Below are 114,938 nucleotides of genomic sequence, written 5' to 3'. Positions count from 1 at the left end.
CCCGGGCTCGCCGTTGCGATGCCGGGATCATCGAGATCGAAGTCGACGGCATCACGATCCGGGCCGGTCGTGGTGCGGATGCGACGATGATTGCGTCGATTGTCCAGGCACTGAAGGTGACCCGGTGATCGGCCCGTCGGGTGCGGTCCGGGTGATGGTGGCGACCAAACCGGTGGACTTCCGCAAGGGGATGGAAGGGCTCGCGACCCTGGTGCGCGAGAGCATGCGGGCAGACCCATTCTCGGGAGCTGTCTATGTGTTCCGGGCCAAGCGCGCGGATCGGATCAAGCTGGTGTTCTGGGACGGAACGGGTCTGTGCCTGTTCGCCAAGAGGCTCGAGGATGGGATCTTCCGCTGGCCGAAGATCGAGGACGGCGTGATGCGCCTATCGGCGGCGCAATTGTCGGCACTGCTGGAGGGGCTCGACTGGCGGCTTGTGCATGAGGCGCGAGAGACGCCGGCGCCAACGCAAGCCGGATAGCTGTTGGCAGCGCTGCGGCGAAGTGAATCAGGAGCGTCGGACGCGTCGCCAGATGGCGGCGAATATGCTCTGAATTGGGTGTGAGCGACGCCCTGCCTGACGATCCCGAGACGCTGAAAGCGATGCTGCTTGCCGAGCGGTGCGAGAGCGAGCGGCTGCGTCAAATCATCAAGGAATTGCAGCGGCATCGGTTTGGCCGGCGGGCAGAGACGCTGCCTGAAGATCAGATGCTGCTGGGCCTGGAAGACGTCGAGCAGGTTGCCGCATACAACGAGACGGCACAGGACGTGAGCGCACCTGAAGGCCGTGAGGCGCGGGCTCGCACGCGCCGCGGCAACCGTGGCGCCTTGCCGATGCACCTGCCGCGGATCGAGGTCGTCGTCGACATCGAGGGCAAGACCTGTCCCTGTTGCCAGGGCGAGTTACACCGGATCGGCGAGGATAGAAGCGAGCGGCTGGACCTGGTCCCGGCGCAGTTCCGGATCCTCGTGACCCGGCGTCCCAAATACGCCTGCCGGGCTTGCGAGGACGGGGTCATGCAGGCGCCGGCCCCGATTAGGCTGATCGAGGGCGGATTGCCGACCGAGGCCACCGTCGCCCACGTCCTGGTCTCCAAATATGCCGATCACCTGCCGCTCTACCGGCAGGCGCAGATTTATGCCCGCCAGGGCATTGAGCTCGATCGTTCGACGCTGGCGGACTGGGTAGGACAAGCTGCCTTCCACCTGCGTCCGCTGCATGACCGTCTGCTCGGCAAGCTCAGGCAACGGCCAAAGCTGTTCGCCGACGAGACGACGATGCCGGTGCTCGATCCCGGCCGCGGGCGCACCAAGACCGGTCAGCTCTGGGCCTATGCAGCGGACGATCGGCCGTGGGGCGGTGCCGATCCGCCGGGCGTTGCCTATGTCTATGCCCCCGATCGCAAAGCCGATCGGCCGATCGCCCATCTCGCAGGCTTCGAAGGGATCTTGCAGGTCGATGGCTATGCCGGCTATGGCAAGCTCGCCGAGCGTGGCGATGTCCAACTTGCATTCTGCTGGTCGCACATGCGACGTAACTTCTACGAACTTGCCACACCCGGTCCCGCGCCCATTGCCAGCGAGGCGCTCAAGCATATCGCCGAGTTCTACGCCATCGAAAGGGACATCCGTGGTCGCGGCGCCGAGGAGCGCCGTCTCGTTCGGCAGCAGAAAATCCGGCCGCTGGCGGAAGCCTTCGAGCGATGGCTCCGCGCAAAGCTCGCGTTGATCAGCCAAAAGGGCAAGTTGGCCGACGCCATTCGCTATGCGCTCTCACGCTGGGAGGGCCTGACGCGCTTCATCAATGACGGCCGCATCGAGCTCGACAACAACGTCGTCGAGCGCTCGATCCGTCCGATCACGCTGAACCGGAAAAATGCGCTGTTCGCAGGCTCCGACGGCGGCGCTGAGCACTGGGCCACCATCGCCTCCCTGGTCGAAACCTGTAAGCTGAACGACGTCGATCCGCTCGCTTACCTGACCGACGCCCTCACCAGGATCGTCAACGGCCATCCAAACAGCGACATCGATCAACTGCTTCCGTGGGCCTATTGTCGTCAAGACCTCAAAGCTGTGGCCTGAGAACGACGCTTACGGTCCGTCGTTCACCGTTCGGTATGCTCTGCCTCGCTAGATGCTGGATTATCTTGTCATCCGGCCACGGTCTGATGAATGACGTGCTGGGGAGTGCCCGGATGCGGCGCGAGGCGGGAACGGCTCCGGCTCTCACGGCATTACGCCGCAACCGTTCAACCACGTGGCTTTCGGGCGATGTGCTGCCTGGTCGGCGGGCCGTTTGCCGACGGGCCGCGGTTCTTCGGAAACTGCGAAGGGTCGATGCCGATTCCGACGAACCAGCGAAATAGCAGGTCATATTCCAGCTGCTCCATCAGAAGCCGCTCCGAACGGATCGAATACAACGCCTGTAACAGCATCGTCCGCAACAGCTTCTCAAGCGGGATCAACGGCTGTCCGATGGGTGACAACTATAGCGCAGCAAACTCGCGCCCCAGTCTGACTGTGCTCCGTTCACAATCGTCCGGACCGCATGCAGGGGATAATCACGGCGAACCCGCGCCTCTGGTCGACATAGTTGAAACTGCTGGTCCAGTTCGCTTCTGCCTCGCCGAGGCGAGCTACTGCTCTGGACTATGAAATCCTTGCGCTCCGCGGCAAACTTGCCGTCGTCGGGATTTTCCGTCACCTATACCCGCGCTACAACCAACGTCGCTCGCATGAATCGTAAGAGTGAGCGGCGCTGTGTTTGGTCATGGCCCCAGGATCGCGTCGGTCGCGCGCGTTGAGAGGCGCTACCAACCGCGACGATGGCTTCAGCGACAAAGAGATTGGTCAGGCACGACTGTGTAGCGCTCTCGCAACATCACAATTGTTCCGTTAGGTGCAACCCGCAATTTCGACTCCACAACAGCGCCGCGCTGGTGCTTGATAGGGGCGGATCCGGGACGGGATTTCGCCTCCTAGAAATTTCAATCCGGGCCGGAAGAGGCCGCTGTCCAGCGCCAGCGGTCTCTTCGTGTTGCATCATTTTTTGCGAGCCGAACCTTCGATGTCGACGCGGGTATGGGCTATCGCCACGCAGTCGGTTGGATCGTCATTTTATGGGGATCCTAGTTTCGGCCCTGTCTACCTTGACGCAGGCTAATCCCTTTATCCGGCCAACCGCCCAGTCGCATGGGTCGATGGTACACACGGAACGTGACGACCGAGTTTGAGTTGCCTCAAGCAGCAGTCCTGCGATTGCTCGCGTGATCCCATTCGAATGAGGCCGACGTCCCCGAAATGGACTGAGCGCCGCGAGTGTCGGTGAAGACTGAGCTGGGGCGTCTGCTCTAATCCCGGAAACAGACTGTGTTGTTACGCGACCGACGCCGTTTCATCCAGCAGATTGCGCCCGTTCGTTGCCCGAGTACGAGTACGGTTCGCGCACGTTACGGTTGCTACTACCGTCGAGGGGGTTGCGGTTCAACCCGAGAGCTGGCCGAAGTTCCATGCCAACCCGTCGCATTCAACGCCGCACCTCCGTGAACCTTTCTGCCGGCACAGGGACTTACGTCCAGGTGGAAATTCCCGTTCGGTAGAGCGATCGGCGAAGAGTCGAACTGTTTCCTGTCGGCCTTGCGAGCGACGATCGATTTGCTGACGTCGTCGGGAGCAGTGGAACTATCATCTACCGAAATTGACACAACCGTACCTTTTGGAGGAGACGCCATGACGGAGATCCGGCTGGCCTCGCTGCAGGGCGGGGCAACTGTCGTTGGAAGTGAGACGTTAGCCGTTTTCCGCGAAACGCTGCGAGGCAAGGTTTGCCTCCCTGGTGAAGCAGGCTACGATGAGGCCCGCACGATCTGGAATGCGATGATCGACCGCCAGCCCCGCGCAGTGGTCCGCTGCAGAGGCGCCGCCGACATCATGCGCGCCGTATCTTTTGCACGTGAGCACGGTGCTCTGCTTGCGGTGCGGGCAGGGGGACACAACATTGCCGGGAATGCCGTATGCGAGGGAGGTCTCTTGCTCGACCTCTCGCTGATGCGCGGCGTGCGGATCGATCCCGTTCGCCGCACCGCGCGCGTCGAACCCGGTGCTACCCTCGGCGATTTCGACAGAGAGGCACAGGCCTTCGGGCGTGGCGACCCCGCTCGGCATCAATTCGACAACTGGCGTGGCGGGGCTGACACTTGGCGGTGGCTTCGGATGGCTCAGCCGCAAGTTCGGGCTGGCAGTCGACAATCTCATCTCAGCGGACGTAGTGACTGCCGACGGCAAGCTGATGCAGGCGAGCGCCACCGAGAACCCCGACTTGTTCTGGGCCCTGCGCGGAGGCGGCGGCAATTTCGGCGTCGTGAGTTCGTTCGAATTCCGCCTGCACCCCGTCGGCCCCAACGTGCTGTCCGGTCTGATTGTCCATCCCTTTGCTCGGGCAAGAGAGCTTCTCGCCGGCTATCGCGAGGCCGCAGCCAATGCGCCCGACGAACTCACGCAATGGGTGGTCCTCAGGAAGGCCCCACCGCTTCCCTTCCTGCCAGCTGACGTTCACGGCAAGGAAATCCTCGTCTTTGCGGTTTGCTACCTTGGCGATGAGCGCGGCGGCAACCAGGCATTGGAGCCGCTGCGCGGGCTCGGAACACCCATTGCCGACGTGGTCGGCATGCAGCCCTTCACCGCATGGCAGAGTGCGTTCGACCCGTTGCTGACGCCGGGTGCCTGCAACTATTGGAAGTCGCATAACTTCGTCGAACTCAGCGACGGCCTCCTGGATGTCCTCGTCAGCCAGGTTGCGCAACTTCCGACCGAAGAGTGCGAAATCTTCATCGGGCAGCTTGGCGGGGAGGCTGGCCGTGTAGCGCCTGACGCAACGGCTTATCCGCATCGCAACGCGAATTTTGCGATGAATGTGCATACCCGATGGCGCGAGCCGGCGGACACGCAGCGCTCGATCGAATGGGCGCGGAAGCTCTTCACAGAAGCGGCACCTCATGCAACCGGCGGCGTCTACGTCAACTTCATGCCCGAGGACGAGGCCGATCGCGTGTCCAGTGCATACGGTACGAACTACGCGCATCTCATGGCGCTGAAGTCGAAATACGATCCTGGCAATTTATTCCGGTTGAACCAGAACGTCCGGCCGTCCGCACAGCGATCGGTGGCCTGAAGGAAAGAGGGACCGCCGCTGAGCCATCCACGGCGACAAAATTAGACATCGAAGAATGGCTGCGCGGTCCAGGCCTGCAATCCTATGAGGAGGCGCTTCGGTATCGACGGTGAGGTCGTCTGACAATTGGTGGTCTCAAGATTGATAAGAGCCCAGGGCGTCGGCCATCTGCGGAAGGTTCTTGACGGCATCGGCGACGTTGCGACCGATGCGGGAGCGGCTTGGTGCCAGCATCGGCTCAGTGGAACGTTCTCTATTCACAATGCGCGTGGGGGAAATCAAACCGGGACATAACGGCTAAGAGAGTTGCAGAAATGGGCAAGACATATCAAGCAATCGTCGTCGGAGCGCGCTGCGCCGGATCTCCAATGGCAATGCTTTTGGCGCGTAGGGGCTACCGTGTTCTGATGGTCGACCGCGCGAACTTCCCCAGCGACACGCTTTCTACACATGTAGTGCAGCCCCTCGCCGTAGCCGCTCTCTCGAGATGGGGGCTGCTCGATCGGCTCCTCAAAACCGGGGTCCCGCCGATCGACACGTATGCCTTCAACTTCGGTCCATTCACGATCGCCGGCGCGCCCGGCACGCAGGATGCTCCGGTTGCGTACTGTCCCCGGCGCACTGTTCTCGACAAGCTGCTCGTGGATGCTGCGGCTGAAGCCGGCGTTGAAACCCGAGAGGATTTTACGGTCGAGGAGATCCTGATGGAAGACGGAGGCGCCATCGGGATCAAGGGCCGGTCGAAACGGGGCGACGTCATTACCGAACATGCCGACCTCGTCGTTGGGGCGGATGGGCGGAACTCAATCGTTGCAGAGACGGTCCGGCCGGAGAAGTACAACCAGAGGCCGCCACTACTCGCTCCTTATTATGCCTACTGGAGCGGTCTTCCGATGAACGGCAGATTCGAAACCTATATCCGTCCTAACCGGGGTTTTGCGGCGGCGCAAACCCATGACGGCCTGACGATGGTTGTCGGAGGGTGGCCCTACGCTGAATATGCGACCAACAAGACGAACATTGAAGCCAACTATCTCAAGCAGTTTGAGCTTGCGCCTGAGTTTGCCGATCGTCTGGGCAGTGCAAAGCGTGAGGGGCGGTTGGTCGGCGCCCCAACGCCTAATTTTCTCCGGAAGCCTTACGGTCGAGGTTGGATGCTCATAGGTGACGCCAGTTACCTTAAGGATCCGATCACGGCACAAGGCATCAACGACGCCTTCCGCGATGCCGAACGATGTGCCGCTGCGTTGGACGAATGCCTCACCGGGACTCGGTCGTTCGAGGCGGTGATGGGTGGTTACCACCGGGCCCGCGACGCCGGGGTCTTGCCGATGTACGATTTCACCTGCCAACTCGCGACGCTGGAGCCGCCTCCGGTCGAGATGCAGCAGCTATTCGGAGCGATCTGCGGCAATCAGAGAGCCATGGACGGCTTTGCGCAGATGAATGCTGGGACCGTCTCACCTTCTGAGTTCTTCTCGAGGGAAAACGTCCGCGAAATCATGGCGGCTGCCGAGGAGCCCGGGCTTCATGGACGGCCGGCGTAAGGTCCAGCAAATGCTCGACCGCGACGCGGCTTGGGATTCCAACGGCACCGAGGAAAGCTGACTGTCATCCATTGACGTCTCTCTTCCTACGCGGAAGCTTCGGGAGGCTCCGATGCGACGCCGCATCGGTGATGCGGCCGTTTCCCAGCTAGCCAAGGTCATCGCGCAGTGCGGGGGAACCGTGCATCCCGAATGTCGTTTTCGTTTCGAGAGAAACGACAGGAGTGCTCTCATGCCTCGTGGTGACAAATCCAGCTATACGGACAAGCAGAAGCGACAAGCCGAACACATTGAGGAGGGCTACGAACGTCGCGGCGTGCCCGAAGATGAAGCTGAAAGGCGAGCCTGGGCAACCGTCAACAAGGAAACCCATGGCGGCAAGAAGAGCGGGTCAGGAAGCGGAAAGACAGAAGATCACTCCCCCTCCCGCAAGGGCGGAAAACTCGGCGGGCAGGCATCGGCGAGCCGGCCGGCGACCGAACGATCGCGCTCCGCCAAAAAAGCTGCCCGTACCCGCAAGCGGCATGCTGCATAGCAAGCGACGCGGATACCTGCTGTCGCGCTGCAAGGTCAGGCCGTGAGCCGTACCAAGAGGAGACGGATAGGAAAAGGTCAACGGGAAGGTCGACCCAGTGGCCCATCCCGCCCGGCCAACCCTTGGCTGTCGGCGGCGCGCGTCGCACGCGTCTTGCAGACTAATCGATTCTCGATGGTGCTGGACACGCCGAAGGCACCCGAAAGGAATTGATTGCTACTTTGGCCCGAAAGCGCTCAGAAACCCGATTGCTATGGGGATAAGAGCGACGCAGATCCAGAAAGCGGGCGCGCTGGAGCTTAGGCCGGCAATAAGGATCCATGCGCCGACGCCGACGATTAAGGCTGAGATCGCATAGGCGGCCGCTTTGTCCATGCTCGATCCAAACGCAAACGAGGATCGATATAGCTTTCAGGACTCGCCGCGGGCCAAAGTGTTCCTCGCGCGCGGGTGTCGAGATGGATCGCGACACCTCGGACATTGATCGATGCCGGCAAATGTCTCCGGTGGCACGGAGAATATGGACCTATGCGGCAGGCCTGCAAGTGAAGGCGATTCGTGCTGCGATTGTCTGTCTCAGGCGTCCGTCTCAATAGGAGTTTCTGAAAGCGAAAGGGCCGCTTTGGGCGACCACAATCCGGAACGCTCGCCGCATACATGCGCGAGATATTTCCGGTAAGTCAGCCAACCGAGCCGAAGCCTCCAACCGCCCAGTACAAGCACCCCGCCCAAGCACCCCGCACAGCAGGCGAAGCAGGCACAAAAGTCTCATCATCAACGGACCGGTGCACGCGCTTGTCCCGCTTGGCACCATCGCTCGCTTTCTAGGCTTGGGGCAATCCCGCGATTTCAAGTCCATCGCCGAGGCGGGACATAAAACTTGGGGTAAATGGCCACGCACGTCGGGCCTCGGAAACCGTCAAACCGGGGTCCTTTCGAATGAGCTGCCGCCCCATCCGGCGAGCTTCTGCCCGCGCTCCCGTCAAGGCAACCGCCGCTACTGCAATTCTCTGGGCCCAATGAGATTCCGGGTACGCCTCCACACCGCCTTTGATCCATTTTGCCGCGCGATCATACCGCTCGGCAGCAAAGTGAGCGCCGCCCATTCCGATGCACGTGATGTGGCGCAGCGGCTCGAACGGCATCAGATGAAGCGCGATTCTCAGTTCGCGAATAGCGCCGTCGCCATCGCCGAAATAGGCCGACATCCAGCCGCGGCGGATCCACGCATATGCCAGCCACGGATCAAGTGCGAGCGCCTGCTCAAGCCGCCGGTCGGCCTCTTCCAGTCGATGCAGCAGCACGAGCGTGCCACTGCTCAGTGTCAGGGTCAGGGCATCGTTCCGTGCAAGATCGTGCGCCTGTTGCGCCAGTCGGCAGGCTTGTTCGCGATCCGCATTCGGGGTCGAACTGAAATTGTGGGCCGCACGCTGCGCCCAACACCAACCGGCAACCGCCTTGGGCAATCCATAGTCGGGGGCCAGCTCTTGGGGACGGCACAACTCTTCGAGCGCGGCATTGCATTGCCGGCGTTCGACAGCAAAGGCGTACGGCAGCGCGGCCAACGTCAGCCGGATCGCCTCGTCGAAATCCTGGTCAAAGCGCTGCGGCGATGGATTTCTCGCGCGCTGCACAGTCGCCGACGGGAGCTCACCGAACGCCTTGCGATACTCAGCCGCGAAACGTCCAAGCTGTGTGAAACCGGCGCTGAGAGCTACAGTGGTGACTGTCGCGTCCGCTCCCCACCGAACGAATTCCTGCCGCGCCCGGGCGAGCCGCATTCGGCGCACCCATCCAAGTGGCGTAGTACCCAGGAACGCCTTGAAATGTGTCTCCAGTGTTCGTGGGCGAACACCGGCAATCTGCGCAAGGATATCGAGTCGGACGGGTTCGCACAGATGGTCGCGAAGCCAACCGGTAGCGCGCGCAAGGTCAGCCGGCAATGGCCCGGAGAATTCCACGGCACCTGTGGAGTCGTTAGCAGGATCGTCACCGGTGATCGGACCAGATTTCGACATCGCAGATGCACCGAAGAGCCCAACCTTGAGTATAGGATAGTCCGTTTTTGGCGAAATTTGAAGGTCGCAGCGGAAATTGAATAGCCGAGCAGCCGGCAGCGCGACTAATTGTTGCGCTCGCGCAGCCCGGCGCAACGCGTACAAAAGCAAGAGGCGTGCAGATGTACTTCCGCGCACCCGGTTCCAGACGCACATTTCGTCTATGGCTTGCCGCAATATCGTTGGCGGCGCCGGCATGGTCACCCGCCTCGGCGCAGCAGTTTGACGTCAAGCCGATCGCCGAGAGGAAAATCCCGCAATTGCCGCCCGGACCGTTGTTCTGGCGCATCGACACCTTCCCCACACTGGCCCAGGCGCAAGCCGCGGCGGGACCGACTGCGCTCACCGCGAAAGCCTCAGGCAAGGACTGGCTATTCACGCTCGGTCCAAAGGGCTCATCATCGTCGGGCGGCACCGAGGTTGCCGAAATTGGACCCGTGCCGCCCGTCTCTGCGACCGAGTACTTGCTGCGCGTCAATATCACCGGCGGACCACCGGGGGTAAAGACACCGGTCCACACCCATCCAGGGTCCGAGAGCTTCTACGTGCTGACAGGCGAGCTGAGCCAGCAGACGCCACACGGCATGAGCCATATCCCCGCTGGTCAATTCATGCCCGGGCAGGGACCCGGCATGCCGATGCAAGTCTCCAGCGGCGGGACCAGTGATCTGACCGCTCTCGTTCTGTTTGTCACGGATGCCACCAAAACCTTTTCCTCACCGGCCACAATGCCGTGACGCGAGCGAGAACGTCGCCTTTTAGTCATCAGAACATCTTGTTGGAGCCATCAAGCGAGGCATGCCATGAAGCGTTTGAGCGAGATTACCCTGACTCTCCTGTTGTGCCTGGGGACCATTGCTTCCGGCTCGGCTGCCCCGACAGCCAAAGACCTTGTGGGCACGTGGACTCTCGTGTCAGATGTCAACACTTCTGCAGACGGTCGCAAGGTAGCGCCGTTTGGTCCATCTCCCAAGGGGATCGCGATATTCGACAGCGACGGTCATTTCGCCATTGTCGTCTCGCGTCCTGATCTTCCGAAATTCTCGTCCAACAACCGGATGCACGGCACGCCTGAGGAAAACATGGCAATCGTGCAGGGAAGCATCGGCTTCTTCGGCACCTACACAGTGGCGGACGGCGCGGTCATTCAACACGTCGAAGGCGCAACTTGGCCGAGTTGGATCGGTACCGACCAGAAACGGACGATCACCTCCTTTGCGAGCGACGAACAAACGTGGACGACCATCGCATCCTTCGGCGGCACAAGCGAACTTCGATGGCGGCGTGCGAAATAAGCACCCGCTTGCTTCTTTTGAAGAGAGACCCGGGCGGTCGGCTGTAGTAATCGCGGTCTCATCGTATGCTGGTGAGCCCGCAATTGGCCGCCTGAAACGAGCGCGGACCATTGGTTTGGTGGGGGAACCTGAAAACTCGGCTTGAGCACGCCGGAGGAATTGCCATGGCGACTGCTATGCTTCGCATGCGAACTTGCGTTATCGTATTGGTCTGGCTCCTAACTACGATCCCGGTCGCTCGCGCCGCGGGCCAGACGATCACCCTAAGGCTCGGCGCTCCGACGGCACTTGCGCTTGAAAGACCTTTCAAGACGGTGCTGATCGGCGATCCGAATATCGTCGATGTTCATACGCTCAACGATCGCAGGGTCACACTGGAGCCCTTGAACCTCGGAGCAACAAATCTCATTTTTGTTGACGACAGAAGCATTGCGATCACCAACTTGAGAATTGTTGTCTTAGGCCCAGGCGATATTTAAATGGTGTTCATGGTTGAACGACCCTGTGGGTTGTACACGAAGGAGAGGTCCCAGCGGGCGCATTCGATTGCAATCTCCTGCGAGACGGTCGGGTAATGATCCAGTTCTTTCAGCGAGTGGCCGCCTTCGATGTAGGCGATCAGGGGCGTGCACGGACGCGCGCGTTCCTCAAAACGGACATGGTGATTTCCTTCACCGGCATTGCCTCGTCAGAGACGCGAGCAGTCTCAGAAAATGGCGCACCCGACACGATTCGAACGTGTGACCTTTGCCTTCGGAGAGAAGCGGTCACTCTGCGCCAGTCGCGGAATAAGCCTTTGACCAGTCGTCAGCACGAGGTGGATAGGCGACCCTTCTCATTGGCACGCAGGACCCGTTGACCGTTCTTCCGGGAAGCATCGAAGGCTAATCACGTTCAATCACTGCTTGGGAATGACGAACCATGATTGTGCGTGCAGATGGGCGGCGAGTGGGATGTTTGTGGACCAGGATCAGCGCGGTCGCGGACAATTCCAGCGCGCGCTTGATCACCTCGCGCGGATAGACCGGGGTGTGATCGACGGTGCCGGTCTGCTGCACCTCGTCGGCGATCAACTGGTTGCGCTTATCGAGGAACAGCAGGCGGAACTGCTCCTTGTCGGCGAACGCCATGCTGGAGCGGCAATAGTCGATGACGTCGTTCCACGACGACAGCGCGATGCTGCGCTTGATCTCGCCCTTGGCGATCCGCCCCGCGGCCGCGGCGAGCAGCTTGATCTGGTTGATCGAGGCATCCTTGACGCCGTCGACCTCGCGCAGCCGCGCGACAGGGGCGTGCACCACCTCGGCGAACGAGCCGAACTTCTTCAACAGCGCCTTGGCCAATGGCTTGGTGTCGCGGCGCGGGATGGCGGCGAACAGCGCCATCTCCAGCAGCTCATAGTCGGTCAGCGCCTCGGGCCCTGCCGCATAGAAGCGCTCGCGCAGCCGTTCGCGGTGGCCGTGATAGTGCGGCGTCTCGTCGGGCTCGTCGTTGCTGGCATCGGGCTTGGCGGGCATCGGCCACAACCTTGCCGTGCCTGCGGCGATTTGCAAGAGCCGATGCAACCGCCCGTGCGGCGCGGCAATCAGGATGGAAGTGGAGCGTCAATCAGGATGAGAGAGCTTCGCCGGGCTCGTGACGCAGGGAGGGCGTAGCCCGACCTGAGTTACGAGCCCGGCGACGGCGCGATCCACAGGGGACCGCGCCGTCTGGTGATCGCGGCCGGCTGGTTATGCAAGTGGTTCTTCCGCCAAGAGGAATCACTCGCGTGCCCGGCCGACACATCAATGATCACCAGATGAGGCTCTACATGAAGTACCGTCAGACCGATAGCCCGCCAGGGGCCGCTGCCAAGGCGTCGTTCAGTCCGTCAACCGCGTATCGGATCGAGAAGGATCCCCGCCTGCCATCGCAGAAGAAGGGTGAGCGCGGCCGTCGCCGGCCGGACCCGTTGGCCGATGTGTTTGAGACAGAGGTGGTGCCAATGCTCAAGGCCGCCCCCGGCGTGCGGCCGGTTGCGATCTTCGAGGAGATGTTGCGGGCGCCATCCTGAGCTCGGAGCTGGAATCCGCCGCACGCTGGAGCGCCGGATCCGCGCCTGGCGGGCGATCCACGGCGAGGAGCAGGAGGTCATCTTCCGCCAGACCCACGAACCGGGCCAGGTCGGCCTGTCCGACTTCACCGACATGGGCGAGCTTGGGGTCACCATCGCTGGCGTGCCGCTCGATCATCGCCTCTATCACTTCCGGTTGGCCTATTGCGGGTTTGAGCACGCCCATGTCGTGCTTGGTGGCGAGAGCTTCGTCGCTTTGGCCGAAGGGCTGCAGAATGCCCTGTGGTCGCTCGGTGGGGCACCGCGGGAGCATCGGACCGACAGCCTGTCGGCCGCCTTCTGCAATCTCGATCGCAATGCGAGGGACGATCTGACCCGGCGGTACGAGGACCTCTGCGCCCATTACGGCATGCGGCCTTCCCGCAACAATCGCGGCATCGCCCACGAGAACGGGGCGATCGAGAGCTCGCATGGCCATCTCAAGCGGACGATCGCCGATGCGCTGCTGTTGCGCGGCACTGCCGACTTCGATGATCTCGCCGCCTACCGCGGCTTCATCGACGAGATCGTCAGCCGCCGCAATGCCCGCAACGCCAAGCGGATCGACCACGAGCGCGCCACCCTGCAGGCGTTGCCAGATCGCCGCACCTCGGACTACGAGGAGGTGATTGTCCGCGTGACGTCAAGCGGCGGCTTCACCTTGCGCAAGGTGTTCTACACCGTGCCGTCACGCCTGATCGGCCACCAGCTGCGGGTGCGCCTTTACGATGATCGTCTCGACGTGTTCGTCGGCGGCACTCATCTCGTCACCCTGCCGCGTGGGCGGCCGCATCCCAACGGCAAGCACGACCAGGTCGTCGATTATCGGCACGTGATCCATTCCTTGCGGCGCAAGCCGATGGCGCTGCTCAATCTGGTCTACCGTGATCGGCTGTTCCCGCGCGAGGCCTATCGTCGAACCTTCGACTCCTTGCGCGAACGGCTGCCGGACAAGAAAGCCTGCCGGCTCATGGTCGATCTGCTCGCGCTGGCGCATGAGCGCGGTTGCGAGGCCGACCTCGCCGGTCAGCTCGCGGCTGACCTTAACGCTGGCCAACTGCCCGACCTCGGACGGCTGCGCGCCCACTTCGCGCCCGATCCTGCCTGCGTGCCGCAGGTCATGGTGCAGCTTGCCCCGCTCGCCAGCTATGAGTGCCTCATCGGCGCCGGCCAGATCGGAGACGCCGCATGAACACGGCCAACACAGTCGACACTGGGCGCCTCAATCTGTTGCTCAACGAGCTGCGGCTACCCGCCATCAAGGTGCTATGGCCACAGTTCGCCGAACAGTCCGACAAGGAAGGTTGGCCGGCGGCCCGCTTCCTCGCCACCATCGCCGAGCATGAGATCGCCGAACGCGGCCGCCGTCGCGTCGAGCGCCATCTCGTCGAGGCGCGGCTGCCCGCCGGAAAGACCTTCGACAACTTCGACTTCGAGGCCGTGCCGATGATCTCCAAGGCGCAGGTGACTGCGCTCGCCGCCGGCGACAGCTGGTTGGGCAAAGGTGCCAATCTGCTCCTGTTCGGCCCGCCCGGCGGCGGAAAGAGCCACTTGGCGGCAGCCATCGGTCTCGCCCTGATCGAGAACGGATGGCGCGTCCTCTTCACCCGCACCACCGATCTCGTCCAGAAGCTCCAGGTGGCGCGGCGCGAGCTCAACCTCGAGGCCGCCATCAATCGTCTCGATCGCTTCGATCTCATGATCCTTGACGACCTCGCATACGTCACCAAGGATCAGGCCGAGACCAGCGTGCTGTTCGAGCTCATCAGCGCACGCTACGAGCGGCGTTCAATGCTGATCACTGCCAATCAGCCATTTGGCGAATGGAACAGGGTCTTCCCGGACCCCGCCATGACCCTCGCCGCCATCGATCGCCTCGTCCACCATGCCACCATCGTCGAGATGAACGTCGAGAGCTATCGCAGGCGCACCGCGCTCGAACGAAAGCGCGGTCCAGGACGGCCGCCTTCGCACGCGACACCCAAAACTGTCGCTGATTGACGCTCCGCGACAATCAGAGTTCAACAAAACTCTTGCGCGCGACAATCATCGCGGCAATCATCACCACGCCGCGACACCGACTCGCCATCCTGATCGTCGCGCGCTTCCCACCCAGATTGTCGCGCTATACGCCCGGTTTGCCACGATGCTTCGGGCGAACTACCGTCGGCCGCAACGGTTCGAGAGCAAGAGGGGGAGGGCGTCGTGACGTCATTCAAGGTGATCCGCGCGCGCGCCGAGAAGCGCAAGGGCGGGCCGAAGGCGCTGGAGAAACTGCTGAAGCCGCCGGCGGGCGCCAAGGCGCTGGCCAAGCTCGGCGATGACCGCGTGCTGGCCGAGATGACCAGGCGCGTGTTCTGCGCCGGCTTTGCCTGGAGCGTGATCGACGCCAAATGGCCGGGCTTCGAGGAAGCCTTCCTCGGCTTTCAGCCCGCCAAGCTCGCCTTCAAGCCCGATGAGTTCTGGGAGAAGCTGACCAGCGACGCCAGGATCGTGCGCAACGGCGCCAAGATCATGTCGGTGCGCGACAATGGCCGCTTCGTGCAGGAGATCGCGCGCGAGCACGGCAGCTTCGGCAAGTTCCTCGCGGCGTGGCCGTCATCGAACGAGATCGGACTGTTGGAGCTATTGACGAAGCGCGGCAGCCGGCTCGGCGGCAACACCGGGCAGATGCTGCTGCGGTTCCTTGGCTGGGACGGCTTCGTCACCTCGCGCGACGTCACAGCTTGCCTGCGTGATGCCGGCCTCGACATTGCCGAGGAGGTCAAGTCGAAGCGCGACCTCGCCAAGGTGCAGGCGCAGTTCAACGCCTGGGCGGAGGAGACCGGGCTGTCCTATCTGCATCTGTCGCGGATCTGCGCAATGTCGATCGGAGACAACCACACGCCCGAGGAGATCGAGGCGCGCACGCGGAGCGATTACTGATTACACCTGCACCCAAGGCTTCTCGCCGTGGCGCTCGGACAGCGTGAAGATCTCGACGCCGTCGGCGGTGACGCCGACCGAGTGCTCGAACTGCGCCGATAGCGAGCGGTCGCGGGTCACCGCGGTCCAGCCGTCGGACAGGATCTTCACATGCGGCTTGCCGAGGTTGATCATCGGCTCGATGGTGAAGAACATGCCGGGCTTCAGCGGCGCGCCTTCGCCGGGGCGGCCGATATGGATGATGTTCGGCTCGTCGTGGAACAGGCGGCCGAGACCATGGCCGCAGAAGTCGCGCACCACGCTCATGCCCTGGGGTTCGACGAAGCTCTGGATGGCGTGGCCGATGTCGCCGGTGGTGGCGCCGGGCTTGACCGCGGCAATGCCGCGCATCATCGCCTCATAGGTCACCTCGATCAGCCGCTCCGCCTTCCGCGCGATGGCGCCGATCGCATACATGCGGCTGGAATCGCCGTACCAGCCGTCGACGATGAAGGTGACGTCGACATTGACGATGTCGCCCTCCTTCAGCGGGCGGTCACCGGGCATGCCGTGGCAGACCACGTGATTGATCGACGTGCAGGTCGAGTAGCGATAGCCGCGATACATCAGCGTCGCCGGATAGGCGCCGTGGTCGAACGCGAACTTGCGGACAAAGTCGTCGATGACAGAGGTCGGGACGCCCGGCTTGACGATGTCGGTGAGCGCATCGAGGCATTTCGACACCAGCGCGCCCGCCTTGCGCATGCCGGCAAAGCCGCTCGGTCCGTGCAGCTTGATCTGGCCGGTCTTGCGAAGCGAGGTGTCGGTGGCGTCGATATAGCTCATGGCGGGATGTTTCTGCGGGCAAAGGGCTGATTTCTGGCCCTAATTTAATGATCGGCGCGCCCGGCGCAAGCCAAGCTTGGGCATGGGGACAATGTTCAAACGGCTTGATTTCGCGGCACAATCCGGAACAGCGGCCGCCATTGTCCGGAAAATCGTGCTCAAACGCCAGAGCCCCGTTCCGGTAGAATCGGAATGGGGCTCTAGATTCTTGTTTTGACGCGTTTTCTTGACGCGAACCGGTGCCACTTCGCTCGAAAACGCTTTAGCTGGAGACCTCGACCACGCTCTCGACCGGCAGCGCGCCGCCGCGGATGCGGAGTTCCCGTACCGGGTAGGGCACCTTGATACCCTCCTCCCTGAAGGCGTCCCACAACGACAGCATGACGTCGCTCTTCACATTGTCCATGCCATCGGGGTCGGCGATCCAGAAGGTCAGCGAGAACTTCATCCCGGCCTCGGCGAACTCGGTCAGGATGCAGTTCGGGTTGCGGCCCTTGGTGGCGCGCGGATGGGCCGATGCGGTCGTGATCGCGAGCTTGCAGACCTGCCGCGGATTGGCGTCGTAGTTGGTCGAGAAGGCAATCTTCACCAGCGTGTTCTTGTCGGTGTAGGTCCAGTTGGTGACCTTCTGCGTCACCAGGTCCTCGTTCGGGATCAGGAACTCGCGGCCGTCGCCGGCGGCGACCGAGATGTAGCGGGTCTTCATCGCGCTGATCCGGCCCGAATTGTCGCCGATCGTGACGAGGTCGCCGGGCTTCACCGACTTGTCGACCAGCAGGATCAGGCCGCTGATGAAATTGGCGACGATCTTCTGCAGGCCGAGACCGATGCCGACGCCGGCCGCACCGGTGAACACCGCGAGCGCCTGGAGGTTGATGCCGACCGCGCCGAGCGCGATCGCGATCGCCAGCACCATCAGGCCGATGCGGATGATCTTGACCAGCAGCACCTGGATCGACGGCGTCAGGTCGGTGGCGCGGTTGATGCGGCTCTCGGCGAAATTGCTGGCGATGTTGGTCAGCCACAGCGCCACGATCAGGAGCGCGCCGGCCTTGAGCAGCAGCAGCGGCGTCAGGCGCAGCCCGCCGACTACGATCGCATACGAATCCAGCGTCTCGGCTGCCCAGTCGAGCTGGCCGATGATGCTCAGCGCTGCGACCAGCCAGGCTGCGATCGACACCGTCTTGACGATGAAAGCGTTGTCGATCACCGAGGTGACGAGCCGGATCATCAGCCAGGCCAGCGCCAGCTTGGCGGAGACCACGATCAGATAGCTGCGGCTCGGCCAGGTCGCGTGCCACATCACGATGCGCGAGACGATCATCAGGACCGCGAACACGGCGGTCGAGGCGCTCTTCACCATCACGCGGGCGAAGTGCCGGAGCGGCAGCGGCCAGCGCATCGCCAGCGACGACATGTCGACCCGCGCATGAATGGCGGTATCGGCGGCGTAAGCGAGCCCCGCGGCGGCAAGGATGATGCCGAACTGCAGATAGAACCAGGGCGAGGCGACCTCGGCGCCGACCGAGCGCAGCGCCAATTGGATCGGTTCGAGGACGTCCTTCCAGCTCATGTCCATCTGCAAAGTCTCAACTTGAAGCGCGGGTCAGGCAAATGTGATTCGAAAGCCAGGCGAGAATCCCACAAAGGCGCGCACGCGACCATCGATAGAACACAGTGTCGGGGCGCATTGGAGAAGACTCCTGGGGCTGACGGGACCGGGCACATTGCCGCTCATCTCAGAAATCGGTTGGCGTCCCAGTGTGGCGACGATAAGGATGCAATTGCAAGTATTTGAGACCTCCGAAGGCGCATGGCATCCCTCGACTCCGTCAGTATAGCGATCCTGCTCGGCGCGGTGCTGGTGATGGCCGGCATCCTGTCGAGCCTGCTGGCGTTGCGGTTCGGCGCCCCCTTGCTGCTGGTGTTCTTGCTGGTCGGCATGCTGGCGGGCGATTCCGGCCCCGGCCGGCTGCAGTTCGACGACGTCCGCACCACCTATCTGGTCGGCTCGGTGGCGCTGGCGCTGATCCTGTTCGACGGCGGATTGAAAACGCGGTTCGCCAGCATCCGCACCGTGCTGGCGCCCTCGATGATGCTGGCCACCGCCGGCGTGCTCTTGACCGCGCTGATCACGGCGCCGGTCGCCCGCTATGTGCTCGACCTCAACTGGACCGAGTCGCTCCTGGTCGGCGCCGTGGTGGCCTCGACCGACGCAGCCGCGGTGTTTCTGCTGGTGCACACCCAGGGCCTGCGCCTGCGGCCGCGCGTCGGCGCCACGCTGGAGGCGGAGTCCGGCACCAACGATCCGTTCGCGATCTTCCTCACCCTGATGCTGGTCGAGTTCATCTCGATCGGCCAGAGCTCGGCCTCGCACATCGCGCTGGAGTTCATCCAGGAGGCCGTGCTCGGCGCCATCATCGGCGTGATCGGCGGCCGGCTGGTGGTGATCGCGCTGAACTATGTGGCATTGCCGCAGGGCCTGCATGCGCCGTTCGTCACCACCGCGGCGCTGGTGATCTTCGGTGGCTCGCAGATCGTGCATGCCTCGGGATTCCTCGCGGTCTATCTCGCCGGTATCATCATCGGCAACCGGCCGACCCGTGCGCATAATTCGGTGGTGACGTTCCTCGACGCCGCGACCTGGCTGGCGCAGATCGTGATGTTCGTGCTGCTCGGCCTCTTGGTCTCGCCGCATCGCCTGCTCTCCAGCGCCGGTGGCGCGGTGCTGGTGGCATTCGCGCTGATGCTGGTGGCGCGGCCGCTGGCGGTCCTGATCTGCCTTGCGCCATTCAAGTTCAACTGGCGGGAGAAGATCTTCATCGCCTGGACCGGCCTGCGCGGCGCGGTCGCGATCTTCCTTGCCTCGATCCCGATGCTGGTCGGCCTGTCGAAGGCCTATCTCTATTTCGACGTCGCCTTCGTCGTCGTCATCATCTCGCTGCTGTTGCAGGGCTGGACGCTGGCGCCGGCGGCGCGGCGGCTGCATGTCGCGCTGCCGCGCGCCGAACGCGGCCCGCGCCGCGTCGAATTGGATCTGCCCGGCCAGCTCGAGCAGCAGCTGGTCGGCTATCCGGTACGGCCGAAGAGCCTGTATTTCCGCCGCGGGCTGATCCCGTCCTGGTCGAAGCCGACGCTGGTGATCCGCGACGAGCGGATCCTGACGCCTGTCGAGGCCGATCCGGTCGCGCCCGGCGACTACATCTATCTGCTGGCGCCGCCGGAGCGCGCCGAGGCGCTCGACCGCTTCTTCGTCGACATGGCGCCGTCGAGCGCGCCCGATCCGCATCTGCTCGGGGACTTCATGGTGTCGGCCGAGCATACGCTGGGCGAGCTCGCCGAGATCTACGGCGTCAAGGTCGACGAGCACCAGGCCAAGCTGACGCTCGCCGATTATTTCGACATCAATCTCGACCGCGCGCCGAAGGAAGGCGCGGAACTCTGGCTGGATTCGATCGTGCTGGTGGCGCGCAGCATCAGCGGCGGCCGCGTCAATGTCGTCGGCCTGCGCCTACCCGAGGAAGAGGAGGAGGTCGCGCCTCAGACGCGGATGCAGATCGTCCGCCGCAAGCTCGCCGATATCTGGGCGTCGGTGGCGGGCGTCTGAGCTGTCCGAGCGTCAGTCCGGCCCGTCACGTCTTGCGCAGGAAGCTCGAATCCGGGGCGAACTTCTTGATCATGTCGGACAGGCCGTCGTCGGCCGGCTTCGCAGCATCAGGCTTGGGCTCGTCCTTGAACTTCTGGCCGGAGATCTCGGCCAGCGCCGCGAGCAGGGTCTCGTCGAGATTGTCGGCCGGTGTCTTCGCGGGCGGTATTTTGGCGAGCGGAGGGCGCGCGGCCGGAGCGGACTTCGGCGGGCTGGGCGCGACGGCGGCGATCTCGGGCTCGCGCTTCGCCGCCGGCGGCCCTGGCTCCGGCGCCGGCTTGGAGGCGTCCGCCCGTCTGGCGGCAGCCTCGCCGACGGCCGCGATCAACGATGCTTCGAGGTCGGCCGGCGTCTCCACCGGCTTGGCAGGTGGTGCAGCTGGCATCGGCGGCGGCTCGGCGGGCTTCGCGTCCCGGGGTGCACGACCGAACAGCGGTTCCCGCTGGTTCGCCGTCGACGGACGGCTGTCGGTGGCCTTGCCGGCCTCCTTGGCAAGCTTGAAGAGACCCGCGCGTTCAGCGGCGATCCTGGCGGAAGCCTCCTCGACCGTAGCAAGCAGCGACGCTTCCAGCGCATCGGCGGGATTGCTCGGCGCAGTCGCTGGTTTGGCGGCAGGGCTGGCCACCTGCTTTGGCTCCGGCCGGGGCGGCAGCGGCGGCGGCCGCGATGCTTCAGCCGGTGCAGGCGGCGGGGCCGGCTGGCCGTCGCTCGCCCGCGCGATGATGCCGTCGACGATCGCTCCCAGGCGGCTTTTGTCGGGCACGGCCAGATAGCTGGTCGCGAGCTCATCGACATATTGCGGACCGTAGTCGGTGAGCACATTGGCGAGCCGTGCGAGGTCGGGGTCGCTTTCGACCAGCTGGCGCCACGCCTCCCGGTCATAGGGGGTATCGGTCTTCTTGTCGGGCCGATTGTCGGGCCAGGCCACCCGGCGGGGCGGACGCTGAGGCCCTGTATCATCGCCAGTCGTCGGGGTGAGGGTCGGCGCCTGCAGTCCGGCACTGAGCCGCGGAGGGGTAAATCCCGCGGTGCCCGCCGGCGCGGCGTCACCCGTCCGGTGCCGGCGCCGTTCGCCGACCTGCAGCGAGATCAGGCCGATGCCCATCAGCAGGAAGCCGAGTGCGGCCCACGAAATCGTGGCGCACAGCAGTCCGCCGATCACCAGCAATATCCAGCCAGTCAGTCGCACGATTCACCTTTCCCCATGCCCGGTCGGACGTCCCGACGCAGGCCTAGCAGGCAAGATGGGCTATCTTATGCCGACTTTCGGAAAAACAGCTAGCTATACGCCCGCCGTCAACACCTTAACACCGCCGAACGCGGTCACCTGACCGCGGCGCAGCATGACGATCTGGGTGGCGAGCTGGCGCAGCTCGGCCGCGTCGTGGCTGACATAGACCATCGGGACGCCGGCCTCGTCGCGCAGCCGGACCAGGTAGGGCAGGATCTCGAGCTTGCGGCTCTCGTCGAGCGCGCCCAGCGGCTCGTCGAGCAGCAATAGCCGCGGCTTCGACAGCAGCGCCCGGCCGAGCGCGACGCGCTGGCGCTCGCCCCCGGAGAGCTTGCCGGGGCGGCGGTCGAGCAGGGCGCCGATGTCGAGCAGGTCGACGACGCGCTTGCGCTGCGCGTGATCCTCGGCAAGGCCGTTCATGCGGCGGCCGTAGTCGAGGTTCTGCCGGATATCGAGATGCGGAAACAGCCGCGAATCCTGGAAGACATAACCGATGCGGCGGCGCCAGGTCGGGACGTGAATCCCGGCCGAGGCGTCGTCGACCGTCTCGCCGTCGATCACGATGGACCCGCGATCGGGACGCAGCAGTCCCGCGATCGTATTGATCAGCGACGTCTTGCCGGAGCCGGATGCCCCGAACAGGCCGGTGACGCGGCCCTCGCTGGTGAACGACGCCGTGAGCGAGAACTCGCCGAGCTGCTTGGTGATGTCGACGCGCAGCATCGCTAAAGCACGATGAGATTGAGTTGAATCGTCATTGCGCTTTAGCTCCTTGTTTGAGCATGATCTCCGCGCAAACGCGTTCCGCGTTTGTCGCGAGGGAAAACCGCTTCGCACTTTTCCGGATCATGCTCTATTGCCCGTGCAGGCGCGCGGTGGCGCGGCGCGCAAACACTTCGGCGGCAACCAGTGCGCCGACAGCGAGCACGATCGAGATGATTACGAGCCGCGCGGCGGCGGTGTCGCCGTCAGGCGTCTGGATCAGCGAATAGATCGCCGACGAGATGGTCTGGGTCTCGCCGGGGATATTGGAGACGAAGGTGATGGTGGCACCGAACTCGCCGATCGCCTTGGCAAAACCGAGCACCATGCCGGCCAGCACGCCGGGCAGCGCCAGCGGCAGCGTTACCGTTGCAAACACACGCCAGGGCGCGGCGCCGAGCGTCTCGGCTGCCTGCTCGAGGCGGCGGTCGACGGCTTCGATCGACAGGCGGATCGGCCGCACCAGCAGCGGAAACGACATCACGCCGCAGGCGAGCGCCGCACCGGTCCAGCGGAACGCGAATACGATGCCGAGATGATCGGCCAGCCAGCCGCCGACCAGGCCACGTCTGCCGAAGGTCAGCAGCAGCAGATAGCCGGTGACGACCGGCGGCAGCACCAGCGGCAGATGCACGGCGGCATCGATCAGCGACTTGCCCCAGAAATCGCGCCGCGCCAGCAGCCAGGCGAGCGCGATTCCGAACGGGGTCGCCACCAGCGTTGCGATGACGGCGACCCGCAGCGACAGCAGGATCGCCGTCCATTCGGTCGGCGAGATCTCGAACACGCGATTAGGTCGTCGGGCTGATCAGGAACTTGAAACCATACTTCTCGAGGATCGTCTTCGCCGCGGACGAGCGCAGGAAGGCGAGATATTCGGCGGTCTCGGGCTTCGCGGTGGTCGTCGCCGCGACCGGATAGATGATGGCCGGATGGGTGTCGGCCGGGAAGGTGCCGACGATCTTGACGCCCGGCTCGACCTTGGCGTCGGTCGAATAGACGATGCCGAGCACGGCCTCGCCGCGCGCCACCAGCGTCAAGGCCGCGCGCACGCTCTCGGCCATCGCGAATTTCGGCTCCGCCGCCTGCCAGGCGCCGAGCTTCTCGAGCGCGGCCTTGGCGTATTTGCCGACCGGCACCGCCTTGACGTCGCCGGTGGCGATCTTGCCGTCACCGGCGAGCTTGGCGAGATCGAAGCCGGGACCGATGCTGACACTGCCGATCATGGAATCTTTCGGCGCGATCAGCACGATCGAGTTGCCGAGCAGGTTCACCCGCGTCGGCTCATTGATGTTCTTCTGCTTGATCGCGTAGTCCATCCAGTCGGTGTCGGCGGAGACGAACACGTCGGCCGGCGCGCCCTGCTCGATCTGCTTGGCGAGTGCCGAGCTCGCGGCGTAGCTGGCGCTGATCTTGACGCCGGTCTTGGCGGCATAGGCCGCATCGATCTCGTCGAGCGCGTTCTTCATCGAGGCCGCGGCGAAGACGGTGAGCGTCTTGTCCTCGGCTCGCGCGGGCGAATGGATCGCGCCGAGCAGGATGACGAAGGCGGTGAAAAGGCCGGCAAGCCTTGAAATTGAAAGTCGTGACATGGAGAGCGCTCCGTGCAAGTTCGCGCGCGAACATACACGCGCAAATCAGGCGTTGAGTGGGGTCTGGCCTGCGACGGACGGAAGCGCTGTTCCGCTGGTCCCCGAAGGACTTACGGTCCTCGGGGATATCGCACTGCAAACATAGCAGGCTGGGGCTTACGGTAAAGGCGACCCTTTGTCTAACGGATCGTCCTATTCGTCCGACGGCTGGATCGCGATCGACAGCGAGCTCTCTTTTGAGCCGCTGACCTGCAGCACGAAGGGGCTGGCGGCGAGGTCGTATTTCATGGTCTTGCGGATACCGTCGCAATCGGTCGCGCCGCTGAACGCCTTCGGCTTCAGGAAATGCCCGTCCTGCACCAGGTCGACCCAGGCGCCCGCCGAGAGGCTCACGGTATAGAGCCCGGCCTTCGGTGCAGCCTTGAAGCTGGTGAAGCCGGCGAAGGTGCCCTCCTTCGGCGCACGTTCCGGCGGCGACGGCAGTTGGGCGTCGCCGGGGGCGACCAGCGCCAGCGTGATGGCGGTCGGCGGCAGCGCGGCCTGTTCGCTCCCCGAGGCGAGCCTGGCGCGATCGGGCGCGGTGAGCGCCGCGCGTGCGCGGTCGATCGACCATTTGAACTTGTCGCAGCCGCTCGGCTCCTCCGCCGCGAAGGCGGGAGCCGAGACGAGCAGGAGCGATGCGGCGAAGAGCGATTTGCGCATGTCCGGTCCAATGCAATTGTGGCGGATGAAACAGATCAGCGGCCCCGATCCATCGCTCGAACGCGCTTGCGGCGCGACGACGCGGGATCATAACGCACTTCAAGCCGGCCGGCATAGCCGCCTGACAAAGATGTTATTGCGTCGGATGTGATTGCCTGGCGTCGGGCGCGTTCAGCACCGTTTTGCAGCCTGCCGGCATCTGCGCCAGCGTCATCGGCGGACGCGGTTTCGGCGGCTTCGGCGGCGGCTTCGGATGCAGCACCGAATCCTTGAACCAGAAGGCGAGATCGGAAGGCTCGCAGCCTTCGCCTTCCGCTTGCGGCTTCTGCCCCTCGCATTCAGGGCTGCCGGACGGGCACCGCATGCGGATGTGGAAGTGATAGTCGTGGCCCCACCACGGCCGGATCTTCGACAACCAGGCGCGGTCGCCCTTGGCCTCGCGGCACAGCGCCTTCTTGATCGCGGGATTGACGAAGATGCGCTGCACCGCCGGCTCTTGCGCGGCATCGCGGAGCACGAGCACATGACCCGGCGTGAAGACACGCGGATCGACGTCGAGCCGGTCGTCGCGCACCATCATCACCGCCGACATCTCCTCGCGATCCTCGCGCGACAATTTGCGATCCGGCATCGGCGTCAGCCAGATGTCGGCGTCGAGCCCGATCTGGTGGCTGGCGTGACCGGAGAGCGCGGGGCCGCCGCGCGGCTGGCCGATGTCGCCGACCAGGATGCCCGGCCAGCCGGCGTCCTTGTGTGCGTTGGCCGCAAGCCGCTTCAACAGCGCGATCATGCTGGGGTGACCCCAGTAACGGTTGCGCGACAGGCGCATCACCTGCCAGGTGTCGCCGTTGAGCGGCATCTGCGCCGCGCCGGCAAGGCATCCCTTGGTGTAGCCGCCGATCGAGCGGGTCGGCATCGCCGTGGGCAGCAGCTTGCGTGCGAACAGTTGCTTCGCTCCGAGCTTTGGATCGTTGGGGTTGGCGAGCGGCGTCAGCGGCTGCGGATTGAGCGAGCCCTTGTCCTGCGCCCGCGCGGAAATGGTGCAGGCGATGAGGGCGGCGACCAGGAGCGGGATCAGACGCAGGCGGGATATCATTCGGATCACTCTGTCTGCGCAATAGCTAGCATGGATTCGTGGCGGACGGACCGCGCTTTCATCCCATTTGCTTGATCGCCCACAGCGCGGATTAAGATTACCCGCGGCTTCTCGCTTTGCGTGTGACCCACACCACTTTACAAGCGCATTGCAGGCGACATGATGCGCCCAATAATTTTCAGGCTAGGCATTTTCATGACAGGCGTATCTTGCGCAAGGCTGGCATTTGCCGCCGCGATCGCCGCAACGACAATGGCACTATCGCCGGCGCGAGCCGACGTCGTCGTTCACATCGACAAATCATCGCAGCGCATGGCGGTCAGCGTCGACGGCGCGCCGCGCTACAACTGGCCGGTGTCGACCGGACGCCGCGGCTACGGCACGCCGAGCGGCGTGTTCCATCCGCAGATGCTGGCGCGCCGCTGGTACTCGCGGAAGTATTACAACTCGCCGATGCCGCACTCGATCTTCTTCTACGGCGGCTTCGCCATCCACGGCACCTACGAGCTCACACGTCTCGGCGGCCCGGCCTCGCACGGTTGCGTGCGCCTGCATCCCTCGCACGCAGCACAGCTCTATGGGCTGGTCGAGCGCAACGGCCGCGGCGGAACGCGGATCGAGATCACGAATTAGTCCCGCAAGACGGGGCGCCTTTACCTCGCGATAACCCTGCCCACGCTGGCAAACATTGATGCGCGCGATGCGCTCGCAGCGCATTCATTGTGCAGTCGCGCTTGGGTTTACCGTTCCTTCACCACGCTCCGGCGCTGCCACGCCGCAAATCTGGGCTGCGGTCCGCTTGCGATACCGGTAGCTGCGCTCGCGCGGCGTGAGCTCGCCTGCAAAGCAGGCATGCCCGGTTTCTCATCCAGCGCAGGTATTCGCCTAGAGATACCAATTTTTCAGAGACTTATCGCAGAAATGTCACCGAACTGGAATGCGCGTGGGGCGTGCGAGTGCGATGATGCGGCCGAAGAAAAACAAGAAACCGAACCAGGCCGGAGCGAGCCGTCCTCGGGGCCGCCGGCCCAAGGCCGTGCCGAAAATGTCGGGCAGCTCGCGCCGTCCCGCCGTCGAGATCGGCGAACTGGTGCGCCAGCGCGCGCAGGCCGAGGCCGCGATCGCCGAGGCCCGCAAGTCGAACGCGCGGCTGCGCGAGGCGATCGACATCCTGCCGCAAGGCATCGTATTCTTGGACCCCGAAGGCCGCTACACGCTCTGGAACAAGAAATACTCGGAAATCTACAAGCGCAGCTCCGACCTGTTCGAGCACGGTGCGCGGCTCGAAGACACCATCCGCATCGGCGTCGCGCGCGGCGACTATCCCGAAGCCGCCGGCCGCGAGGACGAGTGGATCGCCGAGCGGCTCCGGAAGATGTACCAGCCGGGCGAGCGGCACGAGCAGGTGCTGGCCGACGGCCGCGTGGTGCTGATCGAGGAACGGCTGACCTCGGATGGCGGCATCGTCGGCCTGCGCGTCGACATCACCGAGCTGAAGCAGCGCGAGGCCTCGTTCCGCCTGCTGTTCGACGGCAATCCGGTGCCGATGATTTTATGCGCGCTGGATGGTGAGCGGATCCTCGCCGTCAACGATGCCGCGATCGCGCATTATGGTTATGTGCGTGCCGAATTCGAGAAGATGACCATCAGGAGCCTGCAGGCGTTCGATGCCGAGCTGCCCTGGGCCGCCGGCCGCAGCAGCGACGAGCAGGCGGCGCGAACGTGGAAGCATGTGCGCGCCGACGGCACGCTGATCGACCTTGCGATCTATTCGCGCCAGCTGATGCATGGCGACCAGCCGGCGATGCTGCTCGCGCTGATGGACATCACCGAGCGCAAGCGCGCCGAGGCGCGGCTCGCCTTCATGGCCCAGCACGACAGCCTGACCGGCCTGCCGAACCGCAATCTGCTGCGCCAGCAGATGGACGAGATGCTGCAGCACACCCGCCGCTCGACCGACAAGGTCGCGGTGCTGATGCTCGGCGTCGACAATTTCAAGGCGGTCAACGATACGCTCGGCCACGGCATCGGCGACAAGCTGTTGCGCGCCGTCGCCAAGCGGCTGCGCTCGACGCTGCGCGAGCAAGACGCGCTGGCTCGCCTCAACTCCGATGAATTCACCATCGTGCAGGGCGGTGTGATGCGGCCCGAGGACGCGGTGCTGCTGGCACGGCGGATTCTGGATGCGATCGGCGAGCCCTATCTGCTCGAGGGGCATTCGGTGGTGATCGGCGCCAGCATCGGGATCGCGATGTCGCCCGGCGACGGCGAGGAGTCCGAAAAGCTCCTGAAGAGCGCCGATATGGCGTTGTCGCGGGCCAAGAGCGAATTCCGCGGCACCTTCTCGTTCTTCGAGGCCGAGATGGATGCGCGCGCGCAGAGCCGCCGCAAGATCGAGATCGATCTGCGCGATGCGATCCAGAACGAGGGCCTGCAGCCCCATTACCAGCCGCTGGTCGATCTCACCAGCGGTCGCATCACCGGCTTCGAGGCCTTGGTGCGCTGGCCGCATCCGGAGCGCGGCATGATCTCGCCGGGCGAGTTCATTCCGGTGGCCGAGGAGACCGGCCTGATCAATCCGCTGGGTTCACTGATGCTGCGTCGCGCCTGCATGGACGCGGCGCAGTGGCCCGACGACGTGCGCGTCGCGGTCAATCTGTCGCCGCTGCAATTCCGCACCGGCAATCTGCTGGCGCTGGTCACCGACGCGCTCCGGCAATCCGGTCTGCCGGCGCGGCGGCTCGAGCTCGAGATCACCGAGACGCTGCTGCTCGAGAAGAGCAGCCAGGTGCTGGCGACGCTGCATGCGCTGCGCGCGCTCGGGGTGCGGATGTCGATGGACGATTTCGGCACCGGCTATTCGAGCCTCAGCTATCTGCGCAGCTTCCCGTTCGACAAGATCAAGATCGACCAGTCCTTCGTGCGCGATCTCGGCGCCAACCCGGACGCGCAGGCGATCGTGCGCTCGATCGTCAGCCTCGGCGTCGGGCTCGGCGTCACCATCACCGCCGAGGGCGTCGAGACCGAGGCGGAGTTGAGCTGCCTGCGCGCCGAGGGTTGCCACGAGGGCCAGGGTTTCCTGTTCAGCCGTGCCCGGCCGAATGCCGAGGTCGTCAGCCTGCTCAAGGCCCAGCGCGTCGCGACGGCGCTGGTGGCGTAGCAAAACTGTCTCCACCTCGTCATTGCGAGGAGCGAAGCGACGAAGCAATCCATGGTTCCGAGTGCGAGGATAGATGGATTGCTTCGCTGCGCTCGCAATGACGGTGTGAACTAGCTTGCCACGCCGGCCTTACGTCTCAAATGATACGTCAGCGCTAGCGCCACGCAATGGCGCAGCGCTGGCTCCGGAAGCTTGCCTCCGACATCGAGCAGGATGGCGCGGTTGCCGCTGTAGCTGAGCTCGGGATAGAGCCCGCGGAACGTCTCGACCAGATTGGTCTGGCAGTGGAAGTAGATCGCGACCTGGCCGGCGGCCGGCTTCACCTGGTCGATCCGGACCGTGCTGCCGCTGCCGGTCTCCGGCGTGAGGTAGCTCGGCTGGCCCCATTTCAGCGTCTCTTCCAGCGCGCCGACGCCCTTGGTTGCCCTGGCGGTCTCGAAGATCAGCCGCCGCAGCGCCAATAGCTTCGTCCTGACCGGGGCAGGGTAGGCGTCGAACAGCGCATCTGCCGCTCTTGCTTGCGGGCGTCGTGCCGCCTTGCTGGTCGATGCTGCCGGCTTGCGCATGGTGGGCTCCGCGGGGAGGACGTATCGCGTCTATCTACCACAGCGCCTTGAAGGTCATATAGAGCGCCATCAGCGACACGAAGAAGATCATCGCGCTGCGCAGCGTCGCGCGGTCGATGCGGTTGGCGGCGCGGGCGCCGAGATCGGTGCCGGCGAGCAGGCCGGCGATCACGCCCGCCAGCACCGGCCATGACGCGAGCGAGCCCTCGCTCCAATAAATCCAGGCCGACGGGATCGTGGTCGGGATCAGCGACATCACGAGGCTCGCCATCTGCGCCTGATGCTGCGGCACGCCGAGCACCGCGCTTAAGCCCACCACGGTTGCCAGCCCGCCGCCGATGCCGAGAAAACCCGACGACAGGCCGGCCAGCAGGCCAACAATGAGCAGCGCCGGCCGGGATATGTCGCGCGCGGCGCCCTTGTCGTCATGCTCCGCCTTGTCGCCTCCGCCGCGCAGGATCAGCATCGCGTCGAGTGCGACGAGATAGGCCACATAGGTCCAGCGCAGCGCGGGCTCGGCGACATGGTTTGCGGCGAGCGCGCCGATGGCGCCGCCGGCGACGAAGCCAATGGTCAGGAGCACGATCCAGCGTAGCGGCGTGCGGTTGCCGCTCTGCCAATAGCGCCTGATCCCGGTGAGGCTGGTCGGCGGCACCTGCGCGACCAGCGAGATGCCCTGCGCGACGTGCTGGCCGGCGCCGAGCAGCAGCACCGAGAACACCACCAGTCCGCCGCCGGGGCTGACGCCGAGCAGGCCTGCGGTCAGTCCGCCCGCGAGGCCCGTGGCAATCCCGGCAAGGAGATCGTGGATCATCGCCGCATCCCCGTCAGCGTTTGGCGGCGAGGCCGGCGAGGAAGATGTCGAAGGCGTGCATCGCCTCCGATGTCGAGACGGTCTCGCCCCATAGCCGTTGCAGCACGATGCCCTGGAACATCGCGACCATCGCCCGCGCCGCGCCGCGTGGCTGCACGCCGCGGTCGATCGCGCCGCTCTTCTGGCCGCGACGCAGCAGGTCCACGATCAGGGCGATCGGCTGGCGGATGCCGCTCGTCACCTGGTCGCGGACCACGTCGTCGCGCAGCGCCTCCGCCCAGAGCTGCAACGCGACGCGGCGGGCGCGCAGTCCGTCGTCCTTTTGCAGGTCGCCGAGAAAGGCGCGGGCGATCGACTTCAGGCTCTGCAGCGGATCGTCGCTGTCGCCCTTGAGCGCGAGCAGCGCACTGTCGCGGCCATGGCGGCTTTCTCCGATCGCCTGGATCAGCTCTTCCTTGCCGGTGAAGTGCCCGTAGATGCAGCCGGCGCTGAGCCCGGACTGCTTGATCACGTCCTGGATCGTGGTCTGATGAAATCCCTGCCGCGCAAAGCAGATCTCCGCGGCCTGCAGGATCTCCTCGCGGCGGATCGCGAGCGTTTCGGGTTTCACCTTCGGCATTGTGGGTCCTTGTCGTGAATCCGGTTCACGGCCGCCGGCGGGCAGGCCGGCTTGACGATCGTCTGCCGTCATTATAAAGAACGAATATTCGTTTTGTAAAGAGAGGGAGCCGTCGGCATGATCAGTTTTGTAAAGCTGTTGTGGCATCCGGGTGCAGGCGAAACCGCCAATGTCGAGCTGCCGTCGATCGGCGCGCGCATCGCGTTCCTGCTCGCGAGTTTCGCGATCGTGCTGCTGTTTGAGGCGGCGTTTCCGCTCTTCAGCTACGGCCGCGGCGACCGGATGCGCAATATCGGCCGCAACGTCGTCATCACGGTGATCTTCGTCGCCGTGAATCTTCTGCTCAGCCCGCTTTCGCCATGGGCGACGCAATGGACGTGGGACGCGAAATTCGGCCTGTCGCACTGGCTCGGCCTGTCGCCGCTGAACCGGCTGCTGCTCGGCTTGATCGGGCTCGACCTGTTCACCTACTTCGCCCACGTCTCGATGCACAAGCTCGGCTGGATGTGGCGCTTCCATCGCATGCACCATGCCGACCGCTTCGTCGACGTCACCACCGCGTTCCGCGAGCATCCCGGCGAGACGCTGTGGCGGATCGGCTGGCACATCGCCGGCGCGGTCGTGTTCGGCGTGCCGGCCTGGGTGCTGGTGACCTATCTGACGCTGTCGGCGCTGAAAGCGCAGTTCGAGCACGCCAACATCCGCCTGCCGGAGCGACTCGATCGCTGGCTGCGGCTGCTGTTCGTGACGCCGAACATGCACAAGATGCATCATTCGCGTCACCAGCCGGAGACCGACAGCAATTACTCGAACCTGCTGTCGATCTGGGACCGGCTCGGCGGCACCTACAATCGCGGTCCGCGCTTCGCGGAGTTGCGCTACGGTCTCGACGGTTTTGACGATGCCGAGAAGCAGTCGCTGCGCGGATTGCTGAAGATGCCGTTCATGAGCGAATGGGGACGGCCCGAATCAGGGCCGGACGACAAGGCGGAGCGATCGGCGCCGCCGCCCGTGTTGCCCTGGCCGTGATCACGCTTCTTGACCCGTCATCCTGAGCTCGCGTAGCGAGCCTCGAAGGATGAATCGGCCACCAGCCGGGCCGTCGACCCTTCGAGGGCCGCTGAAGAAGCGGCCACCTCAGGGTGACGGATGGGTTATGGTGCCTGTGACGCAGTAGGGCTAGGCGGCCTAGAACTAAGCGGCGTTGCGCAGGCCGGCGAGGAACGTGTCGACGCTGCGCGACAGCGCGGAGGCGTGGTCACCGAGCTGGCCGGAGGTCTCCAGCACATTGCCGGTGAGGGCGCGGGATTGGCCGGCGGCGTCGCTCGCGCCCGCGATATTGGCGGAGACTTCGCCGGTCCCGGCGGACGCCTGCTGCACGCTGCGGGCGATCTCCCGCGTCGCCGAATCCTGCTGCTCGACCGCAGCGGCAATCGCGGTGGCGATGCCCGAGATCTCGCGGATGGTGCCGCTGATGTCGCCGATCGCGCTGACGCAATTGCCGGTGGCGGATTGAATAGCTCCGACCTGGCCGGCGATCTCGTCGGTCGCCTTCGCGGTCTGGCTCGCCAATTCCTTCACCTCGGCTGCGACCACGGCAAAGCCGCGGCCGGCCTCGCCGGCGCGCGCGGCCTCGATGGTGGCGTTGAGCGCCAGCAGATTGGTCTGACTCGCGATCGCGCTGATCAGGCGCAGCACGTCGCCGATCTTCTCCGCGGATGCGGCGAGGCTTGTCACCATCTCGGTGGTCTCCGCGGCCTTCGCCACCGCATTGTCGGCGACGCGGCTGGAATGGGTGACCTGGCGGCCGATCTCGGTGATCGAGGACGCCAGCTCCTCGGTCGCCGCGGCGACCGCATTGACGCTGGCGGCCGCCTCGTCGGAGGCGGCGGCCGCCGCCGAGGTCCGCTCGGAGGTACCGTTGACGCTGGTCGTGATCTCGTTGGCGACGCGCTGCATGTCGCCCGACGACCGCGCCACGGCGGCGACCATATCCTTGACGTCGGCTTCGAAGCGGTCGGCCATCTGCCGTTGCAGCGCCTGCTTGTCGGCCGCCGCCTTCACCTTGTCGGCTTCCTGCGCCTCGCGGAGCGAGGAGGTTTCGATCATGCTGCGGCGGAACACGTCGACCGCCTTGGCCATGGTGCCGAGCTCGTCGCGGCGCTCGCTGCCGGGGATCGTGACGCTGGTGTCGCCGCTGGACAGCCGGTTCATGACCGCGGTGATCGCGGTGAGCGGCCGCGACAGGCCGCGGCCGAGCAGGAACGCGAGCAAGATGGCCGCGGCCAGGATCGCGACCACGCCGAGGATCAGGTTGCGCTGCGCGCTCGCGGCAGCGGCTTCATAGTCGCTGGTGTCCTTGATGATCTCGAGCACGGCGACCGGTTCGCCGGCATAATTCTTGATCTGGCCGAGATAGAGCTCCACGGCATGGCCGCCGAGAACAGCGTCGCGCAGCACGGCGGCGCCATTCATCACGCTCTTGAGCTCGTCCTGGGTCGCGACCACGGTGTCGCCGAAGGTCGAGGACAGCCGCTTGAAGCTCTGACCGTCGAAGGAATGCACGGCGAGGTCGATGCCGAAGCGCTTCTTGGCGCGGTCGACGAACTCCTTGCCGAAGGCGACGCCGATGTCGACATTGCCCAGCGTCTTGCCGTCGCGCATCACCGGGGTCATGCCGAAGATCGACAGCGCCTCGCGGCCGGGCTCGACGCCGACGATCGGCTTGCCGGCCTTGATCGATTCCACCACCGTCGTGCGCCGCGTCGAGGCGTCGTCGCCGAAGGTTTTCGGCGCGTGGACCCGGTAGAAGCTCGTCGCCGGCGCCTGCCAGAACGAGATCAGCGGGATGCCCCGTGCCTTCATCGCCGCCCAGGAGCCGCCGAGCAGCTTGCCGAGGCCGTCGCGGTCGCCCTTGGCGATCGCGTCTTCGACCGGCGGCAGGGCGGCGATCACGGCAGAGACCGCGAGCGCCGCGCGGCCTTCATAGTCGATGGCTGCAATCACGCTGTCATATTGCAGCTTGAGCTGCTGATCGAGCGCGAGCCGGGTCAGCGCCCGCTGCTGGCTGATGGAGAAGCCGCCGAGGATCGCGCAGGCGACCGCGACGGTCAGTGAAATCGCCAGGATCAGGCGGGCGGCAATCGATCGAAGCGTGAACATGGTACCAGCGGAACTCCAGGCATTAGCGCCGTCCGCAAGGTCTCAGAAAAAGCTTAACAACCGGGTGTTGCGCCGCCGAAATTCGCGCCGGGCCCATGGCCGCAGGTGCCTACTTTTGTACCATGCGCGGAAGCGCGATGAGATCGGGTAATATCAGTCGGACGGCAAACTCGTTTCGCCTCCCCCGCCTGCGGGGTCGAGACGAGCGAAGCTCGCTCTTGGGCCGACGCGCGCCGAGCGACGCGGAGCGTCGTCCGGACACGGCGGGTGGGGCTCTGTTGCAGCGCTACCCGTTCTAGTAGAGTATCGGCATGCCCGCCATCAAAGCTATCCTCACCAAGGTTATCCTCGTCAGCCTGTTCCTCCTTACATTCCTCACGCCAGGAATTCCGCAGGACCAATCAGAAGTGGGCGGCTCGGAAGATCCTCGTCGAGAGTGGTCTAGCCTCGCTCGGGGGCGAACCGAGTTCGAAGTTTCGGACCCTGAACTGGTGCCGAGTTTTCTGAAACTTGCAGCCGATCAATCCAGTTGCAAGTACAAGGAAGGTCTCAAGATCGCGCCGGTTCATTTCCTCCGTATTGCGAACAGGCGTCTCGCTCTCGTCACTTGTTATGGACCGTTGAAGTCGACCCAACGCGCGTTCGACCTGTCGAACCCGAGGAAACCATTCCTTGTCAAATTCCCGCTCCTCGCATATCCAGACGGCATCGGTACATCCGACGACGCTCCAGGCTTCATGAACTGGGATCGACAGACCAGCCTCTTTAGAGCTGAGACTACGTCGGACGTGTCGAACGTCACGCGTGAGCGCTATACGTACCGGTTCGGCGGATACGACTTCGTACTTCTCCGCGTGGAAGTTCAGCGAGATGGCGTTGGTGAATGGGCTCCGCTATGGGATGCACCGCGATTGGACGACCTGCTCGCAAAGCCCAAATGACCGTGGCCCAAAGCCGACATGCCGTAATCACCCGGCGATCTCAGATTTTAAGAGGCGCAGCCGATATGGCGGCTATGGGCCCGCGCCCGGATTCAATCTGACTTCATCGCGCCTTGGCTTCTTCTTTAAGCATGATCTTTCCGGAAAACCGCTTCGCGCTTTTCCGGATCATGCTTTAGCGCGCGGTCGGCGGCGCTGCGAGATTGCCCGCCAGGATCGCCTTGCCGGCGTCCTCATACTGCGTGTCGCGGGCCTGGATCTGCTGCGCGATCGCGTGCATGTCGCGAAACCGTCGCTCGAACGGGTTCTTCGCGAACACCGCCGTTGCCCCCGCCATGTGATAGGCGATGTCGACCACGGCGGCCGACTGGTGGATGGTCCAGGTCGAGGCGATGCGGATCGCGACCCGATGCGCTTCGGTGATCGGGTCACCGCGGACGAGATCGCTCCAGACGTCGTGGGCGGTCGCGTAGAGGTAGGCGCGGGCGGCGCGCAGGCTCGCCTCGGTGCGGCCGATCTGGCCCTGCACGGCGTTGTTGTCGCGCATCGCCTTCAGGCCTTGCGGGGTCTTGCCGCGCGCAAGCTCGGTCGCCGCATCCAGCATGGCGCGCGCGACGCCGAGCGCGGTCGCGGCAAAGCCCATGCTGAACACCATGTTGGTGGAGAGCTTGTAGAGCGGTCCTCCCTCGCGGCACGCGGCGGGATCGTCGCGCAGCGCGGCGAACTTTTCCGGAATGAAGAGGTTGTCGACCGAATAGGAATCGGTGCCGGTGCCCTTCAGGCCGATCACGTCCCAGACGTCGTACATCACAGCCTGGGACATCGGGAAGAGGATGGTGCGGATCTCCGGCGAGCCGTCGGCCTTCTTGCGCGGCGAGCCGTCCGCCTCGACGACGCGAACGTGGGCGCCGAGCCAACTCGCCTGCCGCGAGCCCGATGCGAAATCCCAGCGCGCGCTGGCGCGATAGCCGCCCGGTTCGGCGCGGACCTCATGGGCGATCGCGCCCCAGGCCAGGATACCGGGCGCGGTGTTGAAGATCTCGTTGGCCACGTCGGGCTCGAGATAGGCTGCGGTCATCGCGCAGACGCTGCACTGGCCGAGGCACCAGGCGGTCGACGCGTCGGCCTTGGCGATCTCCTCCTGCATCTGCATGAAGGCGTCCAGCGTCGCCTCCGCGCCGCCGAAGCGCTTCGGCAGTAGCGCGCGATACAGCCCGTTCTCGACCAGGGCTGATGTGACGGAAGGCGTCAGCCGCCGCGCCCGTTCGATCTCGTCGGCTTCAGCAATGATCAGCGGCGCCAGCGCGCGCGCCCGCTCGACAAGGTCTACTCCCTGCGGCTTGTTCATGCTTTTCCTCGGCCCGCTCTGACATTCTTGTTGGGGCGCGCGCGATGGTGACCCATCCGGCAGGCGAGGGCAAGGCGGGACGGCGCCGGTCAGCTATCCATCACTGACGCGCGAGTGCGGCGAATGCATCCGCGTTCAGGCGGCGGCGCGGCCGAGATCGAGCGATGGCTGCCGCTTGGTCGAGAAGCTCAGCGCTACGGCGACCGCGGCGAGGCCGATCGCGAAGGAACCGGCGTGCAGCCACGTATAGCCATGGAACGTGTCGAACACATAACCGCCGGCCCACGGCCCGAGCGCCATGCCGAGGCTCGCAAAGGCCGACACCGCGCCGAACACGGTGCCCATGATACGCGCGCCGAAGAACTCGCGGACCAGCACGGCATAGAGCGGCATCACGCCGCCATAGGCGAGGCCGAACACCACAGACAGCGCGTAGAACTCGCCGAGCTGCGCCACCGCCAGATATGTCGCGATCGACAGCGCCTGCACCAGCAGGCCGCCGACCAAAACCGGCTTGGCGCCGAGCCGGTCTGCCAGCACGCCGAGCAGCAGGCGGCCGCCGAGCCCGGAGAAGCCGGCGAGGCTGTAGACCGTGACCGCGGTGAGCGGCGCGATGCCGCAGACCATGGCGTAGGACACCATGTGGAAGATCGGCCCGGAATGCGCCGCGCAGCAGGCGAAATGGGCCAGCGCCAGCGTGATGAATTGCGGCGTGCGCAGCGCCTGCGCCACGGTCCATTCGGCTTGCGGCGCGTTCGCAGCCGTTGCTATCGCGACGTTCGATCCCTGCGGCGCCGGGCGCACCAGGAACGATGCGGGGATCAAGAGCGCCCATGCGGCGATGCCGATCACGAGCATCGCGAAGCGCCAGTCATAGGCCGTGATCAGCCAGCTCGCCGATGGCGCGACCGTCAGCGGCGACACGCCCATGCCGGCCGACACCAGCGCGACGGCGAGGCTGCGATGCTTGTCGATCCAGGCGCTCGCCAGCGCCATCATCGGCGCATAGAAGCTGCCGGCGGCGATCCCGATCAGCACGCCGAAGCAGAGCTGGAATTGCCACAGGCTTTGCGCCTGGCTTGCCGTCACGAGGCCAAGCCCGAGCAAAAGGCTGCCGGCCAGCACCACGATGCGGGTGCCGAAGCGGTCGGACAGCGCGCCCCAGGCGAACGCCGCAAAACCCATGCAGAGGAAATCCAGCGTCGCCGCCGCCGAGATGCCGGCGCGTGACCAGCCCATCGCATCCGAGATCGGCTGCAGGAACACCGCGAGCGACAACATGGTGCCGAAGCCGACGCAGGTCATCAGCGCGCCCGCGCCGACGACGACCCAGCCATAATCGAACCGCGCGGCCTTGCTCATGCGTTTCCCTGCCTGCGCGGTTTTGATTTTGCTGGCCCGCGCTTGAGGGGATGGTGGCGCATCCGTTCGCTATCGGCAAGCGCGCCTGCTCGCTGCGTGGATATCGCAGCGCGCATGGCTCGGCGCGATGTGAGCTCACATCACGCAGAGCTTCGGACCGCGCGGAAACGCCGCGGTCGGATTCAGGCTAGCCGCACTGCCAGGCCCGGCCGATCGGCGTCCAGGTCCAGCACGGACCGAAACTGCCGCCATTGTAGCGGCCGCGGTAGAAGCCGGGGCGGCCGAAATAATACCAATCGCCGCCGTACCAGTATTGCGGAGCGTAGTCCGGCCGGCCGCGCGCGGCGCCGCGCGGGCCGAACACCGGAATGGTTTCGTTGCGCGGCTGGCGGTAGCCGGGCAGGAAGCCATAGCCGTGCCAGCGGGCGGTCTGCCGCTTCTTCGAGGACGCGGCCGAGCTCGGGTCCGGCTGCAGCAATGCGAGGATGACGACGAGGAGGGACAAGATGCGCAACATGACCCGAGTCTAGTCGGGCCGCCGTGCGATGGCGATTCAAATCATGGTGCGTTTTGTTGCTGGGACAACAACCGGCAACTCGCCCGAAGGCCGTCGCCTCAGCTATCCGCCTTGGGCGCGGCGATGAAGGCTTCCTGCGGCATATCGACCTTGCCGAACTGCCGCACCTTCTTGTTGACGGCTCCTGTGCATGGGGTTGTTTTCGACTTTTTGTCGCCGGGCCCCGAACCGCGCGGATCAGACCAGCCGCGTCACGCTCGACGCGGCTGATCGACGCCTCAGCTGTCCACCTTCAGCGCGGCAATAAAGGCTTCCTGCGGGATGTCGACCTTGCCGAACTGCCGCATCTTCTTCTTGCCTTCCTTCTGCTTCTCCAGAAGCTTCCGCTTGCGCGTGATGTCGCCGCCGTAGCACTTCGCGGTGACGTCCTTGCGCAGCGCGCGGACGGTTTCGCGCGCGATCACCTTGCCGCCGATCGCCGCCTGGATCGGGATCTGGAACATGTGCGGCGGGATCAGCTCCTTCATCTTCTCGACCATGGCGCGGCCGCGGCCCTCGGCGCGGGTGCGATGCACCAGCATCGACAGCGCGTCGACCGGCTCGGCGTTGACGAGGATCTGCATCTTCACGAGATCGGCCGGCTTGTAGTCGGTCAGATGATAGTCGAACGAGGCGTAGCCCTTGGACACCGACTTCAGGCGATCATAGAAATCGAACACCACCTCGTTGAGCGGCAAATCGTATTTCACCATCGCGCGGGAGCCGACGTAAGTCAGCTCTTTCTGCGAGCCGCGGCGGTCCTGGCACAGCTTCAAGACGCTGCCGAGATATTCGTCAGGGGTGAGGATCGTGGCCTCGATCCACGGCTCCTCGATCTCGGCGATCTTGACCACGTCGGGCATGTCGACCGGGTTGTGGATCTCGATCTCGGTGCCGTCGGTCAGCTTCATCTTGTAGATGACGCTCGGCGCGGTCGCGATCAGGTTGAGATCGAACTCGCGCGACAGCCGCTCCTGGATGATCTCCAGATGCAGCAGTCCGAGGAAGCCGCAGCGGAAGCCGAAGCCGAGCGCGGCCGAGGTTTCCATCTCGTAGGAGAAGCTGGCGTCGTTCAGCCTGAGCTTGCCCATCGCGGCACGCAACGTCTCGAAATCGTTGGCGTCGACCGGGAACAGGCCGCAGAACACCACCGGAATCGCCGGCTTGAAGCCCGGCAGCATCTCGCTGATCGGCTTCTTGTCGTCGGTGATGGTATCGCCGACGCGCGTGTCGGCGACTTCCTTGATCGCCGCGGTGATGAAGCCGATCTCGCCGGGGCCGAGCTCCTCGACCTGCTCCATCTTCGGGGTGAAGAAGCCGACGCGCTCGATGTCGTAGGCGGCGCCCGTGCCCATCATGCGGATGCGGCTACCCTTCTTCATCACGCCGTCGACCACGCGGATCAGCACGACCACGCCGAGATAGACGTCGTACCAGCTGTCGACCAGCAGCGCCTTCAAGGTCGCGTCGCGGTCGCCCTTCGGCGGCGGCAGCCGGGTGACGATCGCCTCCAGCACGTCGGGCACGCCGACGCCGGTCTTGGCCGAGATCATCACCGCATCCGACGCGTCGATGCCGATCACGTCCTCGATCTGCTGCTTGACCTTCTCGGGCTCGGCCGCCGGCAGGTCGACCTTGTTCAGGACCGGCACGATCTCGTGATTGTTGTCGAGCGCCTGGTAGACGTTGGCGAGCGTCTGCGCCTCGACGCCCTGGCTGGCGTCGACCACCAGCAGGGAACCCTCACAGGCCGCCAGCGACCGCGAGACCTCGTAGGCGAAGTCGACATGGCCGGGCGTGTCCATCAAATTGAAGATGTAATCCTTGCCGTCCTTGGCCCGGTAGTTGAGGCGCACGGTCTGCGCCTTGATGGTGATGCCGCGCTCGCGCTCGATATCCATCGAGTCGAGCACCTGCTCCTTGCCCGCCATTTCGCGATCCGACAGGCCGCCCGTCATCTGGATCAGGCGGTCGGCGAGGGTCGACTTGCCATGGTCGATATGGGCGACGATGGAGAAGTTGCGGATGTTCGAAATCGGGGCGGTTGTCATGGGGCGCGGGATAGCATCCGCACCCCCGCGCGGGCAACCATATTGCGGTATTTTGCAGGGGTGTGACGGCGAATCACCAGGGATTTCCGACGGGGTCGCGGTGATCGATTTTCGGGCATGTTTCTGCCAGGTCTGGCGGCCGTCGCGCTGTTGTACTACGCCGGCCATGGCATCCAGCTGCGCGGCACGAATGATCTGGTGCCGGTGTCGGCGAATCCTGTGCGCGAGGCCGACGTCGATTTCCCGATGGTCGATGTCGGCCTCCTGCTGCGGCAGATGCCGGCACAGGTCGCGACCGCCGATCCGCCGGCGACGGTGATCCCGCAGCAGCCAAGCCTGCCGCCGCCTAGCGCTTCGCCACCGACACCGAATGTCGCGCTGATCGATCAGGCCGGAAAGCGCTGAATGGCGGTGCGAGCAGCGGCCTGCATCGTAGCCTTGCTGGCGCTGCTGCCGCCGCTTGCGCATGCTGAGAGCAAGGGCGAACTGCTCGACCGCCTGGTGCGCGCCTATCCCGATGCGCTGTCCGGGCGCGACGACACCACGATCACCTGGCGCGACGGCACGGTGATGCCGGTCGATGACGGCGTCTCCGATAAGCCGTTCGATCAGATGCACCAGCCTTATCTGTCCGGGCCATCGGCGCCGCCGGCTCCGAATGTCGATCCCGGCCGCTTCCGCAACGAGGCCTTCTTCAGGAAGATGTACGGCGACTGCCACACGGGGTCGCCGAGCGGCTCAAGCAGGTCTCCGCCGCGATCGACTTCAACCTGAAGGTCTCGGATTACTGGCTGCGGGCGGGCAAAAGGGAAGGCAAGGGCAAAACCATCCCCTACAGGAACCGGATGCCGCGAGAGATCGTCGACATCTTCGAGCGCCACGGATTCATCTGGGGCGGCAAGTGGTACCACCACGATCCCATGCATTTCGAGTACCGGCCGGAGCTTCTCGACAAGTGAATCGGCCGGCTTGAGGCGTTCTCACGCCAAGCTGATTTCACTGGCCACAAAAACGCGCTAAAGCGCGCTGAAGTGCTGGTGAGCAACCACTCATCGCGCTTCCGCTTCCACTCGGTATGATCCCTCCGGAAAGCCATTCTCCACTTTTCCGGGGTCATGCCTCAGGCCAGGCCATGTCGACCGCTTCCATTCTCCCCGCCACCCGGCGCACCACCCGCAGGCTGACGATCCGCCGGATCGCGGCCTGGATCGCCTCGCGCGCCATCGATCCCCGGACCAGCCTGTGGTTCGTGATCAGCTTCGCGCTGGTCCACGCGGTGCTGTGGACGCTGATCCTGGTCAAGCTCAAGGCCGCGCAGGACGTCCACATGGACGTCGCGGAGGCCTATGCCTGGGGCCAGCGCTTCCTGCTCGGCTATGGCAAGCATCCGCCGCTGTCGGGCTGGATCGCAGGCGTCTGGTTCAGGATTTTCCCGGTCACCAACTGGTCGACCTATGCGCTCGCGATGGCGACCGTCAGCTTCGCGCTGGTGGTGTGCTGGCTGATCGCGCTGCGCGTCGTCGATCGTCGCCGCGCGTTCTTCATGGTGGTGATGCTCGCGCTCTACCCGATCTTCAATTTCAAGGGCTTCAAGTACAACGCCGACCTCGCGCAGCTGGTGCCGCTGCCGCTCCTGGTGCTGGCCTATCTGAACGCATTCGAGAAGCGCAGCTTCAAGTCGGGGCTCTGGCTCGGCTTTGCCGGCATGCTGGCGCTGATGACCAAATACTGGGTGGTGACGATGATCGGCGCCATCGGGCTTGCCGCGCTGATCCATCCGCAGCGGACCCAGTTCCTGCGCTCGCCGGCGCCGTGGGTTGCGATCGGCACGATGCTGGTGGCGATGATTCCGCATCTGGTGTGGCTGGAGGAGGTGAACTTCGTGCCGTTCACCTATGCCGGCGACGTCTACGCGCTGTCGAGCCGCGAGCTCAACGTCCAGCTCGTGATCGGCTACATCATGCACAATCTCGGGCTGCTCGCGGTTCCCGTCGTGCTCGGCCTGGTCGCGCTGCTGCTGGGGTCGGTGCCGTGGCGGCCGTCCGACGTGCTGGCACGGATCTGGTCGCGCGGACCCAATCCAGCCGTCAACCTGCCGCAGGCGCTCAATGTCTGGATCATCCAGCTGATCGTCGCGATCGGGCCGCCGCTCGGCGCGCTGGCGTTCACCGTCTACATCAAGACCGATTGGGGCATCCCGCTGTTCTTCCTGGTGCCGCTGGCGCTGGTTGCGATCCCCTCGCTGCGCTTCCCGCGCATGGCGCTGTTCGCGATCACGGCGATCTGGTTCGTCGCTACGATCGTCACGCTGATCGTCGCGCCCAGCATCGCCACGCAGGAGATCGCGTCCAACCATACCGGCGGCTCGACCTATGCCGCGCGCTCCGAGCTCGCGCGCGAGCTGACCCAGACCTGGCAGGCCAAATTCCATTCGCGCTGGGCCGTGGTCGTCGCGCGGTCCGACATCGGCGAGCCGATGACGTTCTACAGTCCGGATCATCCGGCATCGCTGGTGCCGGGCGAAGCATGGTCGTCGGGGCTGACGTCGCTCGACGAAGCCAAGCGGCTCGGCTTCATCGGCATCTGCGACACCACCGATCCGGTGTTCCTGAAGCCGTGCGAGGCATGGATGGCGGAGCATGCCAAGGATGCCGAGCCGCTGGTGATGACCACCATGCGCTTCTTCAACGGCCATCCCGGACCGTCGACGGCGTGGAAGGTCTATCTGGTACCGCCGGCGAAGTAGCCTCCGCTCAGGGGGCTGTAAATCCTCTCAACCTCGTCATTGCGAGGAGCCATAGCGACGAAGCAATCCATCTCCGGACCCGCCGCGCGATGGATTGCTTCGCTTCGCTCGCAATGACGGGACGGATAAATCACGGCCTCTCAGGATGAGGCTGCACTTAGGTGCCTTCCTCGTTGAACTTGCTGGCAACGAGCTCGGCGATGGCGTCGAGCGCCTGCTGCGCCTCGTCGCCCTTGGCGGAGACCACCACCGTGGTGCCGGGCCCCGCGGCGAGCATCATCAGGCCCATGATCGAGGTGCCGCCGACGGTTTCGCCGCCGCGCGTCACCCAGACCTCGGCGTTGAAGCGCTCGACCAGCTGGACGAATTTCGCCGACGCCCGCGCATGCAGGCCACGCTTGTTGATGATCAGGAGTTCACGGGAAATGGCGCCCGCTGGCACGCCCGGGCCTGCCTGGTTCTCGCCCGGGGCCTCGCCGCTCATTTGCCTGCGAGAACGCGGCTGGCGATGGTGACGTATTTGCGGCCGGCTTCCTGGGCCATCGCAATCGCGTCGGGTAGCGAACGCTCCTCGCGAACCTTGGCAAGCTTGACCAGCATGGGAAGATTGATGCCCGCGAGCACTTCCACCTTGGGGCGGCTCATGCAGGAGATCGCGAGGTTCGACGGCGTGCCGCCGAACATGTCGGTGAGGATCGCAACGCCGTCGCCGCTATCGACGCGGTTCACCGCCTCGATGATGTCGCTTCGACAGAGATCGGAATCGTCTTCCGCACCGATCGTAATCGCTTCAATTTGTTTCTGCGGACCCATGACGTGTTCGAGCGCCGCTCTGAACTCGTCGGCAAGGCGCCCATGGGTCACCAGCACTAGACCAATCATCGGAAACTCCTCGCGGGCGCCCTTTGGTGCACCGCACGAACGCGCCACTTTGACCATCCAGAGGCCCTGCGCAAGAGGGCATCTTGGCTAGTCTCCCGGTTCCTGGCGGTAGAGAGGGGAGGCTGCGCCGGCAAAATCCGACGCGATAGTGGAGGTGATATGGTTACCAATTCCCTTCCCACAATTGGCCGCAAGATTACGGGAACATGAACTTTCAGGTTGTCGTCAGCGCAGCGACAACCAGCGGCAGGGGTTGGAAGCCGGCAGGGACGGGAATTCGCGGTACTGAAACACCATTAAGGCGGACAGTGAGTGCTTCCGGCGGCGGCAGCCGTGCGGCGTCGTCAGCGGCGAGGTCGACAATCAGACCTACCAGCGCCTCGTCCGCGAACGGACAATGGCGGATTCCGAGGCCTCGGATCTCGATCAGGCCGGCCAATTGCCGGGCCGGGCGAACCCACAATTGTTCGCCGGCTGTGTCGAGATGGACACGGTCATCCCCAACCAAAATGGCTGGCGGGAGCGCTCCGGTGCGCCCTGCGAGAATCAGATCGAAGGCGAGACGCGACTTGCCGGCGCCCGACGGGCCGCGGATCAGCACCGCACGCTCGCCGACCAGAACGGCGGATGCGTGCACGCTGGAATTGTCACTCATAGGGTTGGCAGCCTGACCACGAAGCGTGCGCCGACGATGGTTGGCTTGCCGTCTTCATCCGCAGGGCCCGGACGGTTCTCGGCCCAGATGCGCCCGCCATGCGCTTCGATGATCTGCTTGGAGATCGACAGCCCGAGGCCGGAGTTCTGGCCAAAGCCCTGGTGTGGCCGGTCGGTGTAGAAGCGCTCGAAGATCCGCTCCAGCGCGTCCTCGCCGATGCCGGGCCCGTCATCGTCGACCACGATCTCGACCTCGCCGCGGCTGCGGCGGCAGACGATGCGCACCTTGTCGCCCGGCTTGGAGAACGATTGCGCGTTCGACAGCAGGTTCGAGATCACCTGGCCGAGCCGCGAATCATGGCCGGGCACCGAGAGCGTGTCGGTCGGTCCGCGGCCCTCGAAGCGGGCTTCGACCGCGACGTCGTGGCCGAGCCGGGTTTCGTTGGCGACGCCGGTCAGCGTCGTCAGCAGTCGGCGCAGATCGACCGGCGCCATGTCCTGGCGCTGCAATTCGGCATCGAGCCGGCTCGCGTCGGATATGTCGGAGATCAGGCGGTCGAGCCGCCTGACGTCATGCTCGATCACGGCGAGCAGCCGCGCGCGGCTGTTGTCGTTGCGCGCCAGTGGTAGCGTCTCGACCGCCGAGCGCAGCGAGGTCAGCGGATTCTTCAGCTCGTGGGCGACATCGGCGGCGAACATCTCGATCGCCTCGATGCGGCTGTAGAGCGCGTTGGTCATGTCGCGCAGCGCGCCGGAGAGATGGCCGATCTCGTCGCGGCGTCCGGTGAAGTCGGGAATCTCGACGCGGGTCTGGATGCGATGCCGGACGCGTTCGGCGCCGTCGGCGAGCCGCCGCACGGGGCCTGCGATCGTGCTCGCGAGCAGCAGCGACAGCATGATCATGACGGCGGAGGCGACCCCGCCGATCTTGAGGATGGCGAGGCGCTCGGACATCACCAGCTGGTCGATGTCGTCGCCCTGGGTGGTCAGCATCAATGCGCCGCGCACGGCGCGGAAATGCTGCACCGGAACGGCAACCGACACGATGATCGCGCCGCGTTCGGTGACGCGCACGGCGCTGCCTTTCATGCCCTCGAGCGATTGCGCGACTTCGGAATAGCCCCTGCCGCCTTCGGGCCCGAGCTCGCGGTAGATCGGCAGGTCGCCGCGGTTCATCCAGGTCTTGATCGTGGCCTTGGTCTTCTCATACAGCGACGGCTTCTCCGACGGCGGCGGCAGCTCCATGCGCAGCACGTCGCCGCGCGCGAACAGGTTGCGGCTGTCGAGGATCAGCCCGCCATCGCGGTCGAAGATGCGGGCCCGCGTCTTGGTCGGCGCGATCAGGCGGCGCAGGACCGGCGCGACCCGCTCGGGATTGATCGGGAAATCCGCCGATTCATCCGGCTGGCCATAACTTTCGCCGGGCTTGAGGTCGAGCAGGCGATCGGGATCGATGGTGACGGTATTGCCTTCGACGGTGGCCGAGGCCGCGATCGCCTCCGAGATGATCTCGGCATAGACCAGGAGGCTCTGGGTGCGGGCCTCGATCAGGCCGGCACGGAATTGCGAGAGATAGAGGATGCTGGCGACCAGCGCGACGAGGCCGGCAAGGTTGAGCGAGACGATGCGCCGCGTCAGGCTCGAGAACGACAGCGCGAAGAAGAACTGCCCGGCGCGGCGCAGCCAGCCGAGCGGGCGGCGCCAGCCCTTGTTCTGCGCCAGGTCGTCGGACAGGGCCTCATGATCGAGGAGCTGTGACGCGTCCTCGGTGTTCTGGCCTTGCTCGAGCTGCGTTCGATCAAGCACTGGCAAAGCTGCCGGTTGGTATGGATGTCGTCCCGCGAAGCAGACTGTCGCCCGACCTTACCCCAGCCGTGCGCTGCCTGTCAGTTAACAAGCCGCCCGGGAAGTGCAGATCAGGCTTCCTTGAAGCGATAGCCGACGCCGTACAGAGTCTCGATCATCTCGAAATCGTCGTCGACCACCTTGAACTTCTTGCGCAGCCGCTTGATGTGGCTGTCGATGGTGCGGTCGTCGACATAGACCTGGTCGTCATAGGCCGCGTCCATCAGCGCGTTGCGGCTCTTCACGACGCCGGGGCGGGTGGCGAGCGCCTGCAGGATCAGGAATTCGGTCACGGTGAGGGTCACCGGCTCGTTCTTCCAGGTGCAGGTATGGCGCTCCGGGTCCATCCGCAGCAGGCCGCGGTCGAGCGCGCGGGCGTCCGGCTCCTTCGGCGCGGCGGTCGGGTCCTTCGGCTGGCCGCGGCGGAGCACGGCCTTGACGCGTTCGACCAGCAGGCGCTGCGAGAACGGCTTGCGGATGAAATCGTCGGCGCCCATTTTCAGGCCGAACAGTTCGTCGATCTCTTCATCCTTCGAGGTGAGGAAGATCACCGGCAGGTCGGACTTCTGGCGCAGCCGGCGCAGCGTTTCCATGCCGTCCATGCGCGGCATCTTGATATCGAGGATCGCGAGATCGGGCGGCGACGTGCGAAACCCATCCAGCGCCGACGCACCGTCCGTGTAGGTCATGATGCGATAGCCTTCGGCTTCCAGCGCGATCGAGACCGAAGTGAGAATGTTGCGGTCGTCGTCGACCAAGGCGATTGTGGGCATGAGCTGCTTTCACAATGAGAGTGGCTTAAACGGCGGGCACTCTGGCGACGCGCCGTAGAATTGGGCTTCGAACGCGGTCAACGAGCAATGCAAGCTGGGCTGAAGTGTGACCGAGTTCCGCAAAAACGCTCTGCGACCCACGCGTTGGACCCCCATATAGCACCCTGAGACCATGAGAAAAGGCCCTTTTTTTCACCGGGAACCGGCCCATTTCGCCCTCAAATGACCCGAGAGGCCCATGCAACCGACCGCCGACTTTGACCCTGCCCATCTCGCCCACTCGCTGCTTCGCCGCAGCCGCCAGGGCGCGCTCGCCACGCTGATGGCCGTCAGCGGCGATCCCTATTGCTCCCTGGTCAATCTGGCCAGCCACCCCGACGGCTCGCCGATCCTCCTGATTTCCCGGCTGGCGCTGCACACCAGGAACATCCTGGCCGACAGAAGGGTGTCGCTGATGCTGGACGAGCGGGCCGAGGGCGATCCGCTGGAGGGGGCCCGGATCATGCTGGCCGGCCAGGCGGATGAGGTCGCAGACGCCGGGCGGGAGCTCGTCCAACGGCGCTATCTCGCCGCCCATCCGTCGGCGGAAGCCTTTGTGGAATTTAAGGATTTTTCGTTCTTTCTGATTCGGCCGAGCGGCGCCCATCTGGTTGCGGGGTTCGGCCGCATCGTCGACCTCAAGCCCGCGCAATTCCTGACCGATCTCGGCGGCGCCGAAGCCCTGCTGGAGGCCGAGCCGGGCGCGGTGGCGCACATGAACGAGGATCACCGCGAGGCGATGAATCTCTACGCCACCCGGCTGCTCGGCGCCGAGAGCGCCGACTGGCTCTGCACCGGCTGCGATCCCGGCGGCATGGACATGCAGGCCGGCCGCAGCACGCTGCGGCTCGATTTCCCCGAGCGCGTCAGCAACGGCACCGAGTTGCGCAAGATGCTGGTGCGCCTCGCCGGCGAGGCCCGCGCCAGGGCATAGGCAAGGCATAGGCAAGGCATAGGCAAGGCATAGGCAAGGCATAGGCAGGAAATCGAGCAGACCAGTCCTCGAACGGCGGTGCTGCGCCGACGAGGCATGGTGTCGCATGGGCCGCGCGGCTAGGCGCGTATTGCTCGAAGTGGAGTGTGATGTCTTCCAATCGAACGCCGCGTCTCTGACAGCGCGATCATTTGGGGCGGGCGTATCGCGCCATCACCCGGCATCATCTTGGCGCGCGCGATGCGTGTGCGAGTATTTCCGGCAATGCTGCACAGGACAACGGCTTTGATCGCGATGCCCAAATCGCGATGCCTAAGTCGCGTTGTTGCTCGGGCGAGATTTGCGCTGATTGCGTTATCATCAATCACGTATCGTCGGCGCACGCGAACGGGCATTGCGGAACATTCGCTGTCGTCGCGCATTGAAGTTACCAGCTTCGACGATCGGCTGTTGAGTGCGATCGAAGCTGCTTGTGTGCAGCACAATGGGTGCTTGTCCGCGTGCAACACCGTAGCGCACGACATGCTTGGCACAGCGGCGCTGCGTCAACTCGCGGCAGCTTGTCTCAACGACACATCCTCAGCGGGAAATGCATACCCGGCATTCTGGGTGTTGTCTGGCGCCAGTACGAGCCGATCGCTGGCACTCTTTGTGCATCGCAACGCCTCGTTCTCAGCTGGAAAGACCACGAAACACCGTCTGGCCAGCGTGAAAACAACGAGAAAACGAAAGCAAAGCGAAACGGTTTCGCGCTGCGGTATTTGCGCCGGATGATGTGCCTGCCTTGGAATAAACCAAAAGCCGTTGGACTGGCTTGGCAAGCCCGGCGATCCCCACTATTAGGTCGCCGGACCGGGGCCGAGAGGCTATATTCTGATGACGGTCATCACCGCGACGGGGCGCGATTAGCGACATTCGCGCGAACAAGGATACGCGGGTTCGAGGAGGTTCTTCGTGCAAGAGACGGGCGTGCATAACGGTGCCTTCGGTGCCGACAAATTCGGCTTAAAAAATCTCAAGGGCGTGCATTGGAACTATGGTGCGCCTCAGCTCTACGAGCATTCGCTGCGCAACGGCGAAGCGGTGCTCTCGGCCGATGGCGCGCTTTGCGCGGATACCGGTGAGTTCACCGGTCGCAGCCCGAAGGACAAGTTCACGGTCCGCGACGGCCTGACCGACAAAAGCATGTGGTGGGCGGGCAACCAGTCGATCACATCGGAGCAGTTCGCAGCGCTGCATGCCGACTTCCTCAAGCATGCCGAAGGCATGACGCTGTTCGCGCAGGATCTCTATGGCGGCGCCGATCCGAAGCATCGGATCAAGACGCGCGTGTTCACCGAGCTCGCTTGGCACTCGCTGTTCATCCGCACGCTTCTCATCCGCCCCGAGACCTCGGAGCTCGCGAGCTTCGTGCCGGAACTCACCATCATCGACCTGCCGAGCTTCCGCGCCGATCCGAAACGGCACGGCTGCAAGTCCGAGAACGTCGTCGCGATCGATTTCGCCCGCAAGATCGTCCTGATCGGCGGGTCTTATTATGCCGGCGAAATGAAGAAGAGCGTGTTCACGACGCTGAACTTCTATCTGCCCGAGAAGGGCGTGATGCCGATGCATTGCTCGGCCAATGTCGGTCCCGACGGCGACACCGCGATCTTCTTCGGCCTGTCTGGCACCGGCAAGACTACGCTGTCGGCTGATCCCAAGCGCACGCTGATCGGCGACGACGAGCATGGCTGGAGCGAGGACGGCGTCTTCAATTTCGAAGGCGGCTGCTACGCCAAGTGCATCAAGCTCTCGGGCGAAGCCGAGCCGGAAATCTATGCCGCCAGCAAGCGCTTCGGTGCGGTGCTGGAGAACGTCGTGCTCGGCGCGAATGACCGCGTACCCGATTTCGACGACGGCTCGAAGACCGAGAACACCCGCTCGGCCTATCCGCTCGATTTCATTCCGAACGCCTCGCGCACCGGCCGCGCGCCGCAACCGAAGAACGTCGTGATGCTCGCCGCCGACGCGTTCGGCGTGATGCCGCCGATCGCCAAGCTGACCCCGGCGCAGGCGATGTATCACTTCCTGTCCGGCTACACCGCGAAGGTCGCCGGCACCGAGCGTGGTCTCGGCAACGAGCCGCAGCCGGAATTCTCGACGTGCTTCGGTTCGCCGTTCCTGCCGCGCGATCCGTCAGTCTACGGCAACATGCTGCGCGAGCTGATCGCCAAGCACAATGTCGATTGCTGGCTGGTCAACACCGGCTGGACCGGCGGCAAGTACGGCACCGGCCGCCGCATGCCGATCAAGGTGACGCGTGCGCTGCTGACCGCGGCGCTGAACGGCTCGCTTCGCAACGCCGACTTCCGCACCGACAGGTATTTCGGCTTCGCGGTGCCGACCTCGCTGCCGGGCGTCGAGCCGCACATCCTCGATCCGATCAAGACCTGGGCCGACAAGGCCGAGTTCGACAAGACTGCGCGTGCGCTGGTCGGCATGTTCCAGAAGAACTTTGCCAAGTTCGAAGCGCAGGTCGACGCCGAAGTCCGCGCCGCCGCGCCGGAAGTGAAGCTCGCGGCGGAGTAAGGCGCGCAAGCGATACGCGATTTGAAAAGGCGGCCTTCGTGGCCGCCTTTTTTGTTTTGATGTATCCGAAGATCACAGCTCTCGATCCGTCACCCTGAGGAGCCGCGCAAGCGGCGTCTCGAAGGGTCGACGGGCACCAGTCGGGCCCGTGCATCCTTCGAGACGCGCGTGCCGCGCTCCTCAGGATGACGGGACAGGGAGCGATGCGCGCGCCCTTACTCGCCCATCTCGGGCAGCACGGCGTTGCTCGGCGTCTGCCTATCGGTGATCTGCAAACCGAACAGGCTGCCGATCAATTCGACCGCGACGCGCGCGGTGCGGCCGCGCTCGTCGAGGAACGGATTGAGCTCGACGATATCGAGCGAGCGCACCAGTCCGGAATCGTGCAGCAGCTCCATGATCAGATGGGCTTCCCGATAGGTCGCGCCGCCCGGCACCGTGGTGCCGACGCCGGGTGCGACTTCCGGATCGAGGAAGTCGACGTCGAACGAGACGTGCAGCACGCCGTTCCTGGCCCTGACGCGCTCGATCACGCGGCGGGTCAGCACGGCGACGCCGAACTCGTCGATCTGGCGCATGTCGGCGATGGAGACGTTGCGCTGCCGCAGCAGCTTGCGCTCCAGCGGATCGACCGAGCGCGTGCCAATCAGGTCGAGCTGATCCGGCGGGATCGGGGCGCGCGGCAGCCCGCCGAGCAGGTCGTCGAGGCCGGGTTCGCCGCACAGGAACGCCGCCGACATGCCGTGCATGTTGCCGGTGATGGTGGTGGCCGGCGTGTTGTAGTCGGCATGCGCGTCGACCCACAGCGCAAACAGCGGCCGGCCCTTTTCCTGCCAGTAGCGGGCGACGCCGTTGATCGATCCCATCGACAGCGAGTGATCGCCGCCCATGAAGATCGGGATCGCGCCGGAATGCGCCAGCCAGTAGGCGCGCTCGGACAGCGCGCGGGTCCAGGTCTTCACCTCGTCGTAGAATTTGGTGTTGGCCGGCGCCGGGCCGTCGGCGACGACCTGCGGGATCGCAAGGTTGCCGTGGTCGTCAACCTGGAAGTCGAGCTGCTCGAGCAGGCGCGCGATGCCTGCGGTGCGCAGCGCGTCCGGGCCCATCAGCGGACCCGGCTGAGACGCGCCGATCTCGATGGGAACGCCAAGCAGCGCGATGCGGGACGATCTGGAATTGTCGACTTCGGACATGCGGCAATGCTCCCAAAGGCCAGTGCTCCCAAAGGCGTGGAAACAGAAGCGACGCGCCAATGTTCCCTCAACCCTTGAAATAGGCAATCCGTTCAATTCCGACCATGTGGATAGCTCGGGTGGGATTACGCCTTGAAGTAAGCGATCTGCGTCGTGGTCGCGAGCAGGCGGCCGGAGGGCGACCACAATTCGCCGTGCTGGTCGCCGTAGCTCTTGTGGAAGATTTTTGCGTCGGCTGTGGCCAACACGCGGGTGGTATCTTCGGCGTCGAGATCGGCTGCGTCGGTGTGGAAATAGGTCGTCAGCGACACCGTGCCGAACGGCACCAGCTCACTCCTCGCATGGAAGACGCGGCCGAAAAAGGCATCCGACATCGACATCAGCGACAGCGCATCGAGCTTGCGCGGCACGCGGTCGGCGATCCAGAGCTTTGAATAGGGGCTCGACGGCTCCTTCGCGGCGCCGCCGCCGAGTTTCGGCTCGCCCTCCGCGAAGCGGAAATCGTACTGGTTGGCCCAGGTCATCGCGAGCCTCGGATAGGACCGCAGCTCTTCGAACGGCACGGCGCCGGGAAACTCGGCCGGCTGGTGCGACCAGGACGGGCGGCGCTCGGCGAACACCGCGGTCGCCAGCGTCGCGACCTCGCCGCCGCCTTGCGTCATCTCGACCGACCAGTGCTGGCTCGAGCGGTTGGCCTTCACCAGGCGGACATCGAGATCGAATACGCCCTCGGCGACCGGTGCGCAGTAATTGACCGTCAGCGCCAGCGGATCGCCGGCGCGCTGCGGGTGCTGCATCAGCGCGCGCAGGATGGTCGCGGCGGTGCAGCCGCCGAACGGGCCGACGAACGCCCAGTAATCCGGGCTGGTCCGCCCCTGCCAGCGGCTGTCGCCGGCGGTCACGGCGGTTGCTTCGTCGAAAAGGTGCGGGGTCCTGGTCAGCATGCAATTCCTTAAGTACCGATCTGTTCGTCGTCATTGCGAGGAGCTCGCGACAAAATTGCAAAGCAATTTTGCGCTGAAGCGACGAAGCAATCCATCCATCCGCATGTAGGGAGAGATGGATTGCTTCGCTAACGCTCGCAATGACGGCGTGAGTTCACAACGAATATCGCGGGCTCTCGCGCCGAATTCAATGAGGTCGGACGTAATCGATTTCCGCGCCCCGGGATTATCCCTTCGCCTCGCGCTGTGCTCCGAGCAGCGGCGGTGCGGTCGGATGCACCGGCACGTGCCAGATGTCCTCGGCATATTCGCGGATGGTGCGGTCGGAGGAGAACCACGCCATGCGCGCCACGTTGAGGATCGAGGCGCGGGTCCAGGCCGGGATCACCTGCCAGCGGGCGTCGATGCCGCGCTGCGCGTCGTAGTAGGAATCGAAATCGGCCGAGACCATGTAGTGGTCGAGATAGCGCAGCGCGTGCCCGATCGAGGCGAAGCGCGCGGCATCGCCCGGCGAGAACTCGCCGCTCTCCACCGCACGGATCGCGCGCTCGAGCCGGGGCGATTTGCGGATGATGTCGCCGGCGTCGAGCCCCTGCTTGCGGCGGACCATGACGTCGCCGGCCTCCAGGCCGAAGATCGCGATGTTCTCCGGCCCGACCGCATCGCGGATCTCGATATTGGCGCCGTCGAGCGTGCCGATCGTCAGCGCGCCGTTCAGCGCGAGCTTCATGTTGCCGGTGCCGGAGGCCTCCATGCCGGCGGTCGAGATCTGCTCGGACAGATCGGCGGCCGGGATGATCACCTCGGCGAGGCTGACATTGTAGTCGGCGAGGAAGGCGACCTTCAGCTTGCCGCCGAGCGAGGCGTCGTTGTTGACGACCTCGGCGACGTCGTTGATCAGCTTGATGATCAGCTTGGCGTAGCGGTAGCTCGCCGCCGCCTTGCCCGCGAAGATTTTTACCCGCGGCACCCAGTCGCGCTGCGGTTCGTCCTTCATCGCGTGGTACAGCGCGATCGTCTCGAGGATATTGAGCAGCTGCCGCTTGTATTCGTGGATGCGCTTGATCTGCACGTCGAACAGCGCCGACGGATCGACCTTGACGTTGTTGCGCTCGCCGATCAGCCGCGCCAGCGCCAGCTTGTTGTGATGCTTGACGTCGCGGAAACGCTTCTGGAATTCGAGGTCGCTCGAATGGGTCTCGAGCCGCTCGAGCAGCGAGAAGTCGTCGAGCACGGCCTCGCCGCAGGCCTCGCGCAGCAGCGCGGTCAGCCGCGGATTGGCCAGCATCAGCCAGCGGCGGAAGGTGATGCCGTTGGTCTTGTTGGTGATGCGCGACGGATAGAGATGATGGAGGTCGTGGAACACGGTCTCCTTCATCAGGTCGGAATGCATCGCGGACACACCGTTGATGCGGTGCGAGCCGACGAAGGCAAGCTGGCCCATCCGCACGCGGCGGCCGCTGCGCTCGTCGATCAGCGAGACCGAGGCGCGATATTCGATGTCACCGGGGAAACGCTCCTCGGCGAGCGCGAGATGGGCCACGTTGATGCGGTAGATGATCTCGAGATGGCGCGGCAGCAGCCGCTCGAACAGTTCGACCGGCCAGGTCTCGAGCGCCTCCGGCAGCAGCGTGTGGTTGGTGTAGGACAGCGTCGCGACCGTGATCTTCCAGGCCTCGTCCCAGCGGAAACTGTGCAGGTCGACCAGGATGCGCATCAGCTCGGTGACCGCAAGGCTCGGATGGGTGTCGTTGAGCTGCACGGCCGCCTTCTGCGCGAGGTTGCGCAGGCCGCCGTCGGAGGCGAGGTGCCGTTTCACGAGATCCTGCAACGAGGCCGAGACGAAGAAATATTCCTGGCGCAGCCGGAGCTCGCGGCCCGCCGCGCTCTCGTCGTTCGGGTAGAGGAATTTGCAGATCGCTTCCGCGCGCGCCTGCTCGGCGCTGGCCGAGACGTAGTCGCCGGTGTTGAAGACGTCGAGCTGGAGCGGGTCGGGCGCATGCGCCGACCACAGCCGAAGCGCGTTGACGTGCTGGCCGCGCCAGCCGACGATCGGTGTGTCGTAGGCCATCGCCTCGACGGTTTCCGCCGGGTGCCAGGTGGCGAGGTCGCGGCCGCGGTCGTCGACATGCTCGACATGGCCGCCGAAATGGACGTTGTAGACCACCTCCGGCCGCTGGAATTCCCAGGGGTTGCCGAAGGCGAGCCATTCGTCGGGATATTCCTGCTGCCAGCCGTGGTTCATGATCTGGCGGAACAGGCCGAAATCGTAGCGGATGCCGTAGCCGGTCGCGGGGATTGCCAGCGTCGCCATGCTCTCCATGAAGCAGGCCGCGAGCCGCCCGAGGCCGCCATTGCCGAGCGCCGCATCCGGCTCGCATTTGCGCAGGTCGGAAAGATCGACGCCGAGGTCGCCGAGCGCGGCCTCGAACAGCGGCAGCAGCCCCATATTGTTCAGCGCGTCGGTGAACAGGCGGCCGATCAGGAATTCCAGCGACAGGTAATAGACGCGCTTGGCGCCGGCGTCGTAGCTCTGCTTCTCGGCCGTCAGCCAGTGGTGCACGATGCGGTCGCGTAGCGCCAGCGCCGCCGCCTTGTACCAGTCGCGCCTGGTGGCAACGGTGGCGTCCTTGCCGATCGCGAGCCGCAGCTTGGCCAGGATCGCGCTCTTGATCTCGGTCAGCGCCAGCTCGTCGATCGGCTGGTTCAATGCCGGGTAGTCTGTTTGTTCCTGCAACGCGCCCAATCCCTGCCGTTCAGATCGGAACATGATGCGATGACGCGCATCATGATTCCCATCTCCTAGTCCGAGCATGGTCCCCCGGAAATCCCGGTTCCCGCGGTTTTCCGATCATACTCCAGCGCAATGATACGCGCCTTGCATGGCAACCGAAACCGGGACGATACCCATACACAGCGTTGCCACGATTTTATGCAAAGACCGGGCCGCTTCGGGAACCTTCCGGAGCCACCCTCACGGGTGCTACGATCGGCTGCGAAAGCCGGCATTTTGCGACAATTTGGCGGAGGATGCGTGATGAGACTGCTGATCGAGATCGCGGCCGCAGCCTTGCTCGTGGTGTGCATCACGGCGACCAGCGCGGCCTACGCGGCGGGCAAACCGGGCCGCAGCGCCGACGGCCTGACCTGCAGCTTCAGCGTCGCGCAGAACGCCTCACCGGCCGCGCGCTGCGCCGCCATCAAGCGGCAATGCGGCGGCAAGTTCTACGCAAATGCCTGCGGCGACAGACTGCTGTCGGCAGCGAATTGAGCGGCCGCGCAACGCGCCTTCACGCGCAACGGGAACACCGTGGTGACACGGATACCCAGAAATTAAGAAGTTCTCTACAACCACACCTGTCGCCCGTGGGGCGGGCACGATTTTTAGCTCCGACGCATTTCATTCCGAAGCAATTATTTTCAACGGGCCGCTGACCTGGTCAGCGGCCCGAATTGCTTTTGGGGGAGGGCGCAATAGGCGCGATGCGCACCACATCGTCGTCCTGGCGAAAGCCAGGACCCATTACCCCAATTGCCAGATGAGGTCCGACAAGTCGTTCCAATCCGGATTTTCCGCTTCGATCAGCTTGATCTTCCAATCGCGCTTCCAGAACTTCAGCTGCTTCTCGCGTGCGATGGCTTCCTGCGGTGTCGCGAATTCCTCAAGGTGAACGAGGCGGAAGACTTCGTATTTATGGACGAACTTGGAACCGCGGCCCGAACGATGCAGTTCGAGCCGGGTCCGAATATCGTTGGTGACGCCGATGTAGAGCGTTCCGTGATGACGGCTCGCGAGGATGTAGACGTAGTAGGTGCCGGTGCTCATTCGTGGCCCGAACTCGCTTCATAATGCCCAGTCGGGGTAATGGGTCCTGGCTTTCGCCAGGACGACGCTCGGGGGCAGTCTATAAACCAACCATAAATCAAATAGAACGAATTAAGAACACTTTAGCAAGTCTTTGATATATCATTGTGATTCGGTGCTTGCGCCGACACAATATCTATGGTCTCCAAGTCTCCGCGAGGACTACATGTCCACCATCGCCTTTGATCAATTCGCTCTGACCCGGATTGCCGATTTCGCGCGGTCGCTGTCGCGGCTGCATCAGGCCTCGCGGCGCCAGCCGATCGACGACGACCAGCTCGATCGCGAGTTCAACGCGGTCTGCATGTCGATCTGGGGCTACACCACGGATGATTTCAGCGACGAACTGTTCTCGGACGCGGATCACGCCTGGCTCGATTCGCTCGACGAGGCGCATGCGCGGATCTTCGCCGGCGAGCAGGGCTACGATCTCGTCGACGAGCACGGCATGCTGACGGACTGGTGGGGCTATTGCTGGATGATCCTCGCCGAGAAGCGCGGCATCCTCAACCCGGAGAACCGCGCCGCCGCGCGGGCCGCGATCGAGGAGAAATACATGGCCGCGCCGAACGTGATCGGCGTGATCGTGGCGCGCTAGCAATTTCTGATGTCGTCATTCCGGGTTCGATGCTTTGCATCGCCCCGGAATGACGCCCTAGTCTATCAGTTCACCTCGGCCCGCTTGGCGGGCTTTGCAGCGTTGCCCTTCGGCGCAGCAGACGACGGCGCCGGCGGCGCGGCATCGCGGCTGGTTTCCGGCAGGGGTGCTTCGCCGGCGATTTCCGCGCTGACCGGCGCGACCTTCATTTCGCCGAGCCGGGCGCGAACCGCCGCGGTCAAGCCGGGATAGGAGGCGACCGGCGTGAAGTCGAACGACTGCTCGTTGCCGACGCGGATGCCGGTATAGGCGACCAGGCCGTCGGTGGTCGCGATCACGTCGCCGGCGCGCAGCGAGGCATCGAGCGCGAGGTCGACCGGTGCGAGCCCCGCCGGGTCGCGGCCGTTGCAGGTGCAGTCGGCGCGCAACGCCTTGCGATAGGCGAAGGCATTCTCGCTGTCGGCGTAGCGCTCGCCGGTGGTCGATGCGGAACTGTCGATATGGCTGCCGTAGTAGACCTTGGTCGCGCTTGCGGGGCAGAAGGCCTGGCAGAGCTGCGCCGGGGTGGCGTTGCCGCGCATCGTCAGCGGAAAATACTTGCCGTCGCATGTGCGCACGCAATAGGCCGGCCCGGAACCGGCGACGCGCGGCGCAGAGACCGGTGCCGACGTCTGGCGTTCCGGCTGCTGGTTGAGGCCGAACGGGTCGGCGAAGAAATTGGCTTGCGGCGGGGCCTGCCGGCCCTGCTGCTTCTGGGCACCGCCGAAGAAGAAGTCGAACAGCCCTTCGGCTGAGACGGGAGCGGGCACGACTAGCACAGAACCCGCAAACGCTGCGGCGGCAAGCATCACGCGGCGCCGCATGCGCCGATCACTCAACTCTGTACGCAACGCCAACTCCACCCGACGCGTCACGCCGCGGCGACAAGGTGCCCCGGCGGACTCACCATAGGATGGGATGGTAAACGAGCGATTGATTGTGCGTGACGGCGTCACAAGAAACGACGAGCGGCGCCATGCTCTCGTGGCCTGGATGCTGCGCAGCACGAAGTGGTGCGCTGCCAAGCCGGGGCCCAGCGATCGGCGGAAGCATGGGTCCCGGCTCTGCGGCGCATCGCTATGCGCTGCACCGCGTCCGGGACACGCGAGTCTCAGTCCTTCAGGAACTCACCGGCCTTGTAGAGCGCGCGGAACGGCAAGCCGGCTTCGGCAAAGGTCTCGGTCGCGCCTTCCTCGCGGTCGACCATGGTGAAGACCAGCGCGATCTCGCCGCCGGCCTCGCGCACCGCTTCGACCGCCTTCAGCGCCGAGCCGCCTGTCGTGGTGACGTCCTCGACGATCACGATGCGCTTGCCGGCGAGCGACTCGCCCTTGGCGAGGCCTTCCACTGCGAGCCGCGCGCCGTGCTCCTTCGGCTTCTTGCGCACGAAGAAGGCTGCGATCGGGTGGCCCTTCAGCCAGGACAGCTGCGCGATGGCGCCGGCGAGCGGCACCGCGCCCATCTCGAGCCCGCCGACGAAATCGAGCCGGTCGTCCTTCAGCGCCTCATAGGTGAGCTCGGCGAGCAGCGCCGCGCCCTCGGGATCGAGCATCGTCGGCTTCAGGTTGAAATAGAAGTCGCTCTTGCGGCCCGACGCCAGCGTGATCTCGCCGCGGCCGAACGAGCGCTTGCGGATGATCTCGGCGAGGCGGGCGCGGGAGGCTGATTTGGACAAGGCTTTTCCCTGAGGGTTTTGGGGCTTGGGGCGGCCGGCAATCTATCGGCGGTCACCGGCACATTCCAGCGGGTAAATCCCGTCGTCAACAGCGCCCACGTCGCGATTTCCGCGGGCGAGCTTTCCGGAAAGCGCGGTTGTGCGGCCGCTCCATTCCCCGTAAGCAGACGCCAAACACTCTGCCAAATATTTGCACGGGAAGCGGAAATGACCATCGAGCTGCACACCTGGAACACGCCCAACGGCCGCAAGATCTCGGTGGCGCTGGAGGAAATGGGGCTGCCCTACAAGGTGATCCCGGTGAATATCGGCAAGGGCGAGCAGATGGCGCCGGCCTTCCTCGCGATCAGCCCGAACAACAAGATCCCGGCGATCGTCGATCCCGATGGTCCCGGCGGCAAGCCGGTCAGCATCTTCGAGTCCGGCGCGATCCTGCTCTATCTCGGCGAGAAGACCGGCAAGTTCCTGCCGAAGCCGCTGGCGGAGCGGATCCCGGTCTATGAGTGGCTGATGTGGCAGATGGGCGGTTTCGGCCCGATGCCGGGCCAGGTGCATCATTTCATCGCGCTGGAGAACGAGCAGGACCGCGCCTACGGCCTGAAGCGCTACATGGCCGAGACGCGGCGGCTGTACGGCGTGCTGGACCGCCGGCTCGATGGCCGCGACTTCGTCGCCGGCGAGCTCTCGGTGGCCGATTTCGCCATCCTCGGCTGGGCCTGGCGCCATCCGCGCCACAAGGTCGATCTGGCCGACTTCCCCAACGTCAAACGCTGGTACGAGGCGCTGATGGCCCGCCCCGCGACCAAGCGGGGCATGGAGGCGAAGCTGGATTGAGGAGAGCTGGAGCGTCCTTGCCTTCTCCCCTTGTGGGAGAAGGTGGCGCGCATCGATAGATGCGCGCCGGATGAGGGATCTCTCTCCGCGGATGCAAACCCCTCACCCGGCTTCGATGCATTGCGAGGAAGCAGCCCCCGGCAGGGCGATTACGCCTTTGTTTCTTCCGGCCTCGGTAGAGGGGAGACGCGCTTGGCAAACTCGCGTCCCGGATAGTGTTGGCCGCAATAGGCGACGAGTTCGTCGATAAAGGATTTGGCATACGGCGCCAGAAAGCGCTCCGGATCCCAAGCCACGGCTGTCCATCGCCCGATCGACGCTCCCCTGTGAATCAGCGGAAATGCGCGGATGCCGGCGGAGGGGATCTGGACATTCGACGGCACGATGGCAACATCGCTGCCGCCTTTTGCCAGCGCGAGCAGCGTGTGAGGCGCTGTGCTTTCGAGGATCACGCGTGGCCTGATGTGCGCGATGTTGCAGGCGGCATCGAACCAGCCGCGAGATGCGAAGTCCCGCCGCAGCAGCAGCAATGATTCCTCGGCGAGTTCGGCAATCTCCAGCTTCCGCCTGCTTGCGAAGCCATGCCGCGGCGAAACCGCCGCAAGCATATGGACGGGAGCCAGCAACCGGCGGTGATAGCCGTCGTCGGCGGCTGGAATGATCGCAAGATGAACGTCGCCGCGCTGCAGACGATCGGGAACGCGGGCACCACCATCCTCGACCAATTCGATGACCACGGAAGGGTGCTTGCGCCGGAACGTCGGGAGGAAATTTGCCAGCACCGTTTCCATATGTTGGGTGCTGCAGCCGACCCGCAGCGCGCCAGCGTGGCCGGTCCTCAGCGCACGCGCACGTTCGCGGAACGATTCGGCATCCTGCAGGAGCCGGCGACCGCGCCGCAGCAGATCCTCACCTTCCGACGTCAGCTTGATCCCGCGGCCCACGCGATCGAACAACGGGATCCCGAGTTCGTCTTCGAGCGCCTGGATCTGGCGAGAAGCAGCTGGCTGACTCAGACGCAGCTGCCGTTGCGCGGCGGCAAAGCCGCCTGCCTCGGCAACGACGACGAAAGTGCGTAACTGTCGAAGATCCATTTCAATACATAAATTGCATGAATTGACCGATGTTAAATGCATTGGACACATTGAGCAAGCCGCGACATTCTTCCGTCAAGCCGGAAACTTGTCCAAAGGGGAAGCGCTATGTTTGACACCGAGCGTTTCGTTGCCGACTGCCGCGCGGCGTTCGCGGCAGACCCGTCTCACCGGGCCGTTCATGAGGTCGTTGCCCGCGCGATGTCCGAACCGGCCGCGGTATTCAGGGCGCTCGGCGAGCCGGAGCGTCCTGAAAGCCGTGCGCTCTTCCATTCCCCGACGCTGACCATCCTCCACGTGGTATGGCCCCCCGGCTTTATCGTGCCGCCTCACGATCATCATATGTGGGCCGTGATCGGCGTTTATGCGGGCCGTGAGGACAACGTCTTCTGGCGCCGCATTCCGGGCGAGCCGAACCGGATAGAGGCAGCGGGTGCCAGGGCCTTGCGCGCGCGCGATACCGTGCCGCTCGGCACCGAGATCATCCATTCGGTGATCAATCCAATCGATCGGCTGAGCAGTGCGATCCACGTCTACGGCGGCGATTTCTTTGCCACGGAACGGAGCAAATGGGATTCGTTGACGCTTGAAGAGGGCCGGTCCGACCGCGAAGAAGCGCGCCGCAACTTCGAACGGGCGAGCGCGCGTTACGAAGCAAGTCTGCGCGAGGCCGCCGGTTGACCGCTGCAAAGGCGCCTCACAAAACGCCTCGCAGAGCCTGTGCATCGTTCGCGAGAGAACGAGCGCGCACTCGTTCGACAAAGGGAGAGGGTGCTCGCTAGGCCCGCCGCGCCTCGAGCGCCATCTTCATCGCCAGCCCCGCGAGCACCGTGCCCATCAGCCAGCGCTGCACCAAGAGCCAGGTCGGGCGGGTACCGAGGAACACCGCGATCGAGCCGGCGGCGAGCGCGATCATCGCATTGACGCTGACGCTGATCACGATCTGGATCGAGCCGAGCGCGAGCGACTGCGTCAGCACGCTGCCGCCCGCGGGATCGATGAACTGCGGCAGCAGCGCCAGATAGAGCATCGCGATCTTCGGGTTCAGCAGATTGGTGAGGAAGCCCATTGCGAACAATTTGCGCGGGCCGTCGACCTTGAGCGGCTTGACCTCGAACGGCGAGCGGCCGCCGGGCCTCACGGCCTGCCACGCCAGCCAGAGCAGATAGCCGGCGCCGGCAAAGCGCAGCGCGTCATAGGCGTAGGGAATCGCGAACAGCAGCGCGGTGATGCCGAACGCCGCGCACAGCATATAGAACACGAAGCCGAGCGCGACGCCGCCGAGCGAGACGATGCCGGCCGCCGGCCCTTGCGTGATCGAGCGCGAGATCAGGTACATCATGTTCGGCCCGGGCGTCAGCACCATGCCGAGGCAGACGAGCGCAAAGCCGAGCAACGCGGATGTATGGGGCATGATTGACCTCGCGGGGGATGCACACGCTTCTAGCGTGTCATCCGCCGCGCGGCCATGCTGGAATTGCTCTCGGAGCAATGTAGGACGCGGCGGTGGTGGTGCGAGAGTTTGGGCCGGGATGGCTGATCGCACACGGCAAGTAAGGTGAGCACATCGGTCAAGCTCCCTCTCCCCTTGCGGGAGAGGGAGGGGAGCGGGGTAGCCCCGGGCGAGATGATTAATGGACAGGCGGCTCGTGCAACATCAAACCGCGCGTCATTGAACTCACGTTGAGAGAGCGCGTCGTGCGATACCCCTCTCCCCACCCTCCCCCGCAAGGGGGGAGGGAGCCTGTCTGCCGGTGCTCACCTGACTTGGAGCGGAGCCGCATGCGACGATAGCGTTACTTCACCAACGAGCAGCTACCGTCCGCGAGCGCCGCTCTTGAGACTCTAATGCGCCTCGTCCCAGTTGTTCGCAGCGCGAGCGTCGACCTGCAGCGGCAGCGACAGGATCACCGCCGGGAACGGCGCGTCCTGCATCACCTTCTGCACCACCGGCAGCGTCGCGGCGACCTCGTTGTCGGGCACCTCGAAGATCAATTCGTCATGCACCTGCAGGAGCATCTGCGCCGATAGCTTCTTCTCGGTGAGCGCGTCCTCGACCCGGATCATGGCGCGGCGGATGATGTCGGCGGCAGTGCCCTGCAGCCGCGCGTTGATCGCGGCGCGTTCGTTGAAGGCGCGCACCGAGGCGTTGGAGGCCTTGATGTCGGGATAGTACATTTTGCGGCCGAACAGCGTCGTGACATAGCCGTTGCGGCGGCAGGAGTCCTTGGTCTCGTCCATGTAGGCGCGGATGCCGGGGAAGCGTTCGAAGTACTTCTTGATGTAGGCCGAGGCCTCCTCGCGCGCGATGCCGAGCTGGTTGGCGAGGCCGAACGCCGAGATGCCATAGATGATGCCGAAATTGATCGCCTTGGCGCGGCGGCGCACCTCGCTCGGCATGTCCTTGATCGGCACGCCGAACATTTCGGAGGCGGTCATCGCGTGAATGTCGAGCCCATCGCGGAACGCCTGGCGCAGCACCGGCACGTCGGCGATCTCCGCGAGCAGCCGCAACTCGATCTGGGAATAGTCCGCCGACACCAGCTTGTGGCCGGGCGTCGCGATGAAGGCGCGGCGGATCTTGCGGCCGTCCTCGGTACGAACCGGGATGTTCTGCAAGTTCGGCTCGTTCGACGACAGCCGGCCCGTCGTGGTCGCGGCCAGCGCGTAGGTGGTGTGGACACGATGGGTCTGCGGATTGACGTAGGTCGGCAGCGCGTCGGTGTAGGTCGATTTCAGCTTCGAGACCTGGCGCCACTCCAGAATCTTCTTCGGGAATTCGTGGCCCTGCTCGGCGAGATCGTCCAGCACCTGCGCGGTGGTCGACCACGCGCCGGTCTTGGTCTTGCTGCCGCCGGGCAATCCCATCTTGCCGAAGATGATGTCGCCGATCTGCTTCGGGCTGCCGACATTGACCGGCTCGCCGGCGATCTCCTGGATCTCGGCCTCGACGCGGGCCGCGGTCTGGGCGAAATCGCCCGAGAGGCGTGACAGCACCTGGCGGTCGATCGAGATGCCGCGCCGCTCCATCCGCGCCAGCACAGAGACCAGCGGCCGCTCCAGCGTCTCGTAGACCGTCGTCATCCGCTCGGCGACCAGGCGCGGCTTCAGCACCCGCCACAGCCGCAGGATCACGTCGGCGCTTTCGGCCGCGTATTCGGTGGCCTTGTCGATCGTGACCTGATCGAAGGTCAGCTTGCCCTTGCCGCTGCCGACGAGGCCGCCGTAATTCACGACAGCGTGGCCGAACCAGCGCTCGGCGAGCGCTGCCAGCGCATGCGAGCCGCGGCCCGCATCGAGCGCGTAGCTCATGAGCTGCGCATCGTCGATGTTGCGCAGGGTAATTCCGTGCTGCGCCAGCATCACCGAGGTGAACTTGACGTTGAAGCCGACCTTCTGGATGCCGATCGACTCCAACAGCGGCTTCAATGCCGCGAGCGCCTCGGCGGTCTTGATCTGGCCGGGAGCAAGGCCGGCATCGAACAGGCCCGCGCCACCGCCGGCCTCCCGGTGGTTGAGCGGCACGTAGCAGGCGTCGTTCGGCGCCAGCGCCAGCGCAAGCCCCGAGAGCTCGCCCTGCATCGGGTCGATCGATTCCGACATCGCTTCGATCGCGAGATAGCCGCTGTCGGGCACACGGGCGACGAAGCCCTCGAGCTGATCGAGGCTGCCGATCGCCTGGTAGGCCTTGCGGTCGAATGTGGTCTTGCGGATCGCTTCGCCGCGGGCCTCGGCCAGCGCGCTCGGCGTGCCCTTCCGGTTGGAGTTCTTGTCGTCGCGCGTGCCGGTCGGCTTGGCCTTCGCCGGCGGAGCTGCGGCCGATGCCGATCCATCTCCCGGCGCCGGCGTCACATCCGACGGCGGCAGCGGCGAGAACACGCTGGCGCCGCTCTTGTTGCCGGGATCGGCCTCGACATTGGCGGGGTCGATCTGCGCATAGTCGGCGACGCGGCGGGTGAGGGTGGTGAACTCCATCGCCTTGAGGAAGGCGATCAGCCGGCGCGAGTCGGGCTCGTGCACGGCGAGGTCGTCGAGCGGCACGTCGAGCTCGACCTTGTCGTCGAGCAGCACGAGCTGGCGCGAGATGCGCGCCTTCTCGGCGTTCTCGAGCAGCGCCTCGCGCCGCTTCGGCTGCTTGATCTCGGTGGCGCGGAACAGGAGCTGATCGAGGTCGCCATATTCGATGATCAGTTGGGCTGCGGTCTTGATGCCGATGCCGGGCACGCCGGGCACGTTATCCGTGGAGTCGCCCGCCAGCGCCTGCACCTCGACCACCTTCTCCGGCGGCACGCCGAATTTCTCGATCACCTCCGGGATGCCGATGCGGCGGTCCTTCATCGTGTCGTACATCACGACCTTGTCGGTGACGAGCTGCATCAGGTCCTTGTCCGATGACACGATGGTCGTGCTGGCGCCGCGCTCGTTGGCCTGCCGCGCATAGGTCGCGATCAGATCGTCGGCCTCGAAGCCGATCTGCTCCAGGCAGGGCAAATCGAAGGCGCGCACCGCCTCGCGGATCAGCGCGAATTGCGGGATCAAATCGTCGGGCGCCGGCGGCCGGTGCGCCTTGTAGTCCGGGTACAGCTTGTTGCGGAAGGTGATCTCCGACTTGTCGAACACGATCGCCAGATGGGTCGGGCGGTTGTCCTCGGGCATGTCGCGCAACAGCTTCCACAGCATGTTGCAGAAGCCGAGCACGGCGTTGACCTGCAGCCCGTCGGACTTGCGGTTCAGCGGCGGCAGCGCGTGGTAGGCGCGGAAGATGTAGGACGAACCGTCGACCAGGAAGACGTGGTCGCCCTTGGCCGTGGCCTTGCTCGCAACCGGTTTGGCGGCAACGGGCTTGGGGGCGGTCTTCGATGCGGGCTTGGCAGGGTCTTTGGAGGCTGTTTTCGGCATGGCCGAAACTTAGGGATTTTTGCGGAGAATGACAGCCTTACGTGTGTGGATTCCGGGTGTGCCGCACAGCGAATTCGATGAATTTGAGACCCGTCATCCTGAGGAGCCTGCGCAGCAGGCGTCTCGAAGGATCGACGGCCACCGGCCGGGCCGTGCATCCTTCGAGACGCGCTACGCGCTCCTCAGGATGACGGGGGTAGAACGGAAACGGACTACGCCTTGTCGCCGGTCGGCGAGAACAGATAGCCGCCGCCCCGGATGGTCCGGATCACCGACGGCTTGGTCGGGTCGAATTCGATCTTGCGGCGGATCCGCATGATGCGCAGGTCGACGGCGCGGTCGAAGGCTTCCGCGTCGCGCGCATTGGCGAGTTCCAGCAGCCGTTCGCGCGACAGCACGCGCTTCGGGTTGGCTGCGAACACCTTCAGCAGGCCGAATTCGGAGGCCGTCAGCGGATGCTCGTTGCCCTCGTCGTCGCGCAGCGCCTGGGCCTCGAGATCGAGCCATTTGGTGCCGAACCGCACCAGCTGCTCCTTTTCGGCCTTGGCGGTCGCCGGTTCCGGCGCGGCGGTCTTGGCGGGCCCGCTCCGCCGCAGCACCGAGCGGATCCGCGCCATCAGCTCGCGCAGCTCGCAGGGCTTTGCCACGTAGTCATCGGCGCCGATTTCGAGCCCGACGACGCGGTCGATCGGGCTGGCAGTAGCTGTCAGCATGATGACGGGGACGTTGATCTTGCTCTTGAGGTCGCGAATGATCGACAGCCCGTCTTCTTCGGGCATGTTGAGGTCCAGCACCACGAGGTCGGGCGTACTGCTCTCGATCTCCTTGCGCAGGCTCTTGCCGCCATCGCACAGCGTCACGCCGAAGCCGTGCATCTTGAGGTAATCGCCGACCATCTCGCGGGCCGGTGCCTCGTCGTCGACAATGAAGATATGCGGTGTCTGGCTCATGATGTCTCTGTCGCCGGCAGTGTAACCGTAAAGGTCGACCCTTGTCCGGGGCCCGGGCTCTGTGCGGTCACATGGCCGCCATGCATGTCGATGATGCGCTTGACGATGGAAAGGCCGAGGCCGGTCGAGCTCTCGCCCGCGGTCGGCTTGGCCGACAGCCGCTGGAACCGGCCGAACAGCCGGCTGAGGTCCTCGGGGCTGAGGCCGGGGCCCTGGTCGACGATCCGGATCACCGTGTCGTCGCCCTCGTGGCTGACCGCGACCGTGATCTTGCCGCCGATCGGCGAATACTTGATGGCGTTGCTGACGAGGTTGTCGATCGCCTCGCGGATCCGGTCGGCGTCGCACATCGTGACGAAATGCTGCGGACCCGAGACAGTGATGCTCTGCTGCTTGTTGATGGCCGAAGGCAGATTGGCCTCGGTCACCTCGTTGACGAGGGCCGCGACATCGACCGGCTCGCGGCGGATGGTGATGTCGAAGGCATCGGCCATCGCATCCGAGATCAGATGATCGACCATCGAGGTCAGCCGCTTGGTCGCGTCCCTGATGTGCTCGACCTGCGACGTGACATTTTCCTTCGGCGAGTTGGCGCCGATCAATTCCGTCAGCATCTCGGTGCGGCCGAGGATCACGCCGAGCGGATTCTTCAGGTCGTGGGCGACGGTGCCGAGGATCTCGTTCTTGAAGCCGTTGGCGCGCTGCAGCCGCAGCCACTGCGCCGACAGCCGCCGGTTGGCCTGCATCAGCGCGCGGGTGCGCTGCGCGACGCGGTCCTCGAGCTGGGTGTTGGCCTCGTGCAGCTGCTGGTAGAGGATCACGTTGTCGAACGCGATCGACAGCCGGCTCGAGAAGATCTCGACCAGCGCACGGTCGGTGTCGGACAACTGGCGCTCGGCCTGCAGCAGCACCACGACCTCGCGGCCGCTGCCGGTGCGCGAATAGAGCACGCTGCGATGATCGGCGAATTCGTTCTTGCGGCGCTGGAATGCGGCCTCCACCATCGACCTCAGGTCGGGATCGAGCGCCTTCGACGAGGTGGTGCCGATGAAGCGGCTGTAGCAGCCCGAGCAGGCCAGCACCGAAAAATCCGACACGGCCGCATTGCCGTCGTCGCGCAGCACCAGGATGCCGGCGCAGTCGACATTGAGCAGCGAGGCGAGCTGGGTCAGCACGCCCTCGGCCAGCCGCTGCATCGACTTGAAGTCGTACAGCGTCGAGGCCGCATCGATGATGATCTCGAGCCCGCGCCGTGTCTGCACCATGCGCTCGAGCTGCTGGTAGCTGCGCAGCGCCGCGGTCAGCGAGGTGAACAGCTTGTCGGCGGTGAGCTCGGTCTTCGCCTTGTAGTCGTTGATGTCGTACTGCACGATGACGCGCCGTTCCGGCGCCTGGCCGGGCTGGCCGGTGCGCAGGATGATGCGGACGGTCTCGTTCTTGATTTCGTTGCGGATGTACTCGACGAGCTCGAGCCCGGCGACGTCGGTCTCCATGATGACGTCGAGCAGCACGGCGGCGATGTCGGGATTGTCCTGCATCAGCGTGCGGCCTTCCGCCGCGGAGTAGGCCGAGAGGATCTCCAGCGTCGCGCCGTTCAGGTTGTAGTCGCTGAGCGCGAAACGGGTGCCTTCATGGACGGCATGGTCGTCGTCGATGACGGCGATCTTCCATTTGCGGGCCGACGAGTCCTCCGGGGGGCTCTCGGTATCGTCGATCAGTTGGAGGACATCGTCCTGTTCGGCCATTGACTGGTTCCGTCGGCTGCTGCGTCAGTGATCGTGGGCTGGCCCTTGGCGATCCTGGGCATGATAATGCGAAAAGTGGTGCCTTGTCCTACCCTTGACTCCAGCATCATGCGTCCGCCGAGCTGCTGGGTGACCAGGTTATAGACGATGTGGAGGCCGAGGCCCGTACCACCTTCGTTGCGGCGTGTCGTAAAGAACGGGTCGAACGCCTGCCGCTGCACGTCCGGCGTCATGCCAGCCCCGTCATCCGCGAAGATGATCTCGACATCGTCGGCGCCACGTCCGCGCGCCGAGATCGTGATGCTGCCGGAGCGGCCTTCGGCGAAGGCATGATTGACGGCGTTGAGGAAAAGATTGGTTAAGATCTGCCCATAGGCGCCGGGATAGCCGTCGATCAGGAGCCCCTCGGGCACATCGACGGACAGCGCGATCGCCGCCTTCTTCAGCACCGGACGCAGGCTCGCCACGATCTGGTCGGTCGCTTCGCTCAAGGCAAACTGGCGGCGCTCGGCATGCGAGCGATCGACCGCGACCTGCTTGAAGGACTGGATCAGTTCGCCGGCGCGCTGCAGGTTCGAGACCAGTTGCTGCGATGCGTCACGCGAGGCGCGCACGAATTCGTCGAGCTTGGAGCGGCGCAGCGGCTCGGTCTTCAGGTCGTTCTCGAACATCTCGCTGCGGCGCGCAAAGCTCGAGGCCACCGTCAGGCTGATGCCGATCGGGTTGTTGACCTCATGGGCGACGCCGGCAACGAGGCCGCCGAGCGCGGCGAGGCGCTCGGCATCGATCAGGTTCTGCTGCGCGGTGTTAAGCTCGAGCAGCGCGCTCTCGGCCTTCTCCTTGGAGGTGCGCAGCTCGTCCTCGGTCTTGCGCTTGGCGATGGCGTTTTCACGGAACACTTCGACGGCGCGCGCCATGGCGCCGACCTCGTCCTTGGCCGACGTGCCCTGCACCGGCCGGTCGAGGTCGCCCGAGGTGATGGTGCGCATCGCGGCCATGATCTGCGCCAGCGGCAGCCGGATCGACAGCGCGATCATCACGCCGGCGGACATGATGACGCCGAGGAAGATCACGGCGATCGACAGCACCCGGCGCGAGATCGAGGTCAGCGTCCTGTCGAACGTCTCCTGCGCCTTCTGCTCGCGCTGGCGCATCTTCACCGAGAGGTCGTCGATCGCGCCGATCGCGTCGGCCTGGCTGGCGTCGATCGAGTTGCGCAGCAGATCGGTGCGGTTGGTGAGCTGTTCGCTGAGCTTGCCGAGCCCGTCGCGCAGCTCGGCGGTCTTGATCTTGAGCCGCGCCAGCGCCATGCGCTGCAAATCGTTCTCGGCCAGATCGGTCATGACGGGAATCGTCTTCTCGATCGTATCGATGTTGCGGCGGGCTTCCTCGGCCGACGACGAGGCGAGCGAGAGGTAGTAGGCGTTGGCGGCGACCAGCAGCGAGGTGAACGCTTCGCGCGACTTGCCGAGCGCGGGCCAGATCAGTGCGTCGCGATGGCCGGTGGCGCCCTCGATGATCGAGTAGAGCCCGGCCATGTCCTTGGTCGGGCTCAGCACCTGCTCGTCATAGGTCTTGGAGATCTTGGTCTGCACGGTGCGCAATTCACCGAAGCCGTCGAGGAAACGGCTGGTGGCGCGTTCGAGCTGCTCGACCGAGCCCGACAGCATCGGGTCGGTCGAGGCCCGGTTGGTCAGCGTGCCGAGCACGGCCTCGCGCAGCAGCAGGATTTCGGCGAACAGGTCCGGGCTCGGCTGGTTGATGTAGCGATGGATCAGGTTTTGCAGGCGGCTGGTCTCGCTCTCGAGCTTGGCCAGGATCTTGTCGGATTCCCGCACCTGACGGACATCCTCCCAGGCCGAGCCGAGCACCTTCGCGCCGTTCCAGATCAGCACCGCCAGCACGATCACGACCGCGGAGTTGAGCAGCGCGATCGAAAGGATGCGCCAGCGGATCGGCACCGCACGCAGCAACTGGACGATGCGGAAACGGCCCTGCGGCCCAAACGCCGCCGGCCGTCGCATCGTCCCGTGCTGTTTGGGTGCGTCCAAGGTCCGGCTACTCCACGTTGCGGATGCGTTCGATCAGCGCTGATATCGCTGGATCGCGCTCGGCCTTGGCATAGACGCCGGCCATGGCGGTTTCGAACGGCTTGCGGTCGATGTCGGTCACGATCTTGACGCCCGCCAGCTCCGCCTGCTTGCGTGAATGCTCCTCGAGCTCCCGCCATTTCTCGCGCATGTAGGCGCTGGAGCGCTGTGCGGCCTCGCGAAAGATGGCCTGGTCCTGCAGCGAGAGGCTGGCCCAGGCCTTCTGCGACATCACCAGCACGTCGGGACTGACGGTGTGCCGGGTCAGCGCGTAGTAGCCGGCATATTTGTAATGACCGGTGGTAACGAACGACGACCAGTTGTTCTCCGCACCGTCGATCAGCCGGTTGGCGAGGCCGGTCAGGACCTGGCCGTACGGCATCTCGACCGGATCGGCGCCGAGCGCGCGGATCGTGTCCGACATCCGTTCTGACTGCTGCACACGCAATCGCAACCCCTTGAGGTCCTCGAGCGAACGCACCGGGCGGACGCTGTTATAGATCGAGCGGGCGCCGGAATCGTAGAAGGTCAGTCCGACAAAGCCGTGGGCCTGGAAATCGTCCAGGATCTCGCTGCCGATCGGTCCGTCCAGCACGTGCTGCAGGTGCTCAATCGATCGAAACAGGAACGGCATCGCCAGCACATTCACGGAAGGCACCATGGTTCCGATCAGCGCGACATTGGTCCGGTTCAGATCGATCGCACCGACCCGGGTCTGCTCCAGCGTCTCTTTTTCCTCGCCGAGCTGGCGGGAATGGAAGACCAGGATGCGGTGCCGGCCGCCGGTGCGTTCCGCGATCAGGCGGTCCATGTAGTTGAGCGCCTGGACGGTCGGATAGTCCTCGTTCTGGGTATCGGCGGTGCGGAATTCGCGCGCAAAGGCGCTCACCGAGACCGCTGCCGATAACAGCGCGACGGCAAGCATCATTATCCGCGAAAGGCCGGCGCGGCGGTACACAGGCTACAATTCCCCTTGTGATTTGTGTCCAGGGCGGGAGGAAAAGGTTCAACGGCTTTTAGCAGAACGGCGGAGGTTCGCCCATCGGCCAAACGTTAAATCCCCTCTGCAACCTGCGGTGTCGGTTGAATCTGCGGTTGTAGCGCTCTATGACGGCGTGCTGGCATCCGGAACGGTTCGTCGTGAAGTTCGCTCTGAAGCACGCCTTGAAGGTCTTGCACCTCGCCGTTGCGGTCTTGCTGGTTGTGTCGCCGGCGCGGGCGGCGACTGAGATCATGTGGTGGCACGCGATGTCGGGTGAGCTCGGCAAGCAGCTCGAGAAGCTTGCCGCCGACTTCAACGCCGCGCAATCCGACTACCGGATCGTGCCCGCCTACAAGGGCAACTACACCGAGACCGTCACCGCGGCGATCTTCGCCTTCCGCTCGCGCAGCCAGCCTGCGATCGTCCAGGTCAACGAGATTGCCACCGCAACCATGATGGCGGCGCGCGGCGCGATCTATCCGGTGTTTGAGCTGATGCGCGACCAGTCGGAGGCGTTTTCACCACAGGCCTATCTGCCCGCGGTGGCCGGCTATTATGCCGACGTCGACGGCAACATGCTGTCATTCCCGTTCAACGCCTCGACCCCGATCCTGTACTACAACAAGGATATGTTCCGCTCCGCCGGGCTCGATCCGAGCCAGCCGCCGAAGACCTGGTCCGAGCTCGGTACGATGGCGAAACGGCTGCGCGCGGCCGGCGCGATGTGCGGCGTCACCACGTCATGGCCGTCCTGGATCAATGTCGAGAACTTCTCCGCCTTCCACAATCTCCCAATCGCGACCAGGGCCAACGGCTTTGCCGGGCTCGACGCGCAGCTGGTCTTCAACAATCCGATCGTGGTGCGTCATATCGCGCAGCTCGCGCAGTGGCAGGCCGACAAGTCGTTCGACTACAGCGGCCGCGGCCAGGCGGCCGAGCCGCGCTTCCAGAAGGGCGAGTGCGGGATCTTCATCGGCTCGTCAGGCACCCGCGCCGACATCAAGGCCAATTCGAAATTCGAGGTCGGCTACGGCATGATGCCGTACGAGGCCGACGTGCAGGGCGCGCCGCAGAATTCGATCATCGGTGGCGCGACGCTGTGGGTGCTGCGCGACCGGCCGCGCGCCGAATATGCCGGCGTGGCGAAATTCTTCGCCTATCTGTCGCGGCCCGAGGTGCAGGCCGCCTGGCACCAGAACACCGGCTATCTGCCGATCACCCGCGCCGCGTTCGATCTCAGCCGCGCGCAGGGCTTCTACGATCGCAATCCCGGCGCCTCGATCTCGATCGAGGAGGTCACGCTGAAGCCGCCGACCGACAAGTCCAGGGGGGTCCGTCTCGGCTCGTTCGTGCTGATCCGCGACGTCATCGAGGAGGAGCTCGAGCAGGTGTTCGCCGGCAAGCGCTCCGCACAGGCCGCGATGGACAACGCCGTCGAGCGCGGCAACCGCCTGCTGCGCCAGTTCGAGCGCGCCAATCCGGACCGGTGATGATGCAACTGCGTAGCCCGGATGCAGCGAAGCGAAATCCGGGGCCGGTCTGCAGGCGGGCAAAGAATCCCGGATTACGCTGCGCTACATCCGGGCTACGATGACGTCGCGCATGTTGCTTCCTCCCCTCACCACCTACGACACCTACCGCGGCTGGCGCAGCGACACCGCGCGCTGGCTGCCGGTCGCACGCGACATCGCCGACGGCCACGGCCTGTCATGCGCTGTGCCGCATGTGTTCTCGACCGGCACCAATCTCGTGATCGGGCTCGACGACGACCTGATCCTGAAACTGTTCCCGCCGTTCCTGCGCCCGCAATTCGTCTCCGAGCGCGGCGCGCTGGCGGAGTTGCGCGGCCGGCTCGGCGTTCCGATTCCCGATCTCGTCGCGGAGGGCGAGCGCGACGGCTGGCCCTATCTCGTTATCACGCGCCTCGTCGGCACCGTCGGTTCGGAGGTCTGGCCGTCGCTGCCGGAAGCGGAGCGGGAGCGGGTGCTCGCCGAGATCGGCGCTGTCATCGCCGACGTGCAGCGCACGCCGCCCGGCCGCCTGCTTGCGATCGAGCCTGGCTGGGAGGCCTTCATGCGCGCGCAAGTGGCGCAGTGCCGGGTGCGGCATGAACGGCTCGGCCTGCCGGCGAAATTCCTCACCTCGCTCGACGATCTCCTGCGCGACGCCACTGAGTTGATCCCGATGGACGCGCCGCCGGTGATCCTGACCGGCGAGTATATCCCCGAGAACTTCTTGCTGGGCCGCCGGGCCGATGGCTGGCACGTCGCCGGCCTGTTCGACTTCGGCGATGTCCGCACCGGATGGGGCGAATACGATTTGCTCGGTCCCAGCGCCTTCATGGCCGCCGGCCATCCGCGCCGGGTGCGCAGCCTGTTCGATGGCTTCGGCATCCCGCGCAGCGAGGTGAATTTCGCGCTGAAGCGGCGGCTGATGGCGCTCATGATGCTGCACTCGGCCAGCGATCCGCTCCGGCACATCTGCATCGCGGGCTGGCCGGACCGGGTCGATGGTCTCGTGCAGTTGCAGGAGCTGATCTGGCCGGACTAACTACTTGGACCGCGATATCGATCGGCGGCCACAAAGCGGGCAGACGCCACGTTCTGCTTATTGTTTAAGCATAAGGCCTAGCTTTGTATGCAATTCGGACGAGTCAATCGTCGCCAGATCAAGATACCTTCGTCGATTTCTTCCATCTCTCCAGCGCGTTAGTTCCTCATAAGGGTTCGTTAAGGGTTGGCACAATCCTTGCGATCCGAGTTCCAGGGCCGTTCTCAAGGGCGTTGGAGCATCACATGAAGCGTCGCGATTTCCTCAAATCGGTGTCTGGGCTGGCAGCGGGGGCCCTGGCGCCGACCGCGCCCGCGATCTGGTCGCCGGCCAAGGCCGATGCCCGCTCGGAGACCCTGCTGATCGTCTCGGAGGGCGGTCCCAACAATCTCGACATCCATGGCATCGGCACCAACGTGCCCGGCTACGAGGTGTCGTGGAATTGCTACGACCGCCTGATCAGCCACGAGATGAAGAGCGGCCCCGGCGGCGTGCCCTATTACGACCGCGACAAGTTCAAGCCCGAGCTCGCCGAGGACATGAACATCGGCGACATGTCGGTGACCTTCAAGCTGCGCAAGAACGCCAAATTCCATGACGGTGCGCAGGTGACGGCGAAGGACGTCAAATGGTCGCTCGATCGTGCCGTCAGCGTCGGTGGCTTCCCGACCTTCCAGATGAGCGCGGGATCGCTGACCAAGCCCGAGCAGTTCGTCGTCGTCGATGACTACACCGTGCGCGTCGATTTCCTGAAAAAGGACAAGCTCACAATCCCCGACCTCGCTGTCATCGTGCCCTGCGTCGTCAACTCCGAACTCGTGAAGAAGAACGCCAGCGAAAAGGATCCGTGGGGCCTCGAATTCACCAAGCAGCAGACCGCGGGCTCCGGCGCCTACAAGGTGACCAAATGGACCGCCGGCACCGAAGTCGTCATGGAGCGCAACGACGACTGGGTCTGCGGCCCGATGCCGAAGATCAAGCGCGTGATCTGGCGCATGGTGCCGCAGGCCGGCAACCGACGCGCGTTGCTCGAGCGCGGCGACGCCGACATCTCCTACGAGCTGCCGTTCAAGGATTTCCAGGAGATGAAGGCCAACGGCAAGCTCAACGTGGTCTCGCTGCCGTTCTCCAACGGCATCCAGTACATCGGCATGAACGTCACCAGGCCGCCGTTCGACAATCCCAATGTGCGGCAGGCGATGGCCTACGCGATGCCTTACCAAAAAATCATGGATGCGGTGCTGTTCGGTCTCGCCAATCCGATGTTCGGCGCGGCCAAGGACAAGCCGACCGAGGTGGCCTGGCCGCAGCCGACCAAGTATTTCACCGACATGGAGAAGGCCAGGGCGCTGCTCGCGGAGGCCGGCTACGCCAACGGCTTCGAGACCACGATCTCGTTCGACCTCAATTTCGCCGGGGTCAACGAGCCGCTCTGCGTGCTGGTGCAGGAGAGCCTGGCGCAGCTCGGCATCAAGACCACGATCAACAAGGTACCCGGCGCCAACTGGCGCACCGAGCTCACCAAGAAGGAAATGCCGCTGTTCACCAACGTGTTCTCGGGCTGGCTCGATTACCCTGAGTACTTCTTCTACTGGTGCTATCACGGCAACAATTCGATCTTCAACACGATGAGCTACAAGTCGGGCGAGATGGACAAGCTCATCGACGGCGCGCGCATCGCCGCCGCGAACGGCGACACCGCGGCCTACGACGCCGACGTCAAGGGCTTCGTCGATCTCGCCTACGCCGACATCCCGCGCATCCCGCTCTATCAGCCGTTCGTCAACGTCGCGATGCAGAAGAACATCTCGGGCTACCAATACTGGTTCCACCGCCGCCTCGACTATCGCGCGATGGCGAAAGGGTAGGTGATGCGGGCTCGCGATGCATACGCGTGTGCAAGTGAGGTGAGCACACCCCTCAGGCTCCCTCCCCCCTTGCGGGGGAGGGGGGGGAGAGGGGTAAGCCGCGAACTCGCACGCATGACGCCAGGCGAGATGGCGCCAAACCATTTCGGCGCATCGCGAACGCTCCTGCGCGGAATTCGACTCCATCTTGCTTCTGAGCAAGCGGCACCCCTCTCCCCAACCCTCGCCCGCAAGGGGGGAGGGAGCCCGACCAGTCCCGTCGGGGCTTTGCGCATGGTTCGCCAGGCATCGGCATTTGGCGTTTATTCAGGTGAGGTGAGCACGCTTCTCAGGCTCCCTCCCCCCTTGCGGGGGAGGGTGGGGAGAGGGGTAAGCCGCGAACTCGCACGCATGACGCCAGGCGAGATGGCGCCAAACCATTTCGGCGGATCACGAACGCTCCTGCGCGGAATTCGACTCCATCTTGCTTCTGAGCAAGCGGCACCCCTCTCCCCGCCCCTCCCCCGCAAGGGGGGAGGGAGCTCGACCAGTCCCGTCGCGGCTTCGCATGATGCAGCGAGGGCCACACCATGCTGACCATGATCGGCAAGCGGCTCTTGTTCGCGATCCCGTCATTGATTGGCGTCGTGACCGTGACATTCCTGCTGACGCGCGCGCTGCCCGGCGATCCCGCGGCGTATTTCGCCGGACCCGCGGCGACCAAGGAGGCGGTCGACCAGATCAGGAAGAAGCTCGGCTTCGACAAGCCGCTGATCGAGCAGTTCGTTCGCTACACCGGCGATCTCGCCCATGGCGATCTCGGCACGTCGCTCACCACGGGCCAGCCGGTGGCGGCCGAGTTGCGCAGCCGCCTGCCGGCATCGGCTGAGCTCACGTTGCTCGGCCTCGTCGTCTCGATCGTGATCGCGATCCCGCTCGGTGTGCTGGCGGCGACGCGGCCCGGTTCCTGGATCGACCATCTCTGCCGCGTCACCACCACGGCCGGCGTGTCGCTGCCGGTGTTCTTCACCGGGCTCGTGCTGGTCTACCTGTTCTATTTCCGGCTCGGCTGGTCGCCGGCGCCGCTGGGCCGGCTCGACGTGTTCTATAGCGCGCCGCCGACCGTCACCGGCTTCTATCTGATCGACACGCTGATCGCCCGCGATTTCGAGGCTTTTCGGTCCGCGCTCAGCCAATTGATCCTGCCGGCGGTGACGCTTGCGATCTTTTCGCTGGCGCCGATCGCGCGCATGACGCGCGCCTCGATGCTGGCGGTGCTGGCGTCGGATTTCGTCCGCACCGCGCGCGCCAGTGGCCTGTCGCCCGGCAAGGTGATCGTGACCTACGCCTTCCGCAACGCGATGCTGCCTGTGATCACCACGCTCAGCATGGTGTTCTCCTTTTTGCTCGGCGCCAATGTGCTGGTGGAGAAGGTGTTCGCCTGGCCCGGCATCGGCTCCTACGCGGTCGAGGCGCTGATCGCGTCCGACTTTGCGCCCGTCCAGGGCTTCGTGCTGACCATGGCGGTCATGTACGTGCTGCTCAATCTGTTGATCGACATCCTCTACGGCGTGATCGATCCCCGCGTTCGTCTGGAAGGGTAGGAGGTCAGATGAGCAGCGTTGCCCCCACTGCTGAACCGGTTGGCCCCGCCCGCACCTCCGGGCTTGCCGCGGTCTTCGAGCAGACCCGCTATGTGCTGAGCGAGAACAAGGTCACCGGCTTCGCCTTCGCGCTGCTGATCCTGATCATGTTCGCCGCGCTGTTCGGTCCCTATGTGGTGCCTTACGATCCGCTCGCCTCCGACACCGCCGCCGCGCTGAAGCCGCCGTCCGCCGCGCACTGGTTCGGCACCGACCAGCTCGGCCGCGACATCTTCAGTCGCGTCATCGTGGCCACGCGGCTCGACACCTTCATCGCGGTCGCCTCTGTCGTGCTGGTGTTCCTGATGGGTGGGCTCGCCGGCATCGCCGCCGGCTATTTCGGCGGCTGGACCGACCGCATCGTCGGCCGCATCGCCGACACCATCATGGCGTTCCCGCTGTTCGTGCTGGCGATGGGCATCGTTGCGGCGCTCGGCAACACGGTGCAGAACATCATCATCGCGACCGCGATCGTGAACTTCCCGCTCTATGCGCGCGTCGCCCGCGCCGAGGCCAACGTCCGCCGCAACGCCGGCTTCGTGCAGGCGGCGCGGCTGTCGGGCAATGGCGAATACCGCATCCTGCTCGGGCACATTCTGCCCAACATCATGCCGATCATGATCGTGCAGATGTCGCTGACCATGGGCTATGCGATCCTCAATGCCGCGGGCCTGTCCTTCATCGGTCTCGGCGTCCGGCCGCCGACCGCGGAGTGGGGCATCATGGTCGCCGAGGGCGCGGGCTTCATGGTGTCGGGCGAATGGTGGATCGCGCTGTTCCCCGGCCTTGCGCTGATGATCGCGGTGTTTTGCTTCAACCTGCTCGGCGACGGCCTGCGCGACATCGTCGACCCGCAGCGGAGGACATGATGCGAGCCGTCATTGCGAGGAGCGAAGCGACGAAGCAATCCATCTATCCGTTATGCTGTGCGATGGATTGCTTCGCTACGCTCGCAATGACGCAAGTTGCGGGTCTGATAGAAGATGCGCGGGTCAAGTCCGCGCATGACGAGTTGAACGCGCGGAGGACGTGATGACTGTCTTGGTGCGGTGTCATGTTACCGCTCAGCTGCTTTGCATGGGGTTGTTTTCGACATTTCGTGGGAGGCGGGCATGACGGCCCAGCCGCTGCTCGACGTCAGCGACCTCACGGTCGAGTTCACCACGCGCCGCGGCATCGTGAAAGCGGTGCAGCACGTCAACATCTCTGTCGGCAAGAGCGAGACCCTCGGCATCGTCGGCGAGTCCGGCTCCGGCAAGTCGGTGACGTCATACGCTGTCATGCGGATCCTCGATCGCGCCGGCCGGATCGCCGAGGGCTCGGTGATGTTCTCCGGCATCGACGTCAAGGGGGCGACCGAGAGCCAGATGCGCGATCTGCGCGGCCGCGAAGTCTCGATGATCTTCCAGAACCCGCGCGCCGCGCTCAATCCGATCCGCAAGGTCGGGCACCAGATCGAGGACGTGCTGCGCCAGCATGTCCAGCAGGCGCAGGTCACCGACCGCGGCGAGACGGCGATCGAGGCGCTGGAGCAGGTCAGGATCGCGCGGCCGCGCGAGCGCTACCACGCCTACCCGTTCGAACTGTCAGGCGGCATGTGCCAGCGGGTCGTCATCGCGCTCGCACTCGCCTGCAACCCGCAGCTCCTGATCGCCGACGAGCCGACCACCGGCCTCGACGTCACCACCCAGAAGGCGGTGATGGACCTGATCGTCGAGCTGACCAAGCGGCGATCGATGTCGACGATCCTGATCACGCATGACCTCGGCCTCGCCGCCGCCTATTGCGACCGCGTCGTCGTGATGGAGAAGGGCCGCGTGGTCGAGACCGCAAAGTCGGCCGACATCTTCGCCGCGCCCCAGCATGCTTACACGAAGAAGCTGATGCGCGCGACGCCGCGGCTCGGCGTGTCATTGCGGGACTTGTTGCCGGAGGAGGAAATGGCCAAGTCTCCGCCGCCGCAAATGGCCGTCCATCCCTCTGCGCAAAGCCATTCTTCCTCGATGGGCCCCCGGGTCAAGCCCAGGGGTGACGAGAAGACGCAGCCTCTCCTATCCGTCGAGAAGCTCGTCAAGGAATACCCTCGCCAGGGCGTGGGCTCGGTGCTGACGAAGCTGTTCGGACGCAAGCCGCCGGTCGAGGAAGAGGTGTTTCGCGCCGTCGACGGCATCAGTTTCCAGGTCGACCATGGCGAGAGCGTCGGGCTGGTCGGCGAATCCGGCTGCGGCAAGTCGACGACGTCGATGATGGTGATGCGCCTCCTGGATCAGACCTCCGGCCGCATAATGTTCGACGGCGAGGACATCGGCGGCGTCCTGCCGCAGTCCTTCGCGCGGCTGCCGCGGCGCAGCCAGATCCAGATGGTGTTCCAGGATCCGACCGACAGCCTCAACCCGCGTTTCACCGCAGCGCGCGCGATCGCCGACCCGATCATGCAGCTCGGCGACATCAAGGGGCGCGACACGCTGCGGGCCCGCTGCGAGGAGCTGGCGCGGCAGGTCGGCCTGCCGGTCAATTTGCTGGATCGCTTCCCGCATCAGCTCTCCGGCGGCCAGAAGGCCCGCGTCGGCATCGCGCGCGCCATCGCGCTGCACCCGAAGCTCGTCATCCTGGACGAGCCGACCGCGGCGCTCGACGTTTCGGTGCAGGCAGTCGTGCTCAATCTGCTGCAGGATCTCAAGCGGTCGATGGGCATGAGTTATCTGTTCGTATCGCACGATCTCAACGTGGTGCGGCTGCTGTGTGATCGCGTCATCGTGATGCGCGCGGGCCGCATCGTCGAGCAGGGCCCATCCGAACACGTCTTGGGCAATCCGCAGGATGCCTATACAAGGGAGCTGCTGACGGCGATCCCGCATCCGCCGTTGCCGGTGTCCTGAGAAACCTGAAACTTGCTGGGAGCGAAATGGCCGATCATCTCGACGACTATATGAACGCCGCCGCAAGCGCGATGGCGTTGTCGCTGGAGGACGCCTGGCGTCCCGCGGTGCGCGCCAATCTCGAGGTCTCGCTGCGGCTGGCCAAGCTGGTCGATGACTTCCCGCTGCCAGATGACGTCGCGTCGGCGGCGGTCTATTCGACCTGAGATCGCGATGTCCGAAATTCCCGCTTCCATGTCGGCCGCCGAAATCGCGCAGGCTGTCTCAAACCGAAAGATCACGGCTCTTGCCGCGACAGAGGCCGCGCTTGAGCGCATTGCCGCGCATGACAAGGTCCTCAATGCGTTCACCGACGTCACCGCCGATCGCGCCCGTGCCAAGGCCAAGGCGATCGACGCCGCGATCGCGGCGGGGCAGTCGGTCGGCCCGCTCGCCGGCGTGCCGTTCGCGGTCAAGAACCTGTTCGACGTGCAGGGCCTCTCGACCCGCGCCGGCTCGAAGATCAACCGCGACCTGCCGCCGTCGCCGCGCGATGCCGTGCTGATCGAGCGGATGGAGGCGGCCGGCGCGGTGCTGGTCGGCGCGCTCAACATGGGCGAATACGCCTACGACTTCACCGGCGAGAACGTGCATGACGGCCCGTCGCGCAATCCGCACGATCCGACGCGGATGACCGGCGGCTCCTCGGGTGGCTCGGGCAGCGCGGTCGGCGGCGCGCTGGTGCCGATCGCGCTCGGCTCCGATACCAACGGCTCGATCCGGGTGCCGTCGTCGTTCTGCGGCACGTTCGGCCTGAAGCCGACCTATGGCCGGCTGTCGCGTGCGCGGTCCTATCCGTTCGTCGCGAGCCTCGATCATCTCGGTCCGCTGGCGCGCAGCGTGAAGGATCTCGCGCTGGCCTATGACGCGATGCAGGGGCCTGATGCCGACGATCCCGCCTGCATCGTGCAGTCGGTCGAGCCGACCGTGCCGTTGCTGGCCAACGATGTCCGCGGGCTGCGGATTGCGATCGCCGGCGGCTATTTCCAGCAGAACGTGTTTCCGGAGGCGGTCGAAGCGGTCGCGCGCGTCGCGAAGGCGCTCGGCGCCAAACAGACCGTGGAGTTGCCGGAAGCCGCACGTGCCCGCGCCGCGGCCTACATCATCACCACGACCGAGGGTGCCGCGCTGCATCTCGACCGGCTCCGCAAGCGTCCCGACGATTTCGATCCGGCGGTGCGCGATCGCTTCATCGCGGGCGCGATGGTGCCGGCGGTCTATGTCGACAGAGCGCAGAAATTCCGCCGCTGGTACCGCGCCAGGATGCTGGAGCTGTTCCAGTCGGTCGACGTGATCCTGGCGCCGGCGACACCGTGCACCGCGCCCAAGCTCGGCCAGGTCAATTTCACGCTCGATGGCGTCGAACTTCCGGTGCGGGCCAATATCGGCATCCACACCCAGCCGATCTCCTTCATCGGCCTGCCCGTGGTGGCCGTGCCGGTGCCGCTCGAACCGCTGCCGATCGGCGTGCAGATCATTACAGCGCCCTGGCGCGAGGATATCGCGCTGCGGGTCGCCTACGCGCTGGAACAGGCGGGTGTTGCTGCGGCTCCCGCGCCGAGAGGGATCTAACATGGATATCGATCTTCCCGATGTGGTCGCCGAAGTCACGGCGCAGTTTGAGCGCTACGAGGAAGCGCTGGTGTCGAACGACGTCGCCGTGCTCGACGAGCTGTTCCGCAACGACAGCCGCACGCTGCGCTACGGCATCGGCGAGAACCTCTACGGCTATGCCGAGATCATGGCGTTTCGCGCCGGGCGCTCGCCGGTCGGCCTGATGCGCAAGATCGACCGCACCGTGATCACGACCTATGGCCGCGACACCGCGATCGCCTCGACGCTGTTCTATCGGGACAGCGTGCCGGGCAGGGTGGGGAGGCAGATGCAGACGTGGATTCGCTTTCCCGAAGGCTGGAGAATCGTCGCGGCCCATGTCAGCGTCATCGACGAGCCTAAAGGCGCCTGAGCCATGAGCCTGGACGATCTTCCGACCCGCGCATCACAACCCGCCGAGCCCGAAGCAGGCCTGCGCCGCGTCGATCGCCCATCGTCGCTGGTCGACAAGATCACCCGCGCCGAAGAGCTGCGCCTGCAACTTGCCGACGAGATCGTGCGCGGCACGCTGCCGCCGGGCGCCGGCCTCGACGAGACCGACCTTGCGCGCCGCTTCAACGTTTCGCGCACCCCGGTGCGCGAGGCGCTGCGGCAGCTGGCCGCGAGCGGACTGATCGATGCCCGCGCGCATCGCGGCGCCGTGGTGGCGCGCCCCTCGCTCGAAAGACTGACCGGCATGTTCGAGGCGATGGCCGAGCTGGAGGCGATGTGCGCCGGCCTCGCCGCCGAGCGGATGACGCCCGCCGAGCGCCACGCGCTGGAGGCGGTCCACGAAGAGCTGCGGATATTGAGCTATACCGGCAATCCCGAGCGCTTCCACGAGGTCAATGAGCGCTTCCACAACGCGATCTATGCCGGCTCGCAGAACGCCTATATCGCCGAGATCACGCTGGCGACCCGCGTGCGCGTGCAGCCGTTCCGCCGCGCCCAATTCCGCAACCTCGGGCGCCTCGCCAAATCCCACGCCGAGCACGACCGCGTCGTGGTCGCCATCCTGCGCGGTGACAAGCAGGGCGCTGCGGCCGCGATGCGCGCCCATATCGAGCAGGTGCGCGGCGAGTACGAGACCTACGCGGTGTCGGTGTAGCCCGACGCTCCAACCTCCGTCATTGCGAGGAGCAAAGCGACGACGCAATCCATCTATCCGGACGTGTGGAGGAATGGATTGCTTCGCTTTGCTCGCAATGACGAAAGTGAGATGCAGCTCGCTTCACCTCGCCTCGCTTGCGGGACGAGGGAGCACACCGACGTTGCAGCTACGCCTTCGCCCGCTCCGCCATGAACGCCCGCCAGCCGCCATAGCCGGAAATATCCTTCGCGCCGCCGATCGCAGCGGGCTCGACGATAAAGCCCTTGGCCTGCCGTCCGTCGGCGAGCCTGACCGCGCCGATCGACAGCGGCGGCGGGATCGCGGCGACGAATGTTCCGAACGCTGCCGGCGACATTGCCCAGAGCTCGAGCTTGATCGATGCACCCGCACCCGCCTCGATGCGTAGCATGCCGGGTTTCGGCGGCGTGGTGTCGAGTGCGTAGAGCCTGTAGTCCGGTGCGGTGATCGTCTCTTCCAGCAGGCGCGCATCGAGCGTCGTCAGCTCGTGGTTCAGCGCCATGCCGGAGAGATGCGCGCCGACAACCGCGACGGTGATTTCGTCGGGCCCAGCCTGCGGCGGCAGGGTTGCGAGCGGCGGCTGCGGCAGCGACTTGGCCCCGAGCCCAAGTCCGGTGTCGGCATGGAACACGCGGCCGCTGCTGGCTAACTCCGCATCGCGGCCGGCTGGTGCCAGCAGCGTGATACCGAACGGTGCGCCGTCGGGTCGCATCGCTGCCGGCAGTGCCAGGCCGCAGAGATCAAGCAGGTTGACGAAATTGGTGTAGGTGCCGAGCCGCGAGTTGAGCTCGATCGGGTTGGCGAGCACGTCGGCGGTGGAATAGACGGTCGGCGCGGTCGGCAGCACGAGCGCATCGAGTTGCGCAAAGGTTTGCCCGGCGACACGACGCAGCGCCTCGAGGCGGTACAGCGCGGAGAAGGTGTCGGCCGCGGTCGGTCGCGCGCCGCCGAGCGTGATCTCGCGCGTCACCGGATGAACCGCCTCGGGCGACGATGCGAGGAGATCGCGTATCACCAGATAGCGCTCGGCGACCCACGGGCCCTCATAGAGCAGCCGCGCGGTCTCGTAGAACGGCTCGAGGTCGAATTCGACGAGTTCGGCGCCTAGCGCCTGCCAGCGCTTGCACGCCTCGCCATAGGCCTTCTCGGCCTCGCGATCGCCGAAGAAGACCAGCTGGCCGCTCTTGGGAATGCCGAGCTTCAGCTTCGCCGGGAACGCCGCGAGAGGTGCCAGCGGCCGGTTGCGCGAGAACGGATCGGCTTGATCCGGACCCGCCATCACTGCGAGCGCGGCCAGCGCGTCGTCGGCCGTGAGCGAGAAGATCGAGACGCAGTCGAGCGTGCGGCAGGCCGGCACGACGCCGCTGGTCGAGATCAACCCGAGGCTCGGCTTGAGGCCGACGATGTTGTTGAGCATCGCCGGCACGCGGCCGCTGCCCGCGGTGTCGGTGCCGAGCGAAAGCGGCACCAGGCCTGCGGAGACCGCGACCGCCGAGCCCGAGCTCGATCCCCCGGGCACCAGATCGCCGCGTACCGGATTTTTGGGAATGCCGTAGGGCGAGCGCACGCCGACCAGGCCGGTGGCGAACTGGTCGAGATTGGTCTTGCCGATGATGATGGCACCGGCCGCACGCAGTTTTGCCACGGCCGTGGAATCCTGCACGGGCACATAGGAGAAAGCCGGGCAGGCGGCGGTGGTCGGCAGCCCCGCGACGTCGATATTGTCCTTCACCGCGACCGGCACGCCGTAGAGCGGCAGCGTCGAGTCGGTGAGCCGTCCGGCCTCGGCCAGCGCCTCCTTCTCGTCGCGCAGGCTGATGAAGACGGCGGGGTCGTTGTGCGCGCGGATGCGCTGGTAGCTGCGCGCCACGGTTTGCGCCGGCGTCATGGTCCCGGCGCGGTGTGCGGCAACGATCGCGGCGACAGTTTCAGTCACGTGGTTGGCTCGTCCGTTGAGCGGCTAAGGCATCGGATGCCGTCCGCGAGGAGATTGCAGCCTGACCGTAGCAAGCAATGTGCCATTGTGTACAATCCGCGCGCGTCCGTCGCGCGACAGATAGCTATACAATATCAGTTGCTTGAGGCGATCACCGGGAGCCGATGCAAACTGGCTTGAGAGTGCGACTGCTTATTTTTAAGGCAGGCGTGACCAAGCCGAAACCCGGCCGATCGATCAGGTGAAGCCGGCGAGGATCTGCAACAACCGCTCGCGGTTCTCCTTGCCGATCTTCTCGGCCACGTGCCGCTCGTGCTCCGCGGCGAGCCGCTTGAACTGTGCCAGCGCGGTCTTGCCGCGCGCGGTCAGATGCAGCGCGTGGGAGCGGCGGTCGGTGGCGGAGGGGATGCGGCTGACGAAGTCGCGTTCTTCCAGGCTGTCGAGCAGATGCACCAGCCGCGCCCGCTCGATGCCGAGCCGCTTGGCGACCGCCATCTGGCTCAGGCCCGGATTGGCCCCGATCACGGTCATGACCGAATATTGGGTCGGGCGGATATCGACGGTCGCCAGCGTCTTGATGAAGTCCTGGAAGATCCAGAGTTGGAAGCGCCGCACCGCATAGCCGGCGTGGCCGACCAGCGCGTCGAGGCCGATCTCGTCGCTGCCGCCGCTGCGCGTCTGGCCATTCGTTGCGCGCGCCCGGGGGCGGCGGATTGCCGTTGCCGTTCCTGCCGCCTGGCGCGGCGTCTTTTGCTGGCTTGCCATGCCCGCAAGGCTAGCGCGCCGGAGAGGTAAGGGAAAGATTGTTGTTGACGACAACAATTGATGTCCGCAACATTATCGCCAAAGAGCCCGGCCGGGACCCCGGCGCCGCACCATGTTGCAGCGTGATCCCGACAAGACACGGGCGAGGAGGAAACCATGACGATGGCCGCCGCCAGCGGAGACAATCCGAGCAGCCTGTTCGCGACGCCCGCGATCGTTGCCGATATCAGGGGCGACGGCAGCATCCTGGTGCGCTCGACAGCGCCACTGAAAGACAGCGCCCGCTGCGTCGGCGACTGGCTGGAGCATTGGGCGCGGCAGGCGCCGGATCGCATCTTTCTCGGCGAGCGCGCCAATGCCGAGGCGCCCTGGAGCACCGTCAGCTATCGCGACGCGCTCGGCATCGTGCGGCGGGCCGCATCGTGGGTGCTGGCGCGCGAGCTGAGTGCCGAGCGGCCGCTCGTCATCCTCTCCGACAATGGCATCGAGCACGCGCTGTTTGCGCTCGCCGCCCAGCATGTCGGCGTGCCCTTGGCCGCGATCTCGCCGGCCTATTCGCTGATGTCGAAAGACTTCGACAAGCTGAAGAGCATGATCAGCCTGCTCGAACCCGGTGCGATCTACGTCGCGGGCACGAAGCCGTTCGCGGCGGCGCTTGCCGCGATCAGGCCGCTGCATCGCGCCACCATCGTCAGCGGCAATCCCGACGATGCCGATGCGCTGACGTTCCGCACCATCGCAGCGACGACGGAATCGCCGGAGGTCGCCGCTACTTTCGCGGCGGTGACGCCGGACACGATCGCAAAATTCCTGTTCACCTCGGGCTCGACGGGCGCGCCGAAGGCCGTGATCAACACCCAGCGCATGCTGACCTCGAGCCAGCAGGCCAAGGCGCAGACCTGGACTTTCCTCGAGCAGTCCGGCGGTGAGCTCGTGATTCTGGATTGGCTGCCCTGGAGCCACACCTTCGGCGCCAACCACAATTTCAACCTGGTGCTGCGCAACGGCGGCACGCTCTACATCGACGGCGGCAAGCCGGCGCCCGGCCTGTTTTCGACCTCGCTCGCCAATCTGCGCAGCGTGGTGCCGACGGTCTATTTCAACGTGCCGCGCGGCTTCGACATGCTGATCGCAGCGCTCCGCACCGACAAAGAGCTGTGTCGCAAATTCTTCGAGGGCACCAAATTCGCCTTCTATGCCGGCGCGGCGCTGCCGCAGAATCTGTGGGACGCGCTGGAGGAATTGTCGTTGCAAACCGTCGGCCGCCGCCTGCCGATGGTGTCGGCCTGGGGCTCGACCGAGACCTCGCCGCTCGCGACCGATTGCCACTTCCTCGCCAAACGCTCCGGCAATATCGGCGTGCCGATCCCGGGCACCGAGCTGAAGCTCGTGCCGTCGGGCGACAAGCGGGAGGTGCGGGTGCGCGGGCCCAATGTCACCCCGGGTTACTGGAAGGCGCCTGAGCTGACCGCGGAGGCGTTCGATGACGAGGGCTTCTACAGGATCGGCGACGCCGTCACCTTTGCCGACCCGGATCGGCCGGAGCTCGGCCTGTTCTTCGACGGCCGCGTGGCGGAGGATTTCAAGCTCAATTCCGGCACCTGGGTCAGCGTCGGCACCTTGCGTGTCGCCGGCATCGCGGCACTGGCGCCGCTCGCGCAGGACATCGTCGTCACGGGCCACGGCCGCGACGAGGTACGTTTCCTGGTGTTTCCGAACCTTGCCGTCTGCCGTTCGCTGGCGGGGCTGGCCGAGAACGCCGACGTCCGTGAGGTGATCGGCCATCCGGCGGTCCGTTCCGCGATCGCGCAGGGGCTGGCACGGCTGAAGGCGCAAGGCGGCCATTCTTCCGGCCACGCCACCCGTGCGCTGTTGCTGGCCGAGCCCGCCTCGGTCGACGGCGGGGAGATCACCGACAAGGGCTACATCAACCAGCGCACCGTGCTGACGCGCCGCGCTGCAGCCGTGGCGATGCTGGAGGACGACGGGTCGTCAGAGCCCGTCGCCTGCGTGGGCTGAGGCACGATTGAGCAGGCCCAGTAAGGAAGGCACCAGCGGAAGGGTTCCCTCCCCCCTTGCGGGGGAGGGTTAGGGAGAGGGGTACCGCACGACACGCTCTCTCAATATGCATTCCGACGATACAGTCGCGCGAAACTGCGAAAGCGACGTTCCCATCGATCATCTCGCCCGGGGCCACCCCTCTCCCCAACCCTCCCCCGCAAGGGGGGAGGGAGCCTGGGCAGCGCGCCTACCTGACCAGTGGGCGACGTTACAGTTCGCTGCATGGCTCCGACGTCGCACTGCCAGTTTTTAGTTGCCGTAGCAACTAAGCTGTGTCAGTTTCGGCTCCCATAGGGACAGGGCCGGTCAACGGCTACGCGTTTGGGAGGACAATGTTGCGCAGCACGGCGCGAATGGCATGCATGGACAATCGGGCGGATACCGCGGTGGCGCTGGGCGCCGCCCGTGGCGCTGCCGCGCGGTCAGGTCGTGCTTTGCCCGGTCACGGCGCCGAGATTCTCGTGCAGCCGGCGCAGCAGGTCGATCAGCACCTCGCGCTCATCCTTCTTCAGGCACGACAGCAGCCGCCGCTCGCGCTCCAGCGCCGCGACGATGACCTTGTCGTGGATGGCGCGGCCGCGCGTGGTCAGCGTGATCGAATGGGTGCGGCCGTCGTCGGGCGCGGTGCGGATAGTCAGCAGGCCGCGTTTCTGCAGCGCCGCGAGATTGCGGCTGACCGGCCCCTTGTCGAAGCCGATCACCTGGCAGATCCGCGAGGCGGGAATTCCCGGCTCGATCGCCAGCTGCGAGATGATCCGCCACTCGGTGACGTTGACACCGAAATTCTTCTGGTAAAATGCGGTGGCGCTGTTCGACAGCTTGTTGCCGATGAAGGTGATGAACGCCGGCACATAGCGATTGAGGTCCAGCAGCGGGCCGTCAGTGGCATCTGCGGGATCGGCCGGTCTTGGCCGGCGGGGCTTTCGGGGGAGGGGCTGGCTGCTCATGTCCTCAAATCATCGCTGCGAAACCGTTCGGGAGCAAGTGACATGCGGCCCGTATTGACAAGATCAAACCTCGGGAGGTCCCGATGACCACAACAACAGATGCGTCCGTTCCGCATCTCGACGTCGATCCGTTCGCGCTCGACTTCTTCGCCGATCCATTCCCGACCCATGAGCGGCTGCGCGAGGCCGCGCCCGTGGTCTATCTCGACAAATGGAATGTCTATGGTGTGGCGCGCTACGCCGAGGTCTATGCGGTCCTGAACGATCCTGCGACCTTCTGCTCCAGCCGTGGCGTCGGCCTGAGCGACTTTTCCAAGGAAAAGCCGTGGCGGCCGCCGAGCCTGATCCTGGAGGCCGACCCGCCCGCCCACACCCGCACCCGCAATGTGCTGAGCACGGTGCTGTCGGCGACCGTGATGAAGCAGCTTCGCGGGCAATTTGCTGCTGCCGCCGAGGCGCGCGTCGATGCGCTGCTGGAGAAGCGCCGGTTCGACGCGATCCCGGACCTTGCGGAAGCCTATCCGCTGTCGATCTTCCCGGATGCGCTGGGCCTGAAGCCGGAGGGCCGCGAGCATCTGCTGCCCTATGCGAGCCTGGTGTTCAACGCCTTCGGTCCGCCGAACCAGCTCCGCGAGGAGGCGATCCAGCGCTCGGCGCCGCACCAGGCCTATGTCGCCGAGCAGTGCCAGCGCGACAATCTCACCCCGGGCGGCATTGGTGCCTGCATCCATGCCCACGTCGACAGCGGCGCCATTACCGCGACCGAGGCGCCGCTCCTGGTGCGCTCGCTGCTGTCGGCCGGCCTCGACACCACCGTCAACGGCATCGGCGCTGCCGTCTATTGCCTGGCGCGCTTTCCCGACCAGTTCGAGAAGCTGCGCGCCGATCCGACGTTGGCACGCAACGCCTTCGAGGAAGCGGTGCGGTTTGAAAGTCCGGTTCAGACCTTCTTCCGCACCACCACCCGCGACATCGAGCTCAGCGGCGCCAGGATCCCGGAGGGCGAGAAGGTGCTGATGTTCCTCGCCGCCGCCAATCGCGATCCGCGTCGTTGGGAAGAGCCCGACAGCTACAACATCACGCGCCGTACCTCCGGCCATGTCGGCTACGGCTCCGGCATCCACATGTGCGTCGGCCAGCTCGTTGCCCGCCTCGAAGGCGAGGTGATGATGGCGGCGCTGGCGCGCCGTGTCGCGAAAATCGAAATGACCGGCGAGCCGAAGCGGCTGTTCAATAACACGCTGCGCGGGCTCGAAAGCCTGCCGGTCGAGATCACGCCGGCCTGATGAAATTTGCAGGCTGCGCAATGACGCAAAGGGAGGGGATACGATGAGGGGCTTTGGGTTTGGTTTGGCGCTGGCATTGGCCTGCGCCGCGGGCGGCGCGCGCGCGGAGATTTCCGGCGATGTGGTGCGCGTCGGTGTGCTCAACGACATTTCCGGCATCTTCCAGGACACCAACGGCATGGGCTCGGTGGAGGCCGCGCGTATGGCGGCGCAGGATTTCAACGGCGGCGGCAAGGGAATCAAGGTCGAGATCGTCTATGCCGATCACCAGAACAAGGCCGATGTCGGATCTGCGATCGCGCGCAAATGGCTCGATGTCGAAGGCGTCGATGCCATCGTCGACGTGCCGAACTCGGCCGTCGGCCTCGCCATCAACACCGTGCTGCGCGATAGCAGGATGACCTTCCTCGCGTCGTCGACCGCAAGCTCCGATCTCACCGGCAAGGCCTGCTCGCCGAACACCATCCAATGGGTCAACGACGCGTGGGCGACCGGCAACACCACCGCGGCCGCGATGATGCAGCGCGGCGGCAAGGACTGGTATTTTGTGACCGTCGACTACGCGCTCGGCAAGGGCATCGAAGCCGAGGCAACGAACTACATCGAGAAGCACGGCGGCAAGGTGCTGGGATCGAGCAAGCATCCGCTCGGCACCTCCGACTTCGCGTCCTTCCTGCTGCAGGCGCAGAACTCGAAGGCCAAGGTGATCGGCCTCGCCAATGCCGGCGGCGATACCATCAACGCGGTGAAGCAGGCCGCCGAGTTCGGCATTCAGCAGGGCGGCCAGACCATGGTGGCGTTCCTGCTGTTCGTGAACGACGTCCACGGCATGGGTCTGAAGGTCGCGCAGGGCCTGCAACTGCTCGAGGCATTCTACTGGGACATGAATGACGACACCCGCGCGTTCGCAAAACGCTTCGCCGCGCGTCCCGGCATGAACGGCAAGATGCCGAGCGGCAACCAGGCCGGCGTCTATGCCTCGACGCTCGCCTACCTCAACGCGGTCGCCGCCACCGGCAGCGACGACGCCAAACTCGTGGTGCCGCACATGAAGACCTTCAAGGGTATGGACAAACTGTTCGGCGAGACCGCGATCCGCCAGGACGGCCGCGTCATCCACCCGATGTATCTGTTCGAGGTGAAGAAGCCGGAGGAGTCGAGGTATCCCTACGATTATTACAAGCTGATCGCGACCATCCCGGCCGAGCAGGCGTTCCGGCCGCTGGCCGATGGCGGCTGTCCGCTGGTGAAGTAAGAAGGGTGGCTGCCACGCAAACCGCTGCACCTCTCCCCTTGTGGGAGAGGTCGGATTGCATCGCCAGATGCAATCCGGGTGAGGGGTGCAGGTCTGTCGATCGGCAGAAGTCGCCCGAGAGACCGCAATCCCTCACCGGATCGCATTCCGCTTCGCTTCATGCGATCCGGCCTCTCCCACAGGGGAGAGGCGAACCGGGTTCGTTGCGGAAGGGTTGTCCTCGTCGCTACGCCGCCTTCGGACTGGCCACCTTCACGCGCGCCAACATCTCGGCCGCGGTCATCACATGCGCCGTTGAGAACGCGAGGATCGTCAGCGTGGCGCGATGCACTTCCTCGGCGGACAGGGCGCCCTGGCCGACATCGGGATAGTCGAACGTGCCCGTCGCGTCCGACAGGAAAACGACTTTGTAATTGTGGAACATGGCGTCGCGCGCGGTGGCGTGGCAACAGTTCTCGGTCGTCGTCCCCGAGATGATCACCGTCGTGATGCCCCATTCGCGCAGGACCAAGTCGAGGTCGGTCGCGAAGAACGCGCTGTAGCGGTGCTTCTTGATGACGTGCTCGCCGGGGGCGGGCGCAAGATCATTGAAGATCTCGACGCCCGCGGTGCCGTCGACCAGCGACGAGCGGTCGGCGATCGGCGAATAAAGATCGTCATAGAGCCCCATGTCGCTGCCGTCGCGGCGATGCACATGCGCGGTGTAGATGACGCGGATGCCCTTGTCGCGGCAGGCCTTCAGTGTCTGCGCCAGCCGCGGCACCATGGCGGCGGCCTGCGCGGATCGCAGCTTGGCGCCCTCGGCCACGAAATCGTTCTGCATGTCGACAACGATCATGACGGTGCGTGCGGGATCGATGACATCGCATTGGTAGCCATCTGTGTCTCCTCTCCTCGTGGAGGACATTCTCTACGCCGGTTCCTGCGGCCGTTCTTGGCTGTGCGGGCCAATCGCTGGACTCTGCTTGCCAGAACGAAGGGGCAGACGCAGAATATCCCGCTGCCGGGTTGGGCTGGAGCAGGACCAATGCAGACCCCAGATCACGCAGTCGTCGCGCAGACGCTGGTCGCGCCGGGTGACAGTTTCGACCGCTGGCATCACGTCACCTGCCGCGAATTCTCGCTGACCGAATGCCGCCGCATCGCCGACGAGGCATTTGCCGCGTCGATCTCGATCCGCCATTTCGGTCCGCTTGCGATCAACGACATCTGGTCGTCGACGCCGGCCGCCGACCGCATCCGGGTGATGCGCAGCGCGAGCGATGTCCGCAGGGACCCGCGCGATTATTTCATGCTGTGGCTCACGCTGCGCGGCGAGGTCAGCTTTGCCCAGGGCGGGCGCGAGGTGCAGATGCGCCGCGGCGATCTCATGCTGCATGACCAGGCGCAGCCGTTCACGCTGGAATTCGCCCCGAGCACGCGGTCGATCATGGTGTCGATCCCGCGGCCGCTGCTGCTTGCGCGGCTGCCGGATGCGCAACGCCTGACCGCGCGAAAGGTCGGCAACACCTCAAAGGTCGGAGCGTTGGCGGGATCGCTGATCCGCCGGCTGACGCGCCTTGACGACGAGGCGGGGCCCGCCGCGATGCGGCTCGGCGCCTCGGTGCTGGATATTTTCGCAACCACGCTGCAGACCGAGTTGACGGACGAGGTGCCACAGCACGGCGACGAACGGCTGGCGCGGGCCAAGGCCTACATCCTGGCCAATCTCGACAACCCCGAGCTCGATCTCGATGCGATCTCCACCGCGCAGAACATCGCGCCGCGCACGCTCAATCGGCTGTTCGCGCGCGAAGGCACGACGCCGATCCGCTGGCTCTGGCAGCAGCGCCTCGCCGGTGCCCACCAGGCGCTGGCCGAACGCCGCTTCGCCCACGTCACCGACGTCGCGCTGAGCTTCGGCTTCAGCGACGTCTCGCATTTCAGCCGCGCCTTCAAGGCCGCATTCGGCCGCTCGCCGCATCAGGTGATGGGGTAGGGGCATGCGGATTGCCGTTCCACACGCGGCAAATTGATCCGTCATCCTGACGAGCGCGCTCTTGCGCGCGTCTCGAAGGATGCACGGCCACCAGCCGGGCCGTCGATCCTTCGAGACGCCCGCGTTGCGGGCTCCTCAGAGGGTGTGAATCTTTGTTCGGGATGAGGGTTGAGTTTTCCTACGCGGAGTGATTCCTGCAGCTGTACTATCCGAGAGGTGCAGCGATGCCTGGCGACGAACTGTTTGCCGATCTTCCGGTACAGAAAGCTGAGCGGGAGAGCGATCCGGGGCAGCCGCGGATGCGGGAACCGGTACGCGATCAGATCGAGCTTCGGGCAGTCGATCTGGAGGCGCTGGTAGCCGCCGATCATCCAGTCCGGGTGATCTGGGCTTACGTCGAGAAGCTTGATCTGGGCGAGCTTGAAGAGGCGATTAGAGCTCGAACCCACACGGCGGGACAGGCCCCGGCGAGCCCGCGGCTTTTACTGGCACTGTGGCTTTATGCGACGAGCGAGGGGGTTGGCAGCGCGCGAGCGCTGGCCAGGCTGTGTGAGAGCCACGACGTCTATCGGTGGCTCTGCGGCGGGGTGAGTGTGAACTATCACGGCCTTGCCGACTTCCGCACGGCGCATCCGGAGCTTCTGGATCGGCTGTTGAGCGAAAACATCGCCAGCCTGTCGGTGGCCGAGATCATCGACCTCGATGAGGTGGCGCAGGACGGAGTGCGGGTACGTGCCTCGGCTGGGAGCAAGTCGTTCCGCCGCCGCAGGAAGCTTCACAAGGAGTTGCGCAAGGCGCAACGATTGATCCGACAGCTGAAGGACGAAGCAGCCGACGATCCGCAAGCCAGCAGCCGGCGGATCGCTGCGGCCAACGAACGGGCCCTGCGTGAACGCGAGCAGCGCGTGGCGGCAGCGCTGAAAAAGCTGGCCGAGATCGAGGCGGAACGCGAACGGCGCAGCAAGACCAACAAGAAGGAGGTCGAGAAGCAGAAGGAGCCGCGCGCCTCCACCACCGACCCCGATGCCCGCGTCATGAAAATGGCCGATGGCGGCTTCCGCCCCGCCTACAATTGCCAGCTCTCGACCGTCGCCGGTGGCCAGATCGTGATCATCCCGGACGTCAAAACCGTCGGCTCCGACCGCGGCTTGGCCCGGCCGATGCTGGAGGAGATCAACCGCCGCCATGGCCGATGGCCGAAGCGGTTGCTGATCGACGGCGGCTTCAACAAGAATGAGGATACCGAGTGGGCGGCTGACCGCGGCATCAAGGTCTACGGGCCGCCTTCACGCAGCAAGCACCAGCGCGACCCATATGAGCCACGCGACAACGATGGGCCCGGCGTCGCCGCCTGGCGAGCCCGCATGAAGAGCCCACGTGGCAAGTCGATCTACAAGCGTCGAGCCCAGGCGGAGTGTATCAACGCTCGCTTCCGCAACTGGGGCCTGCAGCAGTTCACCGTACGCGGCCTCAAAAAGGTCCAGACGGTCCTGCGCTGGTTCGCACTCACCAACAACATCCTGGCCGGCCACCGCCTGCTCCAGGCTGCAGCTTGAAGCCTGGCCATCAAATCGTCAAAGCCCAATCCCGCTTTGCCGCAGCTGCTAACTTCAAATAGGGTCACAGCCTCTCAGGATGAGGAGATAGACTGAGTGCGTAACCCGCGAATGCCTACTGCGCGACCTTGCTGCTGCCTTGCGTGATCAGCCGCGCGGCGCGCTGGTCGCGGGTGTGGATCCAGAGCCAGTTCATCGCTACCGCAATCCGGTGGCGCACGCCGATCAGGAAGTAGATGTGGGCGAGGCCCCAGATCCACCATGCCAGCGAGCCGCGCAGCTTGAGCCAGCCGAAATCGATCACCGCTTTCTTCTTCCCGATCTGTGCCAGGCTGCCGGCATGCTTGTAGCGGAACGGCGGCAGCGTCTTGCCGTCGAGCCGGGCCTTGATCAGCGCGGCGACGTAGCGCCCCTCCTGCTTGGCGGCCGGCGCGATGCCGGGCACCGGGTTGCCGTCGGGGTCCTTGATCGTGACGGTGTCGCCGACGGCGAAGACATCGGGATGGCCCGGCACGCTGAGATCCGGCTCGACCTGCAGCCGATGGGCGCGATCGGCCGGCGCGTTCAGCCACTCGGCGGCGCGCGAAGCGCGCACGCCGGCGGCCCAGACGATGGTGCGCGCCTCCAGCCGCTTGCCGCCGAACATCACGCCGTCGGCCGAGCATTCGGTGACCGGTTCGCCCAGCATCACCTCGACGCCGAGCTTTTCCAGCGACGCTTGCGCATAGGCCGACAGATCGTCGGGAAATCCCGCCAGCACGCGCGGCCCGGCTTCGATCAGAACCACGCGCGCCTTGCGCGTGTCGATGTGGCGGAAGTCGCTGGGCAGCGTGTCCTTGGCGAGGTCGGCGATGGTGCCGGCCATCTCGACGCCGGTGGGCCCGGCGCCGATGATGACGAAGGTCAAGAGCGCCGCGCGCTTGTCGGGATCGGTCTCGCGCTCGGCGCGCTCGAAGGCGACCAGGATGCGTCGCCGCAGCGTCGTCGCGTCCTCCAGCGTCTTCAGGCCGGGCGCGAACGGCTCCCATTCGTCATGGCCGAAATAGGCGTGGCGCGCGCCGGTGGCGAGGATCAGCGTGTCGTAGGGAATGCTGCCGCCGTCGTCGAGCTGCACCTGCTTTGCCGCCGCATCGACGCCGCAGACATTGGCAAACAGCGTCGTCACCTCGCGACGGTCGCGCAAGAGATAGCGGATCGGCCAGGCGATCTCGCTGGTTGCCAGTGACGCGGTCGCGACCTGATAGAGCAGCGGCTGGAACAGATGATGGTTGCGGCGGTCGATCAGCGTGATCTCGACCGGCGCGCCGCGAAGACCGAAGGCGGCTTCCAGCCCGCCGAAGCCGGCGCCGACGATCACCACGCGATGAGGTTTGGTCGGCGCTTGCGTCATCTGATGTCGTCCCCGCTGTCGAACGGCTTCGTCACCTGATTATGTAATCATTCGCAGCCTCATTCCAACACGAAATGCCCGATCGCCCGATAGCAAAACCCAATCGCCGCACGCCTCACGCATCCTGCGGCGCAGCCGCTGCAACCGCGCGTTGCCGCATCGGCAGGAACAGTCCCGCGACAGCGCCGGCGAGCGACAGCGTCGCCGCAAGGCTCATCGCCGCAGCGAAGCCGCTGGTGAAATGTCCGGATGAATCGGCAGCACCATTGGCCGTGAAGCTTGCCACCAGCGCCGCGATGCCGAACATGCCGCCGAGGAAGCGGCCCATGTTGAAGACGCCCGAGGCCTTGCCCATCTCGCTGACGGAAACGGAGCTCAGCACCGCGTTCTGCGCGGCCGGCATCGCCATCGAGACGCCGACGCCGGCAAGCACCAACGGCACGACCAGCGCGGAATAGGACACGGACGGAGACCCGATCTCGCTGATCCAGCCGAGCCCGACCGCCTGCATCAGGAGGCCGGTGACGACAAGCGTGCGCTCACCGAATCGGTTGACGACGGCGCCGGCGATCGGCGCCGTGACGAACAATGTCGCGGTCCATGGTATCAGGCGCAGCCCGGCGCCGAAGGCATCGAAGCCGAGCGCGATCTGCAGGAACTGCGGCAGCAGGAATAGCACGCCGTACATCGCGGCGTAGAACAGCACGCTTGCGGCCATGCCGGACGCAAACGGTCTTGAAGCGAACAGCCGCATCGGCACCATCGGGCTTGCAGTACGCAGCTCCCACAGCACGAACATCGCGGCCAGCGCGACGCCGCCGATCAGCGCGCCCGTCGCTTCGGCGCTGGCCCATCCGACGCTATTGCCGCGCAGCAGGCCCCAGACCAGGGCAAGCGCCGCGAGTGCGACCAGTATCAGTCCGGCGATGTCGAGCGGCGCCTTTGGTCCGAAGCTTTCGCGCAGGCGCGTGATCACCAGTGGAATCGCAACGAGGCCGATCGGCAAATTGATCCAGAAGATCCAGCGCCAGCCGAGATGCTCGGTGATGAAGCCGCCGATCGCGGGACCGATGATCAGCGCGCAGCCGGTGATGCCGCTGAAGATGCCGAGCGCGCGGGCGCGGTCCTCGCGGCCGAAGGCGCCGCTCAGGATCGCCATCGCCAGCGGCATCACCAGTGCGGCGCCTGCGCCTTGCAAGGCGCGGGCGGCGATCAGTGCGGCGGCGTTGCCGGCCAGCGCGCAGGCCGCGGATGCCACGACGAACAGCGCGATCCCGATCGCGAACATCCTGCGCCGTCCAAAACGGTCGCCGAGCGCAGCACCGGTCAAGAGCAACACCGCGAAGGTCAAATTGAAGGCGTTGACGGTCCATTGCAGCGTCTCCACCGGGCTGCCGAAATCGGCGCGGATGGTGGCGAAGGCCGTGGTCATGATCATGGCGTCCAGCGCCATCATGAAGGATGCCAGCGCGGTGAGGCCGAGCACCCAGCGCTGCTCGTTGCGCTCTCGAGGGGTCTGCATGGTCCGTTCTCCATTGGCGTGCCGCAGGGTTGCGGCGCGCTTCGCAGGCCAAGACGAACCGGGATGGGCAAAGGATTCGGCCGATAATTATTTTTGCGGGACCGCATCCTTTGGTGGTCCGCAAACGTCCTTGGGTCTGACGTGGCCGGTTCAGGCCGCAGAACCGAGGAGGTTGTGATGAGACGGACCCTGATCAGGTACAAGGCGAAGCCGGAGCTGGCGGACAAGAACGCCGAGCTGGTGGCTGCCGTATTCGCCGAATTGAAGGCGGCCAGCCCGGATGGCGTGCGCTATCTGACCCTGCGGCTGGAGGACGACACCTTCATCCATATGGTCGAGACCACCGCCGAGGACGGCTCGAGCCCGATCCCGGAGCTGGCCGCATTCCAGGCCTTCCAGGACGGCATCCGCGATCGCTGCGCCGAGCCGCCGCTGGTTCGCAGTGCGGTGATTGTCGGCAATTATCGTATGCTGGATGAGCCGTGAACCGACGAGCCTTGAACCAATCCGGCGGAGCCATCATGACGTCACCACCCCGAGCGCCGGCCGCAGCCGAGGTCGACGCGTTGCTGGCGGCGATGCGGCCGAGGCTGCATCGCTACTGCGCCCGCATGGTCGGATCCGTCATCGACGGCGAGGATGTGCTGCAGGACGCGTTGATCAAGGCGGTGGAGGCTGTCGCGTCCGCCGCCCCGATCCAGAATCCCGAAGCCTGGCTGTTCCGGATCGCGCACAACACCGCGCTCGATTTCCTCAGGCGGCGCAACCGCCGGGAAGCGCTGCACGCGCCGGAGGAGGTGGACATGATGGCCGGAGAGCTCGATGATTTCAGTCGCCGCGAGATCGCGGCAGGCAGCCTGCGCACCTTCATGCGGCTGCCGGTGGCGCAGCGCTCCAGCGTGATCCTGATGGATGTGCTGGGCTGCTCGTTGCAGGAGATCTGCGGCATCATGGATTTCAGCCTGCCCGCGGTGAAGGCGGCGCTGCATCGCGGACGCACGCAACTGCGTGAATTCGCCCGCGAGCCTGACGATGCGCCCCGGCCCGGCCTGTCGAGCGATGATCGCATCAGGTTGAACGCCTATGTCAACCGCTTCAACGCCCGCGACTTCGACGCCATCCGCGCCATGATCGCCGATGACATCAGGCTCGAGCTTGTCAACCGGACGCGGCTGAACGGCAAGGCCGAGGTGTCGCGCTACTTCGGCAATTATTCGAAGATCGACGACTGGCACCTGGTGACCGGACAGGTCGAGGGCCGTCCCGCGATCCTGGTGTTCGATCCGGACGCTCTGGACGCGCCGCCGCGATCGTTCATGCTGCTCGACTGGTCGGCCGACAAGGTCGCGACGATCAGGGATTTCCGCCACGCGCCATATGCGATCGACGGCGCCGAATGGGCGGTGGATGAAGGGTAGTGGTCGACGTCCCGCTACCGCGTCTTTCCGCCGAATTCGCCGTTGGCAATCCGCGTGATGCGACTGCCGGCGGCGGCCGGTGCGCTGCTTCGCTGAAACATGCCGCCGCTGCTGTCGCTCGGCAGCGGCGGCGGTTCTTCGACATAGCCGCCACCCCGCCAGACCAGCAGGACGATGTTCATCGCGCCATTGACGGCCGCGCCGACCACCGTTTCGGTGTGATGATAGGTCAGCGCATATTCGGGAAATCGTCCGGCAATGGCCTTGTCAAGCATCAGGAGCGCGATCCATGCCGTCATCACGCAGACCGGATCCCATCCCATGTCACGCACCCGCATCGACTGCAGCATGAAGCAGACGACGAGCATGCCATAGAAGGAAATGACCAAGGCGGGGCTGTTCGACGCCTGCGCCAGCAGCACGTCCATCCTGCCGCTCGGGACGTTGCCGGTGATGCCGTAGACCAGCATCACGAAGCCGAAGCCCACCGCGAGGCTGCACAAGAAGAAGGCCAACCGGCCCATCCGGGCATTGAAGCCGAAGATGTAGTTCAGCATGTGACGCACCCCTTTGGCGGCAGCGTCGCCCGGTGATGCTTTCCGGACCATGAAGCGCGCGGGCGCTTGTCGACCGGTGGTTTCCGGGTGCTTTACCGGATCGCTAAAGCCTGCTGCATTGCGGTGCCTCGGGGCTGCCCCCTGCGACAATCCGTTGCTTGCGCAACCGGCATTATATTTCTTGCCATGGTCGATTTTGACGAATTATGATGCACGGTGCTGGGGTATGCGCCGAAGGTTCTAATGCAGTGCCGTCGGTTCATGCTTGCTGCACACTTGCGATATCGCGCACAAAACACACAGAACGACGCGCGGAAAGCGTGACCCACGGGCGCTCGTGATCGAGCCCGGCGGGATCTTTGGTTGAGGAGGGGAGTGAATATGAAAAAGGCATTTTGGCTGGCAGGCGCCATGAGCCTAGGGCTGGCTCTGGCGCTCGCGCAGCCCGCGACGGCGGCTGACAGCGTCAAGATCGGCTTCGTCTCGACCTTCAGCGGGCCGACCGCCGTGATCGGCAACGACATGCGCAATTCCTTCGAGCTCGCGCTCGACCATCTCGGCCGCAAGATCGACGGCAAACCGGTCGAGGTGATCTACGAGGACGACCAGCAGAAGCCCGATGTCGGCAAGCAGAAGACCGAGAAGCTGGTGCAGTCCGACAAGGTCGATTTCATCGTCGGCTACATCTGGTCGAACGTGCTGCTGGCGTCGCTGAAGACCGCGGTCGACTCGAAAACCTTTCTGATCTCGGCCAATGCCGGTCCGTCGCAGCTCGCCGGCGAATTGTGTTCGCCCTACGTGTTCTCGACCTCCTGGCAGAACGACCAGACGCCCGCCGCGATGGGCCTCTACATGAACCAGAAGGGCGTCAAGTCGGTGTTCCTGATCGGCCCGAACTACGCCGCCGGCAAGGACATGCTCGCGGGCGTGAAGAGCACCTTCAAGGGCGAGGTGGTCGGCGAGGAATACACGGTGTGGCCGAGCCAGCTCGACTTCTCCGCCGAGCTGACGAAAGCGCGCAATTCGAAGGCCGAATCGATCTTCGTGTTCTATCCGGGTGCGGCCGGCGTCCAGTTCCTGAACCAGTACGCTCAGGCCGGCATCAAGGCGCAGATCCCGCTCTACACCGCGTTCACCATCGACGAATTGTCGCTGCCGCTGCAGAAGGACAACGCGATCGGCATTCCCGGCGCGCAGGAATGGGTCAACGATTTGCCGAACGCCGAGAACAAGAAATTCGTCGAGGACTATCGCAAGAAGTACACCGGCCTGCGCCCGACCTATTACGGTGCCCAGGCCTATGACGCCGCCCAGCTGATCAACAGCGCCGTCGTCGCGGTGAAGGGCGACCTCACCAAGAAGGACGCGATGAAGGCGGAGATGGAGAAAGCCAACTTCAAGTCGCTGCGCGGCCCGTTCAAGTACGGCAACAACCACATCCCGATCCAGAACTTCTATCTGCAGGACGTGGTCAAGGATGCCGACGGCCAGCTCTCGCTGAAGACGGTCGCGACCATCGTCAAGGACGACCAGGACAGATTCCACGACAAGTGTTCGATGAAGTGATCCTTGTAGCAATTTCTGCCGGTGCATGATCTGCCGAAACGTTGAGCTTTCTCATTGGCGATCGTGCATCCAATAACAATAAGCGGCGGCGCATGCGCGCTGCCGCTGTTTTGTTTCAGCCCGATATGAAGGATCCATGTATCTCGTCGTCGAACAACTGCTGAACGGCCTGCAATTCGGGCTCCTGCTGTTCCTGCTGGCAGCCGGCCTCACGCTGGTGTTCGGCATCATGGACTTCGTCAATCTGGCGCACGGCTCGCTCTACATGATGGGCGCCTATTTCGCGGCGACCTTCGTGGCCTGGACCGGCAGCTTCGTGCTCGGCGCGCTGATGGCGCTCGGCGCCACGCTGCTGCTCGGCATCGTGCTCGAATATGTCGCGCTCAGGCATCTCTATGGCCGCGACCATCTCGACCAGGTGCTGGCGACGTTCGGCCTGATCCTGTTCTTCAACGACGCCGTGCGGTTGATCTGGGGCCCGGCCGGCCTCGCGCTTCCGCTGCCGGCCTGGCTCACCGTGCCGGTGCAGATCATTCCCGGCGTGTATTACCCGGCCTACCGGCTGATGATCATCCTGGTCGCGCTCGCGGTCGCAGCGCTGCTCTATCTCGTCGTGATGCGCACCCGCGTCGGCATGCTGATCCGCGCCGGCGCCTCCAACCGCGAGATGATCGGGGCGCTCGGCATCAACATCAAGCTGCTGTTCACGCTGGTGTTCGGCCTTGGCGCCGCGCTCGCCGGCCTCGCCGGGCTGATGCAGGCGCCGATCCTCACCGTGCAGATCGGCATGGGCGAGAACATCCTGATCCTGGCCTTCGTCATCATCGTGATCGGCGGCATCGGCTCGATCCGCGGCGCCTTCATGGCCGCGCTCTTCGTCGGCATCATCGACACGATGGGCCGCGCCTTCCTGCCGGACCTCTTGCGCAAGGTGCTGAGCGGGGCGGCGGCCTCGACCGCGGCGCCGGCGCTGTCCTCGATGCTGATCTATCTCCTGATGGCCATCATCCTTGTGCTGCGGCCCGAGGGCCTGTTCCCGGCGGCCAAACGATGAAGCCCAAGCTCAACGCCTCCAATGCGGTCGCGGCGCTGGTGTGCGCCGCCCTGCTGCTGCTGCCGGTCTATTCGGCCGCCACCGGCAACATCTTCATCCTCACGCTGTTCACCCGCATCGTGATCTTCGCGCTGGCGGCCGCCAGCCTCAACCTCATCATGGGCTATGGCGGCATGATGAGCTTCGGCCACGCCGCCTATCTCGGCATCGGCGGCTATGCCGTCGGCATCCTCGCCGCCGAGGGCATCGGCTCCGGCTTCATCCAGTGGCCGGTGGCGCTTGTGGTCTCCGCATTGTTTGCGCTGGTGATCGGCGCGCTGTCGCTACGCACCCGCGGCGTCTACTTCATCATGATCACGCTCGCCTTTGCGCAGATGGCCTACTACATCGCTTCCGGCCTGTCGCGCTACGGCGGCGACGACGGCCTTACCGTGTACAAGCGCAGTGATTTCGCCGGCCTGATCAACTTGTCGGATCGTAACCAGTTCTATTATCTGTGCCTGGCCTGCCTGTTCGGCGGCCTCTATCTGATCTGGCGCATCGTCAATTCGCGCTTCGGCCTCGTGGTCCAGGGCGTCCGCTCCAACGAGCAGCGCATGCAGGCGATCGGCTTCCACGCCAATCGCTACCGCCTGGTCTGCTTCGTCATCGCAGGCACGATCTGCGGCCTTGCCGGCGCGCTGCTCGCCAACAACACCGACTTCGTCAGCCCCGCCGTGATGTACTGGACTCGCTCCGGCGACTTGATGGTCATGGTGATCCTGGGCGGCATGGGCTCGCTGTTCGGCCCCGTCGTCGGCGCGATCGTCTATCTCCTGCTCGAGGAGCTGCTGTCGCAGTTCACCGAATTCTCGGGCCTGATCCTGGGGCCGGTGCTGTTGCTGATCGTGCTGTTCGCGCGCGGCGGCATCATGGGCCTGCTCGGGAGGATGCGCCGTGCCTGATTGCTTGCTCCGCGTCGACAATCTGGTCCGCCGCTACGGCGGCATCACCGCGACCGACAACCTCTCGATGGAGGTGGTCCCGGGCGAACTGCACGCCATCATCGGCCCCAACGGCGCCGGCAAGACCACGCTGATCAGCCAGCTCACCGGGCAAGTGATGCCGAATTCCGGCACCATTACTTTCGCCGGCCGCGACGTCACGGGCCTGCCGTCCTACAAGCGCTCCAGGCTCGGACTGGCGCGCTCGTTCCAGATCACCTCGCTGCTGAGGGATTTTTCCGCGATCGACAATGTCGCACTCGCCGCCCAGGCGCATGACGGCCACTCGTTCCGCTTCTGGGGCAATGCACGCAAGGAGCGGCATCTGCGCGACACCGCGCGCGCGGCGCTGGAGCGCGTCGGCCTCGGCAAGCGTGCCGATATCGTGGTCTCGCAACTGAGCCATGGCGAGCAGCGGGAGCTCGAGCTCGCGGTTGCGCTCGCCACCAGGCCGCAGCTTCTGCTGCTGGACGAACCGATGGCCGGGCTCGGCGTCACCGAGTCGGCGCGGATGGTCGCGCTGCTGAAGGAGCTGCGCAAGGAAGTGACCATCGTGCTGGTCGAGCACGACATGGAGGCGGTGTTCGCGCTCGCCGATCGCATCACGGTGCTGGTCTATGGCCGCGTCATCGCCTGCGGCACGCCCGACGCGATCCGCAAGGACGAAGAGGTCAAGCGCGCCTATCTCGGCGAGCAGCATGCGGTGACGCGCCATGGTTGAAACGAAAGCGGCTGACACTCTGCTCGAAGTCGACGCGATCGAGACCTGCTATGGCCTGAGTCAGGTGCTGTTCGGCCTGTCGCTGCAGATCAAGTCGGGCGAGATGGTCGCGCTGATGGGCCGCAACGGCATGGGCAAGACCACCACCATCCGCTCGATCATGGGCCTGACGCCGGCCCGCGCCGGCGGCATCCGCTTCGCCGGCGAGGCGGTGCGCGGGCTGCCTTCGTACAGAATCGCAAAGCTCGGCATCGGCCTCGTGCCGGAGGGGCGCCAGATCTTTCCGAACCTGACGGTGCGCGAAAATCTCGTCGCCGCCTCAGGCAATCGATTCGGCGTCTCCGATCCGTGGACGCTGGAAAAGATCCACGCGCTGTTTCCGCGGCTCGCCGAACGATCAGGCAATATGGGCGTCACGCTGTCCGGCGGCGAGCAGCAGATGCTCGCGATCGGCCGCGCGCTGATGACCAACCCGAAGCTCCTGATCCTCGACGAGGCGACCGAAGGCCTTGCACCCCTGATCCGCGACGAGATCTGGAACTGCCTGTCGATGCTGAAGGGGCGCGGGCAGTCGGTGCTGGTGATCGACAAGAACGTCGGAAACCTCGCCCGCATCGCCGACCGCCACTACATCATCGAGCGCGGCAAGACGGTGTGGAGCGGGACCAGTGAGCAACTGATCGCCGAGCCGGATCTGCAGCACAAGTATCTGGGGATTTGATCGGGGACGGTGCGCTCGCACCATATTCGACGTCGTCCCGGCGAAGGCCGGGACCCATATGTGGACGGCCCCCGTGGCACAAGAGGTTTCTGGAACTGGTCGGATCGCTGTCATCCATATGTCCGGCCTGTTTGATGCGGTCGGATTGACCGCTGGGCCAAGATGGTTTCCGCGACGCGAGTGCCAAACAACCTGGCGACCTTCTGAAGGCCAATGGGTCCCGCGGCTTGTCTCGCGTGCTGGATCGATCGATCATTCCATCTGCTCTTGCAGCTCCGGTTCGGCCGGCGAGTGCAGCGTCCGGCCGGCCAAACTCTTAGGTGACGATTGCCGGCGCGGCATTGATCCGTGCGGCGTCGTAGTTCTCGCCCGTGACCATCAGCTTCCAGGCGATGCGGGCAACCTTGTTGGCGAGCGCCACCGCCGCCAGCTTCGGCGGCTTACGCTTGAGCAGCGCAACGAGCCAGCGCGAGGGCTGGCCGCGTCCGAGCCTTGCTTGCCGGATCACCGCAGTGGCTCCTGCCACGAGCAGCCGACGCAGGGTCTCGTCGCCGGCGCGGGTGATCTTGCCGAGCCTGGTCTTGCCGGCGGTGGAATGGTCTTTGGGTGTCAGGCCGAGCCAGGCCGCGAACCACCGGCCGGAGCGGAACGCGTGCGGGTCGGGGGTCTTCATCACCAACGCCGTCGCAATGATCGGACCGACCGAGGGGATCTGGGCCAGACGGCGGCTCGTGGCGTTGGCCCGGTGCCAGGCCAAAAGCTTGGCCTCGATCGTCTTCAGTTCGCCCTGCAGCTGCGTGTAGTCGCGGCCCTGCATGGCGAACAGCTCACGCGCCAGCGCCGGAAGGCTCTCGTCCTGCGCAATCCGTGCCAGCAGCGGCTCGATCTTGTCCAGTCCCTTGGCGGCGATCAGGCCAAACTCCGCCGCATAGCCGCGGATCGCATTGCTGAGCTGGGTGCGGCGGGCGATTAGCCCGTCGCGGACGCCCGTCAGCATCAGCGCGGCCTGCTGCTCGGCGCTCTTCACCGGCACAAACCGCATCCGCGGCCGGCTCATCGCTTCGCACAGCCCGTCCGCGTCTCGCCCGTCATTCTTGTTGCGTTCCACATACGGCTTCACCAGCTGCGGCGCCATCAGCTTCACCTCATGGCCGAGCTTGCCAAGCTCCCGAGCCCAGTAATGGGCCGCACCGCACGCCTCCATCCCGACCACGGTCGGCGGCAGTTTGGCAAAGAACTCCAGCACCTGCTTGCGCGACAGCTTCTTGCGCAACACCGCCTGCTCCGCCGCATCAACCCCATGCAGCACAAAAATATGCTTCGACGTATCCATTCCAATGCGGATAATCTCTCTCACGGACGGCTCCCTTGTCTGAGATTTGCAACAACCTCATTCTGGCACACTGATGCCGTAGGGGGCCGTCCACCCCATCAACCACAAATGCTGCTTGTTGCGCGATGTTGGAACGACCAGTCCCGCTCACAATACCGCCGCGGCGTATGGGTCCCGGCCTTCGCCGGGACGACGAGAAGGGGCCACGTCAAAACATCTCGAAATATTCGCGGTGCTCCCAGTCCGACACCTCGGCCTGGAAACGCTCGATCTCCGCATTCTTGATGAAGACGTAATAGTCGACGAACTCCGGCCCCAGTGCTTGGCGGAAGAACGGATCGTCGTTGAGCGCGAACACGGCTTCGCGCAGCGACTTCGGCAAGAGCGCGGCCTTGGTCTCGTAGGGCGTGTCGGCGGACGGGCCGGGATCGAGCTTGCGGTCGACGCCGTCGAGGCCGGAGAGGATCTGGCTCGCCATGTAGAGATAGGGGTTGGCGGCCGGCTCGCCGATCCGGTTCTCCAGCCGCGTCGCCGGATCATTCGCGCCGCCGAGCACGCGGATCATCACGCCGCGGTTGTCGCGGCCCCAGATCGCGCGGTCCGGCGCCAGCGAATAGGAGCGGTAGCGCTTGTAGCCGTTGATGGTCGGCGTTGTGAACACGGTCGAGGCCCGCGCGTGCTCGATCAGGCCGGCAAGCCAGGCGCGGCCGAGCGGGCTGAGCGGCTCGCCGCTCTCCTTGGCCATGAAGACGTTCTCGCCGCTGGCCCGCGACACCAGCGACTGGTGCAGGTGCCAGCCGCTCGCGAACACGTTCGGCAGTTTCGGCCGGCACATGAAGGTCGCGTGGTAGCCGTGCCGGCGCGCGATCTGCTTCACCGCCGAACGAAACAGCACCATGGTGTCGGCGGGCGCAAGACCCACCGTCGGCGCGAAGGTGAATTCGCACTGGCTCGGGCCGAACTCGACCTCGACCGTGCGCAACGGCAGGTCGAGCGCAATGATGTCGCGGCGGATGATCTCGAGCGCCGGCTCCATCTGATCGTAGCGCTGCTCGGTGAGGTACTGATAGCCGTGCGACAGCAGGCTGACCGATGGCGGCCGTCCGGGCTGGCCGGCATCCTCCGGCGCCATATGCGCGTCGTCGAGCTTGAACAAATGGAATTCGACCTCGAGGCCGGCGACGAAATCGTAGCCGCGGCCTCCCAGCTGATCGAGCACCCTGCGATAGAGGTTGCGGGTCGCGAACGGCACCGGGCGGCCGTCGCTGAAATGGAGATCACACAGCAGCCAGCCGGTGTTTTGCGCCCAGGGCAGCACGCGGAAGGTGGTGGGGTCGGCGACCATCAGCACGTCGGCCGCGCCCTCCATCTCCTTCATGCCGAAGCCGCCGCCTGATGTGAACACCGGAAACACCGTCTTGTGCGAGGTGTCCTTGGCGAGCATCGTCGTGGTGATGGAGCAGCCATCTTCCAGCGAGCGCACCGCTTCGCTCGCGATCAGGGTTTTGCCGCGCAGGATGCCGTGCTGGTCGGGGAATGAGAGCCTGACGACCTCGAGGTTCTTCTCCTCGACGATGCGGCGGAGGCGATTTGCGGCCTCCTTCTGCTCATCCGACCACAAGCCGTGACGCTCGACGAAGCTCAAGGTGTCACTCCTCTCTCAGTCGTCATTGCGAGGAGCAAAGCGACGAAGCAATCCACCTCTCCACAAGCGGCGCGATGGATTGCTTCGCTGCGCTCGCAATGACGGGAGGACATGGTCACTCCGCCGCCGTCAGATGCTGCACCTTGCCGGCGATCTCGCGCGGCACGGGAGCGGCCCACGGTGCGCCGCGGCGGCGCTTGACGTCGACTTCCATCCAGTAGAGCTCCCAGCCCAGCGTCGGCCCGATGCCGTCCATCGTCGCCGGGCCCTGGATGCTGCGCGCGGAGGCCTCGTCGAGGAACAGCATCGGCTTCTCGCCGCCGCCAACCTTCTCGATCTCCTGCCGCAGCAGGCGGCGATATTGCACGATCGCCTTGTCGCTCTGGCCGAGATGCTCGTTGGTGCGGTCCTGGATCGCCCCCATCGATTCCACCGCCCACTGGTCGTGGACGTTGATGTCGGTGCCCATGCCGGTATAGGTCTCGGTCGCCTGCTCGTGCGGATCGAAGCCGTAGTCGTTGCTGCGGTTCTTGCGCGATTTGTAGTCGGGCAGCGTGTAGAGCTCGAGCCGCTGGTCGCGCATCTTCTGCTTGTCGACCGGCGCCGCGTAGCTGGTGAAGATCGCATACCAGTAGCAGTTCTCGTCATCGACCGGCACGTGCCACTGCGTGATCGTCATCTCGGTCGACATCGGGATCACGAAGCCGTGCGGGAACAGCTGATTTGTCACCCGCACATGGGTGCTGGTGTCATCGAGCTGGCGCAGCGCGATCAGGCGCAGGCCGTATTCGGTGTGCTCGACATTGATGATCGGGCGATCATATTCGCGCAGGATCTTGGTCATCGGCATGTCGCTGCCGGCCGAGGCGCCGCGGAACTGCTTGCCGTAGGCGGCCGAGGTGTCCTCGTCCTCGAAGAAGCGGTGCAGGAAGGAAGCGTGCGCCGGGTCGATGCCGACCTCGAGCGCCTGCAACCAGTTGCAGTTCATGTGGCCCTTGAACGCGAACGTATGGCTTCCGGGCGCGACGAAGCAGTCGAGCTCCGGAAATGCCGGTGGGGTGCCTTCGCCCAGGTAAGCCCACAGGATGCCGCTCTTCTCGACCACCGGATAGGAGCGCTGCCTGATGCCCTTGCAGAGCTGCGAGCCGGCAGGCTCGGCCGGCGTCTCGATGCACTGGCCTGAGGTGTCGAACAGCCAGCCATGGAAGGCGCAGCGCAGCCCGCCATTCTCGAGCCGGCCGAAGGCGAGGTCGGCGCCACGATGCGCGCAGTGCCGATCGATCAGGCCGTAGCTGCCGTCCTCGCCGCGAAACAGCACCAGGTTTTCCCCGAGCAGGCGCACCGGCCGCACCGGGCGCGGTCCTTCCAGCTCGTCGACCAGCGCCGCCGGCTGCCAGTAACTTCGCATCAGCTTCCCACAAGGGTCCTTGCGGCCGGTGCGGGTGATCAGATCGTTCGCTTCCTGGCTCATCATGGCGGCGTCTCCCGGACTTGGATTTGTTCGCCTATTGAACGAATGTGCGAATTATGCCATGTCTAATTCGGACAGCAAGCGCAGTTTTTGAACCGTTCAAAGCCGAAATCCCCATGCCCAAGCTGAAACGGACCAACCAGGACGAGCGCGCCACCGATTTCGTCGAGGCGCTCGATCGCGGACTGCGCCTGCTGCAGGTGTTCGGCACCGTCACGGGTCCTGCGACGCTGAGCGATCTGGCGCGCGCCGCCGATCTGCCGCGCGCCACCGCGCGCCGCATCCTGTTCACGCTTGCGCATGGCGGCTTCGTTTCAACCGACGGCAAGCTGTTTACGCTGACCCCGCATGTGCTGACCTTGGCGGGCTCGTTCCTGCAATCCAACCAGGTGGTGACGGTGCTGCAGCCGGTGCTCGATCGCATCGCGACTGCGGCGCAGGAGATCGCCTCGCTCGCGCTGCTCGACGGCGACGACGTCGTGTTCGTCGCGCGCTCGAGCCCGACGCGGGTGTTCTCCGCCGGTCTCGACATCGGCTACCGGCTGCCGGCGTTCTGCACCTCGGTCGGCCGAGCCATGCTCGGCCGGCTCGGCGATGCCGAGCTCGCGGCGCGGCTGAAGGCGATGCGCCGCGATCCGGTGACGCCGCAGACGGTCACCGATCCGAAGAAGTTGCTCGCCACCATCATCGCCGATCGCGCGCTGGGCTACTCACTGGTCGATCGCGAGGCCGAGCCGCATTTCCGCTCGATCTCGGTGCCGGTGCATCGCTATGACGGCACCATCGTCGCCGCCATCAACATGGGCGCGCATGTCGATCGGGTGCCGGCCAGGGAATTGATCGATCGCTTCCTGCCGCTGCTGCGGGAAGGGGCGGAGGATGTGAGGAGCAGGCTGCTGTGAAGGCTTCCCACGTCGTCATTGCGAGGAGCGATAGCGACGAAGCAATCCATGCATCCGCGCGTGTGGAAGGATGGATTGCTTCGCTTCGCTCGCAATGACGGGGACAGAGTGTGCTGTAGGATTACAGCGCCGCGCTGCGCAGTCCGAAACTGCGCGCCTCGTTCTGCAGCACCGGCCGCACGGAATCGATCAGCCGCGCTGCTGCGGCGTCGACCGAGAGGCCGGCGGTGTCGACCACCGCTGATGCGCGTGCATAGAGCGGCTCGCGGCTGACCAGGATGTTGCGCAATTCCGCCATCGCCGAGCGGTCGTCGGCCATCGGGCGCAGATCGCCCTGACGGCGGACGCGGGCCATGTGCTCCTCCGGCTCGGCCTTCAGCCAGATCGTGTAGAACGACGACAGGATCAGGTCGAAGGTCAGCGCTTCCGAGACGATGCCGCCGCCGGTCGCCAGCACCATCAATTCCTTGCGCGCCAAGAGCTGCGTCAGCGCGGCCTGCTCCATGCGGCGGAAGCCTTCCTGGCCGTACAGCGCGATGATCTCGGCAACCGAGAGGCCGTTCTGCGCCTCGATCTCCTTGTTGAGCTCGACGAAGCTCCAGCCGATCTTCTTCGCCAGCATCCGCCCGAGCGTGGTCTTGCCGGCGCCGCGCAGGCCGATCAGCGCAATGCCGGAGAACGAGGCGCGGCGCGGCGCCAGCGGGCTGCTGCCGGCCAGCATGTCCTTGGCCTGCGCGATCTGGTTCGGAGAGGCCTTGCGCAGGAGATCGCGGATCACGGCCCAGTCCGGAACCGGCTCGCTGGACGGAATCAGGTCCTCGAGATGCGCGCCCATCGCGCCTGCGACACGGCGCAGCAGCACGATCGAGACATTGCCTTTGCCGCTTTCGAGCTGGGCGATGTAGCGTTCGGAAATGCCGGAGACCTTGGCGAGCACCTTGCGCGACATGCCGGCCACGCCGCGCATCGTGCGCACGCGCTGGCCGAGCTGCTCGAGGAAGTCGGTTTCCGGATCGTTGGCTGCGGTCATGATCCCCGTACGACGCGCGGGCCTGATTGAATCGGGCCCAGTGGCTTAGGAAACATAGTGCCGATAAGGATTGACAGCAAGCCAACGGAGTGGCTTTGTATGAATTATAATTCTTAAATTCACAGGAGAGGGAAGCGTGGCGCGTCTGGGTCCCAAGGAAGGTCCATGGAGCGGGGCATGACTTATAACGCAGTCTCCTGGCTGCTCGACCGTAACGTCGACGAGGGCCGCGGCGACAAGGTCGTGTTCGACGATACGGTGTCGCAAATCACCTATGGCCAGTTGCAGCAGCAGACCCGGCGGGTCGGCAACATGCTGCGCCGGCTCGGCGTCCGCCGCGAGGAGCGGGTCGCCATGATCATGCTGGATACGGTCGATTTCCCGATCGTGTTCCTCGGCGCGATCCGCGCCGGCGTGGTGCCGGTGCCGCTCAACACGCTGCTGACCGCGGAGCAATACGCCTACATCCTCGGCGATTGCCGGGCGCGGGTGCTGTTCGTCTCCGAGGCGCTGCTGGCGGTCGTGAAGGGCGTCATCGCGCGCATGCCCGACCTCGAACATGTCGTGGTCTCCGGCAAGGATGCGCATGGCCACAAGAAACTGTCGGATGAGGTCGCGCGCGAAGGCGACGTGTTCGCGACCGTGCCGACCCATGCCGACGAACCCGCATTCTGGCTCTATTCGTCGGGCTCGACCGGCATGCCGAAGGGCGTGCGCCATCTGCATTCCAATCTCGCCGCGACCGCGGAGACCTACGCGAAGCAGGTGCTCGGCATCCGCGAGGACGATGTCGGCCTGTCGGCGGCAAAACTGTTCTTCGCCTATGGGCTCGGCAATGCGCTGACGTTCCCGATGTCGGTCGGCGCCAGCACGGTGCTGAATTCAGAGCGGCCGACGCCGGCGGTGATGTTCGCGCTGATGAACAAATATCATCCCAGCATCTTCTTCGGCGTGCCGACCTTGTTCGCGGCGATGCTGAACGACGAGGCAACCAAGGCGCAGTCCGGCGGCAACCGCCTGCGCGTCTGTACCTCGGCCGGCGAGGCGCTGCCGGAATCGGTCGGCAATGCCTGGCGCACGCGGTTCGGCGTCGACATCCTCGACGGCGTCGGCTCGACCGAGCTGCTGCACATCTTCCTGTCGAATGCGCCCGGCGACATCAAATACGGCTCGTCCGGCCGTCCGGTGCCTGGCTACAAGGTGCGGCTGGTCAACGAGCTCGGCGCCGACGTTCCGGACGGCGAGGTCGGTGAGCTGCTGGTCGATGCGCCCTCGGCCGGCGAGAGCTACTGGAATCAAAGGGCCAAGAGCCGCGCCACCTTCGAGGGCGCCTGGACCCGCACAGGCGACAAATACACGCGCGATGCCGACGGCCGTTACACCTTCTGTGGCCGCGCCGACGACATGTTCAAGGTCTCCGGCATCTGGGTCTCGCCGTTCGAGGTCGAGAGCGCGCTGATCACCCATCCCGCGGTGCTGGAAGCCGCCGTCGTGCCGGAGGCCGATCCGGAAGGTCTCTTGAAGCCGAAGGCCTATGTGGTGCTGCGGCCCGAGAGCTCGGCCGAAGGTTTGCACGAGGCGCTGAAGGAGCACGTCAAGCAGAAGATCGGCCCGTGGAAATATCCGCGCTGGATCGACGTGGTCGACAATCTGCCGAAGACAGCGACCGGCAAGATCCAGCGGTTCAAGTTGCGCGACGGTGCGCAATAACATCACTAGGTGTCGTCCCGGCGAAAGCCGGGACCCATAACCACAGGCTTGAATTGTTGCGCAAAAGCCGTTGAACAGCGTCTGTCCAAACAAGCGCCGCGGCGTATGGGTCCCGGCCTTCGCCGGGACGACATATTGGGAAAGCCGTATCATGACGAACCTAAACCCCACCGGCTTTCTCACCATCGACGGCGCCGATCTCGAATACCGCATGATCGGGCCGTCGCCCGAGACCGCGCCGACCATCGTGATGCTGCATGAAGGCCTCGGCTGCGCCGGGCTGTGGGGCGACTTTCCCGAGAAGCTGCAGGCGGCGACCGGCGCCGGCGTGTTTGTCTATTCGCGCGCCGGCTACGGCGCATCGTCGCCGGCAAAACTGCCGCGTCCGCTCGACTACATGCATCGCGAGGCGCTCGACGTGCTGCCGAAGCTGCTCGACCGGATCGGCTTCCGCCGCGGCCTGCTGCTTGGCCATTCCGATGGCGCGTCGATCGCCGCGATCTATGCCGGCGCGCATCAGGATCATCGCCTGCACGGCCTTGCGCTGCTCGCGCCGCACTTCATCGTCGAGGACATCTCCGTGAAGTCGATCGCCGAGATCAAGACGGCGTATGAGACCACCAATCTGAAGGAGAAGCTCGCGCGCTGGCACAAGGACGTCGACAACGCCTTCTATGGCTGGAACGGCGCCTGGCTCGATCCAAAATTCCGCGATTGGGATATCTCCGACTATCTCGCCTATATCCGCGTGCCCGTGCTGATCGTGCAGGGCGCGGACGATCAATACGGCACGATGCGCCAGGTCGAGATCGCCCGGGAGGAGTGCTACTGCCCGGTCGATGTCGCGGCCATCGCAGGCGCCGGGCACTCGCCGCACCGCGAGGCGCCGGCGGTGACGCTGGACGCGGTGACCGAATTCGCCAAGGCGGCGCTGCGCGACGACCCGGCATTGGCGGCCTGAGAGGCTGCGAATGTATCCATCCCTCCGTCATTGCGAGGAGCGATAGCGACGAAGCAATCCATCGCTCCGCATATGCGGGACGATGGATTGCTTCGCTTCGCTCGCAATGACGGGGATGAGGCGTCGTGCACTATCCAGCGCTGGTCTAGCCCATTGGCCGAGCGAACGATTTTCCGGAACATGAAACAAAATGCATGTTTTTGCGTTTTGAACTGGACTAGATCGAAAACATGCACTATTGTGCATGAGAATAACGAGCCTTCGAACGAACAACAGCAAGACAACAGATAAGGGTGGCCCATGGCTGGTGACGATCGCGTCCTTGCAGGCGGGGCGAAGTACATCGACTTCCAGACCGAGCCGTCGCGCTATCGGCACTGGAAGCTCGACGTCGCCGGCGACGTCGCGACGCTGACAATGGACGTCGACGAGAACGCGGGCCTGTTCGAGGGCTATCAGCTCAAGCTGAACTCCTACGATCTCGGCGTCGACATCGAGCTGGCAGACGCCGTGCAGCGGCTGCGCTTCGAGCATCCCGAGGTGAAGGTGGTGGTGATGCGTTCGGGCAAGAACCGCGTGTTCTGCGCCGGCGCCAACATCCGCATGCTGGCGGGTTCGACCCACGCCCACAAGGTCAACTTCTGCAAGTTCACCAACGAGACCCGCAACGGCCTGGAAGACTCCAGCGAGAATTCCGGCCAGAGCTTCATCACCGTCGTCAACGGCACCGCGGCCGGCGGTGGCTATGAGCTCGCGCTCGCGACGGATCACATCATGATGGCCGATGACGGCGCCGCCGCCGTCGCGCTGCCGGAAGTGCCGCTGCTCGCGGTGCTGCCGGGTACTGGCGGCCTGACCCGCGTCGTCGACAAGCGCAAGGTGCGCCGCGACCACGCCGATTTCTTCTGCACCATCGAGGAAGGCATCAAGGGCAAGCGCGCCGTGCAATGGCGGCTGGTCGACGAGATCGCGCCGAACTCCAAGCTCGAGGGCAAGCTCGCCGAGCGCGTCAAGGAATTCGCCGCCAAATCGAAGCGCAACGGCGCGGGCAAGGGGCTCGCGCTGACGCAGCTCGACCGCACCA

99 protein-coding genes and 3 pseudogenes (2 of these 102 only partly in view) are annotated in these 114,938 nt (G+C 65.0%); 54 read left to right on the top strand and 48 right to left on the bottom strand.

The annotated features are described in order from the left end of the window. The 3 genes from tnpA to tnpC form a co-directional block, all read left to right on the top strand. Positions 1-128, top strand: the final stretch of a protein-coding gene (gene tnpA / locus ACVILL_RS09180) for an IS66-like element accessory protein TnpA (RefSeq protein WP_456728767.1). Its footprint begins 325 nt before the window's first position; only the last 128 of its 453 coding nucleotides appear in the window; its start codon lies beyond the left edge, outside the window; its stop codon occupies positions 126-128. Then, on the top strand, positions 125-481 hold the full coding sequence (gene tnpB / locus ACVILL_RS09175; RefSeq protein WP_456718266.1) for an IS66 family insertion sequence element accessory protein TnpB: 357 nt from the start codon (positions 125-127) through the stop codon (positions 479-481). Before tnpA ends, tnpB begins: the two co-directional genes overlap by 4 nt. Before the next feature lie 122 nt (positions 482-603). Then, on the top strand, positions 604-2,082 hold the full coding sequence (tnpC, locus tag ACVILL_RS09170; protein ID WP_176534836.1) for an IS66 family transposase: 1,479 nt from the start codon (positions 604-606) through the stop codon (positions 2,080-2,082). Positions 2,083-2,309: 227 nt separating this feature from the next. Here the strand turns inward: tnpC and ACVILL_RS09165 are convergent. After that, positions 2,310-2,653 (bottom strand): annotated as a pseudogene (locus ACVILL_RS09165) (transposase); the annotation flags it as partial. A 1,076-nt stretch (positions 2,654-3,729) separates the two neighbouring features. Here ACVILL_RS09165 and ACVILL_RS09160 point away from each other — a divergent pair. The 3 genes and pseudogenes from ACVILL_RS09160 (at position 3,730) to ACVILL_RS09150 (ending at position 7,252) form a co-directional block, all read left to right on the top strand. Next, positions 3,730-5,170 (top strand): annotated as a pseudogene (locus ACVILL_RS09160) (FAD-binding oxidoreductase). Positions 5,171-5,484: 314 nt separating this feature from the next. Continuing rightward, entirely contained in the window at positions 5,485-6,717 is a 1,233-nt protein-coding gene (locus tag ACVILL_RS09155) for an NAD(P)/FAD-dependent oxidoreductase (RefSeq protein WP_456728766.1), read from the top strand. Positions 6,718-6,949: 232 nt separating this feature from the next. Further along, positions 6,950-7,252 carry a plasmid stabilization protein gene (locus ACVILL_RS09150; RefSeq protein WP_456734217.1) on the top strand — a complete coding sequence of 101 codons (303 nt, stop codon included), beginning with the start codon at positions 6,950-6,952 and terminating at the stop codon, positions 7,250-7,252. An 824-nt stretch (positions 7,253-8,076) separates the two neighbouring features. Here the strand turns inward: ACVILL_RS09150 and ACVILL_RS09145 are convergent. After that, positions 8,077-9,270 (bottom strand): helix-turn-helix domain-containing protein, encoded by a 1,194-nt coding sequence (locus ACVILL_RS09145; protein ID WP_456728765.1) that lies wholly within the window; start codon positions 9,268-9,270, stop codon positions 8,077-8,079. 161 nt (positions 9,271-9,431) lie between these two features. Here ACVILL_RS09145 and ACVILL_RS09140 point away from each other — a divergent pair, with 161 nt between their 5' ends. The 3 genes from ACVILL_RS09140 to ACVILL_RS09130 all read left to right on the top strand — a co-directional run bounded on the left by ACVILL_RS09140 (position 9,432) and on the right by ACVILL_RS09130 (position 11,083). Then, on the top strand, positions 9,432-10,046 hold the full coding sequence (locus ACVILL_RS09140; protein WP_456728764.1) for a cupin domain-containing protein: 615 nt from the start codon (positions 9,432-9,434) through the stop codon (positions 10,044-10,046). Between the two features lie 66 nt (positions 10,047-10,112). Then, positions 10,113-10,604 carry a lipocalin-like domain-containing protein gene (locus tag ACVILL_RS09135; RefSeq protein ID WP_456728763.1) on the top strand — a complete coding sequence of 164 codons (492 nt, stop codon included), beginning with the start codon at positions 10,113-10,115 and terminating at the stop codon, positions 10,602-10,604. Between the two features lie 164 nt (positions 10,605-10,768). Next, complete coding sequence (locus ACVILL_RS09130) at positions 10,769-11,083, top strand: pilus assembly protein N-terminal domain-containing protein (protein ID WP_456728762.1); 315 nt, start codon at positions 10,769-10,771, stop codon at positions 11,081-11,083. 405 nt (positions 11,084-11,488) lie between these two features. Here ACVILL_RS09130 and ACVILL_RS09125 read toward each other — a convergent pair whose 3' ends face one another. Further along, the gene (locus ACVILL_RS09125) at positions 11,489-12,121 is read right to left on the bottom strand and encodes a JAB domain-containing protein (protein ID WP_456728761.1); all 633 of its coding nucleotides are present in this window, start codon (positions 12,119-12,121) and stop codon (positions 11,489-11,491) included. A gap of 251 nt (positions 12,122-12,372) precedes the next feature. Between ACVILL_RS09125 and istA the strand changes: the two are divergent. The 3 genes and pseudogenes from istA (at position 12,373) to ACVILL_RS09110 (ending at position 15,621) form a co-directional block, all read left to right on the top strand. Continuing rightward, a pseudogene (gene istA / locus ACVILL_RS09120) lies at positions 12,373-13,888 on the top strand (IS21 family transposase). Next, positions 13,885-14,697, top strand: coding sequence for an IS21-like element helper ATPase IstB (gene istB, locus ACVILL_RS09115; RefSeq protein WP_456727939.1), 813 nt, complete (start codon positions 13,885-13,887; stop codon positions 14,695-14,697). Before istA ends, istB begins: the two are co-directional and overlap by 4 nt. 204 nt (positions 14,698-14,901) lie before the next feature. Continuing rightward, positions 14,902-15,621 carry a DNA-3-methyladenine glycosylase I gene (locus tag ACVILL_RS09110; protein WP_456728760.1) on the top strand — a complete coding sequence of 240 codons (720 nt, stop codon included), beginning with the start codon at positions 14,902-14,904 and terminating at the stop codon, positions 15,619-15,621. On the opposite strand, the gene map is transcribed toward ACVILL_RS09110, so the two are convergent. Beyond that, positions 15,622-16,446 (bottom strand): type I methionyl aminopeptidase, encoded by an 825-nt coding sequence (map, locus tag ACVILL_RS09105; RefSeq protein WP_092122802.1) that lies wholly within the window; start codon positions 16,444-16,446, stop codon positions 15,622-15,624. Between the two features lie 262 nt (positions 16,447-16,708). Then, on the bottom strand, positions 16,709-18,025 hold the full coding sequence (locus ACVILL_RS09100) for a mechanosensitive ion channel family protein (RefSeq protein WP_456728759.1): 1,317 nt from the start codon (positions 18,023-18,025) through the stop codon (positions 16,709-16,711). A gap of 234 nt (positions 18,026-18,259) precedes the next feature. On the opposite strand from ACVILL_RS09100, the gene ACVILL_RS09095 reads away from it, so the two are divergent. Continuing rightward, positions 18,260-20,053 carry a potassium/proton antiporter gene (locus tag ACVILL_RS09095; RefSeq protein ID WP_456728758.1) on the top strand — a complete coding sequence of 598 codons (1,794 nt, stop codon included), beginning with the start codon at positions 18,260-18,262 and terminating at the stop codon, positions 20,051-20,053. A gap of 25 nt (positions 20,054-20,078) precedes the next feature. Here ACVILL_RS09095 and ACVILL_RS09090 read toward each other — a convergent pair whose 3' ends face one another. The 6 genes from ACVILL_RS09090 to mepA form a co-directional block, all read right to left on the bottom strand. After that, on the bottom strand, positions 20,079-21,254 hold the full coding sequence (locus tag ACVILL_RS09090) for a hypothetical protein (protein WP_456728757.1): 1,176 nt from the start codon (positions 21,252-21,254) through the stop codon (positions 20,079-20,081). A 120-nt stretch (positions 21,255-21,374) separates the two neighbouring features. Beyond that, positions 21,375-22,046, bottom strand: a complete 672-nt coding sequence (gene modC, locus ACVILL_RS09085) for a molybdenum ABC transporter ATP-binding protein (RefSeq protein WP_456728756.1) — start codon at positions 22,044-22,046, stop codon at positions 21,375-21,377. A 130-nt stretch (positions 22,047-22,176) separates the two neighbouring features. Next, a complete protein-coding gene (modB, locus tag ACVILL_RS09080; protein ID WP_456728755.1) occupies positions 22,177-22,872 on the bottom strand; it encodes a molybdate ABC transporter permease subunit in 696 nt (231 codons plus the stop codon). 4 nt (positions 22,873-22,876) lie between these two features. Continuing rightward, on the bottom strand, positions 22,877-23,662 hold the full coding sequence (gene modA / locus ACVILL_RS09075) for a molybdate ABC transporter substrate-binding protein (RefSeq protein WP_456734216.1): 786 nt from the start codon (positions 23,660-23,662) through the stop codon (positions 22,877-22,879). A gap of 207 nt (positions 23,663-23,869) precedes the next feature. Further along, positions 23,870-24,379: a hypothetical protein gene (locus tag ACVILL_RS09070; RefSeq protein WP_456728754.1), complete on the bottom strand. Its 510-nt coding sequence runs from the start codon at positions 24,377-24,379 to the stop codon at positions 23,870-23,872. A 133-nt stretch (positions 24,380-24,512) separates the two neighbouring features. Next, positions 24,513-25,475: a penicillin-insensitive murein endopeptidase gene (mepA, locus tag ACVILL_RS09065; protein WP_456728753.1), complete on the bottom strand. Its 963-nt coding sequence runs from the start codon at positions 25,473-25,475 to the stop codon at positions 24,513-24,515. Between the two features lie 252 nt (positions 25,476-25,727). Between mepA and ACVILL_RS09060 the strand changes: the two genes are divergently transcribed. Beyond that, positions 25,728-26,108: a L,D-transpeptidase gene (locus ACVILL_RS09060; RefSeq protein ID WP_456734215.1), complete on the top strand. Its 381-nt coding sequence runs from the start codon at positions 25,728-25,730 to the stop codon at positions 26,106-26,108. A 331-nt stretch (positions 26,109-26,439) separates the two neighbouring features. Further along, positions 26,440-28,635, top strand: a complete 2,196-nt coding sequence (locus tag ACVILL_RS09055; RefSeq protein ID WP_456728752.1) for a putative bifunctional diguanylate cyclase/phosphodiesterase — start codon at positions 26,440-26,442, stop codon at positions 28,633-28,635. A 110-nt stretch (positions 28,636-28,745) separates the two neighbouring features. Here ACVILL_RS09055 and ACVILL_RS09050 read toward each other — a convergent pair whose 3' ends face one another. From ACVILL_RS09050 to ACVILL_RS09040, 3 genes are read right to left on the bottom strand one after another with little or no spacing between them, the layout of a single operon-like run. After that, entirely contained in the window at positions 28,746-29,201 is a 456-nt protein-coding gene (locus ACVILL_RS09050; RefSeq protein ID WP_456728751.1) for a DUF1801 domain-containing protein, read from the bottom strand. A gap of 34 nt (positions 29,202-29,235) precedes the next feature. Then, complete coding sequence (locus ACVILL_RS09045) at positions 29,236-30,015, bottom strand: sulfite exporter TauE/SafE family protein (RefSeq protein WP_456728750.1); 780 nt, start codon at positions 30,013-30,015, stop codon at positions 29,236-29,238. A 13-nt stretch (positions 30,016-30,028) separates the two neighbouring features. Continuing rightward, the gene (locus ACVILL_RS09040) at positions 30,029-30,634 is read right to left on the bottom strand and encodes a TetR/AcrR family transcriptional regulator (RefSeq protein WP_456728749.1); all 606 of its coding nucleotides are present in this window, start codon (positions 30,632-30,634) and stop codon (positions 30,029-30,031) included. A gap of 117 nt (positions 30,635-30,751) precedes the next feature. On the opposite strand from ACVILL_RS09040, the gene ACVILL_RS09035 reads away from it, so the two are divergent. Further along, entirely contained in the window at positions 30,752-31,663 is a 912-nt protein-coding gene (locus tag ACVILL_RS09035) for a sterol desaturase family protein (protein ID WP_456728748.1), read from the top strand. Between the two features lie 165 nt (positions 31,664-31,828). Here the strand turns inward: ACVILL_RS09035 and ACVILL_RS09030 are convergent, their stop codons facing one another. Continuing rightward, entirely contained in the window at positions 31,829-33,796 is a 1,968-nt protein-coding gene (locus ACVILL_RS09030) for a methyl-accepting chemotaxis protein (protein ID WP_456728747.1), read from the bottom strand. Between the two features lie 311 nt (positions 33,797-34,107). Here ACVILL_RS09030 and ACVILL_RS09025 point away from each other — a divergent pair, with 311 nt between their 5' ends. Beyond that, on the top strand, positions 34,108-34,737 hold the full coding sequence (locus tag ACVILL_RS09025) for a hypothetical protein (protein ID WP_456728746.1): 630 nt from the start codon (positions 34,108-34,110) through the stop codon (positions 34,735-34,737). A 175-nt stretch (positions 34,738-34,912) separates the two neighbouring features. Here ACVILL_RS09025 and ACVILL_RS09020 read toward each other — a convergent pair whose 3' ends face one another. From ACVILL_RS09020 to lepA, 4 genes are all read right to left on the bottom strand, one after another. After that, a complete protein-coding gene (locus tag ACVILL_RS09020; protein ID WP_456728745.1) occupies positions 34,913-36,085 on the bottom strand; it encodes an acyl-CoA dehydrogenase family protein in 1,173 nt (390 codons plus the stop codon). Positions 36,086-36,220: 135 nt separating this feature from the next. Then, complete coding sequence (locus ACVILL_RS09015) at positions 36,221-37,447, bottom strand: MFS transporter (RefSeq protein WP_456728744.1); 1,227 nt, start codon at positions 37,445-37,447, stop codon at positions 36,221-36,223. 187 nt (positions 37,448-37,634) lie between these two features. Continuing rightward, on the bottom strand, positions 37,635-37,964 hold the full coding sequence (locus ACVILL_RS09010; protein WP_456728743.1) for a hypothetical protein: 330 nt from the start codon (positions 37,962-37,964) through the stop codon (positions 37,635-37,637). 278 nt (positions 37,965-38,242) lie between these two features. Beyond that, positions 38,243-40,054, bottom strand: coding sequence for a translation elongation factor 4 (gene lepA, locus ACVILL_RS09005; protein WP_456728742.1), 1,812 nt, complete (start codon positions 40,052-40,054; stop codon positions 38,243-38,245). A gap of 117 nt (positions 40,055-40,171) precedes the next feature. On the opposite strand from lepA, the gene ACVILL_RS09000 reads away from it, so the two are divergent. The 4 genes from ACVILL_RS09000 (at position 40,172) to ACVILL_RS08985 (ending at position 42,800) form a co-directional block, all read left to right on the top strand. Beyond that, positions 40,172-40,459 (top strand): hypothetical protein, encoded by a 288-nt coding sequence (locus ACVILL_RS09000; RefSeq protein ID WP_456728741.1) that lies wholly within the window; start codon positions 40,172-40,174, stop codon positions 40,457-40,459. Continuing rightward, on the top strand, positions 40,460-40,828 hold the full coding sequence (locus ACVILL_RS08995) for a hypothetical protein (RefSeq protein ID WP_456728740.1): 369 nt from the start codon (positions 40,460-40,462) through the stop codon (positions 40,826-40,828). Continuing rightward, complete coding sequence (locus ACVILL_RS08990; RefSeq protein WP_456734214.1) at positions 40,768-41,013, top strand: M15 family metallopeptidase; 246 nt, start codon at positions 40,768-40,770, stop codon at positions 41,011-41,013. The genes ACVILL_RS08995 and ACVILL_RS08990 overlap by 61 nt, the downstream gene beginning before the upstream one ends. 173 nt (positions 41,014-41,186) lie before the next feature. Next, positions 41,187-42,800: a glycosyltransferase family 39 protein gene (locus ACVILL_RS08985; protein ID WP_456728739.1), complete on the top strand. Its 1,614-nt coding sequence runs from the start codon at positions 41,187-41,189 to the stop codon at positions 42,798-42,800. 157 nt (positions 42,801-42,957) lie between these two features. Here ACVILL_RS08985 and ACVILL_RS08980 read toward each other — a convergent pair whose 3' ends face one another. The 5 genes from ACVILL_RS08980 to ACVILL_RS08960 form a co-directional block, all read right to left on the bottom strand. Then, a complete protein-coding gene (locus tag ACVILL_RS08980) occupies positions 42,958-43,284 on the bottom strand; it encodes an HPr family phosphocarrier protein (RefSeq protein ID WP_456728738.1) in 327 nt (108 codons plus the stop codon). After that, entirely contained in the window at positions 43,281-43,682 is a 402-nt protein-coding gene (locus ACVILL_RS08975) for a PTS sugar transporter subunit IIA (protein ID WP_021076632.1), read from the bottom strand. The genes ACVILL_RS08980 and ACVILL_RS08975 overlap by 4 nt, the downstream gene beginning before the upstream one ends. 214 nt (positions 43,683-43,896) lie before the next feature. Further along, positions 43,897-44,337, bottom strand: a complete 441-nt coding sequence (locus ACVILL_RS08970; protein ID WP_456728737.1) for an HPr kinase/phosphorylase — start codon at positions 44,335-44,337, stop codon at positions 43,897-43,899. Next, positions 44,334-46,070, bottom strand: coding sequence for a stimulus-sensing domain-containing protein (locus ACVILL_RS08965; protein WP_456734213.1), 1,737 nt, complete (start codon positions 46,068-46,070; stop codon positions 44,334-44,336). Before ACVILL_RS08965 ends, ACVILL_RS08970 begins: the two co-directional genes overlap by 4 nt. Before the next feature lie 182 nt (positions 46,071-46,252). Next, complete coding sequence (locus tag ACVILL_RS08960) at positions 46,253-46,954, bottom strand: response regulator transcription factor (protein ID WP_016843287.1); 702 nt, start codon at positions 46,952-46,954, stop codon at positions 46,253-46,255. A 238-nt stretch (positions 46,955-47,192) separates the two neighbouring features. On the opposite strand from ACVILL_RS08960, the gene ACVILL_RS08955 reads away from it, so the two are divergent. From ACVILL_RS08955 to ACVILL_RS08945, 3 genes are all read left to right on the top strand, one after another. Then, positions 47,193-47,927 carry a HugZ family pyridoxamine 5'-phosphate oxidase gene (locus tag ACVILL_RS08955; protein WP_456728736.1) on the top strand — a complete coding sequence of 245 codons (735 nt, stop codon included), beginning with the start codon at positions 47,193-47,195 and terminating at the stop codon, positions 47,925-47,927. A 285-nt stretch (positions 47,928-48,212) separates the two neighbouring features. Next, positions 48,213-48,701, top strand: a complete 489-nt coding sequence (locus tag ACVILL_RS08950) for a hypothetical protein (protein WP_456728735.1) — start codon at positions 48,213-48,215, stop codon at positions 48,699-48,701. 180 nt (positions 48,702-48,881) lie between these two features. After that, the gene (locus ACVILL_RS08945; protein WP_456728734.1) at positions 48,882-50,498 is read left to right on the top strand and encodes a phosphoenolpyruvate carboxykinase; all 1,617 of its coding nucleotides are present in this window, start codon (positions 48,882-48,884) and stop codon (positions 50,496-50,498) included. Between the two features lie 215 nt (positions 50,499-50,713). Here ACVILL_RS08945 and rocF read toward each other — a convergent pair whose 3' ends face one another. The 3 genes from rocF to ACVILL_RS08930 form a co-directional block, all read right to left on the bottom strand. After that, on the bottom strand, positions 50,714-51,691 hold the full coding sequence (gene rocF / locus ACVILL_RS08940) for an arginase (protein ID WP_456728733.1): 978 nt from the start codon (positions 51,689-51,691) through the stop codon (positions 50,714-50,716). A 125-nt stretch (positions 51,692-51,816) separates the two neighbouring features. Next, positions 51,817-52,635 carry an acyl-CoA thioesterase gene (locus tag ACVILL_RS08935; protein ID WP_456728732.1) on the bottom strand — a complete coding sequence of 273 codons (819 nt, stop codon included), beginning with the start codon at positions 52,633-52,635 and terminating at the stop codon, positions 51,817-51,819. Between the two features lie 226 nt (positions 52,636-52,861). After that, a complete protein-coding gene (locus tag ACVILL_RS08930) occupies positions 52,862-55,405 on the bottom strand; it encodes a glycogen/starch/alpha-glucan phosphorylase (protein ID WP_456728731.1) in 2,544 nt (847 codons plus the stop codon). Positions 55,406-55,672: 267 nt separating this feature from the next. Here ACVILL_RS08930 and ACVILL_RS08925 point away from each other — a divergent pair, with 267 nt between their 5' ends. Beyond that, positions 55,673-55,906: a hypothetical protein gene (locus ACVILL_RS08925; RefSeq protein WP_456728730.1), complete on the top strand. Its 234-nt coding sequence runs from the start codon at positions 55,673-55,675 to the stop codon at positions 55,904-55,906. 252 nt (positions 55,907-56,158) lie between these two features. Here ACVILL_RS08925 and ACVILL_RS08920 read toward each other — a convergent pair whose 3' ends face one another. Further along, a complete protein-coding gene (locus ACVILL_RS08920; protein WP_456728729.1) occupies positions 56,159-56,461 on the bottom strand; it encodes a GIY-YIG nuclease family protein in 303 nt (100 codons plus the stop codon). 205 nt (positions 56,462-56,666) lie between these two features. Here ACVILL_RS08920 and ACVILL_RS08915 point away from each other — a divergent pair, with 205 nt between their 5' ends. Then, positions 56,667-57,098: a hypothetical protein gene (locus tag ACVILL_RS08915; protein ID WP_456728728.1), complete on the top strand. Its 432-nt coding sequence runs from the start codon at positions 56,667-56,669 to the stop codon at positions 57,096-57,098. Between the two features lie 65 nt (positions 57,099-57,163). Here ACVILL_RS08915 and ACVILL_RS08910 read toward each other — a convergent pair whose 3' ends face one another. Together ACVILL_RS08910 and pyrE are read right to left on the bottom strand one after the other, a co-directional pair. After that, entirely contained in the window at positions 57,164-57,961 is a 798-nt protein-coding gene (locus ACVILL_RS08910) for a DUF2865 domain-containing protein (RefSeq protein WP_456728727.1), read from the bottom strand. Positions 57,962-58,248: 287 nt separating this feature from the next. After that, positions 58,249-58,812 carry an orotate phosphoribosyltransferase gene (gene pyrE / locus ACVILL_RS08905; protein WP_092122894.1) on the bottom strand — a complete coding sequence of 188 codons (564 nt, stop codon included), beginning with the start codon at positions 58,810-58,812 and terminating at the stop codon, positions 58,249-58,251. Between the two features lie 207 nt (positions 58,813-59,019). On the opposite strand from pyrE, the gene ACVILL_RS08900 reads away from it, so the two are divergent. After that, positions 59,020-59,646: a glutathione S-transferase family protein gene (locus ACVILL_RS08900; protein WP_456728726.1), complete on the top strand. Its 627-nt coding sequence runs from the start codon at positions 59,020-59,022 to the stop codon at positions 59,644-59,646. Between the two features lie 149 nt (positions 59,647-59,795). Here ACVILL_RS08900 and ACVILL_RS08895 read toward each other — a convergent pair whose 3' ends face one another. After that, positions 59,796-60,740 (bottom strand): LysR family transcriptional regulator, encoded by a 945-nt coding sequence (locus ACVILL_RS08895; RefSeq protein ID WP_456728725.1) that lies wholly within the window; start codon positions 60,738-60,740, stop codon positions 59,796-59,798. A gap of 108 nt (positions 60,741-60,848) precedes the next feature. Here ACVILL_RS08895 and ACVILL_RS08890 point away from each other — a divergent pair, with 108 nt between their 5' ends. After that, positions 60,849-61,421, top strand: a complete 573-nt coding sequence (locus ACVILL_RS08890; protein WP_456728724.1) for a hypothetical protein — start codon at positions 60,849-60,851, stop codon at positions 61,419-61,421. 97 nt (positions 61,422-61,518) lie between these two features. Here ACVILL_RS08890 and ACVILL_RS08885 read toward each other — a convergent pair whose 3' ends face one another. The 6 genes from ACVILL_RS08885 to ACVILL_RS08860 form a co-directional block, all read right to left on the bottom strand. Continuing rightward, positions 61,519-62,154, bottom strand: coding sequence for a LysE family translocator (locus ACVILL_RS08885; protein WP_456728723.1), 636 nt, complete (start codon positions 62,152-62,154; stop codon positions 61,519-61,521). 431 nt (positions 62,155-62,585) lie between these two features. After that, a complete protein-coding gene (gene polA / locus ACVILL_RS08880) occupies positions 62,586-65,639 on the bottom strand; it encodes a DNA polymerase I (protein ID WP_456728722.1) in 3,054 nt (1,017 codons plus the stop codon). Positions 65,640-65,851: 212 nt separating this feature from the next. After that, complete coding sequence (locus ACVILL_RS08875) at positions 65,852-66,589, bottom strand: response regulator (RefSeq protein WP_456728721.1); 738 nt, start codon at positions 66,587-66,589, stop codon at positions 65,852-65,854. Further along, positions 66,586-68,334 carry an ATP-binding response regulator gene (locus tag ACVILL_RS08870; RefSeq protein WP_456728720.1) on the bottom strand — a complete coding sequence of 583 codons (1,749 nt, stop codon included), beginning with the start codon at positions 68,332-68,334 and terminating at the stop codon, positions 66,586-66,588. The genes ACVILL_RS08875 and ACVILL_RS08870 overlap by 4 nt, the downstream gene beginning before the upstream one ends. Continuing rightward, positions 68,304-70,358, bottom strand: coding sequence for an ATP-binding protein (locus ACVILL_RS08865; protein WP_456734212.1), 2,055 nt, complete (start codon positions 70,356-70,358; stop codon positions 68,304-68,306). The genes ACVILL_RS08870 and ACVILL_RS08865 overlap by 31 nt, the downstream gene beginning before the upstream one ends. A 34-nt stretch (positions 70,359-70,392) precedes the next feature. Next, on the bottom strand, positions 70,393-71,349 hold the full coding sequence (locus ACVILL_RS08860) for a TRAP transporter substrate-binding protein (protein ID WP_456728719.1): 957 nt from the start codon (positions 71,347-71,349) through the stop codon (positions 70,393-70,395). A 215-nt stretch (positions 71,350-71,564) separates the two neighbouring features. Here ACVILL_RS08860 and ugpB point away from each other — a divergent pair, with 215 nt between their 5' ends. From ugpB to ACVILL_RS08810, 10 genes are all read left to right on the top strand, one after another. After that, positions 71,565-72,896, top strand: coding sequence for a sn-glycerol-3-phosphate ABC transporter substrate-binding protein UgpB (gene ugpB, locus ACVILL_RS08855; RefSeq protein WP_456728718.1), 1,332 nt, complete (start codon positions 71,565-71,567; stop codon positions 72,894-72,896). 112 nt (positions 72,897-73,008) lie between these two features. Next, complete coding sequence (locus ACVILL_RS08850) at positions 73,009-73,956, top strand: aminoglycoside phosphotransferase family protein (protein WP_456728717.1); 948 nt, start codon at positions 73,009-73,011, stop codon at positions 73,954-73,956. A 245-nt stretch (positions 73,957-74,201) separates the two neighbouring features. Next, a complete protein-coding gene (locus tag ACVILL_RS08845; protein WP_456728716.1) occupies positions 74,202-75,824 on the top strand; it encodes an ABC transporter substrate-binding protein in 1,623 nt (540 codons plus the stop codon). 569 nt (positions 75,825-76,393) lie between these two features. Beyond that, positions 76,394-77,407 carry an ABC transporter permease gene (locus tag ACVILL_RS08840; RefSeq protein WP_456728715.1) on the top strand — a complete coding sequence of 338 codons (1,014 nt, stop codon included), beginning with the start codon at positions 76,394-76,396 and terminating at the stop codon, positions 77,405-77,407. Between the two features lie 8 nt (positions 77,408-77,415). Then, positions 77,416-78,315 carry an ABC transporter permease gene (locus ACVILL_RS08835; protein WP_456728714.1) on the top strand — a complete coding sequence of 300 codons (900 nt, stop codon included), beginning with the start codon at positions 77,416-77,418 and terminating at the stop codon, positions 78,313-78,315. 243 nt (positions 78,316-78,558) lie between these two features. After that, positions 78,559-80,325, top strand: a complete 1,767-nt coding sequence (locus tag ACVILL_RS08830) for a dipeptide ABC transporter ATP-binding protein (RefSeq protein WP_456728713.1) — start codon at positions 78,559-78,561, stop codon at positions 80,323-80,325. A gap of 26 nt (positions 80,326-80,351) precedes the next feature. After that, the gene (locus tag ACVILL_RS08825) at positions 80,352-80,531 is read left to right on the top strand and encodes a DUF4089 domain-containing protein (protein WP_456728712.1); all 180 of its coding nucleotides are present in this window, start codon (positions 80,352-80,354) and stop codon (positions 80,529-80,531) included. 28 nt (positions 80,532-80,559) lie between these two features. Continuing rightward, positions 80,560-81,936: an AtzE family amidohydrolase gene (locus ACVILL_RS08820; protein WP_456734211.1), complete on the top strand. Its 1,377-nt coding sequence runs from the start codon at positions 80,560-80,562 to the stop codon at positions 81,934-81,936. A 1-nt stretch (position 81,937) separates the two neighbouring features. Beyond that, entirely contained in the window at positions 81,938-82,330 is a 393-nt protein-coding gene (gene hpxZ / locus ACVILL_RS08815; RefSeq protein WP_456728711.1) for an oxalurate catabolism protein HpxZ, read from the top strand. A gap of 3 nt (positions 82,331-82,333) precedes the next feature. After that, positions 82,334-83,065, top strand: a complete 732-nt coding sequence (locus tag ACVILL_RS08810) for a GntR family transcriptional regulator (RefSeq protein WP_456728710.1) — start codon at positions 82,334-82,336, stop codon at positions 83,063-83,065. 169 nt (positions 83,066-83,234) lie between these two features. Here the strand turns inward: ACVILL_RS08810 and atzF are convergent, their stop codons facing one another. Beyond that, on the bottom strand, positions 83,235-85,022 hold the full coding sequence (gene atzF / locus ACVILL_RS08805; RefSeq protein WP_456728709.1) for an allophanate hydrolase: 1,788 nt from the start codon (positions 85,020-85,022) through the stop codon (positions 83,235-83,237). 237 nt (positions 85,023-85,259) lie between these two features. Next, complete coding sequence (locus ACVILL_RS08800) at positions 85,260-85,787, bottom strand: MarR family winged helix-turn-helix transcriptional regulator (RefSeq protein ID WP_456728708.1); 528 nt, start codon at positions 85,785-85,787, stop codon at positions 85,260-85,262. A gap of 162 nt (positions 85,788-85,949) precedes the next feature. On the opposite strand from ACVILL_RS08800, the gene ACVILL_RS08795 reads away from it, so the two are divergent. Further along, a complete protein-coding gene (locus ACVILL_RS08795; RefSeq protein WP_456734210.1) occupies positions 85,950-87,806 on the top strand; it encodes a feruloyl-CoA synthase in 1,857 nt (618 codons plus the stop codon). Between the two features lie 464 nt (positions 87,807-88,270). On the opposite strand, the gene ACVILL_RS08790 is transcribed toward ACVILL_RS08795, so the two are convergent. Then, positions 88,271-88,795 carry a MarR family winged helix-turn-helix transcriptional regulator gene (locus ACVILL_RS08790; RefSeq protein ID WP_456728707.1) on the bottom strand — a complete coding sequence of 175 codons (525 nt, stop codon included), beginning with the start codon at positions 88,793-88,795 and terminating at the stop codon, positions 88,271-88,273. An 83-nt stretch (positions 88,796-88,878) separates the two neighbouring features. Between ACVILL_RS08790 and ACVILL_RS08785 the strand changes: the two genes are divergently transcribed. Both ACVILL_RS08785 and ACVILL_RS08780 read left to right on the top strand, forming a co-directional pair. Continuing rightward, positions 88,879-90,081: a cytochrome P450 gene (locus tag ACVILL_RS08785; protein ID WP_456728706.1), complete on the top strand. Its 1,203-nt coding sequence runs from the start codon at positions 88,879-88,881 to the stop codon at positions 90,079-90,081. A 43-nt stretch (positions 90,082-90,124) separates the two neighbouring features. Next, positions 90,125-91,336: an ABC transporter substrate-binding protein gene (locus ACVILL_RS08780; protein ID WP_456728705.1), complete on the top strand. Its 1,212-nt coding sequence runs from the start codon at positions 90,125-90,127 to the stop codon at positions 91,334-91,336. A gap of 226 nt (positions 91,337-91,562) precedes the next feature. Here the strand turns inward: ACVILL_RS08780 and ACVILL_RS08775 are convergent, their stop codons facing one another. Next, the gene (locus ACVILL_RS08775; protein ID WP_456728704.1) at positions 91,563-92,174 is read right to left on the bottom strand and encodes a cysteine hydrolase family protein; all 612 of its coding nucleotides are present in this window, start codon (positions 92,172-92,174) and stop codon (positions 91,563-91,565) included. A gap of 189 nt (positions 92,175-92,363) precedes the next feature. Between ACVILL_RS08775 and ACVILL_RS08770 the strand changes: the two genes are divergently transcribed. Together ACVILL_RS08770 and ACVILL_RS08765 are read left to right on the top strand one after the other, a co-directional pair. Next, entirely contained in the window at positions 92,364-93,314 is a 951-nt protein-coding gene (locus ACVILL_RS08770) for an AraC-like ligand-binding domain-containing protein (protein ID WP_456728703.1), read from the top strand. Between the two features lie 224 nt (positions 93,315-93,538). Next, positions 93,539-94,870, top strand: coding sequence for an IS1182 family transposase (locus ACVILL_RS08765; protein ID WP_456728556.1), 1,332 nt, complete (start codon positions 93,539-93,541; stop codon positions 94,868-94,870). A 115-nt stretch (positions 94,871-94,985) separates the two neighbouring features. On the opposite strand, the gene ACVILL_RS08760 is transcribed toward ACVILL_RS08765, so the two are convergent. Both ACVILL_RS08760 and ACVILL_RS08755 read right to left on the bottom strand, forming a co-directional pair. Next, a complete protein-coding gene (locus ACVILL_RS08760) occupies positions 94,986-96,260 on the bottom strand; it encodes an NAD(P)/FAD-dependent oxidoreductase (RefSeq protein ID WP_456728702.1) in 1,275 nt (424 codons plus the stop codon). A 115-nt stretch (positions 96,261-96,375) separates the two neighbouring features. Further along, the gene (locus ACVILL_RS08755) at positions 96,376-97,782 is read right to left on the bottom strand and encodes an MFS transporter (RefSeq protein ID WP_456728701.1); all 1,407 of its coding nucleotides are present in this window, start codon (positions 97,780-97,782) and stop codon (positions 96,376-96,378) included. Between the two features lie 177 nt (positions 97,783-97,959). Here ACVILL_RS08755 and ACVILL_RS08750 point away from each other — a divergent pair, with 177 nt between their 5' ends. Both ACVILL_RS08750 and ACVILL_RS08745 read left to right on the top strand, forming a co-directional pair. Next, a complete protein-coding gene (locus tag ACVILL_RS08750) occupies positions 97,960-98,268 on the top strand; it encodes a hypothetical protein (protein WP_456728700.1) in 309 nt (102 codons plus the stop codon). 35 nt (positions 98,269-98,303) lie between these two features. Beyond that, positions 98,304-99,200 carry a sigma-70 family RNA polymerase sigma factor gene (locus ACVILL_RS08745; RefSeq protein WP_456728699.1) on the top strand — a complete coding sequence of 299 codons (897 nt, stop codon included), beginning with the start codon at positions 98,304-98,306 and terminating at the stop codon, positions 99,198-99,200. A 14-nt stretch (positions 99,201-99,214) separates the two neighbouring features. On the opposite strand, the gene ACVILL_RS08740 is transcribed toward ACVILL_RS08745, so the two are convergent. Continuing rightward, the gene (locus tag ACVILL_RS08740) at positions 99,215-99,907 is read right to left on the bottom strand and encodes a DUF805 domain-containing protein (protein ID WP_456728698.1); all 693 of its coding nucleotides are present in this window, start codon (positions 99,905-99,907) and stop codon (positions 99,215-99,217) included. A gap of 231 nt (positions 99,908-100,138) precedes the next feature. On the opposite strand from ACVILL_RS08740, the gene ACVILL_RS08735 reads away from it, so the two are divergent. The 5 genes from ACVILL_RS08735 (at position 100,139) to ACVILL_RS08715 (ending at position 104,802) form a co-directional block, all read left to right on the top strand. Next, complete coding sequence (locus ACVILL_RS08735; protein ID WP_456728697.1) at positions 100,139-101,323, top strand: ABC transporter substrate-binding protein; 1,185 nt, start codon at positions 100,139-100,141, stop codon at positions 101,321-101,323. Between the two features lie 136 nt (positions 101,324-101,459). Continuing rightward, positions 101,460-102,377, top strand: a complete 918-nt coding sequence (locus tag ACVILL_RS08730) for a branched-chain amino acid ABC transporter permease (RefSeq protein ID WP_456728696.1) — start codon at positions 101,460-101,462, stop codon at positions 102,375-102,377. Further along, on the top strand, positions 102,374-103,321 hold the full coding sequence (locus tag ACVILL_RS08725) for a branched-chain amino acid ABC transporter permease (protein ID WP_456728695.1): 948 nt from the start codon (positions 102,374-102,376) through the stop codon (positions 103,319-103,321). Before ACVILL_RS08730 ends, ACVILL_RS08725 begins: the two co-directional genes overlap by 4 nt. Beyond that, positions 103,314-104,081, top strand: coding sequence for an ABC transporter ATP-binding protein (locus tag ACVILL_RS08720; RefSeq protein ID WP_456728694.1), 768 nt, complete (start codon positions 103,314-103,316; stop codon positions 104,079-104,081). Before ACVILL_RS08725 ends, ACVILL_RS08720 begins: the two co-directional genes overlap by 8 nt. Beyond that, positions 104,074-104,802, top strand: a complete 729-nt coding sequence (locus tag ACVILL_RS08715; RefSeq protein ID WP_456728693.1) for an ABC transporter ATP-binding protein — start codon at positions 104,074-104,076, stop codon at positions 104,800-104,802. The genes ACVILL_RS08720 and ACVILL_RS08715 overlap by 8 nt, the downstream gene beginning before the upstream one ends. Positions 104,803-105,118: 316 nt before the next feature. Here the strand turns inward: ACVILL_RS08715 and ACVILL_RS08710 are convergent, their stop codons facing one another. The 3 genes from ACVILL_RS08710 to ACVILL_RS08700 all read right to left on the bottom strand — a co-directional run bounded on the left by ACVILL_RS08710 (position 105,119) and on the right by ACVILL_RS08700 (position 109,254). Then, a complete protein-coding gene (locus ACVILL_RS08710; RefSeq protein WP_456728609.1) occupies positions 105,119-106,159 on the bottom strand; it encodes an IS110 family RNA-guided transposase in 1,041 nt (346 codons plus the stop codon). 184 nt (positions 106,160-106,343) lie between these two features. Continuing rightward, entirely contained in the window at positions 106,344-107,780 is a 1,437-nt protein-coding gene (locus tag ACVILL_RS08705) for a glutamine synthetase family protein (RefSeq protein WP_456728692.1), read from the bottom strand. 115 nt (positions 107,781-107,895) lie between these two features. Further along, positions 107,896-109,254, bottom strand: coding sequence for an aromatic ring-hydroxylating dioxygenase subunit alpha (locus ACVILL_RS08700; protein WP_456728691.1), 1,359 nt, complete (start codon positions 109,252-109,254; stop codon positions 107,896-107,898). 113 nt (positions 109,255-109,367) lie between these two features. On the opposite strand from ACVILL_RS08700, the gene ACVILL_RS08695 reads away from it, so the two are divergent. Next, complete coding sequence (locus ACVILL_RS08695; protein ID WP_456728690.1) at positions 109,368-110,153, top strand: IclR family transcriptional regulator domain-containing protein; 786 nt, start codon at positions 109,368-109,370, stop codon at positions 110,151-110,153. 121 nt (positions 110,154-110,274) lie between these two features. Here ACVILL_RS08695 and ACVILL_RS08690 read toward each other — a convergent pair whose 3' ends face one another. Next, positions 110,275-111,183 carry a helix-turn-helix transcriptional regulator gene (locus ACVILL_RS08690; RefSeq protein WP_456728689.1) on the bottom strand — a complete coding sequence of 303 codons (909 nt, stop codon included), beginning with the start codon at positions 111,181-111,183 and terminating at the stop codon, positions 110,275-110,277. Between the two features lie 177 nt (positions 111,184-111,360). Here ACVILL_RS08690 and ACVILL_RS08685 point away from each other — a divergent pair, with 177 nt between their 5' ends. From ACVILL_RS08685 to boxC, 3 genes are all read left to right on the top strand, one after another. After that, entirely contained in the window at positions 111,361-112,893 is a 1,533-nt protein-coding gene (locus ACVILL_RS08685) for a benzoate-CoA ligase family protein (RefSeq protein WP_456728688.1), read from the top strand. A gap of 151 nt (positions 112,894-113,044) precedes the next feature. Further along, complete coding sequence (locus ACVILL_RS08680) at positions 113,045-113,854, top strand: alpha/beta fold hydrolase (RefSeq protein WP_456728687.1); 810 nt, start codon at positions 113,045-113,047, stop codon at positions 113,852-113,854. A 300-nt stretch (positions 113,855-114,154) separates the two neighbouring features. Next, a protein-coding gene (boxC, locus tag ACVILL_RS08675; RefSeq protein ID WP_456728686.1) for a 2,3-epoxybenzoyl-CoA dihydrolase crosses the window boundary here: on the top strand, positions 114,155-114,938 show its beginning. Its footprint extends 905 nt past the window's final position; only the first 784 of its 1,689 coding nucleotides appear in the window; its start codon is at positions 114,155-114,157; the stop codon falls past the right edge of the window.

It is taken from the genome of Bradyrhizobium sp. USDA 3364 (assembly GCF_054056355.1).
This window is presented reverse-complemented; position numbering and strand designations above follow the sequence as displayed.

Coding starts and splice junctions, on each gene's coding strand:
- ACVILL_RS08890 (WP_456728724.1), top strand. CDS start 60,849: ATGTTTGACACCGAGCGTTTCGTTGCCGACTGCCGCGCGGCGTTCGCG.
- ACVILL_RS08960 (WP_016843287.1), bottom strand. CDS start 46,954: ATGCCCACAATCGCCTTGGTCGACGACGACCGCAACATTCTCACTTCG.
- ACVILL_RS08935 (WP_456728732.1), bottom strand. CDS start 52,635: ATGCTGACCAGGACCCCGCACCTTTTCGACGAAGCAACCGCCGTGACC.
- ACVILL_RS08785 (WP_456728706.1), top strand. CDS start 88,879: ATGACCACAACAACAGATGCGTCCGTTCCGCATCTCGACGTCGATCCG.
- ACVILL_RS08770 (WP_456728703.1), top strand. CDS start 92,364: ATGCAGACCCCAGATCACGCAGTCGTCGCGCAGACGCTGGTCGCGCCG.
- ACVILL_RS08730 (WP_456728696.1), top strand. CDS start 101,460: ATGTATCTCGTCGTCGAACAACTGCTGAACGGCCTGCAATTCGGGCTC.
- ACVILL_RS09145 (WP_456728765.1), bottom strand. CDS start 9,270: ATGTCGAAATCTGGTCCGATCACCGGTGACGATCCTGCTAACGACTCC.
- ACVILL_RS09020 (WP_456728745.1), bottom strand. CDS start 36,085: ATGAACAAGCCGCAGGGAGTAGACCTTGTCGAGCGGGCGCGCGCGCTG.
- ACVILL_RS08930 (WP_456728731.1), bottom strand. CDS start 55,405: ATGTTCCGATCTGAACGGCAGGGATTGGGCGCGTTGCAGGAACAAACA.
- hpxZ (WP_456728711.1), top strand. CDS start 81,938: ATGGATATCGATCTTCCCGATGTGGTCGCCGAAGTCACGGCGCAGTTT.
- rocF (WP_456728733.1), bottom strand. CDS start 51,691: ATGTCCGAAGTCGACAATTCCAGATCGTCCCGCATCGCGCTGCTTGGC.
- ACVILL_RS08755 (WP_456728701.1), bottom strand. CDS start 97,782: ATGCAGACCCCTCGAGAGCGCAACGAGCAGCGCTGGGTGCTCGGCCTC.
- ACVILL_RS09035 (WP_456728748.1), top strand. CDS start 30,752: ATGATCAGTTTTGTAAAGCTGTTGTGGCATCCGGGTGCAGGCGAAACC.
- ACVILL_RS08895 (WP_456728725.1), bottom strand. CDS start 60,740: ATGGATCTTCGACAGTTACGCACTTTCGTCGTCGTTGCCGAGGCAGGC.
- modC (WP_456728756.1), bottom strand. CDS start 22,046: ATGCTGCGCGTCGACATCACCAAGCAGCTCGGCGAGTTCTCGCTCACG.
- ACVILL_RS08850 (WP_456728717.1), top strand. CDS start 73,009: ATGTTGCTTCCTCCCCTCACCACCTACGACACCTACCGCGGCTGGCGC.
- ACVILL_RS08800 (WP_456728708.1), bottom strand. CDS start 85,787: ATGGCAAGCCAGCAAAAGACGCCGCGCCAGGCGGCAGGAACGGCAACG.
- ACVILL_RS08775 (WP_456728704.1), bottom strand. CDS start 92,174: ATGATCGTTGTCGACATGCAGAACGATTTCGTGGCCGAGGGCGCCAAG.
- ACVILL_RS08925 (WP_456728730.1), top strand. CDS start 55,673: ATGAGACTGCTGATCGAGATCGCGGCCGCAGCCTTGCTCGTGGTGTGC.
- ACVILL_RS08865 (WP_456734212.1), bottom strand. CDS start 70,358: ATGCGACGGCCGGCGGCGTTTGGGCCGCAGGGCCGTTTCCGCATCGTC.
- ACVILL_RS08680 (WP_456728687.1), top strand. CDS start 113,045: ATGACGAACCTAAACCCCACCGGCTTTCTCACCATCGACGGCGCCGAT.
- ACVILL_RS08745 (WP_456728699.1), top strand. CDS start 98,304: ATGACGTCACCACCCCGAGCGCCGGCCGCAGCCGAGGTCGACGCGTTG.
- lepA (WP_456728742.1), bottom strand. CDS start 40,054: ATGACAACCGCCCCGATTTCGAACATCCGCAACTTCTCCATCGTCGCC.
- ACVILL_RS09135 (WP_456728763.1), top strand. CDS start 10,113: ATGAAGCGTTTGAGCGAGATTACCCTGACTCTCCTGTTGTGCCTGGGG.
- ACVILL_RS08875 (WP_456728721.1), bottom strand. CDS start 66,589: ATGAGCCAGACACCGCATATCTTCATTGTCGACGACGAGGCACCGGCC.
- ACVILL_RS09125 (WP_456728761.1), bottom strand. CDS start 12,121: ATGCCCGCCAAGCCCGATGCCAGCAACGACGAGCCCGACGAGACGCCG.
- ACVILL_RS08685 (WP_456728688.1), top strand. CDS start 111,361: ATGACTTATAACGCAGTCTCCTGGCTGCTCGACCGTAACGTCGACGAG.
- ACVILL_RS09000 (WP_456728741.1), top strand. CDS start 40,172: ATGTTTCTGCCAGGTCTGGCGGCCGTCGCGCTGTTGTACTACGCCGGC.
- ACVILL_RS08695 (WP_456728690.1), top strand. CDS start 109,368: ATGCCCAAGCTGAAACGGACCAACCAGGACGAGCGCGCCACCGATTTC.
- ACVILL_RS09015 (WP_456728744.1), bottom strand. CDS start 37,447: ATGAGCAAGGCCGCGCGGTTCGATTATGGCTGGGTCGTCGTCGGCGCG.
- ACVILL_RS09100 (WP_456728759.1), bottom strand. CDS start 18,025: ATGGACATGAGCTGGAAGGACGTCCTCGAACCGATCCAATTGGCGCTG.
- ACVILL_RS08980 (WP_456728738.1), bottom strand. CDS start 43,284: ATGAGCGGCGAGGCCCCGGGCGAGAACCAGGCAGGCCCGGGCGTGCCA.
- ACVILL_RS08780 (WP_456728705.1), top strand. CDS start 90,125: ATGAGGGGCTTTGGGTTTGGTTTGGCGCTGGCATTGGCCTGCGCCGCG.
- ACVILL_RS08845 (WP_456728716.1), top strand. CDS start 74,202: ATGAAGCGTCGCGATTTCCTCAAATCGGTGTCTGGGCTGGCAGCGGGG.
- ACVILL_RS08715 (WP_456728693.1), top strand. CDS start 104,074: ATGGTTGAAACGAAAGCGGCTGACACTCTGCTCGAAGTCGACGCGATC.
- tnpC (WP_176534836.1), top strand. CDS start 604: ATGCTGCTTGCCGAGCGGTGCGAGAGCGAGCGGCTGCGTCAAATCATC.
- ACVILL_RS08995 (WP_456728740.1), top strand. CDS start 40,460: ATGGCGGTGCGAGCAGCGGCCTGCATCGTAGCCTTGCTGGCGCTGCTG.
- ACVILL_RS08970 (WP_456728737.1), bottom strand. CDS start 44,337: ATGAGTGACAATTCCAGCGTGCACGCATCCGCCGTTCTGGTCGGCGAG.
- ACVILL_RS08910 (WP_456728727.1), bottom strand. CDS start 57,961: ATGCGGCGCCGCGTGATGCTTGCCGCCGCAGCGTTTGCGGGTTCTGTG.
- ACVILL_RS08690 (WP_456728689.1), bottom strand. CDS start 111,183: ATGACCGCAGCCAACGATCCGGAAACCGACTTCCTCGAGCAGCTCGGC.
- ACVILL_RS09045 (WP_456728750.1), bottom strand. CDS start 30,015: ATGATCCACGATCTCCTTGCCGGGATTGCCACGGGCCTCGCGGGCGGA.
- ACVILL_RS08825 (WP_456728712.1), top strand. CDS start 80,352: ATGGCCGATCATCTCGACGACTATATGAACGCCGCCGCAAGCGCGATG.
- ACVILL_RS08835 (WP_456728714.1), top strand. CDS start 77,416: ATGAGCAGCGTTGCCCCCACTGCTGAACCGGTTGGCCCCGCCCGCACC.
- ACVILL_RS08955 (WP_456728736.1), top strand. CDS start 47,193: ATGCAACCGACCGCCGACTTTGACCCTGCCCATCTCGCCCACTCGCTG.
- ACVILL_RS08840 (WP_456728715.1), top strand. CDS start 76,394: ATGCTGACCATGATCGGCAAGCGGCTCTTGTTCGCGATCCCGTCATTG.
- ACVILL_RS09030 (WP_456728747.1), bottom strand. CDS start 33,796: ATGTTCACGCTTCGATCGATTGCCGCCCGCCTGATCCTGGCGATTTCA.
- ACVILL_RS08975 (WP_021076632.1), bottom strand. CDS start 43,682: ATGATTGGTCTAGTGCTGGTGACCCATGGGCGCCTTGCCGACGAGTTC.
- ACVILL_RS08860 (WP_456728719.1), bottom strand. CDS start 71,349: ATGCTTGCCGTCGCGCTGTTATCGGCAGCGGTCTCGGTGAGCGCCTTT.
- ACVILL_RS09130 (WP_456728762.1), top strand. CDS start 10,769: ATGGCGACTGCTATGCTTCGCATGCGAACTTGCGTTATCGTATTGGTC.
- ACVILL_RS08985 (WP_456728739.1), top strand. CDS start 41,187: ATGTCGACCGCTTCCATTCTCCCCGCCACCCGGCGCACCACCCGCAGG.
- ACVILL_RS08765 (WP_456728556.1), top strand. CDS start 93,539: ATGCCTGGCGACGAACTGTTTGCCGATCTTCCGGTACAGAAAGCTGAG.
- ACVILL_RS08810 (WP_456728710.1), top strand. CDS start 82,334: ATGAGCCTGGACGATCTTCCGACCCGCGCATCACAACCCGCCGAGCCC.
- ACVILL_RS08790 (WP_456728707.1), bottom strand. CDS start 88,795: ATGAGCAGCCAGCCCCTCCCCCGAAAGCCCCGCCGGCCAAGACCGGCC.
- ACVILL_RS08750 (WP_456728700.1), top strand. CDS start 97,960: ATGAGACGGACCCTGATCAGGTACAAGGCGAAGCCGGAGCTGGCGGAC.
- ACVILL_RS08870 (WP_456728720.1), bottom strand. CDS start 68,334: ATGGCCGAACAGGACGATGTCCTCCAACTGATCGACGATACCGAGAGC.
- ACVILL_RS08885 (WP_456728723.1), bottom strand. CDS start 62,154: ATGCCCCATACATCCGCGTTGCTCGGCTTTGCGCTCGTCTGCCTCGGC.
- ACVILL_RS09150 (WP_456734217.1), top strand. CDS start 6,950: ATGCCTCGTGGTGACAAATCCAGCTATACGGACAAGCAGAAGCGACAA.
- ACVILL_RS09140 (WP_456728764.1), top strand. CDS start 9,432: ATGTACTTCCGCGCACCCGGTTCCAGACGCACATTTCGTCTATGGCTT.
- ACVILL_RS09055 (WP_456728752.1), top strand. CDS start 26,440: ATGCGGCCGAAGAAAAACAAGAAACCGAACCAGGCCGGAGCGAGCCGT.
- ACVILL_RS08830 (WP_456728713.1), top strand. CDS start 78,559: ATGACGGCCCAGCCGCTGCTCGACGTCAGCGACCTCACGGTCGAGTTC.
- ACVILL_RS08735 (WP_456728697.1), top strand. CDS start 100,139: ATGAAAAAGGCATTTTGGCTGGCAGGCGCCATGAGCCTAGGGCTGGCT.
- ACVILL_RS08760 (WP_456728702.1), bottom strand. CDS start 96,260: ATGACGCAAGCGCCGACCAAACCTCATCGCGTGGTGATCGTCGGCGCC.
- ACVILL_RS08795 (WP_456734210.1), top strand. CDS start 85,950: ATGGCCGCCGCCAGCGGAGACAATCCGAGCAGCCTGTTCGCGACGCCC.
- ACVILL_RS08920 (WP_456728729.1), bottom strand. CDS start 56,461: ATGAGCACCGGCACCTACTACGTCTACATCCTCGCGAGCCGTCATCAC.
- ACVILL_RS09040 (WP_456728749.1), bottom strand. CDS start 30,634: ATGCCGAAGGTGAAACCCGAAACGCTCGCGATCCGCCGCGAGGAGATC.
- ACVILL_RS08900 (WP_456728726.1), top strand. CDS start 59,020: ATGACCATCGAGCTGCACACCTGGAACACGCCCAACGGCCGCAAGATC.
- ACVILL_RS09095 (WP_456728758.1), top strand. CDS start 18,260: ATGGCATCCCTCGACTCCGTCAGTATAGCGATCCTGCTCGGCGCGGTG.
- ACVILL_RS08700 (WP_456728691.1), bottom strand. CDS start 109,254: ATGATGAGCCAGGAAGCGAACGATCTGATCACCCGCACCGGCCGCAAG.
- map (WP_092122802.1), bottom strand. CDS start 16,446: ATGAGCTATATCGACGCCACCGACACCTCGCTTCGCAAGACCGGCCAG.
- ACVILL_RS09155 (WP_456728766.1), top strand. CDS start 5,485: ATGGGCAAGACATATCAAGCAATCGTCGTCGGAGCGCGCTGCGCCGGA.
- ACVILL_RS09050 (WP_456728751.1), bottom strand. CDS start 29,201: ATGCGCAAGCCGGCAGCATCGACCAGCAAGGCGGCACGACGCCCGCAA.
- polA (WP_456728722.1), bottom strand. CDS start 65,639: ATGCCGAAAACAGCCTCCAAAGACCCTGCCAAGCCCGCATCGAAGACC.
- istB (WP_456727939.1), top strand. CDS start 13,885: ATGAACACGGCCAACACAGTCGACACTGGGCGCCTCAATCTGTTGCTC.
- ACVILL_RS09010 (WP_456728743.1), bottom strand. CDS start 37,964: ATGTTGCGCATCTTGTCCCTCCTCGTCGTCATCCTCGCATTGCTGCAG.
- ACVILL_RS09025 (WP_456728746.1), top strand. CDS start 34,108: ATGCCCGCCATCAAAGCTATCCTCACCAAGGTTATCCTCGTCAGCCTG.
- ACVILL_RS09070 (WP_456728754.1), bottom strand. CDS start 24,379: ATGCGCAAATCGCTCTTCGCCGCATCGCTCCTGCTCGTCTCGGCTCCC.
- mepA (WP_456728753.1), bottom strand. CDS start 25,475: ATGATATCCCGCCTGCGTCTGATCCCGCTCCTGGTCGCCGCCCTCATC.
- ACVILL_RS08725 (WP_456728695.1), top strand. CDS start 102,374: ATGAAGCCCAAGCTCAACGCCTCCAATGCGGTCGCGGCGCTGGTGTGC.
- ACVILL_RS08915 (WP_456728728.1), top strand. CDS start 56,667: ATGTCCACCATCGCCTTTGATCAATTCGCTCTGACCCGGATTGCCGAT.
- ACVILL_RS09060 (WP_456734215.1), top strand. CDS start 25,728: ATGGCACTATCGCCGGCGCGAGCCGACGTCGTCGTTCACATCGACAAA.
- ACVILL_RS08820 (WP_456734211.1), top strand. CDS start 80,560: ATGTCGGCCGCCGAAATCGCGCAGGCTGTCTCAAACCGAAAGATCACG.